The 86560-nt window shown below is 37.7% G+C and carries 71 protein-coding genes, 2 pseudogenes and 1 riboswitch; of the genes and pseudogenes, 34 read left to right on the forward strand and 39 right to left on the reverse strand.

The window, feature by feature from the left end; all coding sequences use genetic code 11:
- Window positions 1-71: 71 nt before the first annotated feature.
- Both PTT44_RS04090 and PTT44_RS04095 read left to right on the forward strand, forming a co-directional pair.
- Window positions 72-1147, forward strand: a protein-coding gene (locus tag PTT44_RS04090; protein ID WP_168159001.1) for an IS3 family transposase whose coding sequence is annotated in 2 segments (ribosomal slippage) — window positions 72-324 and window positions 324-1147 — 1077 coding nt in all. Because the reading frame shifts where the segments join, the coding sequence is not laid out codon by codon here.
- 254 nt (window positions 1148-1401) lie between these two features.
- Window positions 1402-1865, forward strand: a pseudogene (locus PTT44_RS04095) (Dps family protein).
- 55 nt (window positions 1866-1920) lie between these two features.
- On the opposite strand, the gene PTT44_RS04100 reads toward PTT44_RS04095, so the two are convergent.
- On the reverse strand, window positions 1921-3219 hold the full coding sequence (locus tag PTT44_RS04100; RefSeq protein WP_086209421.1) for a dicarboxylate/amino acid:cation symporter: 1299 nt from the start codon (window positions 3217-3219) through the stop codon (window positions 1921-1923).
- Between the two features lie 730 nt (window positions 3220-3949).
- On the opposite strand from PTT44_RS04100, the pseudogene PTT44_RS04105 reads away from it, so the two are divergent.
- Window positions 3950-4281: pseudogene (locus PTT44_RS04105) on the forward strand (NAD-dependent malic enzyme); the annotation flags it as partial.
- A 258-nt stretch (window positions 4282-4539) separates the two neighbouring features.
- Here PTT44_RS04105 and PTT44_RS04110 read toward each other — a convergent pair.
- Window positions 4540-5631, reverse strand: a complete 1092-nt coding sequence (locus PTT44_RS04110; protein ID WP_168159000.1) for a transcriptional regulator — start codon at window positions 5629-5631, stop codon at window positions 4540-4542.
- Between the two features lie 233 nt (window positions 5632-5864).
- Window positions 5865-6839, reverse strand: coding sequence for a lipoyl synthase (gene lipA, locus PTT44_RS04115; RefSeq protein WP_168158999.1), 975 nt, complete (start codon window positions 6837-6839; stop codon window positions 5865-5867).
- 342 nt (window positions 6840-7181) lie between these two features.
- Here lipA and PTT44_RS04120 point away from each other — a divergent pair, with 342 nt between their 5' ends.
- The 10 genes from PTT44_RS04120 to PTT44_RS04165 all read left to right on the forward strand — a co-directional run bounded on the left by PTT44_RS04120 (window position 7182) and on the right by PTT44_RS04165 (window position 25443).
- Window positions 7182-8144: a thiamine pyrophosphate-dependent dehydrogenase E1 component subunit alpha gene (locus PTT44_RS04120; RefSeq protein ID WP_168158998.1), complete on the forward strand. Its 963-nt coding sequence runs from the start codon at window positions 7182-7184 to the stop codon at window positions 8142-8144.
- A 15-nt stretch (window positions 8145-8159) separates the two neighbouring features.
- Complete coding sequence (locus tag PTT44_RS04125) at window positions 8160-9179, forward strand: alpha-ketoacid dehydrogenase subunit beta (RefSeq protein ID WP_168158997.1); 1020 nt, start codon at window positions 8160-8162, stop codon at window positions 9177-9179.
- A 1-nt stretch (window position 9180) separates the two neighbouring features.
- Complete coding sequence (locus tag PTT44_RS04130; protein WP_168158996.1) at window positions 9181-10716, forward strand: 2-oxo acid dehydrogenase subunit E2; 1536 nt, start codon at window positions 9181-9183, stop codon at window positions 10714-10716.
- Between the two features lie 11 nt (window positions 10717-10727).
- The gene (lpdA, locus tag PTT44_RS04135) at window positions 10728-12128 is read left to right on the forward strand and encodes a dihydrolipoyl dehydrogenase (RefSeq protein WP_168158995.1); all 1401 of its coding nucleotides are present in this window, start codon (window positions 10728-10730) and stop codon (window positions 12126-12128) included.
- Between the two features lie 11 nt (window positions 12129-12139).
- On the forward strand, window positions 12140-12925 hold the full coding sequence (locus tag PTT44_RS04140; protein ID WP_168158994.1) for an acetoin reductase: 786 nt from the start codon (window positions 12140-12142) through the stop codon (window positions 12923-12925).
- A 21-nt stretch (window positions 12926-12946) separates the two neighbouring features.
- Window positions 12947-14005, forward strand: coding sequence for a 2,3-butanediol dehydrogenase (locus tag PTT44_RS04145; protein WP_273795541.1), 1059 nt, complete (start codon window positions 12947-12949; stop codon window positions 14003-14005).
- 547 nt (window positions 14006-14552) lie between these two features.
- Window positions 14553-15572: a ComEC/Rec2 family competence protein gene (locus PTT44_RS04150; protein ID WP_168158992.1), complete on the forward strand. Its 1020-nt coding sequence runs from the start codon at window positions 14553-14555 to the stop codon at window positions 15570-15572.
- Window positions 15559-20763, forward strand: coding sequence for an ATP-binding protein (locus PTT44_RS04155; RefSeq protein WP_252726134.1), 5205 nt, complete (start codon window positions 15559-15561; stop codon window positions 20761-20763). The genes PTT44_RS04150 and PTT44_RS04155 overlap by 14 nt, the downstream gene beginning before the upstream one ends.
- A gap of 41 nt (window positions 20764-20804) precedes the next feature.
- Window positions 20805-24695: a hypothetical protein gene (locus PTT44_RS04160; RefSeq protein ID WP_273795542.1), complete on the forward strand. Its 3891-nt coding sequence runs from the start codon at window positions 20805-20807 to the stop codon at window positions 24693-24695.
- On the forward strand, window positions 24670-25443 hold the full coding sequence (locus PTT44_RS04165; protein ID WP_168158990.1) for a hypothetical protein: 774 nt from the start codon (window positions 24670-24672) through the stop codon (window positions 25441-25443). The genes PTT44_RS04160 and PTT44_RS04165 overlap by 26 nt, the downstream gene beginning before the upstream one ends.
- A 14-nt stretch (window positions 25444-25457) precedes the next feature.
- On the opposite strand, the gene PTT44_RS04170 is transcribed toward PTT44_RS04165, so the two are convergent.
- Window positions 25458-25949 (reverse strand): hypothetical protein, encoded by a 492-nt coding sequence (locus PTT44_RS04170; protein ID WP_171527537.1) that lies wholly within the window; start codon window positions 25947-25949, stop codon window positions 25458-25460.
- Between the two features lie 85 nt (window positions 25950-26034).
- Here PTT44_RS04170 and PTT44_RS04175 point away from each other — a divergent pair, with 85 nt between their 5' ends.
- Window positions 26035-26244, forward strand: coding sequence for a helix-turn-helix domain-containing protein (locus PTT44_RS04175; protein WP_087445546.1), 210 nt, complete (start codon window positions 26035-26037; stop codon window positions 26242-26244).
- Here PTT44_RS04175 and PTT44_RS04180 read toward each other — a convergent pair.
- The 15 genes from PTT44_RS04180 to PTT44_RS04250 all read right to left on the reverse strand — a co-directional run bounded on the left by PTT44_RS04180 (window position 26233) and on the right by PTT44_RS04250 (window position 45702).
- The gene (locus PTT44_RS04180) at window positions 26233-26670 is read right to left on the reverse strand and encodes a hypothetical protein (RefSeq protein ID WP_168158989.1); all 438 of its coding nucleotides are present in this window, start codon (window positions 26668-26670) and stop codon (window positions 26233-26235) included. The two genes, PTT44_RS04175 and PTT44_RS04180, sit on opposite strands and share 12 nt — an antisense overlap.
- A gap of 1 nt (window position 26671) precedes the next feature.
- The gene (locus PTT44_RS04185; protein WP_273795543.1) at window positions 26672-28996 is read right to left on the reverse strand and encodes a hypothetical protein; all 2325 of its coding nucleotides are present in this window, start codon (window positions 28994-28996) and stop codon (window positions 26672-26674) included.
- Window positions 28986-30566, reverse strand: a complete 1581-nt coding sequence (locus PTT44_RS04190; RefSeq protein ID WP_168158987.1) for a site-specific integrase — start codon at window positions 30564-30566, stop codon at window positions 28986-28988. Before PTT44_RS04190 ends, PTT44_RS04185 begins: the two co-directional genes overlap by 11 nt.
- 11 nt (window positions 30567-30577) lie before the next feature.
- Window positions 30578-31924: a site-specific integrase gene (locus tag PTT44_RS04195; RefSeq protein WP_168158986.1), complete on the reverse strand. Its 1347-nt coding sequence runs from the start codon at window positions 31922-31924 to the stop codon at window positions 30578-30580.
- A gap of 198 nt (window positions 31925-32122) precedes the next feature.
- The gene (locus PTT44_RS04200) at window positions 32123-32887 is read right to left on the reverse strand and encodes an OmpA family protein (RefSeq protein ID WP_168159926.1); all 765 of its coding nucleotides are present in this window, start codon (window positions 32885-32887) and stop codon (window positions 32123-32125) included.
- A gap of 6 nt (window positions 32888-32893) precedes the next feature.
- Window positions 32894-33850: a type VI secretion system-associated protein TagF gene (tagF, locus tag PTT44_RS04205; protein WP_168159927.1), complete on the reverse strand. Its 957-nt coding sequence runs from the start codon at window positions 33848-33850 to the stop codon at window positions 32894-32896.
- 36 nt (window positions 33851-33886) lie between these two features.
- Window positions 33887-37645, reverse strand: a complete 3759-nt coding sequence (gene tssM / locus PTT44_RS04210; RefSeq protein WP_171527568.1) for a type VI secretion system membrane subunit TssM — start codon at window positions 37643-37645, stop codon at window positions 33887-33889.
- Between the two features lie 90 nt (window positions 37646-37735).
- A complete protein-coding gene (locus PTT44_RS04215) occupies window positions 37736-39163 on the reverse strand; it encodes a hypothetical protein (RefSeq protein ID WP_168159929.1) in 1428 nt (475 codons plus the stop codon).
- Entirely contained in the window at window positions 39156-40157 is a 1002-nt protein-coding gene (gene tssG / locus PTT44_RS04220) for a type VI secretion system baseplate subunit TssG (protein WP_273795544.1), read from the reverse strand. Before tssG ends, PTT44_RS04215 begins: the two co-directional genes overlap by 8 nt.
- Window positions 40121-41929, reverse strand: coding sequence for a type VI secretion system baseplate subunit TssF (gene tssF, locus PTT44_RS04225; RefSeq protein ID WP_168159931.1), 1809 nt, complete (start codon window positions 41927-41929; stop codon window positions 40121-40123). The genes tssG and tssF overlap by 37 nt, the downstream gene beginning before the upstream one ends.
- Before the next feature lie 12 nt (window positions 41930-41941).
- Window positions 41942-42418 (reverse strand): type VI secretion system baseplate subunit TssE, encoded by a 477-nt coding sequence (gene tssE / locus PTT44_RS04230; RefSeq protein ID WP_010326723.1) that lies wholly within the window; start codon window positions 42416-42418, stop codon window positions 41942-41944.
- Window positions 42419-42483: 65 nt separating this feature from the next.
- Window positions 42484-42987, reverse strand: coding sequence for an Hcp family type VI secretion system effector (locus tag PTT44_RS04235; RefSeq protein WP_004693082.1), 504 nt, complete (start codon window positions 42985-42987; stop codon window positions 42484-42486).
- Window positions 42988-43033: 46 nt separating this feature from the next.
- The gene (tssC, locus tag PTT44_RS04240; protein WP_004693079.1) at window positions 43034-44515 is read right to left on the reverse strand and encodes a type VI secretion system contractile sheath large subunit; all 1482 of its coding nucleotides are present in this window, start codon (window positions 44513-44515) and stop codon (window positions 43034-43036) included.
- Window positions 44508-45011, reverse strand: a complete 504-nt coding sequence (gene tssB / locus PTT44_RS04245; protein ID WP_078389295.1) for a type VI secretion system contractile sheath small subunit — start codon at window positions 45009-45011, stop codon at window positions 44508-44510. The genes tssC and tssB overlap by 8 nt, the downstream gene beginning before the upstream one ends.
- Window positions 45012-45051: 40 nt before the next feature.
- Window positions 45052-45702 carry a hypothetical protein gene (locus tag PTT44_RS04250; protein WP_168159933.1) on the reverse strand — a complete coding sequence of 217 codons (651 nt, stop codon included), beginning with the start codon at window positions 45700-45702 and terminating at the stop codon, window positions 45052-45054.
- A gap of 360 nt (window positions 45703-46062) precedes the next feature.
- Between PTT44_RS04250 and tssH the strand changes: the two genes are divergently transcribed.
- The 6 genes from tssH to PTT44_RS04280 are packed head-to-tail and all read left to right on the forward strand — an operon-like array spanning window position 46063 to window position 53657.
- Window positions 46063-48750 (forward strand): type VI secretion system ATPase TssH, encoded by a 2688-nt coding sequence (gene tssH, locus PTT44_RS04255; protein WP_435781946.1) that lies wholly within the window; start codon window positions 46063-46065, stop codon window positions 48748-48750.
- A 21-nt stretch (window positions 48751-48771) separates the two neighbouring features.
- Entirely contained in the window at window positions 48772-49902 is a 1131-nt protein-coding gene (gene tssA, locus PTT44_RS04260) for a type VI secretion system protein TssA (RefSeq protein WP_168159935.1), read from the forward strand.
- Between the two features lie 5 nt (window positions 49903-49907).
- Window positions 49908-51272 (forward strand): type VI secretion system baseplate subunit TssK, encoded by a 1365-nt coding sequence (tssK, locus tag PTT44_RS04265; RefSeq protein WP_273795545.1) that lies wholly within the window; start codon window positions 49908-49910, stop codon window positions 51270-51272.
- 11 nt (window positions 51273-51283) lie between these two features.
- Complete coding sequence (gene icmH / locus PTT44_RS04270) at window positions 51284-52081, forward strand: type IVB secretion system protein IcmH/DotU (protein WP_168159937.1); 798 nt, start codon at window positions 51284-51286, stop codon at window positions 52079-52081.
- An 11-nt stretch (window positions 52082-52092) separates the two neighbouring features.
- Window positions 52093-52692, forward strand: a complete 600-nt coding sequence (locus PTT44_RS04275; protein WP_168159938.1) for a hypothetical protein — start codon at window positions 52093-52095, stop codon at window positions 52690-52692.
- On the forward strand, window positions 52689-53657 hold the full coding sequence (locus PTT44_RS04280; RefSeq protein WP_273795546.1) for a M15 family metallopeptidase: 969 nt from the start codon (window positions 52689-52691) through the stop codon (window positions 53655-53657). Before PTT44_RS04275 ends, PTT44_RS04280 begins: the two co-directional genes overlap by 4 nt.
- On the opposite strand, the gene PTT44_RS04285 is transcribed toward PTT44_RS04280, so the two are convergent.
- From PTT44_RS04285 to PTT44_RS04320, 8 genes are all read right to left on the reverse strand, one after another.
- Window positions 53658-54431, reverse strand: a complete 774-nt coding sequence (locus PTT44_RS04285; RefSeq protein ID WP_168159940.1) for an alpha/beta fold hydrolase — start codon at window positions 54429-54431, stop codon at window positions 53658-53660.
- Window positions 54432-54645: 214 nt separating this feature from the next.
- Window positions 54646-55515, reverse strand: a complete 870-nt coding sequence (locus tag PTT44_RS04290; RefSeq protein WP_168159941.1) for an MBL fold metallo-hydrolase — start codon at window positions 55513-55515, stop codon at window positions 54646-54648.
- The gene (locus PTT44_RS04295; RefSeq protein ID WP_168159942.1) at window positions 55512-55934 is read right to left on the reverse strand and encodes a DUF6691 family protein; all 423 of its coding nucleotides are present in this window, start codon (window positions 55932-55934) and stop codon (window positions 55512-55514) included. Before PTT44_RS04295 ends, PTT44_RS04290 begins: the two co-directional genes overlap by 4 nt.
- 1 nt (window position 55935) lies before the next feature.
- Window positions 55936-56352: a YeeE/YedE family protein gene (locus PTT44_RS04300; protein ID WP_168159943.1), complete on the reverse strand. Its 417-nt coding sequence runs from the start codon at window positions 56350-56352 to the stop codon at window positions 55936-55938.
- Window positions 56353-56826: 474 nt separating this feature from the next.
- Window positions 56827-57552: a zeta toxin gene (locus PTT44_RS04305; RefSeq protein ID WP_081316824.1), complete on the reverse strand. Its 726-nt coding sequence runs from the start codon at window positions 57550-57552 to the stop codon at window positions 56827-56829.
- 33 nt (window positions 57553-57585) lie between these two features.
- Entirely contained in the window at window positions 57586-57837 is a 252-nt protein-coding gene (locus PTT44_RS04310) for a hypothetical protein (RefSeq protein WP_168159944.1), read from the reverse strand.
- A gap of 127 nt (window positions 57838-57964) precedes the next feature.
- Window positions 57965-58378 carry a hypothetical protein gene (locus tag PTT44_RS04315; RefSeq protein ID WP_168159945.1) on the reverse strand — a complete coding sequence of 138 codons (414 nt, stop codon included), beginning with the start codon at window positions 58376-58378 and terminating at the stop codon, window positions 57965-57967.
- A 3-nt stretch (window positions 58379-58381) separates the two neighbouring features.
- Entirely contained in the window at window positions 58382-58750 is a 369-nt protein-coding gene (locus PTT44_RS04320; RefSeq protein ID WP_004979554.1) for an immunity protein Imm33 domain-containing protein, read from the reverse strand.
- Between the two features lie 185 nt (window positions 58751-58935).
- Here PTT44_RS04320 and PTT44_RS04325 point away from each other — a divergent pair, with 185 nt between their 5' ends.
- From PTT44_RS04325 to PTT44_RS04345, 5 genes are all read left to right on the forward strand, one after another.
- Window positions 58936-59880: an ABC transporter permease gene (locus tag PTT44_RS04325; protein ID WP_125273818.1), complete on the forward strand. Its 945-nt coding sequence runs from the start codon at window positions 58936-58938 to the stop codon at window positions 59878-59880.
- A 23-nt stretch (window positions 59881-59903) separates the two neighbouring features.
- Window positions 59904-60776 (forward strand): ABC transporter ATP-binding protein, encoded by an 873-nt coding sequence (locus PTT44_RS04330; RefSeq protein ID WP_171527569.1) that lies wholly within the window; start codon window positions 59904-59906, stop codon window positions 60774-60776.
- Between the two features lie 72 nt (window positions 60777-60848).
- Window positions 60849-61859, forward strand: coding sequence for an isopenicillin N synthase family dioxygenase (locus PTT44_RS04335; protein WP_273795547.1), 1011 nt, complete (start codon window positions 60849-60851; stop codon window positions 61857-61859).
- On the forward strand, window positions 61856-62740 hold the full coding sequence (locus tag PTT44_RS04340) for a hypothetical protein (protein WP_168159948.1): 885 nt from the start codon (window positions 61856-61858) through the stop codon (window positions 62738-62740). Before PTT44_RS04335 ends, PTT44_RS04340 begins: the two co-directional genes overlap by 4 nt.
- 17 nt (window positions 62741-62757) lie before the next feature.
- A complete protein-coding gene (locus tag PTT44_RS04345; protein ID WP_125273814.1) occupies window positions 62758-63087 on the forward strand; it encodes a DMT family transporter in 330 nt (109 codons plus the stop codon).
- 112 nt (window positions 63088-63199) lie between these two features.
- Here the strand turns inward: PTT44_RS04345 and PTT44_RS04350 are convergent, their stop codons facing one another.
- The 4 genes from PTT44_RS04350 to PTT44_RS04365 form a co-directional block, all read right to left on the reverse strand.
- Window positions 63200-64222, reverse strand: a complete 1023-nt coding sequence (locus PTT44_RS04350) for an ABC transporter substrate-binding protein (protein WP_010326745.1) — start codon at window positions 64220-64222, stop codon at window positions 63200-63202.
- 75 nt (window positions 64223-64297) lie between these two features.
- The gene (locus PTT44_RS04355) at window positions 64298-64753 is read right to left on the reverse strand and encodes a CopG family ribbon-helix-helix protein (protein ID WP_010326746.1); all 456 of its coding nucleotides are present in this window, start codon (window positions 64751-64753) and stop codon (window positions 64298-64300) included.
- Between the two features lie 4 nt (window positions 64754-64757).
- Entirely contained in the window at window positions 64758-64880 is a 123-nt protein-coding gene (locus tag PTT44_RS04360; protein WP_256350806.1) for a hypothetical protein, read from the reverse strand.
- A 320-nt stretch (window positions 64881-65200) separates the two neighbouring features.
- The gene (locus PTT44_RS04365) at window positions 65201-65692 is read right to left on the reverse strand and encodes a hypothetical protein (protein WP_168159949.1); all 492 of its coding nucleotides are present in this window, start codon (window positions 65690-65692) and stop codon (window positions 65201-65203) included.
- A 399-nt stretch (window positions 65693-66091) separates the two neighbouring features.
- Here PTT44_RS04365 and PTT44_RS04370 point away from each other — a divergent pair, with 399 nt between their 5' ends.
- From PTT44_RS04370 to PTT44_RS04385, 4 genes are all read left to right on the forward strand, one after another.
- Window positions 66092-67171, forward strand: coding sequence for a zinc-binding metallopeptidase family protein (locus PTT44_RS04370; protein WP_168159950.1), 1080 nt, complete (start codon window positions 66092-66094; stop codon window positions 67169-67171).
- 133 nt (window positions 67172-67304) lie between these two features.
- Entirely contained in the window at window positions 67305-69248 is a 1944-nt protein-coding gene (locus PTT44_RS04375) for an esterase/lipase family protein (protein WP_168159951.1), read from the forward strand.
- 172 nt (window positions 69249-69420) lie between these two features.
- A complete protein-coding gene (locus tag PTT44_RS04380) occupies window positions 69421-70182 on the forward strand; it encodes a 3-oxoacyl-ACP reductase (protein ID WP_168159952.1) in 762 nt (253 codons plus the stop codon).
- Between the two features lie 124 nt (window positions 70183-70306).
- Window positions 70307-71461 (forward strand): MFS transporter, encoded by a 1155-nt coding sequence (locus PTT44_RS04385; RefSeq protein WP_168159953.1) that lies wholly within the window; start codon window positions 70307-70309, stop codon window positions 71459-71461.
- Between the two features lie 54 nt (window positions 71462-71515).
- Here the strand turns inward: PTT44_RS04385 and PTT44_RS04390 are convergent, their stop codons facing one another.
- The 8 genes from PTT44_RS04390 to PTT44_RS04425 all read right to left on the reverse strand — a co-directional run bounded on the left by PTT44_RS04390 (window position 71516) and on the right by PTT44_RS04425 (window position 80541).
- Window positions 71516-73006 carry an amidase gene (locus PTT44_RS04390; RefSeq protein WP_168159954.1) on the reverse strand — a complete coding sequence of 497 codons (1491 nt, stop codon included), beginning with the start codon at window positions 73004-73006 and terminating at the stop codon, window positions 71516-71518.
- Between the two features lie 54 nt (window positions 73007-73060).
- On the reverse strand, window positions 73061-74491 hold the full coding sequence (locus PTT44_RS04395) for a GGDEF domain-containing protein (protein ID WP_168159955.1): 1431 nt from the start codon (window positions 74489-74491) through the stop codon (window positions 73061-73063).
- Between the two features lie 255 nt (window positions 74492-74746).
- On the reverse strand, window positions 74747-74974 hold the full coding sequence (locus PTT44_RS04400) for a hypothetical protein (protein ID WP_168159956.1): 228 nt from the start codon (window positions 74972-74974) through the stop codon (window positions 74747-74749).
- 181 nt (window positions 74975-75155) lie between these two features.
- Entirely contained in the window at window positions 75156-76400 is a 1245-nt protein-coding gene (locus PTT44_RS04405; protein ID WP_168159957.1) for a D-amino acid dehydrogenase, read from the reverse strand.
- Between the two features lie 132 nt (window positions 76401-76532).
- Window positions 76533-76619: riboswitch (glycine riboswitch) on the reverse strand.
- Window positions 76620-76846: 227 nt separating this feature from the next.
- Window positions 76847-77668, reverse strand: a complete 822-nt coding sequence (locus PTT44_RS04410; protein ID WP_252726169.1) for a hypothetical protein — start codon at window positions 77666-77668, stop codon at window positions 76847-76849.
- 260 nt (window positions 77669-77928) lie between these two features.
- Window positions 77929-79020, reverse strand: a complete 1092-nt coding sequence (gene aroC / locus PTT44_RS04415) for a chorismate synthase (protein ID WP_168159958.1) — start codon at window positions 79018-79020, stop codon at window positions 77929-77931.
- Window positions 79021-79035: 15 nt separating this feature from the next.
- Complete coding sequence (gene prmB / locus PTT44_RS04420; protein ID WP_026056415.1) at window positions 79036-80046, reverse strand: 50S ribosomal protein L3 N(5)-glutamine methyltransferase; 1011 nt, start codon at window positions 80044-80046, stop codon at window positions 79036-79038.
- A gap of 105 nt (window positions 80047-80151) precedes the next feature.
- Window positions 80152-80541 (reverse strand): lysozyme inhibitor LprI family protein, encoded by a 390-nt coding sequence (locus PTT44_RS04425; RefSeq protein ID WP_273795548.1) that lies wholly within the window; start codon window positions 80539-80541, stop codon window positions 80152-80154.
- Between the two features lie 226 nt (window positions 80542-80767).
- Here PTT44_RS04425 and PTT44_RS04430 point away from each other — a divergent pair, with 226 nt between their 5' ends.
- From PTT44_RS04430 to PTT44_RS04450, 5 genes are all read left to right on the forward strand, one after another.
- Entirely contained in the window at window positions 80768-81073 is a 306-nt protein-coding gene (locus PTT44_RS04430; protein WP_058951948.1) for a hypothetical protein, read from the forward strand.
- A gap of 157 nt (window positions 81074-81230) precedes the next feature.
- Window positions 81231-82604, forward strand: coding sequence for an ABC1 kinase family protein (locus tag PTT44_RS04435; protein ID WP_004693012.1), 1374 nt, complete (start codon window positions 81231-81233; stop codon window positions 82602-82604).
- A 231-nt stretch (window positions 82605-82835) separates the two neighbouring features.
- Window positions 82836-84122, forward strand: coding sequence for an acyl-CoA dehydrogenase family protein (locus PTT44_RS04440; protein ID WP_171527570.1), 1287 nt, complete (start codon window positions 82836-82838; stop codon window positions 84120-84122).
- 17 nt (window positions 84123-84139) lie between these two features.
- Window positions 84140-85339, forward strand: a complete 1200-nt coding sequence (locus tag PTT44_RS04445; protein ID WP_168159961.1) for an acyl-CoA dehydrogenase family protein — start codon at window positions 84140-84142, stop codon at window positions 85337-85339.
- A gap of 506 nt (window positions 85340-85845) precedes the next feature.
- A complete protein-coding gene (locus PTT44_RS04450) occupies window positions 85846-86406 on the forward strand; it encodes a lytic transglycosylase domain-containing protein (RefSeq protein WP_010326766.1) in 561 nt (186 codons plus the stop codon).
- The last annotated feature ends 154 nt before the right edge of the window (window positions 86407-86560 follow it).

Below are 86560 nucleotides of genomic sequence, written 5' to 3' on the forward strand. Positions count from 1 at the left end.
GGTAATCCCCCCTAAAAATAATAGGATTTAAAAGTAGAATTTTCTCTTAAGATACAAGCAGGAGATTCTGCATGAAAACATCTAAATTTACTGACAGCCAGATCATGTCCATCTTGAAGCAAGCGGAGTCTGGTACACCTGTTGCGGCCCTTTGTCGTGAACATGGTATGAGTAATGCAACCTTCTATAAATGGCGTGCTAAATATGGCGGCATGGATACATCTTTGATGGCACGGCTGAAAGAGTTGGAAACAGAAAATACCAGACTAAAAAAAATGTATGCTGAAGAACGATTAAAAGCAGAAATTATTCAGGAAGCGATGTCAAAAAAGTGGTAAAGCCATCTTGTCGACGTCAGATGGCTCAACAGGCAGTGGCCCAACATGCTGTTAGTATCCGTTTAGCTTGCACTGCATTTGGCATAAGTGAAACCTGCTACCGTTATCAGGCTAGACTCAGTGATGACAATGTGCTCATTGCAGAACAGCTCATTGAACTCACTGAGGAAAATACCGATTGGGGCTTTGGTCTATGCTTCTCGTATTTACGGTATGTTGAGAGTCACTGCTGGAATCACAAGCGGGTTTATCGCATTTACTGTGAGTTGGCACTGAATCTGCGTATTAAACCGAGAAGAAGACTAAAACGACATGTGCCTGAACCACTGAAAGAGCCAATACGTGCAAACCAGGTTTGGTCACTGGATTTTATGCATGATCAACTTTCCGATGGTCGCAAGTTTCGATTATTGAATGTGATTGATGATTACCGCCGCGAAGGCCTAGCCATTGAAGCAGGGTTCTTATTGCCCACAATTAGGGTCATTCGTACGTTGAATCAATTGCTGGAGTGGAGAGAAAAACCGTTAGTGATCCGATGTGATAATGGCCCCGAGTTTATCAGTCACGAATTTGTGCGCTGGGCTATTGAGCACGGTATTCGTATTGAATATATTCAACCGGGTAAGCCACAGCAGAATGCGTATATTGAACGATATAATCGGACTATACGTTATAGTTGGCTGAGCAAGCATTTGTTTGATACGTTAGAAGAAGTTCAGGATTACGCAACTGATTGGCTGTGGCATTACAATCATGAAAGACCACACCAAGCTAACAAAGGAAGGCCACCTCTAATGGCTGCTTAACCTCTACTTTTAACTTCGGTTATTTATGGGAGGATTACCGATGTTAAATATACAATTTTTATATGCATAATAACTAAGATCGAAATTAACAGTCATTAGGAATGATATAGACTATTTTTAAAATGGTAACTTTTTACTCGCAATTGCTTTCTGAGTAGGTTGATATAGAGTCTTAATAGTTAAGCTCTACATTCAGTTTGTTCTCATTTTTTAAATTTTTAATATTATGTACTTATTACAAAAGGAAGAGATTCATGGCTAGTCCTAAAAAAGAAGTAAAAGCAATAAAGATTGTTTCTGGTCTGTCAAAATTACTTGCAGATAGTTATACCTTATATTTAATGACGCATAATTTTCACTGGAATGTTACAGGGCCTCAGTTTAATAGTTTACACAACATGTTTATGGATCAGTATACTGAACAATGGAATGCTTTAGATACTATAGCAGAACGTATTAGAGCATTAGGTTTCCCTGCCCCTGGTACGTACAAACAGTTGCTAAATTGACCGCAATTAAGGAAGTAGAGGGTGTTCCAAAAGCACAAGAAATGGTTGGTTTATTAGTTAATGCTCACGAAACTGTTGCAAAAACAGCAAGAGGAATTTTTCCAATTGTCGATGAGGTAAACGATCAGCCATCAGCAGATTTAGTTACACAAAGACTTGAAGTACATGAAAAAACAGCATGGATGTTAAGAAGTATTTTAGAGGATTAATAAATATAGAAACCCTTGAATATATATTTATTCAAGGGTTTGAATAAACTAGAGATTAAGATGATTTTGGTTTATTTAAAACTTCATCTAGTACATCTTTCTCCAAAGCATTATCCCAACGAGCAACAACGATTGTTGCGCAAGCATTTCCTACTAGATTGGTTAATGCACGGCATTCTGACATAAAGCGATCAATACCTAAAATTAATGCCATTCCTGCAACAGGTACTGCTGGTACAACAGACAATGTAGCCGCTAGGGTAATAAATCCTGCACCAGTTACTCCAGCTGCCCCTTTAGAGCTAACCATTGCTACCAGTAAAAGAGCTATTTGTTCACCAATTGATAAGTCTACATTACATGCTTGAGCAATAAATAACGCTGCCATGGTCATATAAATATTAGTACCATCAAGATTAAATGAATATCCTGTCGGGATTACTAGACCCACTACAGACTTTTCACAACCAGCTTTTTCCATTTTTTGCATTAAAGTGGGTAGGGCCGCTTCTGATGAACTTGTACCTAATACAAGCCATAATTCATCTTTAATATATCGAATGAGAGCTAAAATTGAAAATCCATTGTAGCGAGCTACTGCACCTAAAATAATAAGTATAAACAACAACGATGTTATATAGAAAGTCATTATCAGTAATAGCAAATTACCTATAGCTTCAATACCATATGCGCCAATTGTAAATGCCATTGCACCAAAAGCACCAATTGGAGCTAACTTCATTAACATCCCGACTAAATAAAATACAGGGGCTGTCAAATTATTTAGAATATCAACAATTGGGCGGCCACGGTCACCAATTGCAGCTAAAGCAATACCGAATAAAACTGCGACAAATAAGACTTGTAGAATGCTTCCTTCAGCTAAAGGGCTTATTAGTGTCTTAGGAATAATATTCATGAAAAAGTCGACTAAAGTCGCATCATGTGCTTTTTCTACATAATCAGCTACTTTATCATTTGCTAATGTAGTTGGATCAATATTCAAACCTTTACCGGGTTGAATGATATTTGCCACTACCATGCCTACAATAAGAGCTAATGATGAGAAGGTAAAAAAGTACAACATCGCTTTACCAGTCACACGACCAACACGACTCATATTAGTCATGCCAGCAATACCCGTAACAACTGTTAGAAAAATTACCGGAGCAATAATCATTTTAACAATTTTAATAAATGCATCGCCTAATGGTTTTAGGCTTTCACCAAACTCAGGGTAAAAATGACCTAATAATATACCTAAGATAATTGCAAATATTACCTGGACATATAATATTTGATGAAACTTCTGTTTCTTTTTTATAACTTCTGGTTCAAGGGTACTGAATTCCATTATCTATATACCTTTTTAGATCAAATTTTAAATTACGCAACCATGCAACATTTGAAGCATGAAACCACTCTGTTTGAGAAGAGCAGGCAGTTTATAGAAAAAAAGAACCATCAGGTCATAAGATTTCGAAATGTTAATATGAAATCCATATATTAAAGACATGCTTAACAATTAATTATTAATGCACCAAAGTGGCGCAGGTTAATAAACATCTATTGCACTATAATGAATCAAAAAGAAGTTGATATAGCGCCAACACGGTGCATTTCTATATTTAAAAATTCTTTAATATTTTTATCTTATTGATTTTTATACTATTTATAATTATTCCAATGAAAATCAAATACTACAAAATTTAAATTTATTTTATTTTTTGTTTATTTTTACTTAAATTTAATAAAAATTTTATTACATATAATCACCATTTAATAATTTTATTATATTAACAAATAGAAATGGTATTAATTAGAAAGTAAGTTGGAATTTAGAACTGTAGTGAGCGCCATCTTGAAACTCATTTTCACTAAGAAAAATATCTTCATTTTTATTTTATTTTATTTTATTTTCAAACTAAATCAATTTTACAATTACATCACGATTATAAATACCAAAAGACGTAAAATTAAGCTAAGCTAAAAAACAAATTAGACCCATAGATTCTACTCATAAGATGACCTAAATCTATATATAACGAGATAGGTAATAACAAAAGAGTTTTTAAAGACAAAACATCCATTATTCGTGCAATACCTTACTTGAGTTGCCGCTGTTAAATAAAGGACACGCGTTACGGAAGAAGAGCGCGCTCGCTTCAACTTACATGGTTTAATTCCATACGTTGAAGAAAGTATTGAAGAATAAAGTCAGTATTTCTAACAATACTGTGCTTTTAATGATGCGATCAATAAACACATTTACTTGCGTAACATTCAAGACATCAACGAAACCTTGTTCTATCACCTCATTGAAACCTCTTTAAGAAAGGGGATGCCTATCGTTTATACCTGCAAAGGTGGGTGAGGCTAGTCAGCATTCTCAGATATTTATCGTCACCATCACGGCACAGGCGTGCGCTTATGGTAAGTCACACTTACATAACTTAGACCTAGAAGATTTGGTGGCTTTAACTATTAAAGCTGTAGTAATGGCATGGGTACACCTTGCAGCGACAAACTAGGTGTCAAAGCTAGGTAAGTGAATTACTAGACTTCACTGTAGTTAATTCTCAATTTTAAATTTTATTAAAGGAAGTATGAAAGTCATACTTCCTTTTCAATCTGCTACACAATAAAACTTTAGAGTTGAGGCAATAGATCAAATCTAAATCAGATTTGAAAAATAATTACGATGGATACTGTCCTGTGGTAATAACTCTAATAAACGCTGTACCGCATCAATCCGGTCATGTGTTTGCCCAATAATTCGTAATAGTTGATCAATATCCTTTATTTGATAAATCAACTCGCTTAATCGAGCATCAAAACAATGTCTCCATGTGCTGAGTAAAGGGCTTTCTGATTTAGAGAGAAAACTACCTTTATATAGTGAGAATGTACTGGCAATAAGATTTGCATTCAAGGAATGTTCAGCACGTAAAAAGTCACATTGTACTTCACAGGTAAGTTTATAAATACGTGCCTCAATGCAATGCGGAAGCAGGCTACGAAGCTGTGAAAGCTCGGCTTTGAGTGTTTTTATACTCACATTACGTTCACCATAAAGGGCATAGTGCAATTCATCTAAACCTATACCATAGGGATGCAAGGCTAAAATGCAGAGTATTTCAATTTGACGGTGACTCAAGTTCAATGTATGTCCATTAAATTGAACCCAAGGTGAACCTAGTGCTTTAATATATAAAAAATTTTGCTGTTCAAATTTGATAGCCCGCTGTATTAAGTCTGCACAGCGTTCAACGGCAAGTAGCCCTAAAGGGGTATGTTTTTTATATTTTGTGGAAAGATTAATAATTCCATGAAATTGACCTGATGCTGGATCCCAGATCGGTGCGGCATAACAAACCCAATCTCGAACACTGTCCATTTGGTTTTCATGAGAATAGACACAACTTGACATTTGACTGTTTAAAGTCATACCAATGGCATTGGTCCCAACAGCCTGTGTAGACCAATGCCCACCCTCAATAAAATGAACCTGTTCGGCAGAAGAAAGCATTGCGGAACTGCTCCATGTCCATAAAAGCGTACCCTGATGGTCTGTCAAACCAATAGCCATGTCAGAATCATTGGCTATTTTGAGTAAGTCAGCATAATTGTGTTGGATAGAGCGACGAAATAAAGAGGTTTGATCTTCTTGTGGCAAAGCCAAAACAGGGGCTGCATGCACAGTAGTTTGATTAATTAAATGAGTCGTTTGCAACTGTTTTGCCGATGCGGTATTGAACAGATTCATATCATATTCCTTTATGATGAGACTGTAATATTTTTAAACTTTAGAAATGAGCTTCTAAATTTATAGTCATTTACGTCATTTCTTCTTGCTTCAATTTTAAATGGTTTTATCTTTGCTTGGTTAAATCATATCTTTTGGCTTTACCAATATTTGAGCTACTTTAAAAGTGTTCTTATGAGCTGAAAATGACTATTTCCATCTAAAGTGTTAATAAACGTAAATAGGATGAAAATTCATTCACGTATATACGGGGCAGGTACAGACTCGCCATAATACTGACGGTCAGCAAAATAACTTGATCTCACTAATGGCGCACTCCAAATGTTTTTAAATGCCAAGCGCTCTCCATGAGTTTGATAATGCTTAAACTCTTGTAGTGTAACAAAGCGATGAATTGGCGCGTGAGACTTGGATGGCTGTAAATATTGACCAATTGTGACATAGTCAACTTGATAATCTTTCAAATCATTTAACAACACTATAACCTCAGCTTCAACCTCTCCTAAACCGACCATCAAACCACATTTAGTTGGGATGTCGGGACAGTAGTGTTTAAATTTTTTGAGTAAATCCAACGAGTGCTGATAGTTAGAGCCTGGTCGCATGGCTTTATACAAACGTGGCACAGTTTCAATATTATGATTAAAAACATCGGGTGGGTTTTGGCTCAGAATCTTGAGTGCAAGATCTGCACGACCACGAAAATCAGGAACCAAAATCTCAATCAAAGTCTCTGGACTGGTTTCACGAATTTCTCGAATACAATCAGCAAAATGCTGTGCCCCTCCATCTTTCAAATCATCCCGATCAACAGAAGTAATCACAACATATTTTAATTTTAGATTTTTCACTGTTTCAGCCAGATGCTTGGGCTCATTAAGATCCAATACATTTGGTCGACCGTGAGCAACATCACAAAAAGGACAACGTCGGGTACAAATATCTCCCATGATCATAAACGTTGCAGTTCCACCGCTAAAGCATTGAGGCAAATTAGGGCAAGCCGCTTCTTCACAAACGGTATGTAGTTTTTGTTGTCGTAGTAAATCCTTGATGATTTGAACATCTTCAGGTTGACTAATTTTGGTCCGAATCCATTCTGGTTTTTTCGGTGCTGTTTCCGTTGGAACAACTTTAATTGGAATACGTGCCATTTTTTCAGCGCCACGTAGCTTTTTTCCAGTTAATACTGTGTTATTTAAATCCATTTCAAACACTCCGTCTTTTAAAACAATTAATATAGACCTAGATATTAAATAAGCTGCTTTAAATGCATTAATAATATTAAAACAGGGCAAAAAACTTATCATATAAAACAAAGGTTGGTTAAAGGTTTGTTTTTATATGTGATTGAACTATTGTTAAATTTTACAAAAAAAATTAACTCCATAACTTTTTGTTTTCCATATTTATCTTATGTTTTTATAAATAATATTTTTTTAGTCTAATATGAAATTTAATAAAAATATCCTTATATAAATATACGGTTTAAAAACCCAATCAATCATTTTTGGATTTTCTTTTAAGCGTAGTTAATAAGGAACAAAGATATGCAATTAACGGAAGAGCAATTGCTAGCAGCATACAAAAGAATGCGCGACATTCGTGAATTTGAGGATCGACTTCACGATGAAAATAATACAGGTGATATTCCCGGTTTCATCCATTTATATAGCGGTGAGGAAGCAGTTGCCGTAGGGATCTGTGAAAATTTAACAGATAAGGACTTCATTACATCAACACATCGTGGGCATGGGCATTGTATTGCTAAGGGCTGCGACATTCATACCATGATGTTAGAAATTTTTGGCAAAGATGATGGTTTGTGTCGTGGTAAAGGCGGCTCAATGCACATTGCGGACTTAGATAAAGGCATGCTCGGTGCAAACGGTATTGTGGGTGGTGGTCCACCTTTGGCTATTGGGGCAGCTTTAAGTGCTAAAACACTGAAAAATGGTGGGATTGGTCTATCTTTTACCGGTGATGGCGGGTCAAATCAGGGCTTAACTTTTGAAGCCATTAATATGGCTGTCGTGTTAAAGCTCCCTGTCATTTTTGTTTTTGAAAACAACGGTTTTGGTGAAGGCACTGCACACGACTATGCCGTAGGCAGTAAAGACATTGCAGGCCGAGCAGCAGGTTTTGGCTTACCCGCTAAAAAAGTAGATGGAACAGACTTTTTTGCTGTGTATGAAGTTGCACAAAAAGCCATTGAACGTGCCCGCTGTGGTGAAGGTCCGAGTGTGATTGAAACGGTAACCAACCGTTTTTATGGACATTTTGAAGGTGATCCGGGGCTTATTCGTTCCAAAGAAGAACTGGATTATGTCAAAGAACATAAAGACCCATTGAAAATATTCCGTGAAAAAGTCAAGGATAAAATTGACGAAGCCAAACTGGATGCGATTGATGCCCAGTCTAAAGCCAATGTAGACGATGCCGTTGCAAAAGCACGCGCAGCTCAGTACCCAGAAGTCTCTCAGTTACTTACTGATGTTTACGTCTCTTACTAAAGGAATAGTAAAAAAATGCCAAATAAAAGTTATCGAAACGCGATTAAAGAAGCAATTGAATTAGAAATGCGCCGAGATCCGAGTGTCATTGTGGTCGGTGAAGATGTTCGTGGTGGGCATGGTGGCAAAAATACCGATGACAATAAACTGGAAGGTTTTGGCGGTGTACTTGGTGTAACCAAAGGCTTATGGACTGAATTTGGTTCTGAGCGAGTCATTGACACCCCGATTACAGAATCGGCGATTATTGGTATGGCGGCAGGTGCTGCTGCAACGGGTTTAAGACCTGTGGCAGATTTAATGTTCATGGATTTTTATGGCGTGTGTTATGACATGTTGTATAACCAAGCGGCTAAATTCCGCTACATGTTTGGTGGGAAAGCCAAAGCGCCACTCGTTGTACGTGGCATGATTGGTGCAGGTTTTTCTGCAGCAGCGCAGCATTCTCAATCACCATATAACGTGTTTGCCTCAGTGCCAGGTTTAAAAGTGGTGGTGCCTTCGAGCGCCTATGATGTGAAAGGCTTGTTGATTCAAGCCATTCGAGATGACGATCCAGTAGTCTTTTGTGAGCACAAGTTGTTGTACGACATTAAGGGCGAAGTGCCAGATGAGGCCTACACTATTCCTTTTGGTGTCGCAAATTACACCCGTGAGGGCACAGATATCACTATTATTGCCTTAAGCTTGATGGTGCATCGTGCTAATGAAGTTGCTGACAAGCTCGCAAAAGAAGGCATTTCGGTTGAAGTGGTTGACCCTAGAACCATTTCTCCATTGGATGAAGACGGTATTTTAGAGTCAGTGGCTTCAACAGGCCGCGTGGTGATTGTAGATGAATCTGCAGCGCGTTGTGGTTTCGGACATGATGTGGCTGCACTCATTGCACAGAAAGGCTTTCATTTTCTTAAAGCACCAATCGAGTTAGTCACTCCACCACACTCACCCGTACCATTTTCACCCGTATTAGAAAAAGAATGGTTACCTAGTGTAGAACGCATCGAACAGGCTGTACGTAAGACGTTGGAGGCTTAGGATGAGCGAAATTAAAACCTTAGAAATCCCAAAATGGGGTTTGTCCATGGAAGAGGGCACGATTGCCCAATGGCTGATTCAGGAAGGTACGCAATTTAGTAAAGGACAGGATATTTGTGAAATTGAAACCACAAAAATCGTCAATGTTCTGGAAGCACCTTTCGATGGCTTGCTACGAAAAATTATTGCTAAAGATGGTGACACGCTGGTCGTAGGTGGAGTTATTGCAATTTGTGCAGACGCTCAAGTTTCAGATGCAGAAGTTGAAGCGTTTGCAGATTCCTTAGGTGGAACACCTGCTATAACTGAAAATAATGCGGTAGCAGCGGTTCCTGAAAAAGTAGCTTTAGCTCAAGTTGAAACCAAAGTACAAGCTGCTCCTAAACAGAACAGTGTTGGTCATGGATCAAAAGCTATGGCTCAAGGTGGATATTCAATTCCTGCTGCGTTACAAGGCTACCAACAAAGCGATGATATTTTTGCAACGCCACATGCCTTGAAATTGGCTGAAAAGCATAATGTAAGCTTGTCTCAGATTACTGGTTCTGGACGTGAAGGTCGTATTAGTGTTCAAGATGTTCAGGCTGCAGTTCAAGCTGCTGGTGGTTCTTGGCCAGATGTGCGTCATCAAGCCAGTACGAAAGCCGCGAAATCTAAAGCAGATGATAGTTATGTTCTAGCAACACCTGTTGCCCGCCGTTTGGCCAAACAATGGGGTATTAATTTGCATGATTGTCGTGCATCGGGTTCACGTGGACGAGTCTGTAAGGAAGATGTTGAAGCAGTCTATCAACGTGAAAACCCTGTACAAGCCCAACATACTGAGCATGCGGATCCAACAGATTCAGTAAAATTTACCACCGTGGTTATGAATGGTATGCGTAAAGCAATCGCTTCACGGCTACAAGCGGCGAAACGTAATGCACCACATTTTCGCTTAACGATAGACTTAAATGTTGAGTCGGTTCAGGCTTTGCGTCAGCAAATTAACAGTACCGTACCACAAGTAAAGCTGTCCATTAACGATATGCTGATTAAAGCTGCTGCTGCCGCACTAATCAAAGTTCCACAGGTCAATGTTCAGTTTGATGAAGAAAATCAGCAAATTTTACAGTTTGAACAGGCGGATATTTCGGTTGCTGTGGCAATCGAAAACGGACTGATCACGCCAATTATCAAAGCAGCGAACCGTAAATCTTTGGTACAAATTTCCAATGATATGCGTGATCTGGCGACACGTGCCAAAACTGGAAAATTAGCACCTGATGAGTTTCAAGGTGGTAGTTTCAGTATTTCCAATTTGGGAATGCTTGGTATTCAACAGTTTGATGCCATTATTAATCCACCTCAAGGTGCAATTCTGGCCTTAGGTGCAGCTGAGAAACGTGCTGTCGTCGAAAATGATGAGATTGTTGTTCGTCAAATGGTGACAGCAACATTGTCTTGTGATCATCGTGTGATAGATGGTGCGTTGGGTGCTCAATTCCTATCGGCGTTTAAGCAGTTTGTCGAAAATCCTGCATTAATTTTGGTGTAGGAGGAACAGCCATGTCGGATACACAATTTGATCTTGTGGTTATTGGTGCTGGTCCTGGAGGGTATGTCGCTGCGATTCGCGCAGCGCAACTGGGATTAAAAACGGCAATCGTTGAGAAACAACACTTAGGCGGAGTGTGTCTTAATTGGGGGTGCATTCCAACCAAGGCATTATTGAGCGGGGCTGCGCTTGCGCAGCAGCTCAAACATGCAGAGCAGTTTGGCTTTACTCTTAACGCGGTTGATTTTGACATTCAAAAACTGGTCCGTCATAGCAGACAGGTTTCTGAGCAACTGGTGCAAGGTATCGGGCAATTATTGAAAAAGAATCAAATCACTGTTTTTAATGCAGCAGCCCAGTTTGTTGCCAAAGAGCGATTAGAGCTTACAGATGCGAAGGGTCAAAAACAGCAGATTTTTGCACCGCATATTATTGTCGCAACAGGTGCACGTGCGGCCAATTTGCCTCATATTCCTGTAGATGGCCATCAGGTCTGGAGTTATAAAGAGGCTTTAGTTCCAGAACAATTACCAAAATCTTTACTGGTCATCGGTTCGGGTGCGATAGGCAGTGAGTTTGCAAGCCTATACCAAGACTTAGGCTGCCAAGTCACCTTGGTTGATATCGCAAAGCAGATTCTCCCTAGCGAAGACATTGAAGTTGCGAAGTATGTACAAAAGCAATTTGAACAGCAGGGTATGCGGGTTTTAACCGAAGCAACGGTAAAAAAAATAGAAACTGATCAGGCTCAAGTACATTGCCATATTGAAACTGCCACAGGTGTGCAAATCATTAGTGTTGAAAAGGTGCTTTCAGCTATTGGCGTGAAACCGAATGCTGAAAATCTTGGCCTAGAAGCTTTGGGTATTGAATTTGAGAATGGTTTTATTAAAGTCGACTCATGGTGTAAAACCAATGTAGTGGGCGTTTATGCAATTGGCGATGTCGCAGGTGCACCATGTTTGGCGCATAAAGCCAGTCATGAAGCTATTCTCTGTGTGGAGAAAATTGCAGGACTAAGTCATGTACATGCTTTAGATCGTACACAAATTCCAGGCTGTATATTTACTCATCCCCAAGTGGCCAGTATTGGTTTAACAGAGCAGAAAGCGAAAGCTGCGGGCTTGAATATCAATGTTGGTAAGTTTCCTTTACACGCCAATGGTAAGGCATTGGCTTTGGGCGATAGCGCAGGATTTGTTAAAACCATTTTTAGTCAGGAAACGGGTGAATTATTGGGTGCTCACATGGTCGGACATGAAGTTACCGAACACATTCAAGGTTTTGCCATCGCAAAATACCTAGAAGCTACGGATGAAAGCTTAGCACAGGTCATTTTCCCTCATCCTACTTTGTCTGAGGCGATGCATGAGTCGGTATTGTCGGCGATGCAACGTGCAATCCATATTTAAGGAGTCTCAACATGCCTAGAGGTTTAAACAATAAAGTTGCACTAATTACGGGTGCGGCACAAGGCATTGGACGCGGTATTGCCTTACGTTTAGCACAAGAAGGTGTTCATATTGCCTTGGTCGATCTTCATCAAGAAAAGTTAAATGCAGTTCAAAAAGAGGTGGAAGCCTTTGGCGTAAAAGCCACCACATTTATTGCGGATATTTCAGATCCAATACAAGTAAGTCATGCAATCGATCATGCCGAATCGACACTGAATAGTTTTGATATCATGGTCAATAATGCAGGTATTGCACAAGTCAAAGCTTTGTCAGAAGTAACGCCGAGTGAATTTAACCAAATTATGAACATCAATGTCGGTGGCGTACTTTGGGGGATTCAAGCCGCAGCAAATAAATTTAAACAACGCCAACAGGCTGGAAAAATTATTAATGCATGCTCAATCGCAGGTCATGAAGGTTTTGCTTTGCTCGGTGTTTATTCGGCAACTAAATTTGCAGTTCGTGCATTGACGCAAGCTGCGGCTAAAGAATATGCCAGTGCTAAAATTACTGTAAATAGTTATTGTCCGGGTGTTGTGGGTACAGACATGTGGGTCGAAATAGATCAGCGGTTCTCTGAAATTACAGGTGCACCAATTGGTCAAACGTATAAAAAATATGTAGATAGTATTGCTTTAGGACGTGCTGAAACACCAGATGACGTGGCTGCATTAGTTACATTTTTAGCCAGTGAGGATGCAAACTACATTACAGGTCAGTCTATTTTGACAGATGGTGGAATAGTTTACCGTTAACATCAATATAAGGAATACAAAATGAAAGCAGCTCGTTTTTATGACCGAGGGGATATTCGAATTGAAGATATCCCTGAACCGAAAGTACTTCCAGGCACAGTTGGAATTCAAGTTGCGTGGTGTGGTATTTGCGGTACAGATTTACATGAATTCATGGAAGGTCCTATTTTTATTCCACCTTGTGGTCACCCACACCCAATTTCGGGAGAATCTGCACCTGTAACAATGGGACATGAATTTTCAGGCGTGGTTTATGCAGTTGGAGAGGGTGTAGATGATATCCAAATTGGGCAACATGTCGTAGTTGAACCCTACATTATTGCTGACGATGTGCCGACTGGCCCGAATGATAAGTATCATTTATCAAAAAATATGAACTTTATTGGTTTAGGTGGACGTGGTGGCGGTCTTTCTGAAAAAATTGCAGTTCAACGACGTTGGGTACATCCTATTTCAAATGATATTCCCTTAGACCAAGCAGCGTTGATAGAACCTTTATCTGTCGGTCATCATGCTTATGTCAGAAGTGGTGCAAAAGCTGGCGATATAGCATTGGTTGGTGGAGCAGGCCCTATAGGCTTACTTTTATCAGCCATTTTAAAGGCCAAAGGTCTCACAGTCATCATTACTGAGCTGAGTGCAAAACGTAAAGAAAAAGCGATTGAGGCTGGCGTTGCAGATTATGTATTAGATCCCTCCCAAGTTGATGTGGTTGATGAAGTAATGAAAATTACTGAAGGCCGCGGTGTAGATGTCGCTTTTGAATGTAGTAGTGTCAATAAAGTCATGGATACATTGGTGGCTGCAATGAAACCAACTGGTGTGGTTGTTATCGTTTCTATTTGGAACCATCCTGCCACAATTAATGTACATAGTGTGGTGATGAAAGAGCTAGATATTCGTGGCACGATTGCTTATGTAAATGACCATCAGGAAACCATCCGTTTAATCGAGCAAGGTAAGATTAATTTAGAACCTTTTATTACTCAACGTATTGCATTAGATGATCTTGTTTCCAAAGGCTTTGAAACGCTGATTCATAATAATGAGTCTGCAGTAAAAATTATTGTTCATCCATAGTAAAGCCTAATTTGAACGACTAATTTGAATAAGCTAGAAATAAACTCTATGTCTATGTAGCTATTTCTAATATCTTTATCGATAGGGAATGAGTCTGTACCTACAGATTCATTCTCAAATTTACAGTGTTGAGTGCCAGTATGATTTTGATCATACAGCCTAGTAAAGATAGAAAATAAGTTTTTAAATAAACCATAGGGATATAGACTAAATTTTGCTAGGAGAGTGGTGGCAGTCCACCACCAATTAAAAGGTGTCTACAAAATCATTGGCTATTCAATGTGAATATAATTTTACAGATTCACGTTGCTGAGCTGTGGCACCAACTGAGTTGCCTAGGCCACAGTCTTAGATATGCTATTTAACTTATGTTTAGCTAGAATTAAGTTCATAATTAATTAAAAAATTATTTAATACAAAACAAATAGTTAGTTAACATATGTTGAGTATACTGAAAACAACTTCATGAACTTGCTTTAAAAAATGATTCCATTCTTAATATAAATAGATAAAATATTTATAAATCATCATTTTACATAAGTATTAAATGTTAAAGATTCATGTAATAGATGCGACTCATGGAGATTGTCTTCTTCTTGATTTCGATCATTCAAAAATTCTGATCGATTGTGGTCCAAAATCATTCAAAGCTCGTAGAGATGTACTAGCTAATATAGAAAAGATTTTAGGAGAAAATAGTGTTATTGATATAGCGATAGTCACTCATAATGATGATGACCACATCGGTGGATTTGAATTTTTGCTCGATACTTCTATCAAAATTAACACTATTGTTTTTAATAGTCTTCAAGATATTCCTGACATTATAAAAAATTCACAAAAACAAATTTCATATAACCAAGATAATGCTCTTAAGCAAAGATTGTTGGCAGAACGAGGAATTAAAACTTTATGTTTAACAAGAGATTCTAGTCCATTAATAATTAATGATATTACGTTAACTGCGATAACGCCAACGGCTGAAGCTCTAGAATGCATGCTAAATGATGCCAATGTTCAAAAAGAAAGAGAAGAACAAAAGAGAAGGCGAAAACAGATCTCAAGTTCGAAGGCTGAAGAAATAAAGCCTGAGGAGGCTTTACAAAAAATTCAATCTGGTCAAGATGTTTTCGTAAAAGATCAATCTATTACTAATAAATCAAGTATAGGATTAGTCATTCAATACGGATCTTTCTCTGGACTTTTTTTAGGGGATGCTCATGCTGAAGATGTGATTGAAGGGTTGAATATTTTAGGTTTTAATAATCATCAATTTGATGTGGTAAAAATATCTCATCATGGAAGTGAACGAAATACAAATATTGAATCATTAAGTCTTTTGGGAAAGACTGACTATATATTGTGTGCAAACAATGAAAAGCATTATCACCCTAATAATATGACATTAGCTAGAATACTAAGTTTAGATAATACCCCAACTATTCATTTAAGCTCAGATAATCCTAGTCTAGTGGGAAAAATTAATGATTTTAAAAGTCTAGGTTTTAGTATTAATGACTCATATCCGACTAAGGGAGTGAATACACTTAGCTATGAATACAAATAATCTAATACAAGTTCACACACTGACAGATAACTCCAGTGGATATTTTTTCAAGTCATTTGATGATAAGAAGTCTTTTGTTATTACATCTAAACATAGCATTTGTGATCAAAAAAAAAGCTGTGACTTATACCAGAGAAAAGTTGATGGATGTTGTAGATCTTGTCCGAAAGAATTTGATATAAAAGATATTAAATTATTAAAAAACAATAATAAGGCTACTCTTCAAATAGAAAAAATTTATTATGAGAAAACAAAAGATTTAGTAATCGTAAGTGTAATTGATCGTGCTACAGATAAACTAATCATAAATAGAAAAAGTAGTAGTAACAGCTACGTTACTTTTGGTTTTAATAGTTTAGAATCAGGATTGACTAGCTTAGTCTTTGATACGCCTAGAGTTATTGATACACTTATATATTACAATTTACATTCAAACCCAATCCCAAACTTAATAGAAAAAGAAGATAATTTTGATGGGATTTCAGGCTCTATAGTTTTTACACATCATGAAAAGTACCCGACAGCAAAAGCACTTATTATCCATAATGAAAATCACAATGACTTTGGAGCAGAAAGTCTTGATACTTTAAATTTTAATGAAGTAAATAATTTTTTTAAATGCAAAGTTTTTGATCAAAGGCTTTATATTCCAGAAGTACAAAACCTCAAAGAGCTTAGCCAACAAAACTTGAATCTAGTATTTAAAACGATTGATGGATTTGAATTATTTAGACCTAAATTACATAGTGAATTTGAAGATAAATTAATTTTAGGCAAGTTTATTCAAATAACAGGTTTGTCAGGCACAGGTAAATCAGTATTCTTAAGACAAATAGCTGAGTCCAAAATTAATGATTTACCATTTTTATTTATTAAATCAGATCAACTTTCAGGAAGTAATAATTGGTTAGAATATCTATCTAGAGTTGGACTGCCGAGTTTTTCAATTTCAGAGTGGCTAATAAGTTTAGAAGCTGTTGGAGGAGTTCCTATTGTCTTTATTGATGGTATAGACCGAGTTAGTGAAAACAGTAAACCAATTATTGAAGATTTAATTCGTACAATTTTTAACAACCCTGATTTAGACAATTGGAAAATTGTTACTACTTTAAGAGACACGGGGCTTGAACCGTTAAAAGTATGGATCAATTATCTTTTAAAGGATATTAATATTCAGACTATTAATATAGATCTTTTAAATGATGATGAATGCCTAGCATTAGCTCAAAAAGTCCCAAGTATTCAGCAGTTATTATTTAGTAATAGTAAAGTCAAAGAAATTATTAGACGTCCATTTTTTACTAAAGTTGTAACAAGCTTAAAAGCCAATGATTTTGAACCTGAGTCAGAATTAGAACTAATTGATGCATGGTGGAAACGAGGTGGATTCGATGAAACTGGTCAATCTACTTACAATCGACAAGATTTTTTAAAAAGGCTTTCTGAACTTAAATCTCAAAACCTTAGCAATAGTGTCAAGCGTAGAGAAATTCAGCCTATAGATGCTTTAGATGGCTTAGTGGTAGACGGGATAGTTCATGTAAGTTCTAAGAACTCTATTGTTGATTTTACACATGACATATTTTATGAGTGGTCATTGCTTTATCTTCTTTTAGAAGAAGAACAAGCCTGGTTGAATAAAATAGAAAGCTTTGGTCAACCTCCTTATATAAGTAGGGTTGTAGAATTGCTTGCCCAACGAGAGTTTATTGACGATAAGTGGATGAGTCATTTAGATAATCCAAAATTTAAAGAACTCAGATCACAATGGTTAAGAGCATGGGTGATTGGACCTATTGGACACCCGAAATTCATCGAGTTGAGTAGAGGATATACACAAGTTTTACACGAAAAGGATTTGGATCTTTTTGATAAGTTATTAACATGGTTTCAAGCAGAGAAAACCATGGCAAATCCAATACTCTTGGAACAGCCTGATAAATTACAATTTTCTATTCAACACCCTTGGCCATCTGATGTATTCTTATGGCGAACACTTTTAGAATATGTTTTGAAATTAATACCAAGTACTCCACATCAATTATATCCTCAAATATTGAAGATTTTTGAAGTATGGCAATATTTTGGTATTCATGTACCTTCAAATCAAATGTCAAAAATTATTTTGGATGTATCAATCGATTGGCTTTTAGAAATTTCTCAAAAAGAGAGAGCTAGTGATTGGAGACAAATAGTTAACTTAAAAGATTTTAAGTCTAAGCTAATTAATATAATTCTGATTTCCATACAATCAAATCCAACTTATACGGAAAGATATTTAAACTTTTTACTTTCGGAAACTGAATTATCTAGAGAAATTTATACACATATAGTAGATGAATCTTCTCTTATTTCACAACATCATCCAAAATTACTTGCTGATTTAACGCTAAAACTTTTATTAGATGAACTGCCTAAATCACGTTTAGAACGTGAGGAAATGAGCCATCAAAGAACAAAGAAATATTATCAAGAGTTACTGGCTAAGCCTGAAAAAGAAAGATCACAAGAAGAGAAATTAGACATAAAAAAAAGAGAACTATTTTCTCCAATTGGAATAGATAGTCTTATAAATGATAGCGATTGGGATAATTTATCAATTAAATATGAGTCTAGACAATTCTATCCTAGCTCACCTTTAAGGGAGCCATTTTTTTCATTATTGACTCATTCCGAGGACACAGGGTTACAGCTTATACGTGATTTGTCAAATCATGCGATTCAGGCATGGACACAACTATGTGAACTTTCTGAACAAGCACCTATACCAACTACTATTGAATTTCCTTGGGGCGTACAAGAATTTTGGGGAAATGAAAAGCAATATATCTGGAAAAAACCTGTTTGGATAAATGATGCCATTTCATCGGCCTATATGGTCTTAGAAAACTGGTGTTTTGAACAACTGGAGCAAGGGCGAATTTTTGATGAACTTATTCAAAAAATTACTTTAGGACATGAATCTGTAGCAATTCTTTGTATAGTCAATGTTTTAGCGCTAAACAAGCAAATTATTTCTAACTCTATATTTCCAGTTGTTACTAATTTTAAAATATTAGAACTAGATAATTATCGATTTAAGCAAGACTTACAGGAACCTAGTACAACTTTAATATCTCTTCAAGGTGAGTCAAAATATCAAAAAGATATTGAAGTTGTCAGACACAACTACAGTAGAGAAGGTCATAAAATAAGTTTAGAGTTTTTATTACGAAATTACTTTATAAACTCTGAATTTCGGGAACTTACAAAAGACAAGTTATCTAAATTTAAAGCTGATCTTCCTTTTTATTTTGAGAATGAGAAGACAGATGAAGCTACGATTGAAAATTTAGAGGAGCGTGCAAATTTTCTTGTTGAATATGTCAATTTGGACAATTACTATTCTCAAAAAAATACTGAGAATAGGATTGGTATTTACTTTAATCATCCTCACTATCAAGACCAAGTTGAATCGGAAGAACATAAAAAACTAAATGAATTCACAATATGTTCCAGCATTGCATATTGGGCCCAGAAATCATTAGAAGCTAATGCAATTCAAAATAACTACACCATAGATTCAGTCATTAAGTTATTGAAAGATTTAGAAGTAAAAGATTTATTCCAAAATGCTTGTGATGTTTATGGAGATCAATCTACATATAAAAGTATGAAACAAAATGCTTTTAGTGCAATAGCAACCATGATCTTAGTCTTTAGAGCAGATCGTAATGAAGATGATCTAGAATGGGCTCGTAATATTTTAAATCAAGTAGTCCAATTACCATACAGTTCCTATGAGATAGATTGTCCACAAGCATCCTTATCTTTTCATCCAAAGAAATTTCTTGCACAAGGTTTAGTGGATGAAATTATTCATAACAGCATGGATGATTTAATTTTCAGTAATCTTCTAAATATTATAGCGAGTCCATCACACGAAATTTCATTAGTGGCATTAAAAGAATGCCTTAAATTATTGGATATACATCCTAAATGGACTTGGTCTGCAATTTATTTTGCACTTATTCTATGTAAAAATCATTTAAAATATCGAATTTATCGATCAGACAAATATCCAGAAGCACAACAAGAATTAGATCAAGTATATGAACATCTAAACAACTATTTAAAATCAAATGATGATTGGTGTGCATTACCAAAACCTGATGCTCCGTGGATAGAGCTTGATGAAGAAACTTTACAACGTAACAAAGAGCATGAGAGAAAAATTGCTAAGGCTTACAATCAATGGTGGCACGATGATAAAGTTGTTTCGAGGTGGGTGAAATCAAATACTCAATGGGATCATGAATTTTCAGGAAAAGTTATTAAATTACTTCCTGAGAAATTAATTCATGATACTTGTCAAACATATATCCTCAATTTTTTAGAAAGTTGCTTAGAATGGACTATGGAAAAACAAGAACCGTCTTGGCTCAAAGAGAAGCAAAGGTTTGAAGATAAAGATATTATTTATGAATGGAATCATAGCTTATCTAGTGCCTTAGCTAGGGTCGTTGGGATATTCCCTACAGAAGAAATCAAAGCCCAATTCCTTATGCCAATTCTTAAGCTTAAAACAGATGCTTGTTGGGAGTTGCTTTATCCGTTCATTGAAAATTATATTTGTCGTTATATTTATGATGCGCAAAACATTCCTGACAATGCGTTAGATATTTTAGATTTATGTTTGGATTGTTTTTTAAAAGCATCGTGTTTTGATAAACAGAGTCACAAAGCTGGTGAAATTACTGGTATTGAATTACCACATATAGCTAAATGCCTAATGTTTGTTTCAATAGATCAAACAGCAGCTTCAGCAAGTAGATTTGTGAATAGTGATTGGTCTGAAATTGGTCTAATTTTACCTTTAATTGATAAGTATATCCGAGCGGCAGGTTGGACTGAATATGTTATTCACCTATTCTTGAAATTGTGCGAACGATCAATCCAAAATTATCCATCACACCTATATGCCGATCAAATTTTAGAATTAATCTCCTCAGGTGAAACATTGAATTGGAATGAGCACGTATACCAAAGGATATCTAACATTATCCAAATTTTTATAGATAAGGAACAATCTATGCCAATAGAATTACGACAAAAATTTTTAAGAATTATTGATTGGCTAGTTGATCATGGTGATCGAAGAAGTGCAGCCCTTCAACAAAGCAACTTTTTCCAAAAAGTAAAAAGTTACTGAGCAATTAATTTTTATCAAATATTTATCTAGTTGAATATACTATGAATCATGAGAGCTTAATCAAAGTTGAAACCCTAAATTCGGAATCTACAGGGTGTCTTTTTTTATCACATGATGAGAAAAAATCATTTGTCATGACATCTAAACATAGTATTTGTGACCAAAAGGATAATTGTGACCCTTACAAAAATAAAGAAGATGGCTGTTGTAGAAACTGCCCTAAAGAATTCACTATTGAAAATATCCATTTATTACAGAAGGGAAATCAAGAAAAACTGAGTATTATTAAAGTATTTTATGATAAAAATAAAGATCTTACGATTATTGAGGTTAATGAAAAGGCTACCAATAAATTAATCATCAATGAAGAAATTTATACCGACTCTTATATTGCAAGAGGGTTCAATGAAAAGGATAACGATTGGATTAATTTGGACCTAGATAAACCTAAACCTTTCGGATCAATGATTCTCTATCGCCATTCAAGTTCAATTCCTAATTTAGTAGAGAAAAAAAATAATTTTAAAGGAATATCTGGTTCGGTCGTTTTCACTTATCATCAAGATAACTCTCAAAAAATTGCCAAAGCACTAATTATTCATAATGAAAGCCATAATGATTTTGGAGCAGAGAATCTTGAAAAACTAGACTTCGATTACATCAATAATTTTTTTGAATGTCATGTCTTTTGTAGAAAAAAAGATATAGATTTAAATGAACTAAAGCTTCTATTACAAAAGAACCAAGAATGGTTATTAGAGTCTTTCTCTAATAACAAAGCAGCCAAATACAATTTTGGTCAGCCTTTAGCTCCTAACGATCCAAATTTACCGAAGTTATTACCTCGTAAAAGTCTGATTAATAATATTCATCATAATTTATTTACAGAAGATGTTAATTTCATATTAGGAAAAGAAGGGGTAGGTAAATCATGGGTCACTGCACAAAGTTGGTTATTTCTTGAAGACAAACCCTTACATATTTTTTTGACTGCTCAGGATTTTAATCAATTTGATAAGAATAATTTAGAACATTTTTTAATAAAAAAGATTATTGAACAAACAAAAGAAGAAGATAATCAAATTACTGTTACAAAATGGAAGGATAGATTCAAAAACTGGGGAAATGATTCAAGTGAAAATAATATTAACCTCTTAATATCTATTGATGGAATAAACCAAAAACCTGATGTAGACTGGCATATAATTATCGATTCAATTTCTTACTTATTTGAAAATAAGAAAGTTAAAATTTTAGTTACATCGCGAACCATTTTTTTTAATGCAAAAGTCAAAAGAAAAATTACAGCTAAGTATGAAACAGTAACAATAACAGATTGGTCTGAAGAAGAAAGAAATGAGATTTTAGTCCAAAAAGATATTAATCCCAATACACTGACAGCTAGCGTAGCAAACTCTTTATTAAATCCTAGACTGCTAAATATTGCTATTAGTCTATTCGATAAACAGAAAATCCAAAACATTGCGGAGCTAGATGTCAATAGAATATTACTAGAACACATTTGGCAAATGGAATCCGACAATTATGGAAAAATGACATCTTCTGATTTTTTAAAAAGCCTTCAAAGTCATGCACAGGAAATTATAATCAGATTAGTCAAAGATGAAAAGGATGATCTGAATCATTTCAAAGGAAATCTCTATGCTGTTGCTGAAGGACGCTTTTTTGAAGTTGTAGAAGATGATCTTGATTCATATAAATTAAAAGATGAGGGTTTATGTTTTTCACTAGGTTTAGAAATCGTTCTTCAACTAAATAGACTGAAGCGAAATGATAAAAATCTAGATGATGGTTTAGCTAAAATTATTGAGCCTATAAATGCATTAGATAAGACCTCGGATATTATTATTTCTAGTCTTACAATATTGATTTTTGAACCAAATTTTTATTCTAAAGAGGTTCTTAATGCTTTAGTTTCATGTTTTGTATCTCTGCAAAATACCGATGAGTCATACCTCAGTTATTTTTCTACGATTGTTGAAAGACACATTTCAGATTTTATAAATATTCTAGAAGAGTTATGTTTGACTGGAGGTAGTCAACCAAATTTTAATTGGGTTGAAAAGTCAATTATTTGTATCCCACATATTTCACAATCTTGGCTATGTATCGAAGAGCAGATAAAGAAATGGTTACAATATTATTCATTATCGCCAGAAAAAAAACTCTCACATTTTTCAAGAAAGGACGATAAGGATCGCTTGATTGCATTAGAAAAAAATCAGGTTGAAATTTCAGAAAAATTAAACAAACTATCGCCAATTGAAAAAAATATAATTACTCAATTAACTGAAAATAAAAAAGATATTGATACACTGGTTATTACGGCATTCCATATCTTAGCAGGAAAACCTTTAGCCAATTTTGCACCTGAATTTACTAAATGGAGCTTTAGCTGTAGTTTAAATTCAAGTTATAGCTCCCCACACAAAGACTTTATTAGCTTAATTAGATATAACCTTGTTGATTGGGAGAATACAAGGACGCAATTATTAAATGAAGCAAAAACTTTGGATTCTTCAGGTAATTCAAGTGTGGCGCAATGGGCGTATATAAGAATACTTTATGCAACAGGTGAGTCCAGTGATGCAAAATTTGCGGAAGATCTTGCTAAGCAACTTAGAACTGATGCATCCTTTGGAGGATGGAGAAGAATAGAAAACTATTGTTCTACTGATCCATGTGACCCTGAATCACTAGAACCAGAAAATATTAAAAAAACTACCAAAGCATGTGAAGAGCTCGATATCAGTCAAATCTGGAATGACTTAAATCAGACATCAGAAAGTCTTTTACTACATGATATTCAAACTGGCCTTGCACGCTTTAGACCAGCAGAAGTTATATCAAAGCATAGAGAATTAATTACTGATGTTTTGAGTCGAACTAAATACCCTTTACGATGTGGTATATTAAATATAGATCAACATAATATTTTATCCACGAAAGAACATGTCGATAAATTATTAGAATTACATAAGCTTAATAAAAACTCAGAGTTATTTGATGGATTGACTGAAAATGATAAAAACTTTGTAAATCAATATTCAGTTATGCAAATTCTTCCACATATTGAACCAACTCAACAAATTGAAGTCCTTCTTAATTTCAATAAAGAGGATAATGTATTTATCGATCTCATCGAAATTATAGAGTCTGTAACAATTGAAGAGTTTGATCAAATTCTTGATAGAAAATTACAAGAACATCAAATTTTAAATTTACTTTATTACGCAAATATTAATGAAATAGATCTAACGGAAAAATATAAGAAAATTTTAAAGGAACATTTAAATAGTCATAATTCATTTATAAAAACGGAGGTTTTTAGAGCAATAAGTATTCATGAGGATATGGGTTTATTAAATGATTTTATTGAGATAAATTGGTCAGGTTTAACAACAGATGCTAATAACCATGAGTTATTTTATGGCTCATTATTATGGTTACTATCTGCAAAAAATAATTTAGTAGATGAAGAAGCTGCCGTAGCAAACATTAATCCTAATATCTATGGAAATGCTAGTGAATATCTTTCAATTATAGGATTACAAAGAATAGCATTTGCTATAGAATCTATCCTTAAAGATATTATCAATACTGATATTGATTTTCCAGATTTAGAAATTATTGAAAACTTATCATTAAAAAGAAATGTTACTTCATTATTTTCAGTTGACAGAAGAGAAGAGAATGTTACCTTCGAGCAAAATCTAAAATCACTTTCAGAATCTGGTGAAGCTTTTGAGAAAAGACATGAAAATCAAAATCATCAATTTGATAATTATATTAGTTATTTAAAAACAAAAGGTGCTGATCTTATTTTAAATGGAATGTTACCAGAAACATTTGCTCACATAGCAAATTCAGCTCCAGAATTGAAAGATGAATGGTTTAATACTTTTTTCTAAATTATCAAGCTCTCATATACCTAAATTTTATAACTTTATTTTACTGCTTGCCTATACTTACTCTGAGGATGATACTCAAAAGGCTCAATTTCTATGGGATAAAATAAGCAATAGTGACTCTTTTACCAATATAACAATCGGCCATGAAAAAATACCACTTAAACAAATGTCAATTTGGGGAAGTTCAAATCGAGATTTAGATGCATATCGATTTGAACAACTAGATAAAGCAATATCAGATCAAAAAATATATAACCAAGTGCTTGCAGCAATAGTAAATAATAATGAAATAATTATTTATGATTACATTTATCAAAAAATAAATTGTGTAGAACCATCTCAAATTGCTAGAGGAATCCTAGTTGCTGGATGTTTAGATGAAAACTCTTTATCTGATGAACTATTGAATACGTACAAAGATTACAATGGGATAATTGGAGAGACATACAAAGCATCTTTATATATGTATGAAAGAAATATTTGGTCTAAATATTGGTTCACCAAAATGTTATCTACAGAGGATAATGAAGAGTTTTGGAAATACATGATTTTATTTATAAAAATCGTAGATTTAAGATTTTATAAGTGGAAATATTCCTTATTAAAGGATAATGTTCTTTTCCAAAAATTTTATCTGAGTTTCAGAAATGATATCAATAATCGCTGTAAAAAATGGAAAAAAGAACGAGATAAAAAACTTTTTGGCAGTGAACCTCCAAATCCTATCTACATTTATCTACAAGGATGATCCCAAAAAATATATTATGAACAATAATTGATTAAAGAATTAATAGCTTTGATTTTTATTTTCAAGCTATTAATTTCTTTGCTTTTCATTTGTCGTAATTGTTCAATTTTAAACTGAATATCAGGAAATTGTCCTTTTAAATCATGCAATGCTTCAATTTCTTCTTCTAATGAAATCATTTCGCTCTCAAACTCTTCTTTTTTCAAATTTAGTTCTTGGAGGGTAGATGTTGACTCAATGCAAAACTGTGATCGTAAATCATGCAAATTTTCAGCTTCAGTATAGGTTGTTTGTCCATATATACTTTTTTCATCATCAACCGTTAAATAGCCATCTTTAACTAGTCGAAGTATTAGCCGATAAACACTTTGATAGTTAACATTACTATCTACTACTTTCAAAAGTTTAACTTTATCCCAAAAGTCTACCGTTTGCCATGAGTCAATCTTATAGCTACAAAGTACACGGGAAAGTTCTTTAAACATTGGTAAGTTTTGAATTTCCATATTCATCACTCAAATAATGAGGATTATAGTCCGTGGATTAAAACACTTCAATTCCTGATAGTTCTTGTATTTATGGTAGTCACCTATGAATCAAGAACTAGCACTGTCGATTGGCGCAAAAATTAGGGAAACTCGAAAAAATAAATCTATTAGCCAAGAACAATTAGCCTTATCAACAACAATTGATCGTAGCTATTTGGGGCGAATTGAAAGGGGAGAAGTCAGCATTACTGTTGAAAAACTCTACCAAATCTCACAAACACTCAATGTTGACCCTAAAATATTACTCCCTTGAAAGATATTTTTTAAGGAGATGTGGAGCTAAGAGATGATCAACTTTCAAGTTTGTTCTAAGCTTTACCTCTTCAATAATATCTATAAGCGTTTCTGTATTCTGATGAAGCTGTGACTCCAAATCATCAATTTGAGTGCGTAGATTTTTATTGGTGTCCGTAAGAGCCTGCCTTGTCTTTTTATTTACATAAAGTTGCTGTTCTTTAGTCTTTAGATGTAGTGGCGAAATCTGCTCAGATACATATAAAGATATAAGCTTCTTCCGTTCAGCAGAACTCAAAGTACTTAGCCCACCTGATATATAGCCCTTAGATGTTAGACGGCTATGAAGAGATTTGTGCGAAATAGGGGATTTTTCAAAACCTTCAACTAACATCATTTGCAATTCTTGTTCGATGACTTCATCTAATTGTTTGCCACGTAACATATTAGGCTTCCTTAGTCTCAATTTTTTGCTGTTCTATAGCGAATAGTTCACTTAAGGTTGTTGGTAATTTAGTGATCGCATCGCCATAAGGAAAAACGGGAATAGGAGTTAAACTATTTTGCCTATCAAGTGCTTTTGTCTTTAAGTCACTTAAATAAAGTATTTTTTGACGCAAATCCTCAAGCATTTCTCTATAAGATAAATCATGGATTACGATTTGCTCTATTTGTGCAAACTTATCTAGTAATTCATTCAAAGTATGATGTAGAGCTTCTAATTCACCTTTACGTCCAGTTAAAGCAAAGTTTCCACATTGATCACCTGATTGGCAGGCAAGACGTTTAGGGCAATCGTGTACAGCAACTTCACGCATACACCCACCAAAAGGCAAGGGGTATAAACAAGCATGGCGTTGAACTAATGAATTCGCAAATGATTGATCCTCTTTAACCAACTCATTAAAAGATTCAGCGATATCTTGAAAATATTCATCAAAAAAGGAGTTTTTTACATAGCTTGCCATTTCACTTTTTGAATCAAATGTCTGTAAATTCATCTTTAGGTTATTTTCTAGATCCAATTTGTCTGAAAAGTACATTAATCCATCAATTTTGATAGAATCAATTGGATATTCTGGCTTGAGTTCTTGCTTAGCATTTTCATAAAGAGCCAATTCTTGTTTTTCTAACAAACTAGCTGTGACCTTACGTTGTTTTAACGCTAAGTGTTGATAATACTGGTTTTGCTTGATATCTACACGCCCCATAAGCATTGCTTGCAAATGTTCAGCTAAACCACTGAGAGCGAGAAAAGTATTGATGTTGTGCCGTGGGATATGACTTGTAAGCTTTGAATGTTCTGCTTCATTCTCAAGTAAATTATATTTTTCAAAAACTGAAATATGTGTAGAGTTGCCTAAGAAACTATTCACAATATTTATGTTGAGTGGAATTACATTCGTTTTGTTTGAAAATGATCTTTTTAAAGTTGCTGATTTAAACTCATGAATAAAAAGTAAATCTTCATAAGCGATTTTTTCCGTTTTTCCTTCATAATTAAAAACATGGTCTATAGGATGTTCAGAGTCATAGTTAGCTAATCCTTTGATGAAAGCATTAATATCATGTTTTAAATAATATTTTTCGACCTTTTGACCAGATTTATTCCCCTTAAAAATAGGCGTATTTTTAAGAGTCTTAATGACAACTTCACGCTGACCCGCTCGACCTCTATAGGTATCTTTAACTCCAAAAACAGTTCCAATCAGATCATCTATCTCCACATAATCTTGATCAAGATCATCAATAGATTTTGGCAAGAAATCTGAGCAATTTTTTGACCTAATATAATGAAGATGCTCTCTATATTCTTTGGTGAGTTCTAACACAGATTGAAATATTGTCTCAACTAAATTTGCAGATAATGGCTCAACCCAGTGAATTCTAAAGCCAGCTCCTTTCGCACCATGATATTGAATTCCCAAAGTGTATTGCTTTTTGCCATCTAAAGTTAAATGCTCTTTTGTTACTGGATCAAGAATAGGTTGTTTGATCAATGCATCTGTTTTTAGAAGAATTGCTTCTGTTGAGCGTAAACCAGTAACAATAAGCAATAATAAAAGATTTAGAACAATCTTTTCACCATTCGTCTCACACAAACTGATGAGTGAAACAATATTTATAAATGTACGAATTGAAATCAGCTTTTCTTTATCAAGATCATCATCATCTAGTTCCAATTGATCAATTAAAGCTTTTGTCTTCTTAGCATTTGGGGTTCTATTCTGACGGTTTATGTATAGGTATTTTTGAGAAAATTCTAAAGGTTGTTCAGTAAAAGCGTAATGATTTAACATCTCCTGTAATCTAAGGTATGTACCAGCATGATCAGGAAGATTCGTTTTACTAGAATTTTCTGCCAAAATTTCAAAAGACTTATTTAATATTAATGTAGATAAATGGCAGGGATGTATGCTCTCCATTTTTTCAGCATGTAGAGCACTATACCAACGCTTCAGGATTAAAAATTCTGCATATAGCTTTTGGGGAGATGCTTTGGAGTTAGATTTACGATAACTAAGAATAAGTACAGATTTAATAAATTCTTGAAATTTTTCATCAATTTTGGTGTCCTTTACCCCCCTCAATCGTTTAATACGTCCAAAAGTAAAATGACTCTGCCCACTTCCTGATAGCAACCAACCTGATCCAACCGTACCACCATACCAAGATGAGTCATTCCAATCCCATTTAAAATTAGACTGTAAATTTTGATTAAAGTAATTTTTTTGTTCTTCAATAAAAGTATTATATTTTTCAATATTCATGGCTATCATCCTTCTGTAATGCGCAACGAGCTATTACAGATTCAATTTCGAATTTAGTTGACTCATGCACTCGAATCAATGGATTTCTAGATACGCCAATTCCATCTGATAGCTTAATAAGATCGTTTATTTCATTTTGTATGCTTTCTAAAACATGATTATGGCTAGCATCAATAAAAGGATGAAAATACATACAACCATAGCAATTACGAACTGGTTGAAATAAACATTTGTCTTCGTAGGAGCACCCACCAATATCATAATGAATTTTGCTACCGATATTTCCTAGTACTTTTTTCTGATGCCAATCTTTCTTATAAACGAGCCTTCCAGTCAGAAGCATAGCGATCATTTGTCTATACAGAGAATTTTTACCAAGTGCCTGCGCTCTAATTTGAGCTAGTTCTGGGGTAGAAAAAATATAATGTCTGGCTGTTACAACAGAAGAGTGACCTAAGATATATGCAATTTCCTCAGCTGAAGAACCTGCCATTGCCAAACTATAGCCAACATGATGCCTAAAATCAGAAAAGGAGTACTTTTGCTTTATCATTTCACCAGAAAGAACAGCTTCTCTATAGGCTTCAGGAGCAAAATTAAATAATTGTGTATTAATCGCTTTTGAGCAAAAACGAGCAGAATTTTCACCTAAATCAAATAACTTATCTTTTGGACTCAAGTCAAATCTTTCAATATAAGCAATGATGATTTCAGCAACTTCTTCTGGAAGTTTTACAGCTATTTTCTCATGTACATAGCGTGCTTGTTTTGCATAGGGAATTAGTATGCTATAGCGATGAAATTGATCTACCGTACGTGTGGTATCTATTTTTATATCTTCAGCAGCTAGTTTAGCTAATTGCACAGGTCTAAGACCAGTTACATACACCAATCCAAGTATTGATGCGTAAAGTAGTTTTTGATTATCAATACTTTGAAAATCATCCTTAATAACTTGTTTTAACTTGATAAATCCTTGTTGAATCATTGAAATAAGAGGGTAATCAATCGCATCTTCGTATTGTTGGTAATATAATCTTGAATTAAATGCTTTGGGACGTTCAAGAAATCCCAACTCATATTCCTGATCAAGATCAAAGCATGAAAAGTTCTCGAGAAATAATAGCTTCACCAAAAACTTAAAATGATAATAGTATGTAGAATTATCGACTTTTGCTAAATCAACCAATAAAGATTTCGAATTGTGATAATCAAGCTTCAGATTTCTAGTTTTTAGCGACTTTATGGCAAAAGTGTAAGCCTGAAATTTAGCTTCAAGTGCAGATGGTGTATTAACCTGAATGTAATTAGCTAGAAAAAATTTAGCCAATTTTTTCTCTGATGTACTGAAATTTGAGAAGTTTAAGAGAATCTTTTTTCCTGAATAAGAAAAATTCCAAACATCGTTTGATGTTTGAATGAACTTACTATCAAACTTATCAGCTCTATGAAATCGAATGATTGTTGGCAAGTGTAAAGACTCTATGAGCCTAAGGTCAGCATCATAGAAAATAATAAATTCACTAGAACTATCATCAATTTTTTCAAAATCTAGACTAAGTTGAGACATATTCTTATCAATCACAATTTAATACTGGAATCTATGATCCGAGCCAAGTTCATAAAATTAGCACGTTCTACAATAAAGCGTTTACCATAATATATGGGCATTGTACTTGTAGGTGACCAACCACCTAAGGCTCTTAGATCATCCTGTGCTTTTAGTAGAGCATCATTTACACTTTGTTTGAGATCAGAGTGACTAGCATTTTCTTTCTTATATTTCTCAAAAGAAAAACTTAACATCATATAAGCCCAAGAATGTCTACATACGTGCGGAGTTAGACGTTCTATTGAATCATAAGCTGAAGTATCAAAGCACTCAGGTAACAATGCTTTTAATGACAAATCTACTTGATCAAATATCTTTTTAACACTGGCATAACTTAAAGCAGAGTAGGGAGGCTTTAAAGATGTAAATAAGATTTGTGAAGGAATTTCTTTTCGTATTTCATTTATATAAATTTGAAGAATTCTATAGTCTCGTTCCTGTAGTTGAATTACTCGGTATGAATATTCATTTTTGATTTTTGGCTTTTTTGATCGATCATCGAACTCATCATTTGTGTTTGTAATAATTAAACTAAAGTTATGTTTCTGAATCGATTTTTTAATGGAATTGGTTGTTAGTAGCATGAGTTCACCAATTCTAAGACCATAGTTAAGCATGAGATGTATGATCAGAAAGTTTCTGAGTTGTACGCTTTTAGATCTAAAAGGATTTAATTCATTGTATTTATTAGAATTACTTGGTGAAATAACTGAATACAATCCTTTAATCATTTCCTGATTCATACTTTTAAAATTGTGATTTATCTCACTTTTAATTGTTTTATTAGCTTTTGAAAAATTATTTATAATTTTTTTCTTTATTGTCATGTATTTATTCAAGTTTTCTTTAATTTTTTGAATCTCCTTCAAAGTAAGTTGTGGCTGTGATTGGATGCTTAGGTATTCATCAATCAAAAAGCTGTAAAACTTTAGAAAGGATCTAATTCTATGACCAATTGTCGTGTAATTAGTATGGTCTGTATTTCTTAGCCGAATAAGATTGCTTTCAATTTTTTTATTATTTTCTAAATAGACAATGAAATTATCAATTTCACCTTGAATGATCTCAAAATTATAGGATGTCGAGTAGAACGACTCACAAAAGGATGTCGAAAACTTTTCATGCCAAAATTCATACCAAAATTTTATTGCGATTAAATCTGCATGCTGCGTGGATATGCTTTGAAATCTAAGGAACTTCATTGTGTACAGCATGGGGTACAAACATGGACAAGATGAATCCAGATCAAATAAAAGAATAATTTGATTTTCGTTTGAGACTTTCTTTTCTAAATGAATTGTTTTTAAAGCAAACATAGTAAAGTTTATGAAGTATTCTTAAGGTCAACATATCATATTTTATAAGTGAAATAGAAATCACTTAAGTCATTGAATTGTGGTTTAAGTAAGAAGGATATGAAGTTATGATTAGGTGTATCGGATTTAACATAATATACATTATACGAAATTTAAGCTATTTATAAGAAGCCACAATTGTGGCTTCTTATAAATAACTTAGATCACATCAAATTCAATTCGACGGTTTTTCTTACGGCCATCTGCAGTTGCATTATCAGCAACAGGTTTGTTCGAGCCCAAACCTTCGACGCTTAAACGTTCTGCTGCAATACTTTTATTGATCAAGTAGTTTTTAACAGCCACAGCACGTTCTTTACTTAAAGCAAGATTCTTTGCAGCGTCACCTGAACTGTCTGTGTGTCCAATAATTTTAACCTTTTTCCCACCAACCTTATTTAGAGCCACCGCCATTTCATCTAAGATCTGAGTCCCACTCGCAGCCAAAACTGCACTGCCAGATTCAAATTCTATAATTCTGTTTTTAAGCGCTTCATCTATAATTTGCTGTTCAGCCTGATTGACAGAAAGCTGTGCATTTAAGCGATATGGTGACGTTACTAGACTTTGGAATAAGTTTGTTGTTGGCTGAATTTCATTTGAACTCGATATTTTTCCATTAAGTTCCATTTGCGTACCACGTACAGAAAGTTTACCTTGGTGAACTTTTTTTAACTCTGGAACCACCATATTCGCAACAGATTCACTCCAACCATTCGGAGCGCTAACTGCTTTAACCTTTACTTTATCAATCACTTGGTCAGCACCATAAACACTGTACATCTTATTCAAAATGATTTGCTTACTGGCCTCATTTGGAACAACACCTTCAACAATAATCGGTTCAGCCCAGACATTCACGCTCAAAACCAACGTTAAAGTCAGCAGCCATTTATTCGACTTAAATCTATGATTTATTTTCATATTTTATTAATCTATAAAAGTTTTTTTAAAAAGTTTCACAGCTTGTATTAAGCTCAATTGCCGCTCACACAAAGCTTGCTCCAGCGTTGCCAAACCAGCATTTTGCTCTAAATATGCATCAATCCAATTCGCTTGGACCAATGAGACCCAGTGATCTGAATCTAACTTTTGCGTGAAAATTTCACTTAAGGTCATAATATCTGCTCCTTGAAAGCCAAAAAGCAGTACAGGTTTTTCGCTATGTAAAACCCCTATCAGAAGCTCAGCATTTTGATTTTGGATAAAAAAACTGATTAGATTGACCCAAAAAGCTGCAATTTCATAGCAGTAGCTAGAGTTATTAATAGGTAAAATCAACACCTTAGTTAAGCGACTAGTACCATATTGAATAACGGGTTGTAACAATAACCCGAGTCCAATCATGCTTTGTGCAAGCTCGTAACTGCTCATTCTCAGTAATTGAGCAAATGAATGTATCGTATGGTGTTCATAAAATGCCGAAACTTCGCTGTTATTAAAAACCTGTATCTCATTATTTAATTTAGATAATTTATCGATCACGATATTAGGGTCGCGTATCGAACGCACCACACGATTCTTTTGAAATAAGTCGATTAAAGTTTGCTTATAGCGATATGGCGCATAAATAATATTATCAAAACTATTTTCAACTTCTAATAAATGACTCAATACCATTGGAAATTGACGGCCAGAACTGTCGTGACTGGCTATCAAATTTGCCACAAGAAAATTATTTTCTTGTGGATTGGCAATAAAAAAGTCTAATGAAGGTAGCTTTTCATACGCTTGACTAAATCCCTCTGATTGCATGGCATGTTCTAATGCTTCAGTAATCCACTGATCAATCAGTTGAATTAAGGCATACTGGCCGCGTGTTTTTAAGAAATCACCACGTGCAGGACATTTTCCATAATATAAAGCTAAGGTACGCAGTTCATCCATCGCAATACTCCTTACAACCTAGCCACTTTCTAGAAATCATAAACGAGGCTCCTGTATACCTGGTGTTGGAGCTTTAGGACTTGCAGCTGTTGCTGAAGGTGTGGTTTGCGCTGCCACCACACGTACGGATTTATTGGTGACAATTTGATCGACCAGTTGCATACCATTGTAACTGCGCTGCCCGCCTACTCCACCATTGGCGTCCCCGCTGATTAAACGGAAATTGACTTTTACTGCAAGCTCTGGATTTTGCTGATTTCTCCAAATCATTTCATAGCTTCCGCCACGTTGCGTTCGCTCAGCACCGTCAATTAAACGATTAATACCATATTCACCAGGCGCCTCAAAAATCGTATGCGTTTTCCCATCTAAATCAATGGCTGTAATACGTGCACCTGGAATTGCTCCGGCATTTGGCCATACAAAATTCACCCATTGTTGAATGCCGTTTTCATAAAGCATTCTTTGTCCATCAATATCAATGGTATAGGATAAAAACTTAGGATTTTCAATTGGGTAAAATTGAAAATTGGATTGCGCCGTAGCAGCAGGTGCAGACGAAGCTTGATTTAACGCTCCTGTTGCCATGCCATTACTTGGCGCAACATAGCTCTGAAAATTCATTACAAATTGTGGATTTAAACTAATCCCTAAATCTTTCCACGTCTTAGAAGTCAAGGTATAACCACGACGAATAACCAGTGGATCAAGATACTCTTTGACATAACGCGCAATACTGCCATTTTCACCAAGAATCTGGCTAATTTCATTGCTGGTTGCTTGTAGTGTCGCTGAAGAGTTAAATGGATATTTTTTACTCAGATTTGTATTGAAAGGTTGATAGACTTGCATAATCCATAGCTTATTCATCTCATCTTGTGCTGGGAGAATTAAACTTTCAAATGATTGTGTCAGTGGCGACATCAACAGCTTTTGGAGCAGTTTCTGATCAACCTCAGACAAACCAACGGACATTTTTTCATCGACCAGCTTCTGCGTTGTATTAAAAACAGAGTTTTGCTCATTAATGGTCGACTTAACTAAACTCATCGCAGATGGTCCAATATCCCCTGAATTTTTCAAGTCATTGAATTTACTTCGAACTTGCGCTAAAGATTGCATGTATTCATCAAGTAAAGACTTATTTTGTTGGTCGTCACGCTTACGCACCAACTGATAAAACATCTGGAATTCTTTAGAAATCGGGCCTTGCGCTTGATTCATGACTTTGGCATCAAGCTGAGTCTCATCTCGTCTTAATACTTTGCGCTTAAACCAAGCCACAAAACCTGTTTGCGGCGCTGCCAGCTCTGCCATTACGACTGGATTGTCCCAACTGGTTTCTTTCGCAACGCGATCAAAAACACTTCGAATGGGTGAGTTTTCAGGCTCGCCTAAAACTTGAACGAAACTCGCCTGTTGTCCATAATCCTTAGCTTTTGCATAATGTATCGCACCTAAAAATTTCCGCCACTCTGCAATATATTCTTTTTTATACAGTTCTGTGAGCTGTTTACGGATTTGATCTGGGCTACCACTAAATGATAAGTCATCCGACTGTGTGCTGTTCAGTACCCAGTCTTTAGTATCCGTAGGACGTTTTGCAACTTCATCGATGGCTTGTTCAACATATTCTGACCATGCAGCATGTGTAAACATACCCGGTAAGGCATAACTCCCTAAGATTGCATTTTGATTGGCATCGCCAAGCATTTGCTTTATGGTTAATGCTGGATAACGGACAGCCGCACGCATTTTTAATTCATTATAAACTCGGTCTCGTGCAGGCATTCCACGAATAACAGACAGAAGAACTTGACGCGTTTGATCCACCACCAAGCTGTCTGAGCTGAGTACTGGAAATTTAGGATCGCCAACTAAAGTCATGCTATACGACAAAATTTGCTCTGCCTTTTGGATCATTTCTCCGCGCGGCATTTGACCACGATTATTATCCAACCATGAACGCCAGAAACGTGTGACTTGATCACTTAAATGACTTGCATCCATATATTGAGTATTACCCATCATTAAATAGGCTTTTAAAGCATTGTATGCATCTTGTGGATTTGCATCATTAGGCTCTAAATATTGCTGTGTTTTTGCAACAGGCGTCAGCTCTACATTTGCATGGTTTGTACGCAATTTCTCTTCATTGCTTTCCACCCGCTGTAGATATTGGGCTATATTTTGTTGTGTTGGAATCAATACAATTTGCTCAACACCCTTTAAATATTCAGTTTTTAGCTTCTCCCGCAGCTCATCTCCCTGATATAGACCAAAACCCAGTTTTAAAGGACGATTGTCTTCAAATTGGTCCAACTGCTGCATGCGTTCCTGTAAAATCAATAGTGCACTCAGTTGTGTAGACAACTCTTGACCCGATTGCTTTTCAAGTAAAACGACTTTGTCTAAATCAGCTTGTACGTCTGCAATTAATTGCTGATTATTCCGATAAGACCACACCCATAGACTTAGAATAATAGCTACACCAAATAAAGCTGCAACAAAGGCAATATAACGTTGACGCTTTCGGCTAGGGTTAATATGCTGTTTAACGAGGTTCTTGTCTTTCAGAATAATGTCTGAAAATAAACCTTTTAAAAAATAGCCATGGTTTTGCGAGACAGACCTTGTTGGAATGCCATTTTCATTATCCAAACCTTTTTGCAATAAAAAGTCTTGAGCGATTTGCTCAGTCATTGGACTTTCAATAATGCCTTCTTGCAGTGCACTGGTGAAATAAAAGCCACGAAAAACAGGTTTAAATTGATAAGGGTTATCTTCAAACAGTGTGCCGATAAATGTCTTTAACGCAGGCTTTAAGCTCTTAAACTCTAAAGGAAATGTCATGACACTTGGAGAAATATTCTGCGAGTGTCGACGGCTGAGATGTGTCGTACTGACGCCTTTTAAACCGTCATATAAGATGGAATAGTGTTTTTCAAACAGTTCAACAGCATTATTGGCCCCATCGGTTGTATAAGGCAGTGTTGCCCCCCAAACCTGATCAAACTCACCGACTTCATAACATTCAAAAAACTCAGTAAAGCCTGCTATCAGATCCATTTTAGAGAAGACCAAATAAACAGGTGAAAAAACTTCTAAGCGCTCAGTAAGATCCTGAATTCGTGCACGTAAATTCTTTGCCAGTTTGATCGACTTTTCTGGACTGTTACTCACTAACTCAGCAATACTGACAATCACGATCAAGCCATTGATTGGTGCTTTTGAGCGGTTTTTTTTCAAGATATTTAAAAAACCTAACCATTCAAAATGATCTTCCGCATAAACGGAATAACGACCCGCAGTATCTAATAACACGCCTTCTGTTGAAAAAAACCAATCACATTGACGTGTTCCGCTGAGTCCAGCAGAAACTGATTTTTGATGAGTTTCTTCAAAAGGAAACTTTAAACCCGAATTATAAATGGCCGAACTTTTACCTGCAGCAGGATTACCAATTACCATATACCATGGCAACTCGTAGAGTGCAGCATTACCCTTTTTATCCCCCAGTTTTGATTTTCGAATCAACTGAATAGATTCTTTCATTTGTTGCTGAATCAAATGAAGTTCATCTTTGTTTTTTTGTTTGCCATATTCCGCATTGGTATCATGTGCAATAGCATCAGCAAGTTTTTCACCTTGTACTGCATGTCGACGACGTACAATGAGTAAATAAATCCCCCACAGCATCAACCCGCATACATAACAAATCATTAAAGGCCAAAAGATTTTGGCTGGAATGACGTTATACATGGCCATTAGTGCTACAAAACCCGATATAGCCATAATAGCTTTAGGGTTGCTCACATACTGCCAAACATAACCTAAGACGTTATAAAATAAAGAATTCACAATACTCTCTTATTCTTTTTTAATTTAAATGGTTGGTTCTACAGGGATATTACTGTCTTCACACGCATGTAGAAAACAATGTGTAGACAATTGATCAGTGCTATAAATCATCGCCATCAGTTCATCAGGCAAATGCATACTCAACATAAATCCAAAAACTTTGGCCAAATGCTGTGTATGTCCAGAGCTTTGTTTGGTATGAATGAAGTGATGCGATTCAATCCCACTTCGATCGAAAATTTGGTTAAGTTTTTTCATGGTTTGAATGTCTGTAATATCATCGAGCATCAGCACAAAAGGCTGAATATCTTTAAATTGTTCTAATTGCTTCATCGGTGGGGATGCAAAATGATTGGCAAGATTGGCCTCGTTTAGCGCAATCTTGAGTTGTTTTAAGGGTTTGATATCAAGTAATGGTAAAGAAGATGATGCTAAGCACCAACTAGAGGCATATTCAGCAGGCAAGTAATGGTCGGTTAACCATGTTTTTTCATCGAGCAGTTCTTGGTCAATTTCAGAATCTACATTCAGGATGAACGTGATTTCCTCTGACTGCTGAGAAATTTGCTCCAATAACAGCATCCAATCTTTATAGGCTGTTTCTTGACTGAAATAATGGTGCTCAAGATGAATTTGCTGCGTAATCACGCCTAATGAACTTAAATAATCCTGTACGACGCCACTGCTTTGTTCTTCATTCCAAACATGTAACATCGATTCAGGCAGCAGCATATGTATATTGATACGGTTTAATTTAGCAACCTGCTGCACATCAGGTTGTGCCTCTGGTTCATTGCTATCATATTCACTCGTAGGATCAATCCATGCTGGATGCATACGATACTCATAGGCCAATTCACTGTCATAAAATAAGGCAGATTGCTTTAAATGCTGTGAGATTTGCCACAATGTTTCTGCATGTTGCTCTAGTTGATGCTCGATCAGGGCTTGAATTCGCAGATGGCGCGGATGATCAACGACTTCATCATCGTCCTGATTTATAATGACATGGTCTAGTGCATGTATGCGATAAGACAGCATCGGTAAGCCATAGGCATTTTGTAATTGAGTATCGAGCTCTGGGCTTTTAAATTTTTTAATCTCGTCAAGAATCTCGCCATTTTCCCCAAAGGCACTATATGCAGACGAAGAATAAATATTCAGGTTTAACCACTGAATTTCAACAGCTTCAGCTTGTTGGTTCTCATCATCCTGATGCTGCTCTACTTGCGCTTGTTTTTGTTGCTCTTTGCGCTTTTGGTGAGCTTTAATTGCATGATAAATAAATACTGGAGACCATAAAATCACACACAGAATCAGTGGAAATAGAAGCAAATAATTGAGCAGGTCTGCCCCAGTTGGGTCATACTGAATGTCACGCCAGTAAAAAATGACGATTCCTGCGACAAGCAACAATAAGCTGCTCAAAGTACCAATAAAGAGCTTAAGCATGCCCCATCCCCATCAATGTATAACAGGTTTCGTGATTGTGTTCGGTCGGCATCGGCATTAAAAAAGCGCCTTGTGATAAACCAATGGTCATCGTTGAACCCAGCTGAATCGGTTGAATATCCTCTTTCCTCAGGATGATTCTTAAATCCACTGCAAGCGTTGGACTGAGCCAGCTCGCGAGTAATCGTTTGAGTTTTATACTCTCAGCTTGATCGGGTAAAAATTTTAAATACTCGGTGTACGGGACGGGGCCAACTTCTATTTCAATCTTTCCATCTATTTGACGGATATTTTCTCCACAAAAGGTATTAATACCCAATTGGTTAGCATTACCCCCAAGTGTGCTTCTTTGTTCAGGGGACAAGTGAAAAATCTCTTCAACAAATTCTTTAATCTTAAAGGGTTGCTTAAACACACAACTCAGCATGGTTTTTAGCGCATGTGATGTATTATTTTGCCCCTGCATTAATCCAGCGAATTCAGCAAAATAATCATCTAAATCCTGCTGCTCATGCTGCGCACTCACATAGCCATTTAGTGCATGCAAAATATCGAGGTAATGGTTTTCTTGCTCAATCTCATAGCGAATCGGTAAATGGTAAGCTAAAGATGCATCCACATATTGCGCCGTGAGCTTGTGATTAAATAAACCTAAAAAATGAAGTGTTTCATTCCGTTGTATACGCGCACTTTGTTTAATTTTATTGGTATAGCTATACGGTAAGGTGCCCTGAATCCCAGTTAAACCAATCATTAAGTTAGTTAAGTGAATTTTTTCTTCGTCAAGGGTCAAACTCTCAATTTCTGCATTCGGAAAATTGAGATTCAGTGAACTATGAAACTTAAACTGCTTTGCCCAATCCTCTTCTTTTTGAGCATGGGGAGCTTCCGCATGACGTAATAATCGCGTGGCCTGAATAAATTCAAAAGCGTTCGGTTGTTCAACTAGTACGTCAACTATAGAAGTGTCTTGCCACCAACGTTCTGCACGCATTGGTATAACTCCTGTTGAGATTGAGCATCTGAAATAACAACATCGACAAAACTGTTCATCTGGACTTTTAGATTAAAGACATGCGACAACAATTGGCTAAAAATATATAAGCTATGTCCTCGAAACACTTTTGAATCTATCCCTAGATTTACTTTCAACCCTCGTATAAAGAGTGGGAATGGTTTTGCATCCACCATCTTTTGCTTTAATTCAAAATTAACCGACTGAATCGCATTAATAATAAGGTGGTTTTCTTTAAGCTGAGGGAGATTGTAGAGTTCAAGTAGTTCTTGAATATGGCTTAGAGCATCACCCTTAGTGAGAGATAAAGTATTTAATGATAAATGCGAAATGATCCGCCATTGCTCTTTTTTATTTTGTTCAAAGTAATAGGGTTTATTCGGTCTTTTTAAAACCACAGCTCGCCGTGCCAGACTACTGTCATTCAAATTTAATATATTGTTGGCTTGGCTCAATGCCTCATGGGGTAAATCACGATTGGAGCATAATAGTTGCGTACTGATAAAATCAGATTTGGTTGTTTCAGGCGATAAATGTTTTGAAATAATACTATAACCTGTTTCAACATATTTGTTTTGTAGCTGTGCCGAATTCAAACTATAAAAAAACTGAGTCTCATCCTTTTGATAATGACTCATCGCAAAGAATGGATAAATATCAAAAGTAGTTTGATCTTTATTCGACTTTTCACGAATCATTTGCATTTTAGTAATCGAATAAGTTTGATAAAACTCAGGATGATGAGCATCTGTAATTAAAGGATATTCGAGTTGTTGATGATTAATTTTTTGAGGTTCAGCCTGTTTTTTAAATAAATTGATAACTGGTACTACATATAATTTAAAGTTTGCGATATTCAACTCGGAATAATTTCGAATATTGACCTGATCATTTAAATTTAATTTAAGATGAATCAAAATTTCAAACTGATTTTGCTCTTTTTCTAAATATTTTAACAAACCTAAGTTCATATTGAGGAAATTAAATTTTTCAGAAAAACAGAAATATTCCATCAACAGCCGATATGCATGATGTGTATGTTGATCTAAGGGCAACAAACTTTCATTTTCAGCAAAACCCATGATACTAAACGGATTTGGGATGTCGATGACGCGATGACCAAACTTTAATGAAAAGCCTGTGCTGGACTGGAACACAGCATCCAAAACTTGTAGTGGAAAATTGGATATCGCATCTAAATAAATAGGCAAATTTTCTTTTTCTAAAATTCGATGTGCCTGATTAAAAATATTAAAGCCCAAGCTAAGCGTTGCATTTTGATTTAAATGCATATGCGCACTAGGATTCGTTTTAAAATTGAGATGACTCAGTTCAATGGGTAATAACTTTAGTTCTTGTGTGGTGCTAAATTCACACTGTACACCTTTAAAACTTCTTGATTTTATTGCAGTATTTTTAGGAATAAGATGAGCTTCAGTTAATTGTTTACACTTATTTAAGTCTTCAAAACTGACCACAGTACATGCAGGAAATGGTTTGAGGTATTGAGGAAACATCACCTCAAACAAAGACCGGGTAAAGATGTCGTAACTGTCCGCCAGTTTCTTATCAATTCTTGCTGCAATTAAAGAAAAGGACTGAATTAAGCGTTCAATATGCGGATCATCTACTTGCTCTTGGTTTAAGGATAAACGCTGAGCGATTTTTGGGTATTTTTGCGAAAACTCACGGGACTGCTGCCCAAATTCTTGTAATTGTTTTTCGTAGTACGGTAATAATTCTTCAATCACAAATCAGCCCCATTAAGCTCTTGCAGAAATAACATATTGTTGTGTTGTCGGTTTGAGCAAAGCATCAAAAATGACGGGTTCATATAAAGGATGAATATTTAAATAGGCTTGAATACTCAAACACAAAGCCCCCATATTCTGCCCATCGAGCAACATTTCGACTTTGATTTGTTTTAGTCTCGGCTCATGCGCTGTAATAGACGCTGCAATCGATTGGCAAATTTTATCGCGATCGGTCGGATTCGCAGTCGATAACCCAACAAAATCAATGATTCCAAATTGAACAATGGACTTTTTTACCAGTGGAAAAGCATCAATTGAATCATTAAAATTGGCCATACGACTGTTCAACAAATCTTCTAAGTCGGTCGCGACGGATTCACGTAGCTCCTGAAGAGACATCCCCAATCGATCTTGTTCAGTTGTCGGTAGTAATCGGTCAAATAGCGTTTTTCTAAACCCATAGGGATAAAGTTGATCTAGATTCATGTTGATTAAAATCATCTCGCATAAATAAAGGCCAACGTTGGTTAGCCTTTATTTTTTCAGTTATTTTATGCAGCGTATGATGCAGTATTGTTTGATAGAGACCATTTCTTGGTCACAGCACCTTTTTGTGTGCCATTAATATCTTGCTGGTTATACGTCCATTCCACAGCAGCATATTTCAAACCAAATCCTTCAAGCGGAACACCTTCCTCACTTACGGTTGGTGTAACACTTGAAACCAAAACATGCTTCAATTTAATTTGTAGATACTTAATACGTTTATCGCCATTTGCACGATAAAAATCAATTTGTACTTCATCAAAGGTATAACCTGCCGAACATGCTTCCCAAAGTTTTGGACTGGTTGCATCCAAATCTTTAACAAATAACATATCTGAATGTTCAACACGTTCCGCCGTATGACCACCAACACTTGATGATGTTGCAGACTTTGGCTGACGAATATTGTGTGACCAAGAGTTCACCTCTAACCAGCCTTGGTGCTCTGTATCACGTGACTCGCCATCGACCTTATATTTACCTCTGAACTGTACGTATATGTCTTTCATTTGTAATCTTTTCCTATTCTAAAGTTATTATGTGTTGGCACTCAAATTAGTTTGAGGACTGAGGTAACTCAGTAACAAGTCGCAGTGATACTGACAACTCATCCAACTGGAAATGTGGTCTTAAGAAAACCACAGATTTGTAGTGCCCCGGTTGTGCTGGGTTCTCTACAACTTTGACAGATGCTTCACGCAGCGGATATTGTGCTTTCGCCTCTTGTGAAGCACCGTCATCAAGCAAAATATATTGAGCCAACCACTCATTTAAAAATGTTTCAATGTTTCCAGCCGAAGCAAAGCTTCCGACTTTATCTCGCATCATGGCTTTTAAATAATGTGCAATACGTGAAACGGCCATAATGTACTGAATCTGGCTAGATAAAGCAGAGTTCGCATTGGCAGAATCGCTATTATACTTTTTAGGTTTCTGCGTCGATTGCGCACCAAAAAATGCTGCGTAATCTGTATTTTTACAGTGTACTAAAGGAATAAAGCCAAGATCACTGAGCTCTTTTTCACGACGATCAGTGATCGCAATTTCAGTTGGACATTTAAAGACCACTTCACCATCACTGGTTTTAAAGGTATGAACAGGTAAACCTTCAACCAAACCACCACCTTCAACACCACGAATGGCAGCACACCAACCGTGCATATCAAAAGCATTGGTCAAACGCGTGCCAAAAGCATAGGCTGCATTCATCCATAAATATTCATCATGATTTTGCCCTGAGACTTCTTCCACAAAATTAAAACCTTCAGTCGCCGTACCTTCCTTAGGATGATAAGGCAGACGACCCAATACACGTGGCATTGTTAATGCAACATAGCGTGCATCATCACTTTCTCGGAAAGAACGCCACTGGACATATTCAGCGGTTTCAAAAATTTTGGATACTTCACGCGGACGGTCAATATCCGTAAATGACTCCAATCCGAGGATGTTAGCATCTGCTGCAGAAATAAAGGGTGCATGTGCAGCTGCAGCAACATGTGAAATTTGTTCCAGCAAATACATGTCTGAAGGTGTACGATCAAACTCAAAATCGCCAATTAATGTGGCATATGGCGCACCACCAAATGACCCATATTCTTCTTCATAGATCTTTTTAAACAATGTACTTTGATCAAAGTCCGTTGCGCCTTGAAAATCCTTGATTAATTCTTTCTTCGTTGTATTCAACATACGAATCTTAATCAATGGATTAGATGGCGTTTCTTGGCAAAAGTAATATAAACCGCGCCATGTAGATTCAATTTTTTGAAACTGTTCGTCATGGATAATTTTACTGAGCTGCGTTGAAATGAGTGCATCAATTTCAGCAATACGCTTATCAATCGATAATGTCATATTTTCTGAAACAGTAATCGTCCCCGCCATCACTTCTTTAGCAAGTTCGCCAATTAAACTTTTCGCTCGATCATGCTCTTCTTCATTTCGAGCAATTCGACTGCGTTCAACAATTGAATCTAATAGCGTAAATTCTTCAGTGGTATCTTGAGCAACTGCAGCGGATTGGGCATTATTCATTTTCAGCCTCCACACTCATTTTGCGTACTTGATCTGTATTTTGCAGAACTTGATCAAGTAGATCTTCTAAGCGCTCATTATTCGAAATTTTGTTGCGCAAATCAGTCAAACGTTCGCGAGCTTCTACCAACTTTTTCAAAGGATCCACTTGTTGAACCACATTTTCAGGACGAAAATCTTCCATCGACTTAAACGTCAAATCGACAGACATACGTCCACCATCTTCGGTCAATGTATTTTCAACTTGATAGGCTGCACGTGGCGCTAAAGACTCCATGACTTCATCAATGTTTTCTAAATCAACATTAATAAACTTTTTGTCTTTGAGCTTGGTTTTTTCTATTTCAGATGCCGCGGAGAAATCACCTAAAACACCAACAACAAATGGTAATTCTTTGATTTCTTTAGCATCACCAACTTCAACATCATAAGTCAGTTGTACCCGAGGTGGTCGAATACGCTGTAACTTTTTTTGGACGCTTTCACGCTTAGCCATATGAAAATCCTGTTTTTTATTATTTCAAAAATGAAAGTTTTTAAAGTGAATTGAAGGGATTTGTATTCGGTTTGCTCGCCACTTCTGTTGATTGTACTTTCTCAACTTTTTTGGGTTTTGCCACCTGAGCCGTTGTTTTCTTTGTGGTTTGTTTGGTTGAACTCGCAGTCTTACGTGTGGTTTTCTTTGGTGCTTTGATCACCACGGCCTTTGCATCACTCGTATCTGGCGCAGGCAAAGAGTTACGAATAATATCAGACAAATCTTTGGCAGGCGGATAAGTTAAGTCTGCAGATAAATAGCGCATTTCTTCTTGACGCATATGGTTTAACGCCGTATTTGCAATCGAAACGCCAGCTAAAAACCGAGTATCTGTTAATGATGTATTATTAATATTTCGCGCATTTAACTCTTCAACCAGTTGAAGTGCTTTATAACTTTTCCCAAGTTCTTGATATCGACTAGCAGCTTGAACCAATAATTTATTTTTTAGCTCATCATTTTTTTTATTTTTACTATCGCAAATCTGTGCATATAAACTTAGCAAATCGTGATCAGTTTCACCATTTACCAATGGGTAATTTTTAATACACTTATTTTTTAAAGTAATACCCTCTTCTACCGCTGCAAAAGCAAATGGTGTCACCGTTAATAAAACGAATGTAGGTAAAATTAAATAATATTTTTTCAAAACTTGCCTCAAACCTTTATGAATAAAAAATTAAAATTATTATCAGTAACTGCGATTTAAAATATACACACCCTAGGTAAATACTTTCTGCTTATATAATGCGCTTGGATTTAACAAAAATATGGTGCCTAAAGTCAAGGAAAGAAATGTTACTCAAAAGTAACTGTGTTTGTTTTTTGTAATATATCTTCTTTTTTATCTAAATTTCATTTGTGTATTATGATGCCATATATATAAAATACTCGCCAAATAGCATTTATAATGGCTTGTAAAATGCTAATTTATAAATAATTTTATATTTACACTAAAAACACAGATAGCCATTGGCATATTTGTCTTGTAAAAACTTTGCTATAAAGCATGACTGAGTTACATATGAATAACCTTAAAATATTAATTAAGAAGCTATCTAATCATGCACGTGTTGCTCTAGAGAAGTCTGCAAATAGTTGTATTAATCAACAAAATTATGAAATTGAAATAGAGCATTTTTTTCTTGAATTATTAGAACAACAAGAGCCAAATGATCTCCACTTATTAGTTGAAAAATATAAAATTTCCCATGATTTTTTAGTTAAGGATTTACAACTCAGCCTTTCCCAGTTGCCTAAAGGAAATACTCGCACCCCGATATTTGCTCAATCCATTATTCGTTTATTAGAGCAAGCGTGGCTACTTGCTTCAGCTGAACAAAATCCTGTCATTCGAACAGGTCATATTTTGGTAGCACTTTTAACAGCACCAGATTTGCATCAAATGGCATTACGCGCTTCGAGCCAATTTGAACTGTTTCCGATCGATACAATGAAGCATAAATTTTTGGACCTATGCTCAAACAGTATTGAACAAGACGTTTTACAGGAAACAGCGCCAAGCGAAAGCACTGAGCCTACACAGCATCTGGCTAAAAACAAAACGCCAGCACTTGATCAATATACAATTAACCTGACCCAAAAGGCACAAAGTGGCCTTATCGACCCTGTTATTGGTCGTGAGTTTGAAATACGTTTAATGCTCGATATCCTGATGCGTCGACGCCAAAACAACCCCATTTTAACTGGTGAACCGGGTGTAGGAAAAACGGCTGTCGTTGAAGGTTTGGCACTAAAAATCGTGAACAACCAAGTGCCTGATGCTTTAAAAAATGTTCAGCTGCATACGCTTGATATGGGACTATTACAAGCAGGTGCCAGCGTAAAAGGTGAATTTGAAAATCGCTTGAAACAAGTGATTCAAGAGGTTCAGTCTGCCACGCATCCTATAATTTTATTTATCGATGAAGCTCACACTTTGATTGGTGCAGGAGGTCAAGCAGGCCAAAATGATGCTGCCAATCTATTAAAACCCGCACTGGCTCGTGGTGAGTTACGTACCATTGCAGCAACCACATGGGCTGAATATAAACAATATTTTGAAAAAGATGCAGCGCTCAGTCGACGCTTTCAAGTCGTTAAAGTTGAAGAACCAACCGAAGATGTCGCCATCGATATGTTACGTGCCATGCTACCAGTCATGGCCAATCATTTTAATTTAAATATTGATGATGAAGCCATCGTCACAGCCGTACACTCTTCACATCGCTATATTAGTGGTCGTCAACTCCCAGACAAAGCGATTAGTGTACTCGATACAGCCGCAGCGCGTGTAGCACTCACTCAGAATGCACAACCTGTAAAGTTAGATCAGATACTTGCTCAACAACATAATCTCAAACTTGAATATGAGATTTTAGAAAATGAACATAAAAATTTACCGATTCATCATGAGCGCTTGCACGATTTGAAGCAAAAACTAGTGCAGCTTGAGTGCGAAATTGAACATACTCAAACGCAGTGGCAAAAAGAAAGAGCGCTTGTTGAACAGATAAAACGACTCCAACAAGATACAACGGCTAACAACGATCAAAAAGAGATTGCTGCGCTTCGTGAAGAATTAAGCAATGTACAAGGCCAGAATCCATTAGTGTTTGAGCGTGTTAATGCACAAATCATTAATGAAATTATTTCAGACTGGACTGGTATTCCTGTGGGTAATATGGTGAACGATGAAATAAAACAAATTCTCGGCCTAGAAAGCAAACTGGCCGAGCGTGTTATGGGGCAAGACTCTGCCCTACATCAACTGGTTCAGGGAATTAAAACATCTAAAGCAAAATTGGATGATCCCAATAAACCGCAAGGCGTATTCATGTTGGTGGGGCCTAGTGGGGTCGGTAAAACCGAAACTGCACTTGCACTGGCGAATGAGCTTTATGGTGGAGAATCCCACCTGATCACCATTAATATGTCTGAATATCAAGAAGCACATACCGTTTCTTCTTTAAAAGGTGCCCCACCAGGATATGTGGGATATGGTCAAGGTGGTGTGCTGACTGAAGCGGTTCGACGCAATCCTTATAGTGTCGTTTTACTGGATGAAATTGAAAAAGCACACAACGATGTTCAAGAACTCTTTTATCAAGTTTTTGACAAAGGTACACTTGAAGATGGTGAAGGTCGAATCATCGACTTTAAGAATACCACCATTATTTTGACCTCGAATGTAGGTTCGAATGCCATTATGCAGGCGTGTTTGAATCAACCGATTGAGACATGGCCAACAGCAGAAAACTTAGCTGAGCAGTTAAAACCAAGTTTATATAAACAATTTAAACCTGCTTTTTTAGGGCGCATGCGTATCGTTCCCTATTTACCACTGCATGATGATTTACTGGTTCAAATTATCCATCATAAAATCAAAAAAATAACCGCTCGCCTTGAGAAGCAGTACCAAACCAAAGTTCAATATTCAGAGGAACTGGTAGAACTGTTATTAAGTCGCTGCACGGAAGTCGATAGCGGCGCACGGAATGTTGATCACATTTTAAATGCCAGTATATTGCCTGCTTTAGCCACAGAAATATTGATGGCTTTGGCAGCAGATCATTTGCCTAAAGTCATTCAGATCGATGTCAAAGATGATGAAATTACTTATATTTTAGACCCTGTCGAAAAGACCACGGCTAAAAAGAAACGACATCCTGCTAAAAATAAAGCGAATCAAGTTTAATAGAATATAGAGTGTAAAATTATGAGCTTAGAAATCGAGCCTTTATTGACTCCTATCTCAAGCGATCAACCATGTGGACAAGACTTGTCTTTTTCCAATGAATTCCACGCTATCAAAATTGCAAAAACTCAGGATGATCCATTACTTGATCAAGGCGATTGGGTCGCTGAACCTAAACAAGCAGACTGGCATTTCGTTGAACAAAAATCTATCGAGCTTCTCACGGGGAAATCGAAGGATTTACGCTTATTAGGCTGGTTACTTGAAGCGTGGTCAAATTTATACGGATTTGAAGGTACTGCAAAAGCCCTAGAGCTTATGCATCGGACGCTAAATGAGTATTGGACACAACTTCATCCTGAAATTGAAGACGAAGATTTAGATCAACGTCTAGGTTTATTGCAAGGTTCAATTAATCATTTGATTCCACTGATTAAACAAGTCGCTATCGTGAATGTTCCTTCATTTTCACTCAGTGATTATGAAGCCTTACTGAGACAAAAAAACCATTTGTTGAAACAAGTAGAAAGTTATACGGATGATGCCAATAGCTCACAGATTTTGGAACAGTTTGAGCAGAGCTTGTTCAATACATCAAAATCATTTCAATATCAGAACTATCAACATTTTTCGGCAATTCTGGCTGAATGGTCAATTTTGAAAAGTGTGTTAGATACCTTAATGGGCTTAGATGCACCAAGCTTTGCTTCGATTGATACTCAGCTTGAAAACATCCACACCAGTTTAAAAAAGCTCTATAAAACCGATGTTTTTACCCAACCAGTAATGGCGACACAAACATCTGAGTCTTCTGCTGCCGCAACGATAACAACACAGGCACTTTCATTTACCCAGCACAAAGAACAAGAGATTGACATGAACACCGTCCATCCATCCAAAGGCTTTCAGGTTCAACCGCAAAATCACTTAGCAAACCGTGAACAAGCCATGCGGGTATTACAAGAAATTTCTGACTATTTCCAAGCCAATGAACCACATAGTCCCGTAAGCTATATGTTACAAAAAACTATTAAGTGGAGTCAGATGCCACTACATGAGTGGTTAAATCAAGTCATTAAAAACGAAAATCCACTGCATAACGTCCAAGAACTACTGGGCGTGCAACAAGCAAATGAATCAAACGATTGGTAATCTAAATGTTTAAAGCAGAAAAAATACTTTGGGGTGAAGGTCTATTTTTACGTCCTCAACATTTTCAATTACAAGATGCGTATCATGAACAACGTCTGAATCATACCATTCGTTCCACGATTCCATTTGCTTATGGTATTCAAAATATTCAATTTGATGAAGCCCAGTTACACACACATATCTTGGCACTCGAAAGTATTAGTATGATTTGGCAAGATGGTGAAATCTATCAGGCGCCGACACGTGATTTATTGCCAGAGCCAGTGTTATTAGATGAACTGAATTTACGTGGCGAAATCTTGGTTTATTTGGCTTTGCCGATTGTACAAGCCAATAAGAAAAATGTGAGCGCTGAAAATAGTGCACAGTTCGGTCGCTATCATTCTTATCTAACCTCAACTCATGATTTATTTACAGATGCAACTGCAGCAGATATCACCTTATTGCGTCGCCGTGCAGAGTTTCGCTTGTTAGACGTCAACGCGGAACCAAATCAGGAACTCGATGGCTTTTTGTATTTAGCTTTGGCAAAAATTAAACGTCAAAGCTCAGGCCAATTTGAATTTGATCGTCATTTTATTCCCCCTATTTTGCATATCGAATCTTCTGAAAATCTTATTTCGAGTTTGAAACGCAGTTTGAATGTCATCAAAGCGAAAATTAAAACCATTCAAAGTAATAATCGAGAAAATGAGCAAAAGCTAATTGAATTTCGCTCTGGAGATATTGTGTCATTTTGGTTGGTTAATGCACTCAACACAGCACACGCGACGTTGAATCATTTATTGCAATATCCACATATCCATCCAGAGCGGTTATTCTTTGAATTATTACGCTTAACAGGCTCATTACTGACCTTTTCAACGGCTCATGAGGTTGATCATTTACCGCGTTATCAACACCATAATTTACAAGAAAGTTTTAGTCAGCTCGATGTTATTCTACGCGAGTTATTAGATACGATTATTTCAAACCGCTACATCAGTATCCAATTAAAAGAAACACGACCATCCTATTGGTTAGGCAGTTTAGAGTCAGACAAAATTACTCGAGATTCAAGACTTTACTTGGCTGTTTCTAGCAGCATGATGCAAAGTCACGAACTAATTCAATTGGTTCCGTTGCGCTTCAAAGTTGGCAATACCGTAGATGTTGAACAACGCGTCATCGCCGCACTTCCTGCAGTCCCTTTACATCATTTAATGCAGGTTCCAACCGCTATTCCAGTGCGATCTGGTGTGAGTTACTTTGAAATTGAACCAAATAATGACTTATACCAACGCATGTTGGATGCCGAGTCGATTTGTATTTATATTCCAGCGGGTTTCCAAGATATTGCTGTTGAATTGATTGCTGTGATGAATGGCTAAGGAAATGAATCATGAATAATGCCCCTTCACTTTTTGATGATGGACAAATTGGAACTGGTTCAATTACTCAGCCCATGACCGCCAAAGTCACCAGTACAACCAACTTGGTCGACTTACTCCATGATGGTTTTTATATTGTATTTTTATTAAAAAACAAATATATACCGAGTAGTTCGACTGAATTTCGCGAAAAAATCATTGCCCTACTCAACCGTTTTGAAAACCAAGCCCGAAAATTACAATTTTCATCAGATGATATTCAAGATGCTAAATATGCTTACTGCGCATTATTAGATGAAACCATTGTGACTCAGCAAGATGCACAATTTTTTGAGCTACAAAATAGTTGGTTAATCAGTCCCTTACAGCTTAGTTTATTTGGCTCGCAACTTGCGGGTTATCGTTTTTTCGAAATTTTAGAAGAGTTACGCCGTAAAGGAAACAGTCGATTAGCCGCACTTGAAGTTTATCATTACTGCATGCTTCTAGGTTTTCATGGTAGATATCGTATTGAGTCTATAGAAAATTTAAACCATTTGGTGGCACGTGTGGGCGATGAAATTGACTATTTGAAGGGGAAAAAGGCAGCCTTTTCTCCTTTCGCATCACTACCCGATCAAATTAAACACATGATTCACCGTGAGCTTCCTTTTTACTGGATTTTACTTTTTCTAATCGTATTCGCACTCTTATCCTTTGCGGGCTTGCGCTATATGTTATCAAAGCAAAGTACGAATTCTTTAGCCACATATGAAAATGTCATTTCTACGCCAACAGAACAGGCACATATTACTATTCATTTACCCTAAGAACTAACTCCATGGCTCATGAAAAACGGACTTCAGTCAAAATTTTGACGTCTACAAAAAAGAAAAATATTTCACCTATGCTCTATGCGTTTGGTGGTTTTTTGAGTGGTATCGTATTGATGGCCACTCTTGGTTTTACTTATTTTTTTGCACAACAAAAAAATGATTCAATACAGGTTAATCAAAGTTCTAGCGTGGATGTCACTGAACCCTCAGTCGATAATGAAGCCCCGACGCGGGAACCCGAAGCTATTTTTGAAGCGACTAAAGCCGTCCCTTCTAAAAGTGTTCAACCTTCAAATGTAACTGAGCCGCTTTCTGATTTTCCTCAACCCAAAGAAGATGAATTAAGCAAAGCTTTTCTTCGTCCAACTCAAACAGTTGCTGCACCATCGATGAAGAGTGCTAGTTCGCAGCCCTTACCAAAAGAAAATAAGAAACAAAACTCGTCAACGCAAAGTTCGGCCGCACCGAAAGATAAAAATCACGACAAAGTAGCCAAAGCAGAACAGGCAGTGGAAAAATCCGAAGAATCTCCCACAGGGAGTGTACAAACCAAGATTACAACTCGTACCGTCGAAGCCCCAATGCCAGCTACTATCAGACTATGATTTATGCTCTTTTTTCGCTTTTTCTAATCTTGTCACTAGGACTAGGTTTAGCACTGTCCTATGAACTCAGAGTAAAATTAGCAGGCTTTTTTGTCGGGTTAATTCCTCAAGGAAAAAAAAGATTTCAATCCGCTCGTCATTTTGCACAGCATATAAATCATGCTGCTGCGCCCGAGCAATTGCAGTCGCATTGGCATATTCAGCAGTGGTGGATATTGGCTGCGGGTCTATTTCTATTTGCCAGCATCTTAATGTTTGCTTTTACCAGTCCAGTCACACCCACTAAAATCGAAGCCGATTATTTAAGACAATCGGATCCACAAATTTATGCCCTACTTGATGGACAAATTTTGTCCCCACCACCAGAGATCGAAGAATCCTTAGTTGCGGCGGCCATAGTTGAAGCAAGTCTGCTTGAGCAAGCGGATCTTAATAATAATTCTATTCAAGCCAGTGCTTCGAGCTACGATCCGAGTATTCAGGATGTACATTCAACTCATTCACATGACAATTTAGCAACGGCTGATCGTAAGTGGCACAAAATGAACCCACGCTATAAACAACGTTTACTGATGGTATTTAAAATAATGCGTGAGCAGCATGGATATGAACTGGTTTTACTGGAAGGCTATCGTAGCCCGCAGCGTCAGAATTCTTTAGCCAGCAATAAAAATACGACTTTGGCACGGGGTTATCAGAGTTATCACCAATTTGGATTGGCGGCGGATGTCGCATTTAAGCGGGATGGAAAAGTCGTTATTTCTGAACGAGATCCATGGGCGATGCGTGGCTATCAGCTCTATGGTGAAGTTGCAGAATCTGTAGGTTTAACTTGGGGCGGGCGTTGGAAGTCGATCCAAGACTATGGCCATACTGAATATCGAATGCCGAATTTAAAGAAAACTGCGGAAATGGCTGAAAAGCTGACCTCTGAAGGACAACTTTCAGCTGCGAATTTGAGTTAATCAGGTTGAAAGCTGACTCAAATATTGAGTGATGATTTGCAAAACTTGCGCAGTTTTCTCTGCATGTAACCAGTGTCCAGCATCTGCCACCGTCTGAATCTGGGCTTGAGAAAACTGCGATTGGATAGCCGCTATATATTCTGGCTTTTCTACATATGCTGAGTTTCCACCACGTATAAATAGTGCAGGCTTATGCCATGTCTCTATATTTTCCCATGACAGAATTTGGGTATAGTTCTCATAAAGTGCGTCTACATTAAACAACCACTTCCCTTTGCTAAAAGATTTCAGAAGAAACTGAATCACCATTTCTTCTTTGAGATATTCACGCATGATTTCTATAGCTTGCTGACGTGTTTCAATATCTGCTTTTTGTACCGCAAAGAGCGCTTTAAAAATCTGCTCATGATGATTTTCTTTATAAGCAATAGGCGTAATATCCAATACCACCAGTTGATCTAGTCGATCTGCTGCGAGCTCTGTCACTTTCATCACCAGCTTTCCACCCATAGAATGCCCGATCAAAGAAAAGTGCTCGATATTGAGTTCATCTAAAGTTTCAATTAGATCAGCTGCCATTACTTCATAATTCATCACATTTGAATGTGTAGATAACCCATGATTACGTACATCTACCTGTAATACATGGTGGCTTGAATAATACTCCCGAGCCAACATCCCTAAATTACTTAAACTGCCAAATAAACCGTGAACAAAGACCAATGTTTTTGCACGCGGCTGCTCATTTTGATGAAATTGATGATTTAGGATCATATGAAACTTACTTTATTTGATTCCTATAGATATTGAATTTTTAATGGAAATAAATCAAATGACTTTTTATATTAAGTTCAATTTTGCTTAGGCTATTTTAGGTGAGATATTTGCTTAGGCTAAATTTAAAAGCATGATGTGCATGTCTGTTTAATATCAGATTTTAAGCAAGTGAAAAGATGCCGAATGCTTTAAGTCTTGCTACTTTTCTGTTTTAAAAATAATTCAGCGGAATTTTTAAGTAAGAAATACCATTGTCTTCTGGTTGAGGGAACTTGCCTGCAAACATATTGATTTGAATTGCGGGTAATATCAATTTTGGCATACTTAACGTTGCATCACGGCGGTTTCGCATCTCGACAAAATCGGCCCTTTCCGTTGTAGTATTGATATGAATGTTTTCATGCTTTTGCGAATAAACCGATGTCTCATATTGGTATTGATCACGACTTTCGGGTAAGTAGTCATGACATAAGAACATCCGCGTTTGATCTGGCAATGTGTACAAAGTCTTCACTGAGTCAAATAAAGCCGCCGCACTCCCCTTTGGAAAATCACAACGTGCCGTCCCATAGTCAGGCATAAACAACGTGTCCCCCACAAAAACAGCATCACCAATAACATAACTGAGACACGCAGGTGTATGCCCTGGTGTCGGAATATTATATGCTTTTATGTTGCCTATCAAAAATATCTCGTGATCTGCAAAAAGGTAATCAAACGACTGCGTGGCATTTAAACTTTTAATATCTAAGTGATAAATCTCACCAAAAGATTGTTGTATGATCTCAATCTTATGACTAATCGCAATTTTTCCACCTAGTTTTTGCTTTAAATACTGTGCAGCACTTAAATGATCTGCATGAACATGCGTTTCTAAAATCCAGTCTACGCTTAGGCTATTTTCCTGAATATAAGCAATGATTAAATCAGCCTGCTCTGTTTTAGTCGTTGCCGATGCTGCATCATAGTCCAACACACTATCAATCACGGCGCAGCGCTGAGTGTCTGGATCACTCACCACATAACTAAATGTGTTGGTCGCTGAATCAAAGAATGCTTTTACTTGCGCAGTTTCCTTCATGGCATTTTCTCCATCACTTTACGATGTAGTAGCACACCAACGAACATCGCAATTATAAAATAGATCGCTTGATAATAGCCCAGCCCAATCAAAGTAAAACTCGGCGCAGGACAAATTCCCGCAATTCCCCAGCCTATACCAAATAGCAGACTTCCCAAGATCAGATTTCTATCGATTTTCGTATTTTTAGGAAGCTGTATAACTCCACCATAAAAGGTTTGTGGATGTGGCTGACGTACAGCTTTTTGAAAAGGAATAAATGCAACCGCAATCGCCCCTATCATCACAAAAGCTAAACTGGCATCCCACTGCCCGAAAATATCTAAAAAGCCAATCACTTTCGCAGGATTCGACATTCCTGAAAGCATGAGACCAATTGAAAATAATCCACCCCAAATGAACGCCCAAACATTTCTCATTTTAGATTGCTCCAAGCATATGACGGACGACATACACAGTGATAAAGCCTGCGAAAATAAAACTAATCGTAGCGATGATTGAACGTTTGGATAAGCGACTGATACCACAAATACCATGCCCACTGGTACAACCAGATCCTAAGCGAGTTCCAAAGCCGACCAATACGCCCGCAATAATTAACATGAAAGGTGTAGCTTCAATATAGATCTCTGGCTGAACAAAAGCGGCATATATAAACGGAACAATGAACAGGCCCAATAAAAACCACAGTGCAGGCGTATTTATGATCCCTTTTAAGCTTAAAACTTGAGAGACCAGACCACTGATTCCTGCAATTCGTCCATTGGTATATAAATATCCAACGGCGGAGATGCCGAGTAATATTCCACCTATAAAAGACCACGCAAAATCATGCATTGGTAAGCACCTTAAAACAATATATATTTTAATAGTATATTTAATTAAAAAATAATCAATCCCCCTTTGTATCTATCGATGCTATGCACGTCTATGACCATTGTTTACGGGCCCTTGCATCTAGATTTAGATATTTGAATGGTTACTATCTGTTCGTTCTCGAAGCTTTTAGTCTTTTAGATAACACCTTAAAGCATTTCTTTTACATAGTTATTCTTCACAATAACGTAAAAAGCTTGAATATATCCCCGAGAGATTTTGTATTCAGGCCTTTTTTAGATTAGAAATACTTAACTTCTCTCGTTTTATTTCATTATAGTTTTCATTTAAAGAAACTGAATACAGTTAGAGGTACATCTCTACATCATGAGTATTATTCTGGGTTTATAAAACACATTCGCGACTTTTGAATATATTTTCATGCAGGTAGACACATGAAAAAGGATAAAATAATCTGCTCTTTTTCTGAGCAGTTTATTGGAATTCTGATAATACGCGCTCTGCAAACCATATTGGGAGCTTAGACACGGCGGCATTCATTTTTAAGGTTTCAGCTGCTTCTATTTCTGCAAGAAAAGACGCTTGTATACCGTCAGAAGAGTTATCAAACAAGTAGGCTCGATCACAGCACTCTATGGCTTGCATGAGCAGATCCATACTACGGTAGTAACGTTCAATAATTTTCTGCTCAGGAACAGGATGACCACCCACACTGACGCGATACTTGACTCGGGCAATATTGATTTGTGGATCTACTGTTGAGACATAATATAGATAGGTTTTATAACCCTGACGTTTCGCTTCTCGGAGAAACTCAACTTTAGAGATATGTGACATGACCGTCTCAAAAGTAAAACTGACTTTTAAGCGCAGAAACTCAAGCCGGATATAGTCAATAATGCGTGCACAGAGATAAGAATCAATTTCTTCGGTTTTAAACTCGATCTTCCATTCATCTAGCACAATTGGCTCATGTGCAAGTAAGGCCACAAACTGTCCCGCTTGAGGACGCTTCTTACTTTTTAGAAAAGTGACCAACTCTGAAGCTTTTAAGGAAGGATGATAATGCAATAAATCAATGCGTTGACTCTGTCTTAAGTTTTGTTCCAGTTCATCTGCATTTAAATATGCCCCAATATGTTGGGGCAAGAGGTAATCTTTAACAGTGCTTTTACCAGAACCATTCGGCCCTGCAAACATTCTTATTCTAGGTTGTCGAGGTGGCATATCAATCTATACGGTCGCGTGTTTCTTTTTACGTGTCAGTGTCGGTAAAACGCCTACATCGACATAAGCATGACTTAAGTCTTGTAAAACAGTTTCATTGCCATGAATATCGCGTTCAACCAACTGTTCAGCTTTTGCATAAACTACAGACGAACGAATGGTTGCTTTTTGAAAAGCATCATGAAAAGCATGAATGGCAAGTTTAGGAATCATATCATCCTCATATTTGCCTACTTTAATGTCGGTATAAGCTGCCATACACCAACTCCTACTCAAACGATGGTTGATTTTTATTTATCTTAACACAATCGAGGACATTGTCTATTTATACAGCATCCTGAAACAATAAATTAGATCTTAATATATACACTAATTTCATGCTGTCTTATTCGGTTACTTTACTTTTTAATCGTTTCGTATCTTCAACTTTTAAAGCTTTCGCCGTTGGGCAGAAGGCACTTTCATTCATCCCTGCATCGGTCAGGCTTTTTTCTTGCTGATCAAGATAACGGTTGGCTACCATCAGCATCACTGAAGCGGTACTTAATTCAATATTGGCCTTAGATAGCGCAGCAATTTGATGATATGCATCCATACGCTGACAAAATGCGGTTTTCATCTCTGTTGCTGTCGCTGGATTATCTTTTGCATCTAAAACAGTTTTAGTTGAATTCACAGTTGCTGTATATTCAGCCATCTTCTGATCATACTGCGCCTGAGTTAGCTTCGTTGTTTCTGCATAACTCAGAGTTGATAGAAATAACGAAAAGCTAAGCAACATCCATGTCTGTTTTTTCATGTATTAAGACTCATCGCCTTCTTTCCATACGTCTTCATAGTCATCGCCATCAATCATAAAACGATAACCTTCACTTAAAGCCAAATATGGGAGTACATCAGGCAAGATATCTTGTAACTCACGTACAGTCATGGTTGTAAAAAAGTCTTGGCCTTCACCCAATTCACCACCATAGATGAACCAAGCGACATTCTCTTCAGTTTCTGGCTTTTTACGTAAACCGACAATGGGTTCTTGATTTAAAGTCTGCACAGCAACAGCAACGACATCATCACCTTTTACTTCAACATAAGCCGAGTCAAATTCTTCACACAGTAGTTTTTGTTCTGCAATCAATTCATTCAATGCAGATTGTTGTGACTTTTGCGCCATGCGATGCTGCCCCTTTTGAGCGTCAATCTATCGATAGCGCATTTTAAAACATATTTAGGTCAAAGGCTGTTTTTATTTAAACAATTAGCACATAGGTGAACACTCAATAGCACTACAAATTTGGCATTCATTTTGCTTAACAGTATTACGTTTTATAAAAAAAGTAATATCGGGGCTAAGCAACTATGGGTTATGTCGCGCGAGAACTCAGTCCTCAAAGCAAAATATTGCTGGGCTTTGGATCATTTCTAATACCAATCCTCATTTGGTGTGCTGTGAGTTATTTGCCCTTTATTTGGCATCCTCAGGTACAAATCACCAACTCTGGCAGTGTCTCTTTTTTACAAGTCGGTAGCCGTGTAGACAAAAGTGTGTTCTATGCCGAAGCACAAAATGCCGTCAATACAGGCACTGAACCGCCACAAGGTAATTTGGTCAATCCCATTTATTTACCAGCACCTCATCAAGTTGCGACAGCCTTAGTGACGGCATTTACGACACCACCAGCTCAAGCCGATGCACCATGGTTTCATCAAAGTCTTTGGCACAGTATCAAGATTGTATTTAGTGCTTTCTTTATTGCATCACTCGTTGGTATTCCATTGGGGATTTTATGTGGTTTTTCCAACAAAATTTCTCAACTCACTGAACCCTTTGTTGAGTTCTTTCGCTACTTACCTGCGCCTGCCTTTGGTGCACTGGCTGTTGCCATATTAGGCATTAATGATGCACCAAAAATTGCCATCATCGTGATTGGGACGCTGTTTCAGCAAATTCTGATTATTGCCAATACTACGCGTATGGTGGACCGCGGGCTGATTGAAGCGGGTTATACCCTAGGGACGAATAAAGCAAAAAGTCTGTTTCACGTGGTCATTCCAGCGGCGTTACCCGATATTTACCGTGATTTACGTGTTTTGCTGGGCTGGGCGTGGACCTACTTAATTGTCTCTGAGTTGATTGGCACCACCACAGGGATCACTTGGTTTATTACCCAGCAAGCACGCTACCAGAACTTTGACAATGTCTATGCTGCGATTTTGATTATTGGCGTGATTGGCTTGGTCTGTGATGTGATTTTAATGAAGCTCGGACAACATCTGTTTAAATGGAAAGCGGGAGCAAAATAATGAAAACCACAGATATAAGAACGATGGAGTTCAATGCTCGTCAGTATTTTGATCACATTTATCAACGTCCTGTCATTTTAGAGGCCAAACAACTTAGTCAAGTTTTTCAGCATGGTAAAAACTCACGCACGATTTTAAATCAGCTCAATTTGAAAATTCATAAGCGAGAGTTTATTTGTGTGATTGGCCCGTCTGGTTGTGGAAAATCGACCTTTAGTCGTGTTGTTGCGGGTCTAGACCCATATAGCAGTGGCGAACTATTGGTAGATGGACAGCCCATTTCAGGCCCTAGCCCAGAGCGAGGCATGGTGTTTCAAGGCTATACCTTATTTCCTTGGAAATCGGTTAAAGAAAATGTGATGTTTGGTCCACTCATGAAAGGTGCAAGTCATGCCTCTGCCGAAGCGGCTGCACGAGAATGGATCAATATTATTGGCTTAGAGAAGTATGAAAACCAATATCCACATCAACTGTCTGGCGGGATGAAGCAACGTGTTGCGATTGCCCGAGCTTTAGTCAACGAACCGAAAATTTTACTGATGGATGAACCTTTCGGTGCGCTTGACCCGCATACCCGTCAGAAAATGCAAAAACACCTGATGGACTTATGGCAAAACATTGATATCACTATCATTTTTGTAACCCATGATATGGATGAGGCTATTTTACTGGCTGATCGTATCGTAGCGCTTAAAGCCAATCCTGGGGAAATTAAAGAAATTATTGAAGTGGATTTACCTCGTCCACGAAATACTGAACTGATGTCCAGCCCTGCCTTTAAGCAACTTCGAGAGCGAGTCGATTTCTTAGTACATGCACAAGAAGAAGAAATTGACCCAGCACTGGAGGATTTACCCAAAATTCCACGTATGACCCAAGTCAGTACGCACAAGTAACTCATTGATCTCGCCTGAGGGACGACCCTTAGGTTTTATGCACTGTTGGACGGCCAACGCGAGGATTTTACCATGCAAGATAAATATGTCCTTCCACTGGTGGATATCAGCCTTTTAAATAGCACAAATCTAGATGACCGTATGCAAGTTGCTCAAGCGCTTGATCAGGCTTGTAAAGAAGTTGGTTTTCTCTACCTCAGAGGTGATCAATTTCAACCTGCATTATTTACACAGTTATGTGACATTGCGAAGCACTATTTTGCCCAAGATGAAGCACTCAAAATGCAAAATTATATTGGAAAATCGGTGAATCATAGTGGCTATGTACCGATAGGTGAAGAACAGTTTTCGAGTAACAGCTACGATTTAAAAGAATCTTATGATGTGAATTATGACTATCAAGGGTCTGCATTAAATTATCCCTTACTTGGCCCGACGCAATGGCCAGATGATCCCGCATTTAAACTCGATGTCTCACAGTACTATCAGCACTTAAAAGCCATTGGTCATCAACTATTTCGCTGTTTTGCACTGGCTTTAGAGCAGAAAGAAGACTTTTTTGATATGCATATTCAAAATGCACCCAGTCAGTTACGCCTCATTCACTATCCATATAACCCTCAAGCGACAGATGCAGAAGGCATCGGGGCGCATACCGACTATGAGTGCTTTACTTTATTACTCCCCACAGCGCCCGGTTTACAAGTCCTCACCAAGCAAGGTGAATGGATTGATATTCCTCTACTTGAAAATACGTTGGTGATGAACATTGGTGACATGATGGAAATCTTGTCCAATGGAAAATATTTAGCGACAAAGCACCGGGTTAAAAAAGTCCAACAAGAACGCTACTCCTTTCCTTTATTTTTTTCTTGTGACTATGACTATGTCATCCAACCGATTAATACAAATGAACCACCTAAATATGCGCCACTGGCAGGTGGAGAACATTTGTTTAATCAAACGGCTCAAACCTTTCATTATTTAAAACAACGTGTAGCCAGTGGTGAGTTGGTCTTAAAGAATGCCGTTCCGCTTTATTCTTTTGGTCTGACTGAGTCAAACATGGAGTACACCCCATGAATTTATTCGAAACTTTAAGTCAACTAAAACCTATCACAGCAGCTTCTGGCAATGTACCACCCTATTTAATGGGCGCATTTCGGCGTAAGAGTATTAGCTTTTACAATGGTCTGACAGATGAAAATACGATTGTATATTGGTTTCAATCCAAGAACTTCACCATCGACTTACGTCTCAAATCACTAACAGATACACCTATCGTAGAGCGTCAAGCATGGGTCGGTTATACGCATTGGGATGCACAAAATGCATCACTGTCATGGGAGCTAAGTAGTAATTATCAGAACCATACCCAGTGGCCTGAGCCTGCAACCCTGCATAGCATTGGCAATTGTATTTTGGAGTTTTCACCCAGTAATGCCTATGTTGAAGACTGGCGTCAACAAGCCAGTACGGGTTTATTTTTAGGACTACGTTTAGTCAAAGCCGTACATGTTGCCACGCAGCAAGAAATTTCGCTCGATGGCGGTCTCATCATCTGCGGTGAGTATATGACATATGCACAGTCACGTTTACCCCATATTCAACAGAATATAGACGCGTTAGGGGTTCTTTCTCATGTGGAGCGAAGTTCTTCTGACTTAAATCAAATTGAAAGCTATGAAGTATCAGTTTCAACTCAGGATCAGCTCATTCAATATTCAAGCTGCACCCAAATGACTCAACAACAACTCATCCTAGATGGTTTTGAAGTCGTTGATACTAAAACCCTCATACAGCGTAAATTGATCGGTGGAGAAGCATATCAGTTGGTGTTTGTCGTGGATGTGTATGAACCTGAATACGCTTTTCAAAATGTAACATCTACCACGGCGGACAGTCAGGATTGGCTGAAACAAGAACAACATCACCTCATGCATCATGCAACTGTGGTTGCGTAAGGGAGCTTTAATAAGTTATGGCTTTTCTCTATTTATTGATCGCCGTGATTGCAGAAGTCCTCGCGACTTCTGCATTAAAAGCAACCAATGGTTTCACTGCACCTTTACCTGTCGTTTTAACCATTATCGGTTATGCAATTGCACTCTTTTTCTTAGGTCTAACGTTTAAATCGATCCCTATGGGGCTAGCTTACGCACTGTGGTCAGGTGCAGGCATTATCCTGATCTCTACAGTCGGTTGGATTTATTTTAAACAGCAGCTCGACTTTGCCGCAGTTGTTGGTTTAGGTTTTATGATTATCGGCATCGTGATTATTCATGTGTTTTCTAAAAGTACGCATTTATAAATACATGCCTTAAAATCTACTCTTTATTTAACATTAGATCTTTCTTTGCTTTTTAAACACACTCATACAAAAAAAGCCCAAGTTAACTTGGGCTTTTAGTTTCTACGAAATCTTACTTTAACTCTTCAACCAAAGCTGGATAAATTGCACCATCAACATCCATTTCTGTTTTATAAATACCATTTTCAACGTTGAATTTGTTTACGTGGTAGCTTGAGCCATAAATCGAGTCAAAACCTGAACCTTTTTTAAAGACGGTTTTATTGGCTGTCAAATCGAGTAAATGCGTCCCGCCAATAAATTGTTCATATTGTTTCGGATCGACGCCAACACGGTTAGACATAATTTTCACGGCGTCTTCATGTGTTGCAGGGTCATTAATATATTTGACTGTTTTATCCCACACTTGGATCATCTTTTTCCAATCTTCTTTATTGGCAGAAAGATGGCTCATATTTACAGTCAGCGTGTCATAAATTAAACCTGGCTTATCTTTAGAACTATAAATAATTTTAGACCCTGCAACAGACTTCAACGCTTGATTGGCTACAGGTTGCCAGACCGCAATTGCAGCAATATCTGGACTGGCAAAAACTTGTGGAAGCTCATTGGTCATAGAATTGACCAATTTAATGTCACTGGTCTTAATTTTTGCATCTGTCAGTGCTGTACTTAGCAATAGATGGTCAACCAAGCCTTTTTCAGTAGCAATACTTTTGCCTTTTAAATCGGCAATGCTGTTAATTCCATCTTTTGCGATAATCACGTCATTACCTGCGGAATAGTCTGTCGCCATAATCATGACACCTTGAGTGCCCCCAGAGGCTGTGACTAGATTATCTCCATTGGTCACCAGTACTGCATCTAGCTGATTGGCTGCAAAAGCAGAAAGTGATGATGAATAATCAAACCATTTAAACTCAACATTCAACCCTGCTTCTTTTAGCCAACCTTTTTCAATTGCCACTTGCCATGCAACAAAACCCGGCCAATCACTGTAGCCAATCGTGATGTTTTTGGTGGCTGTGCTCTCAGATGCACTGTTTTTTGTTTCAGGAATTTTGGCGGTGTTATCACAACCTGCCAATAAAATAGTCGAAACAATAGAGACTGATAAGAACGCTTTTTTAATCATGATGCAATTTTCCCGATGCTGTAAATGTTTAAACTTGCTATGTATAGAGTGAGTCATTGAGGGCGGTGAAGATGTTCACGATTTCAACGCGCTCTGTTTTTCATTTTGTGGAATCGGCGGCATCACTGCATCCATCAGCTCCAAATGCCCTTTGATCACACCTTTCAAAGCAATGAATTGCTGGCTTAATGCTTTTAACTCTGTAGTTAAGCCCTGCAAAATCATCACTTCTAGAATTTTTTGCTCATCTAACTGAATATGCAGTGAACTGACCACTTGTTCTAAAAACTGTTGCTGCAAGTCCAACAATTGGACTCTAAGTGGCGTGACACTGGCGTCATAGAGCAAGGTAAATGTCCCCACCATCACGGCGTTACGTTGCTCCTGATCCGCAATTAAATGTTTATTGATCATGTCGACAATCGCTTGAGAACGGCTTTCATAGTGCTGATCAACAATTTTCTGATCCAATGCATCGACAGTTAATTCAGGCACAGTGATGCTGATCCGTGCCAATTTATGTTTCGGCACATGCTTATCCTTTTTCGGATGGATCTTGCTTGATATAAATGCCCGCTCTAGCACTTAAGATGGCGACCACGAACTGTTTAAATACGGTGAAGAATGCATTTAAGTCATCTTTGAATTGTTTAGACATTTGTTGCTCCTTTCGGTATTACCAAAAAAGGTTTTTGTAATACCTAGAACCAAGCAGAATACATGCCAATTTTTTTGATTAGACTGACAGCAATAGCACATTAAAAAGTTTATTTTTTGTGCAAAATAAATTTCTATTTTTAAAATTGATACATCAAAGTGCATTTTGGGCTATACGGCTTGACTTTTCATCCGCCAAAGGCCGAACGTTTACATCCCTATAGGCAAAACACCTTATGGACATGAGATCTTATATCTTCACAATTTTTAGTTTTCTCTGACTTATACGCAAAAAAAATCGCCAGATGGCGATTTTTTCTTTTATTGGTAGACTTTCTGGAACTCACCCAAAATTGGAGCTGAGACGCCATCTTTATACACATATCGAGAGATAATACCTCTATCCGTATAAATATCCATCTTGATCGAATCCGTTCCCTTTAACTTACTCATCAAATTTACAGGCGCTAAAATATAATTGGTCGAACGGTTGGCACCTAACACATGATCATGCTCAGTTGGCCCAGTGACAGCAAAAGTTTGGCTTTTTTGTCCATTGGTAAACACGACCTTTTGAATGTCGTATTTATTGTAAGTACTACTCAAATGCATTTTTAACTTAAGCAACTCTTTGTTCGATTCATTCCAGCTCACAGTAACCACTGGACAAAGCTCATTCTGCGTACAAATGAGTAAACCTGTGGTACCCACATTTTGACGGCTTGGGTCTGTAGAGGTGGTCGCACAACCTGAAAGCAACATCGCCCCCAAACTCATGAGTAGCCATTTTTTTGGCGATACGTTCGTTATCATTATATTTACTCCCAGAAACTTAAAAGGCTTTGAAATTCTAAAATGAAGCTTTGATTTTTCCCAGTCCCTATTTTTGACGAATCTGCACCTAAATCAAGCTTTTTCGTTCATTCAGGTTATAAATTTTAAAATTTATATCCCTTTATACAAATATGAAAGAAAAGAACCTACTGAAAAGCTCGCTACTAACCAAGCACATGTATTCTTTTTTAATATGCACTCTATGCAAGCACTACCGCGCTTATATCTGTATATCAAACGAACGACTAAAAGTTTTTCAAATTATATGCAAATAAATACTCAACTTTGCAAGCCTATCAAAACAGATGACAGAACATGACGAAGGGAATCAACATCCTTTATACTGGTTCTAAAAGCTCACCAAAGACATAGCCGCCGATGAAATTCTTTAGTTGCGCATCCTGTCAAAACCAAGTCTTTTTTGCCAACTCGCAATGTGTGAGCTGCCAAACTACACTCGGTTATATTGCATCAGAAAAAGATATGGGGAGCTTTGAACAGCATAGCCCTATTCTTTGGTTAGCGCTAAATGAAAAATACCAAACGAAGCGCTATAAGCCCTGTTATAACTATCAGCATCATCAGGTCTGTAATTGGGTTATTCCCGCAGAGAGCAACGACATCTACTGTGAGTCTTGTGTACTCACATATACTATTCCTACTCTCGATAACCCAGATCATATCGTCTATTGGTCACGGCTCGAACATGCTAAACGGCGTTTTCTGTATTTAATGCAACGCCTGAATATTATGCCAAGGCCCAAATATAACGATGATGATCGCTACGGACTCCGTTTTAATTTTCTCATGCCTGAACCAGAGCACCCTGTGCTGACAGGACATGCTAATGGCGTCATTACACTCAATGCCAGTGAAGCAGATGTCATCTATAGGGAAACGACCCGTATTAAAATGGGTGAAAACTACCGTACACTTTTGGGGCATTTCCGTCATGAAAGTGGGCATTATTATTTTGACCTCATTAAATCGCTACATCCTGAGCTTGTCGACGAGTTCCGTCAGTATTTTGGAGATGAGCGTCAAGACTATAATGCAGCACTACAACGTCACTATGAAGATGGCGCACCACAAAACTGGGACCAGTTTTATGTCAGCTCTTATGCCAGTACACATCCTTGGGAAGACTGGGCAGAAACATGGGCACACTATTTACACATGATGGACACATTGGAAACCGCTTACTATGCAGGTTTAATCGTGCGTAATAATCGAAAAGATACGCATGACTTAAGCTTTTATGAAAATCCAATCGGCGCTCAGGATTTTGATTTACTCCTCAAACAGTGGATGACACTGACTTTTAACTTAAATGCGTTAAATCGCAGTATGGGTTTAGAAGATGCTTATCCATTTACGCTATCAGCGCCAGTCCTCGATAAATTACGATTTATACATAAACATGTTTTAGGCAAAGCCTTTGCTCGCCAAATTGCTTGAGCTGAATATAAGCGTTCTTAAGTTATGTCTAGGGACACCAAAGATCGGACCGAATTTGGATGTAACTCGTTAGAAATTATCTTAAAATAAAAGACATCTTTAGCCTATATAGATAACGTCCGTGCTAAAAACTATGCTTTTAACGAGACATCATGCTTTCACGCGACCAATCATTTTAGGGCTAACGATTGTTTTACTGCCGGCCTGCCAGTTGGTCAAAGTTAAAGAAAACAATATCCATCAAGCTATTCGTAGCAAGTCTGAAAATATCTCAACCCATGACCAATTGAGTGCGGAAACCACCAGCTTACTCAAATTACTCAGCCTGACGCCACAGCAATGCAGCGCTGAATTTGAAACATGTTTGAAGCGCTTAAACACACAAACGGATATTGCAGCAGATGAACGCTATGCCGCTTTAAGTGAACTGTATTTGGCCCAAGCTTTAGAGCTCTCAAAACAGCGCAACTGTATCCAAGCACAGCTACTACATAGTGAAAATAATCACTGCTTAGAACAAAGCCTTGAAGCCTTCGATCAAAGTTTACGCTATAGCTATGTGTATTTATTTAAGATGCAAGAAAGCCCAAGTACCCGTGTTTTTGATCAAAGACAAATGCATGTCCGCACTTTTTACAATGTCGCTTTGTCGCGTTTAATTACCACGGCGTACCGTATACAGCCTTTTCATCAAATTCCTGCGCAACTCAACGTCCAACAGCGTCAATATATTGTAAATTTAGAACACTATCCTGAACTGAAAAGTAAAACCATTGACCGAGTTCAATCCAGTTATAATTTAAACTTCTCGGGTTTTTATCAAGTCAACCGTCAAGATGGTCTGGGCGCAGAGTTTGTGGTTGTGACTGAAACGGATCCTATTCATAAAAATGATTTTATCCTTGACCCGATATCGTTTTATCAAAATCAAACCAATCCCAATATCCATCCTGCACGCTATTTGTCCGTTACCGCCGCAGCACAGCCATTAAACCCTGAAAGCAGCATTGAAGATGTGCTCAATGGCAAAGCCATTTTTGAGATTGAGCTATTTAATCCTTATACACAAAAGTATGTAGACATTCATCAACAAAAATACATCCTCACGGCAAATTATTCTGTGCCTTTTGCTTATTGGCTGGCAGAAAATAAACTGGGCTCTACAGGCTACTTAACCTTGCTCGATAAGACTGAGCGATTGCGTATGCCACATGTCTATATGCTTGAACCTTACCAGCCGAATAAAAAAGTGATTGTACTTATTCATGGTCTCGCCAGCAGCCCTGAAACTTGGGTCAATCTGACCAATAACATTTTGGGGGATAAAGTTTTACGGGAGAACTTTCAGGTATGGCAGGTATTCTATTCAACCAATATGCCGATTGTTGAAAGCCGCTATCAAATTCATGCACTACTTAAACAAGCCTTTGCACAAGTTCAACCCAACTCTCGCTCGGCAAGTGACGCCGTGCTGATTGGACATAGTATGGGCGGCGTCATTAGTCGCTTACTGATTAGTGAGCACGATATTTCTGAGCAAGTGATTCCACTGTTAAACTATGAGCAATACACCCGATTACAACAATACCCCGTAATCAAAGAACGTTTTCAATTTCATCCCGATTTACCCATTGGACGTGCAATTTTTATTGCCGCGCCTCACCGTGGCAGTGAACTGTCTGACCGCTGGTACATGGAGTTGGTGAAGAAAATGGTCAAGTTGCCGATCACTTTCTTTAACCAAGTGGATATACAACTCAATGGTAGCTCTAGTACCAAAGGCATGGTGCAATCTGGCCCAGACGACTTAAGTCCAAAGTCACGCTTTATGGCTTTGACCAGTAACATCATGCCGGTATCCACAGTTCCTTACCATTCTATTATTGGCAATCACCGTCAGACCAATGACATACATGACATGAGCGATGGTATTGTGCCGTATTCAAGTTCACATCTAGAACAGGCAGTCTCTGAAAAAATCATTAAAGGCAATCATTCTGTGCATGAGGAAGCAGAAACATTATTAGAATTGCGCCGTATTTTAAGGCTACACCTTGAGCAAACTCAGGCTCAATGATCAATAGTTCTAAAAATGTTTACTATTTGGAGATTTTGATCCCAATAATCTAACCCAACTAAATGAGCATCGAAAACTTGAAAAGCAGCTGTCTTAAAACATGACGTACGGAAAGGTTTTGATATACTTGCTTTATCTAAAAAATACATGCATTTATCTGCTCGGAAACATCATGCACATTAAAAATCAAGTTGTACTGGTCACAGGTGGCGCACGCGGTTTAGGTCTTGCAATTACACACGCCTTAATCAATGAAGGTGCTCGAGTAGTCGTGAACTATTTGAACAGCCAAGTAGCAGCGCAAACCTTAGTTCAGCAGTATCCAAAGCAGGTTTTTATCTACCAAGCTGATGTTACAGACAGTGCACAAGTCAAAAACATGTTTGATGCAAGCTTTCAGCATTTTGGACAGCATATCAATGCCGTGATTAATAATGCGCTCATTCAGTTCGAGTTTAATGGTGAGGCCCGCCCAAAAGTTCATGAGCTACGCTTGGAAACCATGCAACAACAATTTGAAGGTGCAGTTAAAGCCGCTTTGAATACTACCCAAGCGGCACTTGAAGGTATGAAACAAGGCCAGTTTGGGCGCATTGTAAACATCGGAACCAATCTGGTACAGAACCCTGTAGTGCCTTATCATGACTACACCACGGCGAAGGCTGCACTTTTGGCATTTACGCGTACCTCAGCGCATGAACTTGGTCAATACGGCATTAATATCAATATGCTCTCTGGCGGTTTACTACAAACCACCGATGCCAGCAAAAGTACACCCAATGAAGTTTTTGATTACATCGCGAGTGCAACACCACTGCGTCGTGTAGTTACACCTGAGGAATTTGCTTCAGCCATTTTAATGTTCTTATCGCCATATTCTTGTGCTGTGACAGGTCAAAACTTGATTGTGGATGGTGGTTTAGTCAAAGGCTAATGAGCTTTAATCCCTAAACTCTGAATAAGCATGATTTAAACAATCCATTTTAAAATTCTTGAAGCTTTGTTTTAGGTTCAAGTCTTCTTCAGAATCTGCTCACCCTAGCAAGGAATACAGTACGATGCTTTCTTTTCCCATTCGGCACCGACTGGCTGGCTTTTACTTTTTTTATTATTCCATTGTGGGAACCTTCATGCCGTTTTGGAGCCTGTATCTCGAAGATCAAGGTTTTAACTACAGTGAAATCGGTATCCTTTCCTCAATTGCGATCATTACCCGTTTTTTTGCTCCTTTTATTTGGGGCTGGATTTCAGATAAATCAGGGAAACGGATGCTCTTGGTCAGAGTCGCAACGTGGATGGAAGCCTGTATTTGGTTCATGATTTTTATCATTCCAAACTCCTTTCAGGCGATCGCTCTGCTCATGCTGATCTTTAGCTTCTTCCAAAATGCTATTCTGGCTCAATTTGAAGGCGTAACTCTATTTTGGCTCGCTGAACAACGCAGTGCTTTATATGGAAAAGTTCGAAAATGGGGCTCTGTCGGTTTTATTGTCGGGGTTTTTGGTATCGGAGCCTTATTAGAAATTTTACCCATCTCTATGCTGCCAGTTTTATTGCTGTGTATTTCTTTTTTGGCCTTTATTTGGTCATTTAGCATCAAAGAACCGACCACTGCACCCCATTCACAAGGGCAGCTCGAGCCATTATTACCTATTTTAAAAAAACCCGTTGTAGCGGCATTCTTCGGTATCGAGTTTATTCTGCTTTTTTCACATGCGCCCTTTTATAGTTTTTATAGTAACTTCTTAAAACAAGCCGGTTACTCAACCACAGAAATTGGTTTTTTGTGGGCTATCGGTGTCATGGCCGAAATTATTATGTTTGCCATTGCTCACGTTTTTTTCAAACGTTTTTCATGGCGACTCATGGTGTCTATTTGTCTGATCCTCACGGCGCTACGCTGGTTTATGGTCGGTTCTTTTCCCCAAATCTTCGCGATCCAGTTTTTCGCACAAACCATTCATGCTTTTAGCTTTGGTTTATTTCATCTCATCGCCATGCGTATCATTTTCCAAAACTTTAGTTTAGGACAACAAGGACGTGGTCAAGCCCTGTATAGCACCATGTGGGGACTGGGTGTAGCGTCTGGAAGTATTCTTGCAGGACATTATTGGCACAGCCTGTCAGGCGAACATATTTTTATTCTGGCAGGCTGTGCTGTGCTACTGGGCTTGGGTTTGGTTCGGTACTTACCCAAAGAAGTTCAAGCTTAAAAGGTCTCTTCTGATCTGCGCGCATAAATTGCAGCAGTTTCATTAATCAGCTTTCTAAACTTTGATTTCACTGTATTTATGAAACCATGGCTGGGCCTGTTCAAGCTGACTAGCCAACTGTAAGAGCCGATCTTCACGGGCAAAAGGCGCAATGAACTGTGAACCAAGCGGAAGATTATCAGCATTCCAATACAAAGGTACAGACATCGCAGGTAAACCTGTGATGTTGGCTAGCTGAGTAAAAGGCACCCAACGCAAATTATCTTTCACAATTTTATCGACCAGTTTTCCTTGTGCCAACAGATGTGCTTTGCCGACTTTTAATAAACTTTTTAAAATTGGTTTTTGCCATGATGGAGTAGAAATTTGCCCATTTTTAGGCGCAACTGAAGCTGTTGCAGGAGTCAGATAAAGATCATAATGATCAAAAAATTGATTCATTCTGGTGACATACACGCCCCAATTATTCAGGTTATGAATATAATCTAATGCAGTCGTTTTCGCACCAAAGGCAGCCAAAGCTAAAGAATCCAGCTCAAAATCTCCTGCTGTAGTCGGAACCTGTTGCTTGATCTGCTCTAACATATAAGAAAATTGACTAAACCACGTCGTGATAAAGTCTCTGGCCAAAGACATACCATCTATCTCAGGTTGTGCTTCAACCACTGTATGCCCTAAAGACTCCAACAGACGTGCGGTATGATGTACAGCATCAATTGCATCTTTAGACACTGTGGTTCCGATAGGCGACTGAGTACTAAATGCAATTTTAAGTTTTTTTACAGGCTGCTGTAGACAGGCCAAATAGCTTTGGCTGGGCAGCTGTATTTTAAATAATGAGCTATGCTCTGCACCCTGCGTTGCATCTAACATGGCTGCACTGTCTCTTACACTTTTACTCAATACATGCTGTATCGCAGCGCCATGCATTGCTTCACTCATATCTGGGCCCCACGGCGTACGTCCACGACTTGGCTTTAAACCAAATAAACCGCAATACGATGCAGGAATTCGAATCGATCCGCCGCCGTCGCCCGCACCCGCAATAGGAACAATCCCAGCGGCCACTGCAGAAGCGGAGCCACCCGATGAGCCACCACTGTTATGTTTTAAATTCCAAGGGTTATGACAGGCTCCCCAAGCATCTGATTCCGTAATGCCTTTGATTCCAAACTCAGGGGTATTGGTACGGCCAAAGGTTAAAATGCCTGTGTTTTCCCAACGGTTTACAATTTCTGCATTATGTTCTGCAATATGACCCGTACGTTTAAATGCTTGGCATCCATAAGATGTTGGATAACCTGCATATTCTTGAAATAAATCTTTTACTAAAAATGGCACCCCAGCAAATGGGCCAGACAATGCATTTTGTGCTCTGTTCTTGGCATAATCATGCATCGGAATAATAATCGCATTTAAAGCAGGATTGGTTTGTTGGCTACGCTCAATTGCAATTTGTAATAATTCAGCGGGATGGATTTGTTTTTGTGCAACCAACTCAGCCAAACCCAGCCCATCATAACGAAGGTATTCAGAAAAATTCATTTTTATCCAAGTATCTATAGTTTTTATTGTTTTATACTTTTACTAAATTTTAACCTATGAGGCAAGTTGTACTTGATTGCGTCCTAAAGTTTTGGCTTGATATAACGCCCGATCAGCACGATTTAACAAGCTCTGTAGACTATTTTGCGTTGGTAAATCTTGATGCACCACACCAAGACTCACCGTCATACTCAAAACAGCATGTGCCACTTGAGTTTTTGAAGTAGCGACAGCACGGCAGATACGTTCTGCAATGATTTGCGATTCAATCTCGGAAATATTATTTAACACCACCACAAACTCCTCACCACCCATACGTGCAAATAAATCCTGTTCACGCAAATTACTTTTCACCGTCGTGGCAAAGCTTTGTAGCAATACATCACCAATATAGTGACCATATTGATCGTTCATTTTCTTAAAGTGATCAATATCTAGCACAATGATACTCATCGATTTAACCAAATTTTCCTTCAATAAGTTTTCAGTTTGAGTGAAGAAAAAACGGCGATTTCCTACATGAGTTAAGGGATCGTGGTTGGCCAGATAGAGCACTTCTTTATATAAATCATGACGATTACGACTCACAATACATAAAAGCAAAGGTGCAATCATCAACATGCACAGCCCTATACGCACCGAAATAGAAGTGGCCAAGAAGTTGTCTGCTGTACGTGAAATATAATAAGTCGTTAAACTATGATACGTCACAAAACAAACCAAACTGTTAATGATACTCACATAAAATAAGTTGTAACTTAAAGCCGCCCAAATGAGCCCTGCTAGAGGGAAAAGTAAGGCACCAGGACCAAAGAACAGATGAGTACATGCCACAGAAATTAAAACTGAGAGTAAGGGTAAAACATCGACAAACTGGGTTTCGCACTGTCTACGGTTATTCCAAAGATACTTTAATTTCTTCGCTGCAGGAAAGGTCAACATGAGGGGTAAAAGTGAAATACAATTTAGCACTTCCCCTGTCCACCAAATATAAAACTCAGCCCACAAATCTTGCGTGCTCATAAAAGTATGTGGCATATACGGAACGACCGCAACGGCAAATATCGCGCTGGAAAAACACCCAAGAAAAACACAAACCAAGAAAAGATAAAGAAAATTTAAGCCTTTGTTATATGCACGATAGTCAATTTGTAAATAATGGATAAAGAATAAAGATACGCCTACTGTCATAAAATTGGCGATTGTTAAAGCCAAAGTTAGCTCAAGATGGTTCCCAGTGACTAAGTCTGCCGACATATAACCAATAAATGCGCCCAACCAGCCACCAACATTTCTGAGTGGCTTAAACCGTAAAAATAAGCCGATCAGTACAGCATTAGCTGGCCAAAAATAAGCGAAATATGCAATCGGTCGAGTGAATATCCCAAGCAAGCAGCAGACAAAAATCACCGCAGCAACAATCAAACATGCTCGGCCATGCTGTTTAAAATTCAACGATACTTCTGTGAGCTTAACTGCGTACAAAATATTCCCTCATTTTTACATGAGTTATGATTAAACATCATGTTTTCTATTGTCCATTTGCTTGCAAACGATGCATTGATGAAAACCATCACAGATTGACAATATTTACTAAATAAACTCTATCGATTGTTCGTTATGGTTTCAATATGATTTTTTGATTTATATCCTGAATCTAAATATTTACGATTAAATGCTGATATCACTCTCATCCATAAAAAAAGCCTCCGCGTTGGGAGGCTTTTTTTATCTTTGGACTTATTTCGCTTCAGAAGCTGCCACTGGTACTGATGCACCTGCTTCTTCAGACTCTAAAGGTGCAGCATCAATCATCTCTGGACTAACTTCTATATTGGTCACTGGTGTTTCAGTTGCTGAGCTTTCCACTGACGTTTGTTCAGTCTCTTGTTTTTTGTCACTACACGCAGCAAGCGACAGCATTGTTGCAGAAGCTAAAACCACCAAAGCCATTTTCATGTTAATCATTATGCACCTTCACATTAGTCATCAATTGCTTGAAACAATACTACTTATTTTTGCTCAAGTTTAAAGTATTCGTTTGTGAGCAATCTTTTGAAATTAAGGCAGAATTATAACATCATTGAACAAAAATGATAAAACAAGCTCGAAGCAAGCTTGTTTTTATCTATCCAAGAATGCACTCGAATTAAACAGGATACGCTGTCGCGACTTCCTGACTAATCATTGCTGCGGTTGCCGCAGATAGCGTCCAACCTAAGTGCCCATGTCCTGTATTAAAGAACACACGTTCTAGCTTTCCACGGCGTACTACAGGCATCATATTCGGCATCATAGGACGAAGACCTGCCCAAGGGACCGCATGCTCTGTCGAAACTTTAAAGTTACGATTGGTCCAGTCAACAAGAGGTTGAATCCGATCTGCACGGATATCACGGTTATAGCCATTAAATTCAGCAGTGCCCGCAACACGAAAACGATCTTTACCTAAACGTGAAGTTACAATTTTCGCACTTTCATCCAGCAAGCTCACCCACGGCGCATTTTGCTGACTCTCTTCATCATTCAACATCACCGTAATGGAATATCCCTTTACAGGGTACACATTGACGCGCTCTTGAACCAATTCGGCCAATTGATAACTACCAACACCAGCACAAACCACAACAGCATCGGCAGCCAACATTTCCACTTCATTTGGAAGCAGTTCAACATTTTCTGAACTGGGTTGTAACTTTACTTCAACACCTGAGCTTAAGTGCTGAATATCTGTCACATCCATACCAAAACGATACTTCACACCTAACTTTTTGGTGACTTCAGCCAAACCTGTCGTGTACTTATGAATATCACCCGTCGCATCGCCTTCACAATAGAATCCAGCATAATAGTCGCCAGTCAGTGTCGGCTCAATTTGCTTAATTTCTTCGTTGGACACGCCACAACGTTCAAGTCCACCTTTATTGAGTAAATCATTGACTCGAATGGCAACGTCATAATCTTGTTTATTATGATAAAAATGCAAAATGCCACGTTTTTCTAAATTGAAGTCAATCGACTCTTTATCCGCAATTTCGAACAAGCGTTGACGAGCCAATAAAGCCAATCGTACTGTTTCATGGGTATTGGCCTCATAATGTTTAATATTGCCCAGAAATTCCATCAGCCATGCATATTTATGCACACTAAAGGCAGGATTGAGCAATAAAGGGGCAGATTTTTGAGACATCCATTTCATGCCTTTCAGCACTGTCGATTTTTGGTTCCAAACTTCCGCATTACATGCAGACAGTTGTCCACCATTTGCAAAAGAAGTTTCCATCGCAGGAAATAAATGCCGATCCACAACTGTCACTTGATAACCCAGTTGACTTAATTCATACGCAGTTGTGACGCCTGTAATTCCAGCACCAATGACAACGACATGACACATAGACACCTCCTTTTTATTGTTTGATGTCAACCCCATCTGTCATGTGTACCTGAGAGCTTCGATCTAAAACATCCCATGACGTTTTAAACCATCCCCTTCGGTGAGTGATTGAACACTTCTCTCCAGAGTTTTTTCATTATTACAGTCCTTTTGCCTGAGAGTTTCCGGGGTCGTTGCTCCTTCGGCGAATGCAGAACATTTCTCTCCTGCAATAATGCTTATTATTCTATGAGCAATTTATATACCATGTAATCACCCGATTGGAAACTGCTCTTAAAGTATTATCTTTCGTTTATTTTTATAGAGCACAACCTCAGCTTAGGGCAAGCGTTGCAATATACTGGCTAACATGACTATCTTTTGCTTCAAAAGAGGACGCATGCCGTCGGACATTAGCGCTATCCTAAGGTCATCTAAACATTTTTAATAGTGATGATTTATACATCTTAAGATGCTTCATTCTGTTTCTCTCCTGTATTAAAAGAATGAATGAGTTGTTCTGCATTTTGATAAATTTCTTGCCAATGCGGCAGTAACTCACTATGAAATTTTATAGTGATATAACTCGTATTAAACCCATAATTGGGCTGATGTGTATTAAATTCACAACTTGTTGCACCATCCTTAAAATAAAGACATACAATAGTGAGACTTACCCCTTTACCTTTACGCTCCTGCCAATACACCCTTTTTCCAACACCGTCATCACTTTTAACCTCTATTTCATAGAGTCCCAAATCTGAGTTAAATTTTTTTGTTTCATCTATCCATATTTCACTCACCTCTTCTCCACCAGAAGAAAACATTCCTTTTCTTAATTTTCTTTTTAACTGACCAAAATAATTAAAGAAGTCTTTACTTCCCCACTCCTCTTTCCAAACGGAACGTTGGTTTAATGCGATTTTGATATCATTTTTATACTCAGAACCTAGTCTAAAGCCTTCACTCGACGTTGTCATTTCAGGCCATCTCACTTTCAAAGCAATATGTTGAATTTGATCATCACAACCTTTGGCCTCGTGTTCTTCTTTGATATTTTTCCCCCAATAATTCACTCCTTGATAAGTCACTCTGCCAAAAAGTAAATACTGCTTATCAATAAGCATGTGCCGATCACCAAATTTTCCACAAGCATATAAGCGTGCTTTGACTTTTTCAGGGTCATGCATACTGTCATAGCCGTATATCAACAATGAAATAACCAAAACTGTAAGTAATGATAAAAATATAATGGTGCCTCGTCTTACTGTGCTTATTTTTTTATTCATATCCCCCTTCCTTTTTTCTTTTAAAAATGAACTCTCTAAATTTTCTTACTCAGTAAGACCGAGTGAAGATTCAACAACGGTTGACCTACATTGGCACTAAATAGGTAAGATGCCGTTTTCTGAGTATCGTGATAACCATAACGTGCATAATATGCTAGCAGCTCTTTTTTACATTTAAGATTATCTTTTCATACGCAAATAAAAAAGTCAGACCGAAGTCTGACTTTAATGTGTACTCTCTTAAATATAAAGAGAATTTTCTAGTATTCAATCGGCGCAAAAGGTGCAACGACGTCTGCATTTTGAGCACGATGACGCATAAAGTGATCCATTAAAACAATCGCAAACATTGCTTCTGCAATTGGAGCCGCACGCACACCCACACAAGGGTCATGACGACCTTTGGTTAATACGTCAGTATCTTCACGATTAATATTGATCGTTTTACCTGGTGTGGTAATAGACGCTGTTGGTTTCAACGCAATTGCAACACGGATGGTTTGACCACTCGAAATACCGCCTAAAATGCCCCCTGCATGGTTCGCAAGGAAACCATCGGTGGTTAACTCATCACGGCTTTCATGTCCAAACTGACCCGCAACAGCAAAACCATCACCAATCTCAACACCTTTAACAGCATTAATAGACATCATGGCATGGGCAATGTCAGCATCTAGACGGTCAAAAACAGGCTCACCCCAACCTACAGGCACTTTTTCAGCCAAAATTTCAAGCTTTGCCCCACAACTAGTGCCTTGCTCACGCAATGAAGTTACCAGTGCTTCAAAACGCGATACGGCATCGACATCGCCACAGAAAAATGGATTATTAGGTACTTCATTCCAATCCAATTTTTCCGCAATTTCAGTCCCAATTTGGGTCACATGACCACGAATTAAAATACCAAACTTTTCAGCCAAGTATTTTTTCGCAATTGCACCCGCAGCCACACGCATAGCCGTTTCACGCGCACTTGAACGACCACCGCCACGGTAATCACGAAAACCGTACTTTTGTGTATAAGTATAGTCCGCATGTCCCGGACGGAAGCTTTGTGCAATATTACCGTAATCTTTGGATTTTTGATCGGTGTTACGAATCAATAAACCAATTGGTGTGCCTGTTGTTTTACCTTCAAACACACCTGAAATGATTTCAACTTCATCAGGTTCTTTGCGCTGCGTCGCAAATTTAGAGGTGCCCGGCTTACGACGGTCTAAATCTTTTTGTAAATCGTCTGCTGTAAGCTCAAGACCCGGTGGAACACCATCCACAATCGCCATTAAGCCTACACCATGAGATTCACCACAAGTCGTTACACGGAAGAGTTGCCCTATACTATTACCTGCCATGTCTAACGACTCCTTTTATGCTTGAACAGATTGAATGAATAAATCACGGAATTGACGGCATTGAGCCGCAGTCAATGCAAAGATTCCTGTACCGCCTTTTTGGAACTGTAACCAGTAAAAATCAACAGTATTAAAGTTTTGGCGCATTGCCCATTCAGAATTACCCACTTCAATCACGATGAGACCATCTTCAGTTAAGTAATCTGGCGCTTGAGCTAACATTTTACGAACCAAATCTAAGCCATCTTGACCTGCCGCCAGAGCCAATTCTGGTTCATGGTGAAATTCTTCTGGTAAGTCTGCCATGTCTTCAGCATCCACATAAGGTGGGTTCGACACGATGAGATCATATTGATTTTCAGCAGGAATTTTGGAGAACAAGTCGGACTCAAGTAAAGCCACTTGATACTGTTTGTCGTGGTGTTCCGAGTTAATTTGAGCCACTTCTAAAGCTTCTTTAGAAATATCCGTTGCATCTACTTCGGCATCTGGGTACGCATAAGCTAAAGCAATCGCGATACAACCTGAACCCGTGCACATATCTAAAATACGTTGTGGCGTTTTTGGATTCGGGTTTTCTGGCAAGTTATTGACTGCCTCACCCATTTGGCCATTTTCACCTAAGCAATAAGGCGCAAAACGGTTTTGAATCAATTCTGCAATCGGTGAACGTGGAATCAGTACTCGTTCGTCGACATAATATGGTTTGCCATCAAAATATGCCAAATTAAGCAAATATGAAGTCGGTACTTTTTCATTAATACGACGTTCTAATAAGCTTAAGACTTCTGCCTTTTCGCTTGGCAGTAACTTCGACTCTAAGATTTCAGCATCCGCATTCCAATCTAAAGATAAAGTTTGTAAAACCAAAGCTGAACTTTCAGCAAAATAGTCTTCTGTACCTTGACCTAAATGTGCATCGTATTGACGTAATGCTGTCACTCCAAAACGGATAAAATCACGAATTGTGCTTAAGTTTTCAGCGGCTTCCTGTATATGTTCAGGGCTAATAGTCGGGCGATCCACTAAAGGCGTCTCCAAGGTCATAATAAAAACGCCTTATGATACCCTGTTTTTCTATGATTTATAATGTTTTGATGCACAGCAAACACATTTTCATACGCTTTGCGCTTATTTGCTTATACGGCCTGTACGTGCTTCGTACATATCTGCACGGGTTTGCGTCATTTGCATCAGACACGAAATACGCTGTAATTCAGTCTTTTCATTTTTCACGATAGGTTTATTATTACAAATCTGATCACGCTGCACTAGCCATTGTTGATGAGACTGTTTAACCAATCCTTGCTCATCTACAGGAGCCTTCGCCAAATACGGCTTAAATACTTTCTTTAAGCGTTTCTTTTGTGCTTTATATTCTTTACTCATACATGCATCAATTTCACTCAACACATTGCCAGTTTGCTTCATGCATGCTTCATATTTTTTAGTTGGGCCCATTGCATAGGCTGAACCACTGAACAATCCCACAACAAGCAACGCACTAAATATTTGTTTCAATTCCTTTCCCCAAAGCAAATTTTCTTCATTCATTTTTTAATCTAGTCATTCACAGCATCTGCGTGCTGCAGCGCTTTAATATAACATCCTATTTTGTATGAACATACTAGCCCCCTATAAAATTTCCACTGCACAGCTTTTTACATGAACTCACAGGCTTTGCATTGAAACCTGATCAAACAGCCTTATTATAAGGTGAGTTCTTCTGCCAATATTCCCCAAATTTATGAGTTATAAACACAACAATTTAATGGCGATGCGTGAACGCTATTGGAATGACACCGAAAACAATCATGTCGCCACTGAAAAAGCCTATTTCCAAAAGCTGTTACAGCAGCAAGGGATCTATGAATATGCAACCATTGAGGATGCTCGATACTTCTTTTTTAGTCTACCGAGCATCATCATTGTTAAAGGTTATGCACATGGATTTATGCACCAACCAGTACAAGAAATGATCCTGCAACACATACAAACACATAAAGATGAATTGATTCAGAAAAATACCCTTAAAGTAAAATTTCGCATGTAACAATCCCGATTAGGCTTTATTTAGATAGTTGCTTAACACTTATGGCCTTTTTTAACTCGAGATTCAGCAAGTTGAACTTTTTTAATACGTGAATACACGATATTATCCGTTACAATCTAAAATGCTGCCCTTGCTGATGAAAGGATTTTACTGAATTATGTCAGATCACAACGATAAGCTTAAACAACTGAAAACCTCCTCTATGGATCGTCGTTTATCGATTGCCAAAGCTTCGTTGCTTGCTGGAACACGTTGGGCTGCTTCTAATGCGACAACTATGTTTTCTAGCGAAGAAGAAAAAGAAAAGAAACGCAAAAAAGCAATGAAAGAACAGGCCGATTATCTTGTTTCTGAAATAGGCAAACTTAAAGGTTCTATTGTCAAAATTGGCCAAATGATGGCACTTTATGGTGAACACTTTCTACCTGAAGAAATCACGCAAGCCTTAAATACTTTAAATAATCAAACAGTCGCTTTAGCGTGGCCTGCGATAAAACAGCAACTACACAGCCAGTTGGGTTCTAAACTAGATGATTTGACCATCGATCATGAGCCACTGGGCACTGCATCACTGGCACAAGTCCACCGTGCAACGCGTAAGTCTGATGGTTTAGAGATGGTATTGAAAATTCAATATCCTGGCGTTGCTGAAGCCATTGACTCAGACATGAGCCTGTTCAAAAACATGCTTAAACTGACACGTATGGTGCCGCAAACACGCGAGTTCGACCAATGGTTCGATGAAGTTCGTGAGATGATGCACCGTGAAGTCAATTATAAAATTGAGGCTGCAACCACACGCCGCTTTGCTGCTCGCTTAAAAGAAGACCCACGCTACATCGTGCCGCAAATTATAGATGGCTACTGCACAGACCAAGTATTGTGTATGACATTTGAACGTGGCGTGCCGATTAACAGCCCTGTCATGCTGTCTCTTCCGCAAGAACGTCGCAACAAACTCGGCGAAGCATCACTTGAAATTGCGGTACGCGAGATTTTTGAATGGGGTGAAATGCAGACCGACCCGAACTTTGGTAATTACCTCGTTCGCTTAGGTAATGGTAATGACATCTTGGACAAAATTGTTCTGCTTGATTTTGGCGCAATCCGACAGTTTGATGAACACTTACTCGGTGTAGCACGTAAGCTCATTCATGCTGGGTTTAATCATAGTAGTGAAGAAATGGTTCAAGCAATGACAGGATATGAGTTTTTCGACTCTATCCCTCAAAGCATTAAACCCGATATGGCTAAAGTCTTCTTACTTGCAACTGAAGCATTCAGCAGCCCAAGCAATAACCCAGACTTACCTGCTGGTGTTATGGATGAACACTTTGCTTATGACTGGAAAGCAAGCCAGCTTCATAGCCGTGTAATGCAGCAAGCTTCAAAGTCAATGGCATCTCGCTATTTCAGTGTTCCTCCGAAAGAGTTTATGTTTATCAGCCGTAAATTCATCGGTGCTTATACCTTTATGACTGTGATTGAAGCGAAAACCAATGTTCGCGCTATGGTCAAAAAGTTTATCTAAAAGTACATTGACCAAAATGATGCAATGTCATTTTGGTCAATTGATCAATCACGTCAATTTCCAACGATTTAATAAAAAACTTAAAAAACAAAAGATTAGAATAATTTAAAACACACCACCTACCGTTTATCTTTGACAATACATCATGTCAGTCATGACATAGTTATTCGTGTGCCGCTATGTCAGCATAAAACCACAGAATAATTCTGCTGGATGAAAATAATGACAAATATGGTAAATAAGGCGCAGGGATTTGGCTTATCACTGATCACAAAAATGGCAAGTAGCGACGTACTTGACCAATTAAAGCTTAGAAAATTTGTGGAGAAATCGCTTTATCAAGGCTCAAAAGCGGGCTATAAGACTCTATCAAAAACACAAAAAGCCTTTAAAGCCAATAAAGATTTGCATAAACAGCGACTCAATAATCAAGAAAAATCATTGTTTGATCTGAACTATTCAGAAGATCAGCAAATGACTATCGACAGCATGTCACAGTTTGCAGCGGATGTACTTTCCCCATTAGCCGCAAGTGCCGATCAAAATGAGACTTTTCCAACAGAGCTTTGGCAATATATTGAAGAGCTAGGTCTGAACTTTTATGCTTTGCCTGAGGCACTTGGGGGTGTCGCTGCTGAGAAAAATATTCTGAGTAATGTACTTATTGCAGAGCATCTGGCCAAAGGTGATTTTAGTTTAGCCGCGGGTATGCTCTCTACTTTTAGTGTGATTAATGCCATTACACAATGGGGTTCTGAACAAGTACAGGCTTTATATTTAAACAGTTTTGCGCAAGACAGTAGCATTCGCGCTAGCTTTGCAATTCAAGAAGCTACGCCTGCTTTTAATCCTTACCAGCTAAAAACCAAAGCCATTTCACGTGATGGTCAATATTTTATCCAAGGTGAAAAGACACTGGTACTATTGGCTGAAAGTGCAGATATTTTCCTTGTCAGTGCTGAACTTAATGGCCAAGCTGAAGTTTTTATTCTCAGACGTGATGAAAGTATTCAGTTTAAAAAATCTCCCGCTATGGGCCTCAAAGCTACCGAAACAGCAACTTTAATTTTTAATCAAACTCCTGCTTTACGCTTAGGTGATGAAGATTTCAACTACACGGCATTTTTAGACCTCGGCAATTTAATGTGGTGTGCAATGGCGGTTGGCACATGTGAAGCGGTCAAAAAATATTGTATTGAATATGCCAATGAACGCACCGCCTTTGGTGAACCCATTTCCCACCGTCAAAGTGTTGCATTTATGATTGCCGATATGGCCATCGAAATTGATGCCATGCGTATGCTCATTCTAAATGCCGCAAGTCTAGCTGAATCTGGGCAGACATTTCACCGTGAAGCCTATTTAGCACGCTTACTTTGTGCCGAAAAAGCCATGAAAATTGGCACCGATGGTGTACAGATTTTAGGTGGGCACGGATTCACCAAAGAACATCCTGTTGAGCGTTGGTATCGTGATTTACGTGCAACAGCAATTGTTTACTCTGGTCTACATGCATAATAAAAAGGAAAACTGGCATGAATTTACAAAACCCTAAGAAATTTAAATTACTGATTGATCAAGCCCACCAAGTGGCCATCAATGTACTTCGCCCTATCTCCCGAAAATACGATAAAGCTGAACACAGCTACCCTAAAGAACTGGATATGCTGGCATCTTTAGTCGATGGTATGAATGAAGGCGGTGAAGGTATGAATGCGGGGGCTGCTGTCGGCAAGCGAGGTACCAATCAACAAGGCAATAAAAATGGAGTGAATCTCTCTACCGCTTTAAGTGTAATTGAAATGTGTTATGGAGACACCGCTTTACTTCTATCAATGCCCCGCCAAGGGCTTGGAAACTCAGCAATTGCAGCTGTTGCCAATGAAGAGCAGTTAGAGCGTTTCAAAAACACATGGGCAGCCATGGCAATCACTGAACCAAACTGTGGCTCGGACTCTGCTGCTATTCGTACTACGGCAACAAAAGTTGGTGATGATTACATCTTAAATGGTGAAAAGATTTTCGTGACTTCAGGTGACCGGGCCGATGCTATCGTCGTTTGGGCAACTCTAAATAAAAAATTAGGTCGTTCAGCCATCAAATCTTTTGTGATTCCTAAAGGAACTGCTGGCATGACAGTAGAACGGTTAGAGCATAAGCTAGGAATTAAAGCCTCTGATACCGCAGTTATTCGTTTAATCGACTGCCGAGTGCCAGCCAAAAACCTACTAGGAAATGCGGAAATTGACATTGCTAAAGGCTTTGCTGGCGTGATGGAAACTTTTGATAATACCCGTCCGCTCGTTGCAGCGATGGCTATAGGCTGTGCCAAGGCCTCACTAGAACGCATTAAAGAGATCTTCAGCGATTGTTTGAATCCTCAATATATAACGCCATACTTACAAACGACTCATATTGCGAGCCAAATTTATCGTATGGAAGCCGAATGGGAAGCGGCTCGTTTACTGACCTTAAAAGCTGCATGGATGGCAGATAACAAAAAGCCAAACTCAAAAGAAGCCTCCATCTCCAAAGCCAAAGCTGGTCGAATTTGTAATGAAATTACCCTTAAGTGCGTTGAACTTGCATCAACAGTCGGTTACAACGAAGATGAGCTTTTAGAAAAATGGGCAAGAGATTCTAAAATTCTAGATATTTTTGAAGGTACGCAACAAATTCAGCAACTCATTATCGCACGCCGTGAACTCGGAAAGTCATCGAGCGAATTGAAATAATATAAAACATCTCATTCAGATATGTTGATGCCATAGTTTTTATAAATAGAAGATTATGGCCTCACATTGAAGTAATATAAAAGTAGAAATTACTGGACTTAAATTCATGCTATCTAACAACGGCTGAACTTATTTGTTGGACTTCAAAAAACGTATCGCTATCACAGAACTTAGATTTATTGAGCAAATTTAATATTTGGAGAATAGTAAGTCTTACCAACTTAGATACTGCTTAGGCTATTTATTATAAGCAAGAAGAATTTCTTTGACTTGTCCATGCAATCACCTATAAAAAAGTTAAATACTATGGGGTTATATGACAAAACTATCTTTGCAAGTGGATCTACTAACAGCATAAAATCTAGAATTTCAATTAATCGCCTCTATTTAGCTTAAATAAAGTACGGATTTAACAAAACCATAAAATAGTACCTTCTGTCTCAACTTGACTGTAATTGCACAGCTCAATATGATCTTCTCAGACATTATACCAATGGATATACAGTTTGCTGAATTATCAACGATACTTGCCAACATCTCATATTAAAGCTAAATCTGTTTTAATTTTAACAACAACTTTAATATTTACTGGTTGTTCATCACTTGGTGGCGGTTCAGTTGAAAAGCGTTCAGCAAAATTAGCCAATGGCATTCAAAAGGCATATGCTGTTGAACCAACAACAGCACTACGTATTGCACCTATGATTGTACAAAGTGCAGATCGTTATAATGTGGATCCATTACTAGTTGCAGCAGTCATAAGACAAGAGTCTAGCTATAGAAATTATGCTGTTTCCCCTGCTGGTGCTATTGGACTTACTCAAGTTATCCCACGCTATTGGCAACAAACCTGCCCTGGCGATTTATTTGAAGAGATTAATAATATTAATTGTGGCACCTATATTCTCGCTAGCTATAACCAAAAAGCAGAAAGTTGGCCCAAAGCTTTGGCTTATTATAATGTCGGTCCAACAGGATACCATTCGACCTGGAAAATGAAGCGTCAAGGAAAGAAATATGCCAAACAGGTTAAAGCACATCAAAAAAACTTAAAAGATGCTCTGTAACCTTTTTTAAATAAGACATAAAAGTCAGCAACTGCTGGCTTTTTACCATTTAGGCCCTTATAGATAAGCTATTTCACTTGTTCTCTATCTCTTTTTCCCTCTTAATAATTCTTTATTTATATTATTTAATCTTCCGCCCATAAAAAAATCCCCC

The sequence above is a fragment of the Acinetobacter sp. Gutcm_16 genome (genome assembly GCF_028649355.1).
In the GTDB taxonomy this organism is placed as follows: domain Bacteria; phylum Pseudomonadota; class Gammaproteobacteria; order Pseudomonadales; family Moraxellaceae; genus Acinetobacter; species Acinetobacter johnsonii.

Coding starts and splice junctions, on each gene's coding strand:
- PTT44_RS04100 (WP_086209421.1), bottom strand. CDS start 3,219: ATGGAATTCAGTACCCTTGAACCAGAAGTTATAAAAAAGAAACAGAAG.
- PTT44_RS04110 (WP_168159000.1), bottom strand. CDS start 5,631: ATGAATCTGTTCAATACCGCATCGGCAAAACAGTTGCAAACGACTCAT.
- lipA (WP_168158999.1), bottom strand. CDS start 6,839: ATGGATTTAAATAACACAGTATTAACTGGAAAAAAGCTACGTGGCGCT.
- PTT44_RS04120 (WP_168158998.1), top strand. CDS start 7,182: ATGCAATTAACGGAAGAGCAATTGCTAGCAGCATACAAAAGAATGCGC.
- PTT44_RS04125 (WP_168158997.1), top strand. CDS start 8,160: ATGCCAAATAAAAGTTATCGAAACGCGATTAAAGAAGCAATTGAATTA.
- PTT44_RS04130 (WP_168158996.1), top strand. CDS start 9,181: ATGAGCGAAATTAAAACCTTAGAAATCCCAAAATGGGGTTTGTCCATG.
- lpdA (WP_168158995.1), top strand. CDS start 10,728: ATGTCGGATACACAATTTGATCTTGTGGTTATTGGTGCTGGTCCTGGA.
- PTT44_RS04140 (WP_168158994.1), top strand. CDS start 12,140: ATGCCTAGAGGTTTAAACAATAAAGTTGCACTAATTACGGGTGCGGCA.
- PTT44_RS04145 (WP_273795541.1), top strand. CDS start 12,947: ATGAAAGCAGCTCGTTTTTATGACCGAGGGGATATTCGAATTGAAGAT.
- PTT44_RS04150 (WP_168158992.1), top strand. CDS start 14,553: ATGTTAAAGATTCATGTAATAGATGCGACTCATGGAGATTGTCTTCTT.
- PTT44_RS04155 (WP_252726134.1), top strand. CDS start 15,559: ATGAATACAAATAATCTAATACAAGTTCACACACTGACAGATAACTCC.
- PTT44_RS04160 (WP_273795542.1), top strand. CDS start 20,805: ATGAATCATGAGAGCTTAATCAAAGTTGAAACCCTAAATTCGGAATCT.
- PTT44_RS04165 (WP_168158990.1), top strand. CDS start 24,670: ATGAATGGTTTAATACTTTTTTCTAAATTATCAAGCTCTCATATACCT.
- PTT44_RS04170 (WP_171527537.1), bottom strand. CDS start 25,949: ATGGAAATTCAAAACTTACCAATGTTTAAAGAACTTTCCCGTGTACTT.
- PTT44_RS04175 (WP_087445546.1), top strand. CDS start 26,035: ATGAATCAAGAACTAGCACTGTCGATTGGCGCAAAAATTAGGGAAACT.
- PTT44_RS04180 (WP_168158989.1), bottom strand. CDS start 26,670: ATGTTACGTGGCAAACAATTAGATGAAGTCATCGAACAAGAATTGCAA.
- PTT44_RS04185 (WP_273795543.1), bottom strand. CDS start 28,996: ATGAATATTGAAAAATATAATACTTTTATTGAAGAACAAAAAAATTAC.
- PTT44_RS04190 (WP_168158987.1), bottom strand. CDS start 30,566: ATGTCTCAACTTAGTCTAGATTTTGAAAAAATTGATGATAGTTCTAGT.
- PTT44_RS04195 (WP_168158986.1), bottom strand. CDS start 31,924: ATGTTTGCTTTAAAAACAATTCATTTAGAAAAGAAAGTCTCAAACGAA.
- PTT44_RS04200 (WP_168159926.1), bottom strand. CDS start 32,887: ATGAAAATAAATCATAGATTTAAGTCGAATAAATGGCTGCTGACTTTA.
- tagF (WP_168159927.1), bottom strand. CDS start 33,850: ATGGATGAACTGCGTACCTTAGCTTTATATTATGGAAAATGTCCTGCA.
- tssM (WP_171527568.1), bottom strand. CDS start 37,645: ATGGCTATATCGGGTTTTGTAGCACTAATGGCCATGTATAACGTCATT.
- PTT44_RS04215 (WP_168159929.1), bottom strand. CDS start 39,163: ATGCTTAAGCTCTTTATTGGTACTTTGAGCAGCTTATTGTTGCTTGTC.
- tssG (WP_273795544.1), bottom strand. CDS start 40,157: ATGCGTGCAGAACGTTGGTGGCAAGACACTTCTATAGTTGACGTACTA.
- tssE (WP_010326723.1), bottom strand. CDS start 42,418: ATGAATCTAGATCAACTTTATCCCTATGGGTTTAGAAAAACGCTATTT.
- PTT44_RS04235 (WP_004693082.1), bottom strand. CDS start 42,987: ATGAAAGACATATACGTACAGTTCAGAGGTAAATATAAGGTCGATGGC.
- tssC (WP_004693079.1), bottom strand. CDS start 44,515: ATGAATAATGCCCAATCCGCTGCAGTTGCTCAAGATACCACTGAAGAA.
- tssB (WP_078389295.1), bottom strand. CDS start 45,011: ATGGCTAAGCGTGAAAGCGTCCAAAAAAAGTTACAGCGTATTCGACCA.
- tssH (WP_435781946.1), top strand. CDS start 46,063: ATGACTGAGTTACATATGAATAACCTTAAAATATTAATTAAGAAGCTA.
- tssA (WP_168159935.1), top strand. CDS start 48,772: ATGAGCTTAGAAATCGAGCCTTTATTGACTCCTATCTCAAGCGATCAA.
- tssK (WP_273795545.1), top strand. CDS start 49,908: ATGTTTAAAGCAGAAAAAATACTTTGGGGTGAAGGTCTATTTTTACGT.
- icmH (WP_168159937.1), top strand. CDS start 51,284: ATGAATAATGCCCCTTCACTTTTTGATGATGGACAAATTGGAACTGGT.
- PTT44_RS04275 (WP_168159938.1), top strand. CDS start 52,093: ATGGCTCATGAAAAACGGACTTCAGTCAAAATTTTGACGTCTACAAAA.
- PTT44_RS04280 (WP_273795546.1), top strand. CDS start 52,689: ATGATTTATGCTCTTTTTTCGCTTTTTCTAATCTTGTCACTAGGACTA.
- PTT44_RS04285 (WP_168159940.1), bottom strand. CDS start 54,431: ATGATCCTAAATCATCAATTTCATCAAAATGAGCAGCCGCGTGCAAAA.
- PTT44_RS04290 (WP_168159941.1), bottom strand. CDS start 55,515: ATGAAGGAAACTGCGCAAGTAAAAGCATTCTTTGATTCAGCGACCAAC.
- PTT44_RS04295 (WP_168159942.1), bottom strand. CDS start 55,934: ATGAGAAATGTTTGGGCGTTCATTTGGGGTGGATTATTTTCAATTGGT.
- PTT44_RS04300 (WP_168159943.1), bottom strand. CDS start 56,352: ATGCATGATTTTGCGTGGTCTTTTATAGGTGGAATATTACTCGGCATC.
- PTT44_RS04305 (WP_081316824.1), bottom strand. CDS start 57,552: ATGTTTGCAGGGCCGAATGGTTCTGGTAAAAGCACTGTTAAAGATTAC.
- PTT44_RS04310 (WP_168159944.1), bottom strand. CDS start 57,837: ATGGCAGCTTATACCGACATTAAAGTAGGCAAATATGAGGATGATATG.
- PTT44_RS04315 (WP_168159945.1), bottom strand. CDS start 58,378: ATGAAAAAACAGACATGGATGTTGCTTAGCTTTTCGTTATTTCTATCA.
- PTT44_RS04320 (WP_004979554.1), bottom strand. CDS start 58,750: ATGGCGCAAAAGTCACAACAATCTGCATTGAATGAATTGATTGCAGAA.
- PTT44_RS04325 (WP_125273818.1), top strand. CDS start 58,936: ATGGGTTATGTCGCGCGAGAACTCAGTCCTCAAAGCAAAATATTGCTG.
- PTT44_RS04330 (WP_171527569.1), top strand. CDS start 59,904: ATGGAGTTCAATGCTCGTCAGTATTTTGATCACATTTATCAACGTCCT.
- PTT44_RS04335 (WP_273795547.1), top strand. CDS start 60,849: ATGCAAGATAAATATGTCCTTCCACTGGTGGATATCAGCCTTTTAAAT.
- PTT44_RS04340 (WP_168159948.1), top strand. CDS start 61,856: ATGAATTTATTCGAAACTTTAAGTCAACTAAAACCTATCACAGCAGCT.
- PTT44_RS04345 (WP_125273814.1), top strand. CDS start 62,758: ATGGCTTTTCTCTATTTATTGATCGCCGTGATTGCAGAAGTCCTCGCG.
- PTT44_RS04350 (WP_010326745.1), bottom strand. CDS start 64,222: ATGATTAAAAAAGCGTTCTTATCAGTCTCTATTGTTTCGACTATTTTA.
- PTT44_RS04360 (WP_256350806.1), bottom strand. CDS start 64,880: ATGTCTAAACAATTCAAAGATGACTTAAATGCATTCTTCACCGTATTT.
- PTT44_RS04365 (WP_168159949.1), bottom strand. CDS start 65,692: ATGATAACGAACGTATCGCCAAAAAAATGGCTACTCATGAGTTTGGGG.
- PTT44_RS04370 (WP_168159950.1), top strand. CDS start 66,092: ATGAAATTCTTTAGTTGCGCATCCTGTCAAAACCAAGTCTTTTTTGCC.
- PTT44_RS04375 (WP_168159951.1), top strand. CDS start 67,305: ATGCTTTTAACGAGACATCATGCTTTCACGCGACCAATCATTTTAGGG.
- PTT44_RS04380 (WP_168159952.1), top strand. CDS start 69,421: ATGCACATTAAAAATCAAGTTGTACTGGTCACAGGTGGCGCACGCGGT.
- PTT44_RS04385 (WP_168159953.1), top strand. CDS start 70,307: ATGCTTTCTTTTCCCATTCGGCACCGACTGGCTGGCTTTTACTTTTTT.
- PTT44_RS04390 (WP_168159954.1), bottom strand. CDS start 73,006: ATGAATTTTTCTGAATACCTTCGTTATGATGGGCTGGGTTTGGCTGAG.
- PTT44_RS04400 (WP_168159956.1), bottom strand. CDS start 74,974: ATGATTAACATGAAAATGGCTTTGGTGGTTTTAGCTTCTGCAACAATG.
- PTT44_RS04405 (WP_168159957.1), bottom strand. CDS start 76,400: ATGTGTCATGTCGTTGTCATTGGTGCTGGAATTACAGGCGTCACAACT.
- PTT44_RS04410 (WP_252726169.1), bottom strand. CDS start 77,668: ATGAATAAAAAAATAAGCACAGTAAGACGAGGCACCATTATATTTTTA.
- aroC (WP_168159958.1), bottom strand. CDS start 79,020: ATGGCAGGTAATAGTATAGGGCAACTCTTCCGTGTAACGACTTGTGGT.
- PTT44_RS04430 (WP_058951948.1), top strand. CDS start 80,768: ATGAGTTATAAACACAACAATTTAATGGCGATGCGTGAACGCTATTGG.
- PTT44_RS04435 (WP_004693012.1), top strand. CDS start 81,231: ATGTCAGATCACAACGATAAGCTTAAACAACTGAAAACCTCCTCTATG.
- PTT44_RS04440 (WP_171527570.1), top strand. CDS start 82,836: ATGGTAAATAAGGCGCAGGGATTTGGCTTATCACTGATCACAAAAATG.
- PTT44_RS04445 (WP_168159961.1), top strand. CDS start 84,140: ATGAATTTACAAAACCCTAAGAAATTTAAATTACTGATTGATCAAGCC.